Annotated in this window: 55 protein-coding genes and 2 pseudogenes; 35 read left to right on the plus strand and 22 right to left on the minus strand. The window is 63.0% G+C overall.

What is annotated here, in order from left to right; translation table 11 throughout:
• The first annotated feature begins 267 nt into the window (after positions 1-267).
• Positions 268-558: a hypothetical protein gene (locus ACFE70_RS08090; protein ID WP_375417225.1), complete on the plus strand. Its 291-nt coding sequence runs from the start codon at positions 268-270 to the stop codon at positions 556-558.
• A gap of 317 nt (positions 559-875) precedes the next feature.
• Here the strand turns inward: ACFE70_RS08090 and ACFE70_RS08095 are convergent, their stop codons facing one another.
• Complete coding sequence (locus ACFE70_RS08095; protein ID WP_375417226.1) at positions 876-1898, minus strand: GTP pyrophosphokinase family protein; 1023 nt, start codon at positions 1896-1898, stop codon at positions 876-878.
• A 500-nt stretch (positions 1899-2398) separates the two neighbouring features.
• On the opposite strand from ACFE70_RS08095, the gene ACFE70_RS08100 reads away from it, so the two are divergent.
• The 6 genes from ACFE70_RS08100 (at position 2399) to ACFE70_RS08125 (ending at position 5201) form a co-directional block, all read left to right on the plus strand.
• Positions 2399-2644 carry a DUF433 domain-containing protein gene (locus ACFE70_RS08100; protein WP_375417227.1) on the plus strand — a complete coding sequence of 82 codons (246 nt, stop codon included), beginning with the start codon at positions 2399-2401 and terminating at the stop codon, positions 2642-2644.
• Positions 2641-3015 carry a DUF5615 family PIN-like protein gene (locus tag ACFE70_RS08105; protein WP_375417228.1) on the plus strand — a complete coding sequence of 125 codons (375 nt, stop codon included), beginning with the start codon at positions 2641-2643 and terminating at the stop codon, positions 3013-3015. The genes ACFE70_RS08100 and ACFE70_RS08105 overlap by 4 nt, the downstream gene beginning before the upstream one ends.
• Before the next feature lie 336 nt (positions 3016-3351).
• Positions 3352-4053, plus strand: coding sequence for a hypothetical protein (locus ACFE70_RS08110; protein ID WP_375417229.1), 702 nt, complete (start codon positions 3352-3354; stop codon positions 4051-4053).
• Between the two features lie 104 nt (positions 4054-4157).
• Positions 4158-4514: a DUF433 domain-containing protein gene (locus ACFE70_RS08115; RefSeq protein WP_375417230.1), complete on the plus strand. Its 357-nt coding sequence runs from the start codon at positions 4158-4160 to the stop codon at positions 4512-4514.
• 54 nt (positions 4515-4568) lie between these two features.
• Positions 4569-4790 (plus strand): DUF4926 domain-containing protein, encoded by a 222-nt coding sequence (locus ACFE70_RS08120; protein ID WP_375417231.1) that lies wholly within the window; start codon positions 4569-4571, stop codon positions 4788-4790.
• Between the two features lie 105 nt (positions 4791-4895).
• Entirely contained in the window at positions 4896-5201 is a 306-nt protein-coding gene (locus tag ACFE70_RS08125) for a hypothetical protein (RefSeq protein WP_375417232.1), read from the plus strand.
• A gap of 58 nt (positions 5202-5259) precedes the next feature.
• On the opposite strand, the gene ACFE70_RS08130 is transcribed toward ACFE70_RS08125, so the two are convergent.
• Positions 5260-5613 carry a hypothetical protein gene (locus ACFE70_RS08130; protein WP_375417233.1) on the minus strand — a complete coding sequence of 118 codons (354 nt, stop codon included), beginning with the start codon at positions 5611-5613 and terminating at the stop codon, positions 5260-5262.
• A 265-nt stretch (positions 5614-5878) separates the two neighbouring features.
• Positions 5879-6103: a DUF433 domain-containing protein gene (locus ACFE70_RS08135; protein WP_375417234.1), complete on the minus strand. Its 225-nt coding sequence runs from the start codon at positions 6101-6103 to the stop codon at positions 5879-5881.
• A 79-nt stretch (positions 6104-6182) separates the two neighbouring features.
• Here ACFE70_RS08135 and ACFE70_RS08140 point away from each other — a divergent pair, with 79 nt between their 5' ends.
• The 5 genes from ACFE70_RS08140 to ACFE70_RS08160 all read left to right on the plus strand — a co-directional run bounded on the left by ACFE70_RS08140 (position 6183) and on the right by ACFE70_RS08160 (position 11059).
• Positions 6183-6533, plus strand: coding sequence for a YbbC/YhhH family protein (locus tag ACFE70_RS08140; RefSeq protein ID WP_375417235.1), 351 nt, complete (start codon positions 6183-6185; stop codon positions 6531-6533).
• Positions 6534-6686: 153 nt separating this feature from the next.
• On the plus strand, positions 6687-8138 hold the full coding sequence (locus ACFE70_RS08145; protein ID WP_375417236.1) for an amidohydrolase family protein: 1452 nt from the start codon (positions 6687-6689) through the stop codon (positions 8136-8138).
• A 41-nt stretch (positions 8139-8179) separates the two neighbouring features.
• Positions 8180-8743 carry a GNAT family N-acetyltransferase gene (locus ACFE70_RS08150; protein ID WP_375417237.1) on the plus strand — a complete coding sequence of 188 codons (564 nt, stop codon included), beginning with the start codon at positions 8180-8182 and terminating at the stop codon, positions 8741-8743.
• Between the two features lie 139 nt (positions 8744-8882).
• The gene (locus ACFE70_RS08155) at positions 8883-10310 is read left to right on the plus strand and encodes a TPM domain-containing protein (protein ID WP_375417238.1); all 1428 of its coding nucleotides are present in this window, start codon (positions 8883-8885) and stop codon (positions 10308-10310) included.
• A 188-nt stretch (positions 10311-10498) separates the two neighbouring features.
• Complete coding sequence (locus ACFE70_RS08160) at positions 10499-11059, plus strand: DUF4269 domain-containing protein (RefSeq protein WP_375417239.1); 561 nt, start codon at positions 10499-10501, stop codon at positions 11057-11059.
• 121 nt (positions 11060-11180) lie between these two features.
• On the opposite strand, the pseudogene ACFE70_RS08165 reads toward ACFE70_RS08160, so the two are convergent.
• The 5 genes and pseudogenes from ACFE70_RS08165 to ACFE70_RS08185 form a co-directional block, all read right to left on the minus strand.
• Positions 11181-12733 (minus strand): annotated as a pseudogene (locus ACFE70_RS08165) (MFS transporter).
• A 381-nt stretch (positions 12734-13114) separates the two neighbouring features.
• Entirely contained in the window at positions 13115-14206 is a 1092-nt protein-coding gene (locus ACFE70_RS08170) for an NADH:flavin oxidoreductase/NADH oxidase (RefSeq protein WP_375417240.1), read from the minus strand.
• A gap of 229 nt (positions 14207-14435) precedes the next feature.
• Positions 14436-15761, minus strand: a complete 1326-nt coding sequence (locus ACFE70_RS08175; protein ID WP_375417241.1) for a M56 family metallopeptidase — start codon at positions 15759-15761, stop codon at positions 14436-14438.
• The gene (locus ACFE70_RS08180) at positions 15758-16153 is read right to left on the minus strand and encodes a BlaI/MecI/CopY family transcriptional regulator (protein WP_375417242.1); all 396 of its coding nucleotides are present in this window, start codon (positions 16151-16153) and stop codon (positions 15758-15760) included. Before ACFE70_RS08180 ends, ACFE70_RS08175 begins: the two co-directional genes overlap by 4 nt.
• Positions 16154-16275: 122 nt before the next feature.
• Positions 16276-16536, minus strand: a complete 261-nt coding sequence (locus ACFE70_RS08185) for a hypothetical protein (protein WP_375417243.1) — start codon at positions 16534-16536, stop codon at positions 16276-16278.
• 371 nt (positions 16537-16907) lie between these two features.
• On the opposite strand from ACFE70_RS08185, the gene ACFE70_RS08190 reads away from it, so the two are divergent.
• From ACFE70_RS08190 to ACFE70_RS08210, 5 genes are all read left to right on the plus strand, one after another.
• Positions 16908-17747, plus strand: coding sequence for a prephenate dehydratase (locus ACFE70_RS08190; RefSeq protein WP_375417244.1), 840 nt, complete (start codon positions 16908-16910; stop codon positions 17745-17747).
• Between the two features lie 87 nt (positions 17748-17834).
• The gene (locus ACFE70_RS08195) at positions 17835-19043 is read left to right on the plus strand and encodes a pyridoxal phosphate-dependent aminotransferase (RefSeq protein ID WP_375417245.1); all 1209 of its coding nucleotides are present in this window, start codon (positions 17835-17837) and stop codon (positions 19041-19043) included.
• A gap of 90 nt (positions 19044-19133) precedes the next feature.
• Entirely contained in the window at positions 19134-19979 is an 846-nt protein-coding gene (locus ACFE70_RS08200; RefSeq protein ID WP_375417246.1) for a prephenate dehydrogenase, read from the plus strand.
• Between the two features lie 196 nt (positions 19980-20175).
• Positions 20176-21246 carry a chorismate mutase gene (locus tag ACFE70_RS08205; protein ID WP_375417247.1) on the plus strand — a complete coding sequence of 357 codons (1071 nt, stop codon included), beginning with the start codon at positions 20176-20178 and terminating at the stop codon, positions 21244-21246.
• Positions 21247-21395: 149 nt separating this feature from the next.
• The gene (locus tag ACFE70_RS08210) at positions 21396-22418 is read left to right on the plus strand and encodes an acetamidase/formamidase family protein (RefSeq protein WP_375417248.1); all 1023 of its coding nucleotides are present in this window, start codon (positions 21396-21398) and stop codon (positions 22416-22418) included.
• A gap of 193 nt (positions 22419-22611) precedes the next feature.
• On the opposite strand, the gene ACFE70_RS08215 is transcribed toward ACFE70_RS08210, so the two are convergent.
• Together ACFE70_RS08215 and lysA are read right to left on the minus strand one after the other, a co-directional pair.
• Positions 22612-23199 (minus strand): cupin domain-containing protein, encoded by a 588-nt coding sequence (locus ACFE70_RS08215; protein WP_375417249.1) that lies wholly within the window; start codon positions 23197-23199, stop codon positions 22612-22614.
• Between the two features lie 585 nt (positions 23200-23784).
• The gene (gene lysA, locus ACFE70_RS08220; protein ID WP_375417250.1) at positions 23785-25008 is read right to left on the minus strand and encodes a diaminopimelate decarboxylase; all 1224 of its coding nucleotides are present in this window, start codon (positions 25006-25008) and stop codon (positions 23785-23787) included.
• 97 nt (positions 25009-25105) lie between these two features.
• Between lysA and ACFE70_RS08225 the strand changes: the two genes are divergently transcribed.
• Positions 25106-26293 carry a Gfo/Idh/MocA family protein gene (locus ACFE70_RS08225; protein WP_375417251.1) on the plus strand — a complete coding sequence of 396 codons (1188 nt, stop codon included), beginning with the start codon at positions 25106-25108 and terminating at the stop codon, positions 26291-26293.
• 183 nt (positions 26294-26476) lie between these two features.
• On the opposite strand, the gene ACFE70_RS08230 is transcribed toward ACFE70_RS08225, so the two are convergent.
• Positions 26477-28918: a M4 family metallopeptidase gene (locus tag ACFE70_RS08230; protein ID WP_375417252.1), complete on the minus strand. Its 2442-nt coding sequence runs from the start codon at positions 28916-28918 to the stop codon at positions 26477-26479.
• Positions 28919-29171: 253 nt separating this feature from the next.
• On the minus strand, positions 29172-30266 hold the full coding sequence (locus tag ACFE70_RS08235) for a glycoside hydrolase family 43 protein (protein WP_375417253.1): 1095 nt from the start codon (positions 30264-30266) through the stop codon (positions 29172-29174).
• Between the two features lie 280 nt (positions 30267-30546).
• On the opposite strand from ACFE70_RS08235, the gene ACFE70_RS08240 reads away from it, so the two are divergent.
• Positions 30547-31713, plus strand: coding sequence for a family 43 glycosylhydrolase (locus tag ACFE70_RS08240; protein ID WP_375417254.1), 1167 nt, complete (start codon positions 30547-30549; stop codon positions 31711-31713).
• A 365-nt stretch (positions 31714-32078) separates the two neighbouring features.
• Here the strand turns inward: ACFE70_RS08240 and ACFE70_RS08245 are convergent, their stop codons facing one another.
• The 3 genes from ACFE70_RS08245 to galK form a co-directional block, all read right to left on the minus strand.
• Complete coding sequence (locus ACFE70_RS08245; RefSeq protein WP_375417255.1) at positions 32079-39674, minus strand: MBG domain-containing protein; 7596 nt, start codon at positions 39672-39674, stop codon at positions 32079-32081.
• Positions 39675-40702: 1028 nt separating this feature from the next.
• Entirely contained in the window at positions 40703-41743 is a 1041-nt protein-coding gene (locus ACFE70_RS08250) for a UDP-glucose--hexose-1-phosphate uridylyltransferase (protein ID WP_375417256.1), read from the minus strand.
• 217 nt (positions 41744-41960) lie between these two features.
• Positions 41961-43121: a galactokinase gene (galK, locus tag ACFE70_RS08255; RefSeq protein WP_375417257.1), complete on the minus strand. Its 1161-nt coding sequence runs from the start codon at positions 43119-43121 to the stop codon at positions 41961-41963.
• A 617-nt stretch (positions 43122-43738) separates the two neighbouring features.
• On the opposite strand from galK, the gene ACFE70_RS08260 reads away from it, so the two are divergent.
• The 11 genes from ACFE70_RS08260 (at position 43739) to ACFE70_RS08310 (ending at position 60509) form a co-directional block, all read left to right on the plus strand.
• A complete protein-coding gene (locus ACFE70_RS08260) occupies positions 43739-46858 on the plus strand; it encodes a SusC/RagA family TonB-linked outer membrane protein (RefSeq protein ID WP_375417258.1) in 3120 nt (1039 codons plus the stop codon).
• A 66-nt stretch (positions 46859-46924) separates the two neighbouring features.
• Positions 46925-48439 carry a RagB/SusD family nutrient uptake outer membrane protein gene (locus tag ACFE70_RS08265; protein ID WP_375417259.1) on the plus strand — a complete coding sequence of 505 codons (1515 nt, stop codon included), beginning with the start codon at positions 46925-46927 and terminating at the stop codon, positions 48437-48439.
• A 131-nt stretch (positions 48440-48570) separates the two neighbouring features.
• Positions 48571-49686 carry a glycoside hydrolase family 43 protein gene (locus tag ACFE70_RS08270; RefSeq protein ID WP_375417260.1) on the plus strand — a complete coding sequence of 372 codons (1116 nt, stop codon included), beginning with the start codon at positions 48571-48573 and terminating at the stop codon, positions 49684-49686.
• Positions 49687-49746: 60 nt separating this feature from the next.
• Positions 49747-50958, plus strand: a complete 1212-nt coding sequence (locus ACFE70_RS08275) for a right-handed parallel beta-helix repeat-containing protein (protein WP_375417261.1) — start codon at positions 49747-49749, stop codon at positions 50956-50958.
• Positions 50959-51249: 291 nt separating this feature from the next.
• Complete coding sequence (locus ACFE70_RS08280; protein WP_375417262.1) at positions 51250-52317, plus strand: family 43 glycosylhydrolase; 1068 nt, start codon at positions 51250-51252, stop codon at positions 52315-52317.
• Between the two features lie 110 nt (positions 52318-52427).
• Complete coding sequence (locus ACFE70_RS08285; RefSeq protein WP_375417263.1) at positions 52428-53612, plus strand: sialidase family protein; 1185 nt, start codon at positions 52428-52430, stop codon at positions 53610-53612.
• A gap of 173 nt (positions 53613-53785) precedes the next feature.
• Positions 53786-55864, plus strand: a complete 2079-nt coding sequence (locus ACFE70_RS08290) for a beta-L-arabinofuranosidase domain-containing protein (protein WP_375417264.1) — start codon at positions 53786-53788, stop codon at positions 55862-55864.
• Between the two features lie 207 nt (positions 55865-56071).
• Complete coding sequence (locus ACFE70_RS08295; protein ID WP_375417265.1) at positions 56072-57112, plus strand: family 43 glycosylhydrolase; 1041 nt, start codon at positions 56072-56074, stop codon at positions 57110-57112.
• An 86-nt stretch (positions 57113-57198) separates the two neighbouring features.
• On the plus strand, positions 57199-58299 hold the full coding sequence (locus tag ACFE70_RS08300; RefSeq protein WP_375417266.1) for a cellulase family glycosylhydrolase: 1101 nt from the start codon (positions 57199-57201) through the stop codon (positions 58297-58299).
• 137 nt (positions 58300-58436) lie between these two features.
• Positions 58437-60038 carry a family 43 glycosylhydrolase gene (locus tag ACFE70_RS08305; RefSeq protein WP_375417267.1) on the plus strand — a complete coding sequence of 534 codons (1602 nt, stop codon included), beginning with the start codon at positions 58437-58439 and terminating at the stop codon, positions 60036-60038.
• Between the two features lie 177 nt (positions 60039-60215).
• Positions 60216-60509, plus strand: a complete 294-nt coding sequence (locus tag ACFE70_RS08310) for an antitoxin VbhA family protein (protein WP_375417268.1) — start codon at positions 60216-60218, stop codon at positions 60507-60509.
• On the opposite strand, the gene ACFE70_RS08315 is transcribed toward ACFE70_RS08310, so the two are convergent.
• Together ACFE70_RS08315 and ACFE70_RS08320 are read right to left on the minus strand one after the other, a co-directional pair.
• Positions 60481-62991 carry a BamA/TamA family outer membrane protein gene (locus ACFE70_RS08315; RefSeq protein ID WP_375417269.1) on the minus strand — a complete coding sequence of 837 codons (2511 nt, stop codon included), beginning with the start codon at positions 62989-62991 and terminating at the stop codon, positions 60481-60483. The two genes, ACFE70_RS08310 and ACFE70_RS08315, sit on opposite strands and share 29 nt — an antisense overlap.
• Positions 62992-62993: 2 nt before the next feature.
• On the minus strand, positions 62994-68510 hold the full coding sequence (locus ACFE70_RS08320) for a translocation/assembly module TamB domain-containing protein (protein ID WP_375417270.1): 5517 nt from the start codon (positions 68508-68510) through the stop codon (positions 62994-62996).
• Positions 68511-68736: 226 nt separating this feature from the next.
• Between ACFE70_RS08320 and ACFE70_RS08325 the strand changes: the two genes are divergently transcribed.
• From ACFE70_RS08325 to ACFE70_RS08340, 4 genes are all read left to right on the plus strand, one after another.
• A complete protein-coding gene (locus ACFE70_RS08325; RefSeq protein WP_375417271.1) occupies positions 68737-71616 on the plus strand; it encodes a 4-alpha-glucanotransferase in 2880 nt (959 codons plus the stop codon).
• A gap of 485 nt (positions 71617-72101) precedes the next feature.
• On the plus strand, positions 72102-76919 hold the full coding sequence (locus tag ACFE70_RS08330) for a beta strand repeat-containing protein (RefSeq protein ID WP_375417272.1): 4818 nt from the start codon (positions 72102-72104) through the stop codon (positions 76917-76919).
• Positions 76920-77095: 176 nt separating this feature from the next.
• The gene (locus ACFE70_RS08335; RefSeq protein ID WP_375417273.1) at positions 77096-78136 is read left to right on the plus strand and encodes an NAD(P)/FAD-dependent oxidoreductase; all 1041 of its coding nucleotides are present in this window, start codon (positions 77096-77098) and stop codon (positions 78134-78136) included.
• 39 nt (positions 78137-78175) lie between these two features.
• Positions 78176-79174: a family 43 glycosylhydrolase gene (locus ACFE70_RS08340; RefSeq protein WP_375417274.1), complete on the plus strand. Its 999-nt coding sequence runs from the start codon at positions 78176-78178 to the stop codon at positions 79172-79174.
• Positions 79175-79608: 434 nt separating this feature from the next.
• Here ACFE70_RS08340 and ACFE70_RS08345 read toward each other — a convergent pair whose 3' ends face one another.
• The 3 genes from ACFE70_RS08345 to ACFE70_RS08355 form a co-directional block, all read right to left on the minus strand.
• On the minus strand, positions 79609-81705 hold the full coding sequence (locus tag ACFE70_RS08345) for a T9SS type A sorting domain-containing protein (protein ID WP_375417275.1): 2097 nt from the start codon (positions 81703-81705) through the stop codon (positions 79609-79611).
• 54 nt (positions 81706-81759) lie between these two features.
• On the minus strand, positions 81760-82524 hold the full coding sequence (locus ACFE70_RS08350) for a hypothetical protein (protein WP_375417276.1): 765 nt from the start codon (positions 82522-82524) through the stop codon (positions 81760-81762).
• A gap of 849 nt (positions 82525-83373) precedes the next feature.
• The gene (locus ACFE70_RS08355; protein ID WP_375417277.1) at positions 83374-85695 is read right to left on the minus strand and encodes a patatin-like phospholipase family protein; all 2322 of its coding nucleotides are present in this window, start codon (positions 85693-85695) and stop codon (positions 83374-83376) included.
• A 46-nt stretch (positions 85696-85741) separates the two neighbouring features.
• Between ACFE70_RS08355 and ACFE70_RS08360 the strand changes: the two genes are divergently transcribed.
• Positions 85742-86011, plus strand: a complete 270-nt coding sequence (locus ACFE70_RS08360; RefSeq protein WP_375417278.1) for a hypothetical protein — start codon at positions 85742-85744, stop codon at positions 86009-86011.
• A gap of 66 nt (positions 86012-86077) precedes the next feature.
• Here the strand turns inward: ACFE70_RS08360 and ACFE70_RS08365 are convergent, their stop codons facing one another.
• Positions 86078-86152 (minus strand): DMT family protein, encoded by a 75-nt coding sequence (locus ACFE70_RS08365; RefSeq protein WP_375417311.1) that lies wholly within the window; start codon positions 86150-86152, stop codon positions 86078-86080.
• Between the two features lie 35 nt (positions 86153-86187).
• Positions 86188-86369: pseudogene (locus ACFE70_RS08370) on the minus strand (S1/P1 Nuclease); the annotation flags it as partial.

Genomic DNA, 86369 nt, shown 5'->3' on the forward strand with positions numbered 1-86369 from the left:
ACCTGCGCACCAAAGCCGCCGCCGACGCCATCAAGTTCACGGTGCAGAAGCAAGCGGCCGAAACGCTGGAGCCGATGCTGGTCGCCGCCCAAAACCAGGCCGACCTGAGCTGCTCGCTGGACAACCCGGAGAATTGCGAGGCCTGCGGGTCGTAAGGGGGGTAGGGAATAGACACTAACTCGGACCGATTAGGCCGGTTACCACCTCGAAACCCCTAACTCAAAACGCCACCCGTACAAAGGGTGGCGTTTTGCTACCCCACCCCTTATGTTTGATTACCCGGTTGATTGTGGTAAAGTCAATTGGAACTGGTGCCACAGCATCAGCGTCCAGCTTGATGAGATTGAAGAGCTGTTTCACGCCCGCATCTACAAACTATTCAGTTCGTTGGAAGGTGGGCAAATGCAGGTAATGGGATTTACGAGCTACCGTAAATTCGTGGTGGTTACCTTTGAATTAATGCCTGACCGCATCGTTGTAGAGGACGTAAACCTACCTGCTGATTATGAAACCATCGAACAAGCCATCTTCGACGGGCTCGGCACCGAACCCGACTGATTTCTCCATGACCGGCAAACCCGTAGCCGAAGTAGGCAAAGGGCGCGTTGGAAAATGGATGACCGAAAAAGCCTTTTTTGAACACCTGCGCAAAGCGGGCAAACTACCGGAGCAAGCTTCCTGACCCGGTGCAGAAGCAAGCCGCCGAAACGCTGGAGCCGATGCTGGTCGCCGCCCAAAACCAGGCCGACCTGAGCTGCTCGCTGGACAACCCGGAGAATTGCGAGGCCTGCGGGTCGTAAGGGGGTAGGAAAGTGATAATTAAAAAGCGGTAATTTCTCAATTGAGAAATTACCGCTTTTTAATTATCACTAGAGCTATTCGGTTACAGACACTAGCCATTCATCGAAAGCATTTTTTTGATAGTTGAAAAGCATCTCAGCAAAAACATCTTTATCATGTAAGTAAAAAGCATGTCTTATTTGAGTTATTGGATTCAGCGAGTTGCCATTGTTTAATTTTTGAAATTCTTGGTAAAGGGTTACAGTTTTCAGTTCATTGTTGATGATGTTTATGAACTCAGCCGTGGTAAGCATTGAATTCATTTTGTTGATTTGAGATAAAAACTCATCTGTCTTATTAGGAGTACATTTGAAACCTATGAAACTAGACTCAACGATTTGTTGAAAGTTGAAAACATCAAGTAGACTGCTTTGAGTTGACTTCGTAAAGGTCAGGGCTGCATTAGATGCAGCCGTCTCTAAGAGGTCAGTTTCCCTTTTCACTCTCAAAAATTCATTATCTGCAATTTCAAAAAGTGCAGCTAATCTGTTGATACTTCTTTTCAACTCCGCTGGCAGATGGCTTTTCTTATACTTTATCTTATGGTCTAATACACTCCAAGCGTCTTGAATTATGGAACGTATTTGAACTTCAAATCGGAAGCCGTGAATGTCTTGGTATTCCGGCAAAAAACTTCTGACGGAATTTAATTTTAAATCAAGGTGAAGTCCGCGATAACCAAACTGGTTATCGGTGTTATCTAGTAATCCGCTCTTGTCAGTTTCATCAATTGCATCAAAATGACTTTTCAAAAGTTTGCCAATTGGTTCTATGTCCGAATTATAAAGGCAAACAACTCGTACTCCTATAATATCAGTGATATAATCTTTGATTTCAAAATCAACGCCTTCTGCTTCAACCTTCTTTAAGTACTTTTCTCTGAATTTATCGATGCATCCCCTTTCATCTTTGACTCGATAAGTGACAGCTTGTAGGTTGTACTGAGATGAAGCTAAAGACTTTATCAATGAATTGTAAGCTTCTCCTGCTCCATTTAAGAGCATGAAATTGGCGTGATAGAATTCTGAAAACGCCCTGTATTTTCCTTCAAAGTCCATGAGACAGAAAAAAAGTGTTAACAATCAAGCAATGATAAGAAAAAAATTTGAGGCTGTGCTTTATCCTTTGTTTGGGCGATTGTTGCTTATCATTGCTTCATCATCAATTTTTCAAAAGTAGGAACGATGGATAAGATTTGGGTATTGGCACTAATAACACTTATTTATTTTACCTTCCGCTTTGCAAGTAAAGGGGGTGAAGGTGCGTTTAAAAAAGTGATTGGGACATATATAATTTGGGCATTTGTCAACCTCGTACTTCTGGTGTCTTCCAGTAGGAGTGGAAGTGATTTCTGGCCTTTTGATGGCTTGGAGTGGGTGAATGAGTACGATTTTAGTGAGTTTCTTGTCTATGTCGGCGGGCCACTAGTATACATTTACGCTCGGCGGTTCTTCGCGAACAGCAAAGAATAACTGTCACCCCCGCCGCCTTCGCCCCGGTAGCGGCTGGTTTGGTTTCGGGGGGTAGGCGGGCGGGGTGCCGGGCGTATCTTCGCTACATGGAAACCCCGGCCTCGGCGGCGCACCCGCGCATCACCATTGACCCCAACATCTGCCACGGGCAGCCCACGGTGCGCGGCCTGCGCTACCCAGTGCAAAACGTGCTGGAGTACCTGGCTTCCGGCATGAGCGAGGCCGAGATTCTGGCCGACTATGAAGACCTGGAAGCCGAGGACCTGCGCGCCTGCCAGGCCTACGCGGCCGATATTTTGCAAGTGCGCTCCATCTACCGGCTGGCTTCGTGAGTCAGGCCGAGCCGCTGCGGGTGCTGGTCGATGCGCAGCTACCGAGGCAGTTGGCGCGCTTTCTGGCGTTTCACGCGGGCTACGACAGCCTGCACACGCTTGATTTGCCCGCCGCCAACCGCACGCAAGACGGCAGCATCAACCGTTTCTCGATGGCAGAGCGGCGAATAGTCATCACCAAAGACGCGGATTTTGTCAACAGCTTCCTGCTGCACGGACAGCCCTACAAGCTGCTCCTGATTTCGACTGGCAACATCAGCACCCCCGACCTGCTGGAGCTGTTTCGCAAGTTTCTGCCGCAACTCACGAGGCTGCTGACTCATCATTCTTACGTGGAATTGTCGCGGACTTTACTGGTCACACATCGGTGAGCAACGCCCCGCTGCCTTCGCCCCGGTAGCGGCTGGTTTGGTTTCGGGGGGTAGGGGCCGGGCGGGGCTTACAGAAGTCCAGGCTTCTATAAAGCCTAGGAGCCGGCCCACAATCGTGGGCCGCGACCTCGGCGTGCGGGCTTACTGCGCACGAATGGGGGCGGGCAGCTAGTTGGCATAGGTCGAGGCCCGGGAAAGGAAGCAAGGAGCGTCAGCTTATAGAAGCCCGTCCACACCTGCGGGGAGGCTGAAATAAAGGAAAGTAGCTCGGATACGGCTGAGTCTGGCGCGCGAGTTGCTCTAGTTGAGCAGCTACTCACTTATTCCTTTTACTCTATGAGTCCCATTAGTACCGTCGCTTCGCCGCTCGCCGCCGTTTCTGCTCCCAAACCGCCCAAAGCGGGCAAGGTCTCGCTGCCCAACGGCCAGCCGGAGCTGGCCGCGCTGGCCGAAGCCGCCGCCGTCGCCTGGGCGGCCTCGGCCCTGCCGGCGCTGCTCTGGTGCTCCAAGGCGCAGCTCACCCAGATGGCCGCCGCCTACCTGGCCAGCCTCGGCACCGCCGACCTGGCCGCCGACCCGCTCAGCAGCACCGCCCAGCGCCTGCGCGCCCTCGACCAGGAAGTGGGCGCCAGCCTCAAATTCGTGAAGAACTACCTGCTGGAAGAGTTCGGCAAGGCCGGCGCCAAGGCCCACTACGAGGAGTTTGGCATTCAGGCGGCGGGGGGCACGCTGCCCACGGCGCGCCCGGCCCGCGCCGCCAGCCTCAGCAAGCTGCTGGCCGCCCTCAAAACCTACAAGCTCGACCAGAACAAGTACGGCGCCGCCTACTGGCAGCCCCTGGCCGCCGAATACGCCCAACTGGCCCAGGAATCCAGCACCATCCGCCAGACGGCCGCCGGGGAGGTCGGCACCAAAAACCAGCAGGAAAAGCCCTTGCGCCAAGTGCTGCGGGCGCTGCGCCTCAGCATCCGCGCCAACTTCCCCGACACCTTCGCCGCCGAGCAGCGCCGGTTTGGCTTCCTGGCCGAGAGCTTTTAGGCCGGCTCGCCAGCTTCTTGAGCGCGCCAGCCGCTGCCGTTTCGGCGGCGGCTGGTTTGGTTTTGGGGGGTAGGCGGGCGGGGAGGTGTTCGTATCTTAGCCGCATGGCAACGCCAATTTCACTTGCTCACCCGCGTATCACCCGCGACTACGATATCTGCCACGGACAGGATGTAGTGCGCGGCTTGCGCTATCCGGTGTGGTCGGTACTGGAATACCTGTCCTCTGGCATGAGCGAAGCCGAAATCCTAGCCGACTACGAAGACCTGGAAGCGGAAGACTTGCGCGCCTGCCAAGCCTATGCGGCGGCGATTCTGAAAAAGATAAGCCATACTCTGGCCGGCGATGGGACCCGGCGGGCGGTGACGAAACAAGAAATGTTGGCACACCTGATAAAAACCGGAAAGGTGCCGCCGGGTACGGTTTTAGACGAAAAAGGCCAGCTGCCCAAGCCGCAATAAGTTTGCGCCGGGCACCTTCGTCTTGTTAATCACCGCTCACTTACTGGACCGCCCATGAACTCCTTCGCTGAATTAGATATCGTGCAGTTGCGAAATGCGCACCCCGAGTATAGTTTGCGTGCCGGCGCGCGGGGTACGGTCGTGCTGGTGCACCGGCAGGGCGAAGCCTACGAGGTAGAGTTTATGCAGCCCGATGGCTTTACGCAGGCGGTGCTGACGCTGCCGGCCGCCGAACTAGCAACGTCAGCGGCGCAAGTGGTCGGTCAAGCGGCATAATTGAATTGTAACCATTATATCGCCTATATCGCCCAGCCGCTGCCACCCCGGTAGCGGCTGGTTTGGGTTTGGGGGGTAGGGGCCGGGCTGTAACTTGCCGCCCCTATGAAATCCATTCCCTTCGCGCAATACGTGGCGTTGCTCAAGCTGCTGGGCCTGGAATACGTGCGCACAATCGGCAGTCATCAGCACTGGGACTTTCCGAAAGGCTCGGGCAAGGCGCTGCTGCGGACGCTGACCCTGCGCGACAAAGACAAGGACATTCCGGTGCTGCACATGCTTACCAATCTGGCAGCGCTGGAAGCGTCGGGCGTAACAACCAAAGCGGAGTTTGAGCAGTTGCTGGCGGCGCAGCAAAACCCGAAAGCCTCCAAAGCGCAACGCAGGCGGCGTCAGGATGAAGGGCAATAAAAAACGGCTGCCTCTGCGGAGGCAGCCGTTACGGGCAAAGAGTGGAGCGACTAATTAATCAGGCTGGCAGCAGCACTTGCTCGGTCAGGATGCGGCGGCTGTGGGCGGGGCGGTTCAGGACTTCGATGGGCAGGCGCGGGGGCTCGTACACGGGGGTAGGCTTCTTGACCAGCCGCCAGCCCAGCGCGAGCAGCAGCCGGTCGAGGGTGCCGCGCTCGGCGGTGTCCTGAATAAAAAATTGCAAGGCTTCTTCAAAGGCCGCTTCGGCTTCGGCTTCGGTGTCGCCGTAGGACGAGAGTTCCAAGGCCGGGCAGTAAGCCACGTATTGGCCAGTATCGTCATCAAGTACGAGTAGCACCTCTACTTCGGCTTGGGTGAATCGGCCTTGCGGGGCGGCGGTGAGCGTAGTCATAGAATGCCTGAAGAGTAGTAGGCAGCGAAGATACAGACGAGTGTCAGGCTTGCCAACGCTAACGAAAAAGGCTCCGTTCTCCCTACATGAATTTCCCAAGTGGCACTTGGGCGTTCGGGAGCTACAGAGCCTTTTTGCGATAATTGCCCCGGTTGGTACAACCGAGGACTTTGTCGTGGCCCACGGAGGGCTACAAGGCCCAGGCAAGTCACGGGGCAAATGTACGCGGCGGGCTGCTTTGAGGTTCCTGCCTTGCTTATGATGGTTATGCTGCTAGGCGGGGGTAGTCGAGCTGCCGGGCAGCGTACTGAAGCGCCGCTTGCAGGTCTTCCGCTTCGAGGTCGGGCATTTCGGCCAGAATCTGCTCGGCGCTGAGGCCGGCGGCGAAGAGCTGGAGCACGTCGGCCACGCGGATGCGCATCCCGCGGATGCAGGGCCGGCCGCCACACTGGCGCGGGTTCGTGGTGATGCGGGAGGCTAAGCTTTCCATGTGGTTGAGGTACGGGCGGGCTCAAAAGGTCGCTGCCGGGTTGGTAGCGGCTGGTTCGAGTTTGGGAGTAGCTTGCAGCATGAACCAGCAGGTATTTCTTTCTCTTTTGTTGGGTTTCCTGTTAGGGACAAGCAGCGCCACAGCTCAAACCGGAAACGCTAGCTTACAAGAGCTAACCGCAAAGCCGAGTTATACGCCGAAAGGCGGAATTGTGCCCGATGCTGCTACCGCTATCAGGATAGCCGAAGCGGTATGGCTGCCCATCTACGGCAAAAGAGTCTTGGACGAAAAGCCTTTTCAAGCTAGGCTAATCAATAAGGAAGTTTGGGTTGTGGAGGGCACCTTGGCCAAAGGCTTAGAAGGCGGAGTCGCTTATATCGAAATAAGCAGGCGGGATGGCCGCGTTTTGGAAGTTACCCACGGCAAGTAGTAGCCAGCCCATCACGTTCTGCCGCTGCCGCCCCGGTAGCGGCTGGTTTGATTTCGGGGGTAGAGGCAGGGCGCGAGGCAGGGCTCATTTAACTATCTTCCAGTAGCTTCCCGCCTGAGTACCGGTACGAGGCAGGTAACTCCCTAGTAGCTTATGAAATCAAATCCCTTTCGCGTTGTCAGTCTCGGCGCCCTTAGTGCCGTGGCGCTGCTAAGCGGCGGCGCCCAGCGGGCCCCTACCCCCTCGGCAACCTACGAAGTCGTGATTAACCACGTGAATGTGGTCGACGTGGTGAGCGGCCGGGTGCTGCCCGACCAAGTAGTGGCCCTGGCCGGGGGCCGGATTGCGCGGGTCGGACCGGCGGCGGGGGCGCGGCTGGTGGCCCGGCAAACCGTGGACGGGCGCGGGCGCTACCTGCTGCCGGGCCTCTGGGACATGCACGTGCACTTCCGGGGCGGCGACAGCCTGGCGGCGGCCAACCAGAAGCTGCTGCCGCTGTTTCTGGCCCACGGCATCACGACGGTGCGCGACGCGGGCGGCGACCTGACGCCGAGCATCCGGCAGTGGCAGGCGCAGTTGGAGGCGGGCCGGCTGGCCGGGCCGCGCATCTTCACGTCGGGGCCCAAGATTGACGGGCCGGAGGCTTACTGGCCCGGCTCGCTCGAAGTCGAGACGCCCGCCCAAATCAGCCGGGCGCTAGACTCGCTGCAACGGCTGAAGGTCGATTACGTGAAGATTTATGACAGCAAGATTTCGGGCGCGGCCTTCCTGGGCACCATTGCCGAGGCCGAGCGGCGGGGCCTGAAAACGACTGGCCACATGCCCTACTCCGTGACGCTGGGCGAGGCCGTGCGGCAAGGCCTCGACGCCACGGAGCACCTGTACTATGTCTTCAAGGCCTGCTCCGGCCAGGAAGACAGCCTCACGGCGCTGGTGCAGGCCAGCCTGAAAACGCCCAAGCCGCTAGGGCTGTTTGCCATGCTGCCGGCCGTGTACGATACCTACCGCCCGGCTGCGGCGGCGCGCATCTTTCGGCTCATGGCCGCGCGCGGCACGGCCGTCGTGCCCACACTTTTCATCGGCCAAACCCTGGCCCGGCTGCCGGATAATGACCACGCGAGGGATACGCTGCGGGCCTACATCGACCCGCGGATTCAGGCCACGTATGCCCGGCGGCTGGCCAGCGCCCGCCAGCAGTCGGCCGCGGCCCGCGCCTTCACCCGAAAGCTGGAAACCAAGTTTCTGAGCCTGGTGCCGCAGATGCAGGCGGCGGGCGTCACGGTGCTGGCCGGCTCCGACAGCGGGGCGTTTAACTCCTATGTGTATCCCGGCGCCTCGCTGCAAGAGGAACTCGTGCTGCTCGTGCAAGCCGGCCTGACGCCCGTCCAGGCCCTGCGCGCCGCGACCATCAACGGCGCCCGGTTTATGGGCGTGGATGCGCGCTCCGGCACCATCGCGGCGGGCAAGGACGCTGATTTGCTGCTCCTGACGGCTAACCCCTTGCAAGACATTGCCAACATCAGGAAAATATCAGCCGTGGTTTCGCGGGGCAAGGTGTACTCGGCGCCGCAGCTGGCGGCGATGCTGCGGGCCGTTAAGAATTAAATAAGAGTTAAAAATTGTAGTTCGTAGCCGCTTGGCCTGTCATGTCATTTATCCCTACCCCCCATCACGCGGTGCCGGTGCTCGACACGGCCCGCCTGTGCCTGCGCGGCTACCAGCCCGGCGACTTCGCCGCCTGGGCAGCCATGTGGCAGGACCCGGATTTTTACCGCTACACCACTGGCGTGCCGCTCCCGGCCGAAGATGCCTGGTTTCGGCTGCTGCGCACCATCGGCCACTGGACCCTGCTGGGCTACGGCTTCTGGGCCGTGGAGGAAAAGGCCAGCGGCCACTTCATCGGCTCGGTGGGCTTCGCTGATTTTCAGCGGGATATCCAGCCCCCGATTGGGGCGGCGCCGGAAATGGGTTGGGTGCTGGCCTCCGGCACCCACGGCCAGGGCTACGCCAGCGAGGCCGTGGCCGCCGCCCTGGCCTGGGGCGAGGCGCACTTCGGGCCGGGCCGCATCGTGTGCCTGATTCATCCCGAGAATGCCGCCTCGCTGCGCGTGGCCGCCAAATTCGGCTTCCGCCAATATGCCCAAACCACTTACCACGATGCGCCCGGTGTGCTGCTGGAGCGCACCGGCCAAGGCCCGGCGGCGGGCTAGGCGGGGGCCAGACGCGGTAGACTCAGCAGAAGAAATCAGCGCCCGGCATCCGATTCCCTACCCCCCGGCGGCGGGCAAATGCAGCCCCGCGCCGGCCAGCAGCGTAGAAGGCGGGAAATTCACCTTTCTCCCTTCGCTCATGCACTATCGCTCCGTGTTTCTCGCCGGCCTGCTCGTAGCCGCCGGTCCTGCTCAACTGGTTTGGGCGCAAGCGGCTCAGACCGCTGAGCCACCTGCTACGGCCGCGGCCAATGGGCTGCCCGCGCGCCCTACCCCCTTCAAATTTGTGAATGACCAGGGCAGCCTGCTGAGTTCGGCCAACGCGAAGCAGCTCGAAAGCGGCCTGCGCAAATACGCCGACGAAACCGGCACGCAGGTGGTCGTCGTGACCGTGCCCACGCTGGGCGGGCGCGAGGTAGCCGACTACGGCCGGGCCTTGGGCAACGCCTGGGGGGTAGGGCAGCGCGGCAAAAACAACGGCGTCGTGGTGCTCATCGCCGGCAAGGAGCGCAAAGTCACCATTCAGGCTGGCAGCGGGCTCGCCGACCGCGTGACGCCTGCTGTGGTGCAGCAGGTCATTGGCCAGCAGTTTGGGCCGAACTTCAAGCAGGGCAACTACTTCGCCGGTTTGCGCAAAGGCCTGAGCACTCTGATGCTGGCTGCCAACCCCAGCACCAACCCGCGTAGGGACGCTGCCGGCACGGCCGCGGGCGCCACTGGCGCAGTCGGGGCAGCGGGCGCGACGGGGCCGGAACTGAACGCCGAAGGCAACGGACCGGCCCTGTCGTCGGGGCAGGAGCCGGTGAGCAGCGGCGGGGGTGGGCTGGTCACGCCGCCCGCGCCGGCCGAGCCCTCCGGGCCGGGCTTTGGCACACTGGCGCTAGGCGCGCTAGGCATTGGCGGACTTATCTGGCTGCTGATGAAGCTATTCCGGCGCAACCAGACGCCTACGGCCGGCAACGCGGCCGGCGGCGTCCCTAATATGAACTCCAATCAACCCAATTTCAACCCCAACCAGCCCAACCGCCCCGGTGGCGGGGCCCCCAACTTCCTGCCTAACCAAGGACAGCAGCAGGGCGGCAACTATGGCCCTAACAATGGCCCCGGCTACAATAATGGTCCGGGCATGATGGGCGGGGGCGGTGGTGGCCTGATGGGCGGCGGCATGGGCGGAATGCTGGCCACGGGCGCGGCGGCGGCAGCCGGCGCCTACCTCGGCAATCGCATGGCGGGCGGCGGGCAGGAGCACGTGGGCGGCAATGAGCTGGGCGGTCAGCAGCAGGCCGGGCTCGGTGGGGGCCTTGGCGCCGGCGCGGCGGGGGTAGGCGGCGCGGGCCTGGGCGCGGGCGCCGCCGCTGGCGACGACTACTTTGCTAACCGCGACGGTGGGGCAACCGGTGGAGCCGGCGAAGCCGACTACTTCTCCGATGACAATAGCGCGGCCGACAGCGGCAATGACTACTTCTCCGACGACAGCGGCTCGTCGTCTTATGACGATATGTCGTCTGGCGACAGCGGCGGCGGGGGCTTCGATGGCGGCGGGGGCGACGACAGCGGCTCGTTCTAACGGCTCCGTTAGCCTGCTGTAGAGCTATCTATACTTGCCAGCCGTCCTCATGTAGGGCGGCTGGCTTGTTTATGAAGGGCCGGCCAAGCCAGCTAACTTGGTGTTCTGAAATGTCTGAGATAAGTTTTTTCGGCCCTCGTGGTATGCAGGATATGGCGCCGCTCAACTGGTATGAGCCTTCTTACTTGTTGGCAGGGACCCCACGGCAGCGGGCGGCCTACCACGCCCTGCGGCGGCTCGGTATCTGGCTGACTCTCGGCGCCTTTCAGCCCGTCTTGGTGGGCACTATTCCGCTCGGAATTGACATTGCAACCAGTGACCTGGACGTGATATGTGCGGTACATCCGGACCAGTTGCCCCAGTTTGAACGGCTACTGCGGCAGCACTACGGGCGGCTGCCGGGCTTTCAACTCGCGCGCGCTACCGGCCGCACCCAAGATTCACTAGTGAGCAATTTTCGGTTTGGCGGCTTTGAAATAGAGGTTTTTGGGCAGGATTTGCCAACCGACCAGCAGAATGCGTTTCGGCATCTGGTAGTAGAGCAAGCGCTGTTGCAAGCCGGTGGCGCCGCCTGGCGCCAAGCCGTGCGCGGCCTCAAGCAGCGGGGCCTGAAAACCGAGCCCGCGTTCGCCCAGTTACTCGGCCTCACTGGCAACCCCTACGAGGCCCTGCTGACGCTGGAAAACCACACGCCGGCCGAGCTTGCTGCCCGGCTGGCGGGCCTGCCACTGCCATCATCCTTATTTTAAGGCTGCTCCTGGTTTAGACTGGAAGAACACTTTCGGCAGGTAGTTCTGAGGGAGAAGCCTGTGCGGCGCAGCCGTTAGTAAGCAAGTGATTCTCTGGGGAATACTGGCAACCGCACTACGCTCACCGCTGATTCTCCAGCGTCTCGTAAGGCACGGGCTCTTCGACGTTCATGGTTTTCGGAAAGGAGAGAAAGTGCGTGACCTGCGGCGGCTCGGAGCCGGCGTGAAACTGCCGCACCTGGGCCTCGATGGCGGCATCTTCCTGGGTAAAGCGGTGGTGCTGGCGCTCGTGCTCGCCCCAGGTAGCGACGTAGAAAAACTCGGTGATGCGCGTGGGCTGGGCCACGTCGGCGTAGAGACCGGCGCGTAGGGCGCCATCGCGCAAGCGCAGGCGCGTGAGCTGGGCCGCTGCCTGGTGGAAGGCGGACTGGTCGGCCAAAGCCACCTCGTAGGTTATCATCACCACCACGGGGCCGTCGTCGGGGTCGATGTGGTCGGTCGGGTCGTCGCCGGCCACCTCCGGGTCCGACCAGCTGGCGGCGGGCGCCAGGTTGAGGCTTTCGGCCGGGCGCAGGGGGTAGGGAATGGCCAAAAGCAGGCTCAGGGCCATCCAGGCCGCCGCGCCCAGCAAAGCCAGCGGCAGGCTGCCGCGGTCGGCCACTTCGCCCCAGGCCACGCTGCCCAAGGAAAGGCCCGCCTGAAAGACCAGCATGTAGAGGCTGATGACCCGCGCCTGCACCCACTTGGGCACGTGCAGCTGCACGGTGGTGCTGAAGCTGGTCATCACCATGAGCCAGGCAATGCCCGAGACGAAGAGCACGGGGTAGAGCCACGGCACGCTCGTGACCAGGGCCAGACTCAGGTTGGTGCCCACGAACACCGCCGAGCCCAGCAGCACCCGCTGATTGACGTTGAGCCGCGAGCCGACCCGCCCCATCAGAAAGGCGCCCGCCACCGCGCCCGCCCCCAGCCACGAGAGCAGCACGCCGTAGTGCCCGGAGCTGAGGTGCAACTGCCGAGCCGCCACCACCGAGAGCAGCGCCCACATGGCGCTGGCTCCGAACGAAAACGCGAACGTGCGCCCCAGCACCGCCTGCACCGCCGGCGCGAACTGCACGTAGCGCAGCCCGGCCCGCAGCGCCCCAATGAAGTGCTCAGCCGGGCCGCTGGTTTCCAGCGGCTGCCGCTGCCAGGCATAGAGCACCGCCCAGGTGCCCAGAAACGAGAGCCCATTGAGCAAAAACACCCAGCCCGGCGAGTAGTAGGCAATCAGCAGCCCGCCCACGGCCGGCCCGATGGCGCGGGCAATGTTGTTGCTGACCCATTCAGCGTGATGGCCGAGGGCAGCACCGCCCGCGGCACCAGTTCCGTGACCACCGATTGCCAGATGGGCCCATTGAGCGCCGCGCCCATGCCTAGCAGAAACGTGAAGCCCAGCACGCCCAGCGCCGAGATTTCGCCCAGCAAGGTGAGCGCGCCCAGCCCCGCGGCCACTACGGCCATGAATGCCTGCGTCCAAAGCAGCAGCCGGCGCCTATCGAGCAAATCGGCCAGCGCGCCGGCCGGCATACTCAGCAAAAAGGCCGGCAGGCTGGTGGCGGCCTGCATCAGAGCCACGAGCAGGGCCGAGGTGGTGAGCGTCGTGACCAGCCACACGCCGGCCACGTTCTGCATCCAGGTGCCGATGTTCGACACCACTGACGCCAGCCAGATGGCCCGGAACAGGCCGTAGGTGAAGGGCGTGAGCAGCGTGAGGCGCGCGGCGGCAGGGGTAGGGGCAGCGGTAGTGGGCGACGACAAGGGGGTAGGAAATTAAGGAAAGTTAAGAGTTGAGAGGTAAGAGATAAGAGGGAAAGGCGGTCATGCAGAGCGCAGCGAAGCATCTCGCGCGGGAAAGTAATCCAGATGTCAGAACAACGATTGGATTACTACCCCACACGAGATGCTTCGCTGTGCTCAGCATGACGTTGCTTTTCATTGAGTACTTCCCCAAGCGAGATGCTTCGACTTCGCTTCGCTCGCGCTCTGCATGACCGCCTCTTTAACTTTTAACTCTCAACTTTTAACTTTCTCCCGCCGCGGCTTGGCCCGCTCATACTGCACGGGCCAGGGCAGAGCTTCGTCGGCCTCCAGCTGGTGGGCGGCGTGCAGCGGAAAGTACGGCTGGCGCAGCTCCTCGCGGGCCAGCAGCACAAGGTCGGCCTGGCCGCGGGCCACGATTTCCTCGCAGTGCGCGGCATCGGTAAGCAGGCCCACGGCGCCCACGGGCAGGCCGGTTTCGTGGCGGATGCGGGCGGCAAACTCGACCTGGTAGCCGGGGCTGAGCGGGATGTCGGCCTTGGCCACGTTGCCGCCCGTCGAGCAATCCAGCAGGTCCACGCCTTCGTTTTTGAGCAGCTTGGCTAGCTCAATTGATTCTTCGACGGTCCAGCCGCCGGGCGTCCAGTCGGTGGTGGAGAGGCGCACGAACAAGGGCAGGTGCTCGGGCCACACCGCCCGCACGGCGGCCACGGTTTCGCGCAACAGCCGGATGCGGTTCTCGAACGAGCCGCCGTAGGCATCGGTCCGCTGATTGCTGAGCGGCGACAAGAACTCGTGCAGCAGGTAGCCGTGCGCGGCGTGAATCTCCGCCACCTGAAAGCCCGCCGCCAGCGCCCGCCGCGCGGCGGCCTGGAAGTCAGCTTTCACTTTCTCAATGCCGGCCGCCTCCAGCGCCCGCGGCGGCGGATAGTTATCGGCAAACGCCACCGCGCTCGGACCGACCACCGGCCAGCCACCTTCGGTTTCGGGCACCAGCCCATTGCCTTTCCAGGGTGCCAGCGTACTGGCCTTGCGCCCAGCGTGGGCCAGCTGAATGCCCGGCGCGCAGCCCTGCGCGGCAATGAAATCATTTATTCTTTTCAGAAACTCGACGTGCTCATCCTGCCAGATGCCGAGGTCGTCGGGCGAGATGCGGCCTTCGGGCGAGATGGCGGCGGCTTCGCTAATAATGAGGCCGGCGCCGCCCACGGCGCGCGAGCCCAAATGCACCAGGTGCCAGTCGGTAGCGAAGCCGTCGACGCTGCTGTACTGGCACATGGGCGAGACGACGAGGCGGTTGCGCAAGGTCAGGCCGCGCAGATTATAGGGTTCAAAGAGCGTTGACATGGAAGGAGGGGGTAGGGAAAGCGGAGCGCCGGATAGCAATCCAGCTTAACCCGCTTCCGGCGGCGCGGGTTGCAAGGGCCGCAGCTGCCGGCACGAGCATCCATTCCCTACCCCCTCTGCTAATGCCAAGCGGCCTGCCGCCCCACCCGTTTCGGGAGAGCAGCAGGCCGCTTTATTAGCACTGAGTTGCTTGCGTTTATTATTGTTGCTGCCGGTACGGTGAGCGACGCTACTGCTCTTTTACAAATTGACCCTGCGCATCAAACAACACATGTTTGGGCCGCCGGCCGATGGCAATCTCGGCGTTATATTGAGGGCCCTGATCAGCCAGCGTCATCTGCGTAACGCCAATTAGGCGATGGCCAGGGTAATTCTTGGTGATATAAGCCAGCGCGGCCGGCGGCAGCGCGCTAATGGGGGTCGCATTGGCCGCCGACGCGGGGGTAGGGGCCGCCCCGAAACGGGCTATTCTGGCAGCTAACTCGCGCACGGCGGCTGAATTCTCATTTTGCACAGTTGTGATAACTGCCGTCTTGCCGCCCTCGTGGAAAAGCTGCCGGGCGGTGTCGCCCCTGAAGACTTCAATTCGGGCAATTGAGAGGGGATTAAGTTGCCCGACCGTGGCTTTATTGCTGAGCTGCCCATCGAGGTAGTACGCTTTGGCGTCGGTTTGGGCTTGCGCGCTAGGAGCCAGAACGGTGCTCATACCGAGCGTGAGGGCCAGCAGCGGCGCCAGCAGCAGGTAGCGGGCGGCTTGCCCGGTAGGGGTTGGGGGTTGGTTAAGCATGAGAATGCGGGTTTTGAGGGGTGAAAAAAGAAACGAAGTGGTCAGGGCGGGCACGGCGCCGGCCTGCGCCAGCCGCAGCAGGCTGAGCTGATAGGCGCGGCGGCTGAGCGCGCCGCCGCGCAGGGCGTGGCGGTCGGCCAGGTATTCGAGGTTGGTGAGCACGGCGCGGCGCAGCCCCCAGGCGGCGGGGTTAGGCCAGGCCAGGCAGCTCAGCAGCTGGCTCAGCAGCACATCCAGCGTGTGCCATTGCCGCACGTGGGCCTGCTCGTGGCGGAGCACGGCGGCTAGCTCGGTGGGCGTCAGGCCGTTGGGATTCAAGTAAATAGCTTGCCAGAACGAGCACGGCCCGGTGGCCAGGCTCACTTCGCGGTAGGCCAGGCCGTGGTGCGCGGCCGGGCGGCTGGCCCGGTGCAGGCGGCGTAGGGCCAGCCCTTGCAGCAGCAGACGCGCCAGCAGCGCGGTGGCGCCGGTGGCGTACAAGACCAGCAGGCCGGTTTGCCAATCGAAACCAGTGGCCGCCGCCGCGGCCGGCACGGCGGCGGGCGCCGCCAGCCACCGCCCGGCCAGCACTGGCGCCAGCGCCTGCGTTGGTGCCCACCACGCCGGGACGACCGGCAGCGCCGGCCCCAGCGCCGCCACGCCCAGCGCCAGCAACAGATACGCCCGGTTCAGCCCGAAAAACGTCAGTCTGCGCAGCAGCAGCCAGCCCGCCGCGAAGAGAAGCAGAATCAGATTCGCTTGCAGCAGGTAGAGCAAGGCGGCACTCATGACTGGGGCGCTTTGGCCTCGTGGTCCGCTGCCTGCTCGCCCTCGTCAATCAGCCGCAGGATGTCGCGCAGGTCGTCGGCGCTGATTTTTTCTTCCTTGGCGAAGAAGGAAACTAGCTCCTTGTAGGAGTTTTGGAAGTGCTGCCGCACCAAGGTACCCAGCGAGCGGCGCTGGTAGTCATCGGCCCCCACCAGGGCCGTGAAGCGGTAGGAGTTGCCGAGCTTTTCGCCTCGCACGTAGCCCTTGCGAGCCAGGTTGCGCAAGGTCGAGGCCAGCGTGGTGTAGGGGGGGCGCGGCGCCGGCAGGTGGGCCAGCAGCTCTTTGACAAAGCCGCCGCCGGCCTGCCAGACAGCGCGCAAAGCTGCTTCTTCGGGGGGAGTGAGGGGTTCCATAAGGCAAATCTACGATTATTTCGTAAATGTACGAATATTTCGTAGAATTGGTACGCTTCGCTGGAAAAACAAATTTCCTACCCCCTGCTTTTCAAACAAACCCTGGCGAGCTGCGGGCTGCCTCAAGCGCGTGAGGTGCCCTTTAAATCCCAGTGGCTGTGGATGACCTGCTGGCCGTCAGGCCCGCCGCGCTTGATGGTGCGCACGTAGCGCTGGCCGGCAATGTGGCCATCGGGCTGGCGCCGGCCGATGAACAGCGTCACGGGTTCGCCGGCCGCGTTGGTCACGAAGGTGATGTCGTGGCCCTTGAACCGGTCGGCTATGGTGGCGGAGGGCTCGTAGAGTTTGCTGAGCTTCTCGGCGAGTTGCGGGTGCAGCGGCATGGCGGCGAAGGAGGGGGGTAGGGAATATCGGCCGGCCCGTAGCGTCGTAGCTTTCGCTTTGCGTATTGCGGGACAGCCAACCGGTAGTTTGCGCCACGATACGCGAAGCAAGAGCTTGGCGCTATCTCAAGCCTCCTAAACGCACCCGCCGGCCCGGCCGATTAGGATTTAACCAAAACGGAATTATCTTGCCGCCGCATTCGCCGCTTATTATGTTCTCGACGCGCTACTTTTTCGGCTTTTATTACTTCGGCTTCCAGCCCTAGAACGAGCCGCCGTGTAGCTTCCGCCCAAGCAATCAGACCAGCGCCCTCGTTCATCGGGAGGCGCTTTTTTCATGTCCTTGCCAGCCCCATTTCCCTACCCCCCTCATGCCCGCCAACGTCGCCATCCAGGGTTTTCGCGGCAGCTTCCACGAAGTGGCGGCCCGCCAGTATTTCGGCGCGGCGCCGGCGCTGCTGCCCTGTGCCACCTTCGGGGCTGTGGTAGCCGGCGTGCTGAGCGGCGCGGCCGATGCCGGGCTGATGGCCATCGAGAACTCGCTGGTGGGCAGCATCATGCCCAACTTTGCGCTGTTGGAGCGGGCCGCGCTGCGCATCAGTGGTGAGGTGTACCTACCCATTCAGCAGCACCTGCTGGCTTTGCCCGGCACCACGCTCGCCGACGTGCAGGCCGTGCACTCGCACCCGATGGCTTTGCGCCAGTGCGGCGGCTTCCTGGGCCAGCACCCGCACTGGCAGCTAATCGAAACCGACGACACCGGCCACAGCGCCGAGCGGCTGGCCCAGGCCCAAACCCCCGCCGTGGCCGTGGTGGCCGGCCGCCAGGCGGCCGAGCTGTTTGGCCTGGCGGTGCTCGTGCCCGACATCCACGACGACCCGCTCAACTACACCCGCTTTCTGGTGCTGGAGCGCCAGCTGCCGGCGTCCGACCCGGCCTCCGGCGCCAACAAGGCCTCGCTTTATTTCTACACCCCGCACCAGCCCGGCAGCCTGGCGCGGGTGCTCACCGAGGTGGCCCGGCACGGCCTCAACCTGAGCAAGCTGGAGTCGGTGCCGCGCCTGGGCCAGCCCTGGCACTACGCTTTCCACGCCGACGTCGAGTTTGAGGAGCCGACGCAGTTTGCGGCCCTGCTCACGGCGCTGCCGCAGTACACGGAAGCGCTGCGCGTGCTCGGCACCTACTGGCGGGGAATTATGAATGAAGAATGAGCAAGAAGAACGAAGACTGAACCGAAAGGCGGTCATGCTTCGCAAGCTCAGCATGACGTTCTTCTTATCCCCAATCAACTCCCTGCCATGAACGTCCCCGTTGCCACCCGCCTGGCCCACACCGGCGAGTACTATTTCTCCCGCAAGCTGCGCGAGCTGGCCGCGCTCAACGCGGCGGGCGCCAACATCATCAGCCTCGGTATCGGCAGCCCCGACCTGCCGCCGCACCCCAGCGTGACGGCCGCCCTCGCGGCCACGGCGGCGCAGCCCGGCGCCCACGGCTACCAGGGCTACCAGGGCACGCCCGCGCTGCGCCAGGCGATGGCCGATTTCTACCAGTGCCACTACGGCGTGGCGCTGGACCCGGCCGGCGAGGTCCTACCCCTGCTGGGCTCGAAAGAGGGCCTCATGCACGTGGCGATGACGTTTCTCGACGCCGGCGACGCTGTGCTCATCCCCAATCCCGGCTACCCCACTTACCGCGCCGTGGCCGAAATCAGCGGCGCCGAAGTGCGCGAATATGACCTGACCGCCGTCACCGGCTGGCTGCCCGACCTCGACGCCTTAGCCCAAACCGACCTGGTGAAGGTGAAGCTGATGTTCGTGAATTATCCGCACATGCCGACCGGCACGGCAGCGAGCCCGGCGTTTCTGGCGCGGCTCGTGGCCTTTGCCAGGGCGCACGAGATTCTGCTGATTCACGACAATCCCTACGGCTTCATCCTGAACGAGACGCCACCGGTGAGCCTGCTGGCCGTGCCCGGCGCCCGCGACGTGGCCCTGGAGCTGAACTCGCTCAGCAAGTCGCACAACCTGGCCGGCTGGCGCGTCGGAATGCTGGTGGGCCGCGCCGATTTACTGGCCGCCGTGCTGCGCTTCAAGAGCAACATGGACTCGGGCATGTTCCTGGGCGTGCAGCAGGCGGCCGTGGTGGCGCTGGCGCTGGGCGCCGACTGGTTTGAAGAATTGAACGCCACCTACCGCGCCCGCCGCGCGCTGGTGCTGGCGCTGCTGCGCGCCCTGGGCTGCCAGCCCGAACCCGGCCAAACCGGCCTCTTCATCTGGGCCGCCGTGCCGCCCGAATATGCCGATGGCTATGCCCTGAACGATGCCGTGCTGGCTCAGGCGCGGGCGTTTATCACGCCGGGCGGCATCTTCGGCAGCAACGGCCTGGGCTACGTGCGCGCCAGCCTCTGCCAGCCGGAAGCGGTGCTGCGCGAGGCGCTGGAACGAGTGGAGGAAATGCAGAAAGAACGTCATGCTGAACGCAGTGAAGCATCTCGCTGGGATACCTAATCTAAATGATTGAACAACGATTGGATTACTACTGCCCGCGAGATGCTTCACTGCGTTCAGCATGACCACCTTTTTAACTCATAACTCACCATGACCATCACCATCATCGGCCTGGGCCTCATCGGCGGCTCGCTGGCGCTGAGCTTGCGCCAGCACGGCCTGGCCCGGCGTCTGCTCGGCGTCGAGCAAAGCCCGGCCCACGCGCGCCGCGCCCTGGAGCTGGGCCTAGTTGATGCGCTTGAAACTGACCTGCCCGCCGCTGTGCGCCAGGCTGATTTAATCGTCGTGGCCGTGCCGATGGATGCGCTGCTCACGGTGCTGCCGGCGGTGCTGGATACCCTCACGCCGCCGCAGGTCGTCATCGACGTGGGCTCGACCAAAGCGGCGCTGCTGGCCGCCGTGGCCGGCCACCCGCGCCGGGGCCGCTTCGTGGCTGTGCACCCGATGGCCGGCACTGAGCATTCTGGTCCCGACGCGGCCGTAGCCGGCCTTTTTGAGGGCAAGACGGCCGTTATCTGCGATACGGCGGCCTCCGACGCTGACGCCGTGCAGCTGGTCGAGCGCCTGCTGCGGAGCTTAGCCATGCGGCTTATCTACCTCGACGCCGCGGCTCACGACTTGCACACGGCCTACGTCTCGCATATTTCCCACATTAGCTCGTTCGCGCTGGCCCTCACTGTCTTAGAGAAGGAAAAGGAAGAGCAGCGCATCTTTGATTTAGCTTCCGGCGGCTTCGAGTCGACGGTGCGCCTGGCCAAGAGCGCGCCCGCCACCTGGGTGCCCATCTTCCGCCAAAACCGCCTCAACGTGCTTGACGTGCTCGACGAGCACCTACATCAGCTGCACAAACTGCGCGCGCTGCTGGCCGGGGAGGATTACGAGGGCCTGGCGGGCCAGATTCAGGCCGCCAATCATATCAGCAAGATTTTGCCGTGAATGGCATTGTCAATCCCTACCCCCTCCCGGTCATGCTCATCTGGCGTCCGCCTGCGAAGCATCCTATCACGCCTGAACAAACCCAGAACGGTTGACTACTGCGTCGTTCGGCGGGGACAAGATGCTTCGCGAGGCTCAGCATGACCGGCGATTTTAACTCCTGACTTTTAACTCATAATTCATAACTCCAAACCCCATGTTCCGCGACTTATTCAACCGCCAGCCCAACGACAAGCCCTTTCTCATCTCGGGCCCGTGCTCGGCCGAAACCGAGGACCAGGTGCTCGACACCTGCCAGCGCCTGGCCGCCACCGGCAAGGTGCAGGCCCTGCGCGCCGGCATTTGGAAGCCCCGCACCAAGCCCGGCGGCTTCGAGGGGGTAGGGGCCAAAGGCCTGCCCTGGCTCAAGAAAGCCTCTGAGCTGACCGGCCTGCCGGTGGCCGTGGAAGTTGCCACGGCCAAGCACGTCGAGGACTGCCTGCACTTCGGGGTCGACTTGCTCTGGGTGGGCGCCCGCACCACCGGCAACCCGTTTTCGGTGCAGGAAATCGCCAACTCGCTGCGCGGCGTCGAGATTCCAGTCCTGGTCAAAAACCCCACTCACGCCGAGCTGGAGCTGTGGATGGGCGCCGTCGAGCGTTTGCAAGGCGTGGGTTTGAAACAAGTCGGGCTGATTCACCGCGGCTTCGCCTCCTACGGCAACACCGACTTTCGCAACGCGCCGATGTGGCACCTGCCCATCGAGATGAAGCGCCGCCTACCCCACCTGCCCATCCTCAACGACCCCAGCCACATCTGCGGGCGCCGCGACACGCTCTTCGCCGTGGCCCAGCAGGCTCTGAACCTGGACTTTGACGGGACGATGATTGAGAGCCACCGCGACCCCGACAACGCCTGGAGCGACGCCAAGCAGCAAATCACGCCCGAAGTGCTCGGCCAGCTCATCCACGACCTGGTCTGGCGCCACGAGAGCACCGACAAAAAGGAATTTGTAACCGCCCTGGCCAGCCTGCGTGAGCAAATCAACCAACTCGACGCCGAGGTGATGCAGCTGCTGGGCCGCCGCATGGGCATCGCCGAGAAAATCGGCCAGTATAAAAAGGAAAATGACATCACCATCCTGCAAACCGCCCGCTGGAACGAAGTTTTGGAGCGCAGCCAGCGCCAGGGTGCCCAGGTTGGCCTGACGGCCGGGTTCGTGGAGCAGTACCTGGCCGCCGTACACCTGGAGTCGATTACGCGGCAGAACCGGGTGATGGAAGAGTAGTGCCGTAGGGTGCGGGGCTCGTCCCCGCCCAGCGTCCGCGCCATAGGAATGCCGCATAGTATAGGCAAAGCAGTTGGCGTGATGCGGCGCGCACGCCGGGCGGGGGCAAGCCCCGCACCCCACGCGGCATTAACCCTTGATAAAACAATATGGAAATCCCTACTCCCCTCGCCGTACTCACCGCCAGCCTGTTGCTCAGCCTCAACGTCCAGGCCCAGCCGGAACTGCCGGCCTCGCCCGCTACCGTGGCCTGGGGCTACTACGACGCGGCGGCCGTGCCCGTACTGCGCATCAAGTCGGGCCAGACGGTGCGGGTGCACACGCTCATCACCTCCAGCCCTACCCGGCTCGAAGGCGCGGGGGTGGCCCCAGCGCAGGTTGAGCAGTCCTTGCGCGACATCCACGCGCAGGTGACCAATAAGGGGCCGGGCGGCCACATTCTCACCGGCCCCATCTTCATCGAGGACGCCGCGCCCGGCGACGTGCTGGAAGTGCGCATTAAGAAAGTTGACCTGGCCATTCCCTACGCCTACAACGCGTTTGGGCCCACCAGCGGCTTTATTCCCGCTGATTTTCCCTACGCCAAAATGAAGATTATTCCGCTGGATAAGAAGCGGATGCAGGCGCACTTCGCGCCCGGAATTGACATTCCGCTACGGCCGTTTTTTGGCAGCATGGGCGTGGCGCCGCCCGTGGCGGCGGGCCGCGTCAACAGCGCACCACCCGGCATTCACGGCGGCAACCTGGATAACAAGGAGCTGGTGGCGGGCACGGTGCTGTATCTGCCGGTGCACGTGCCGGGGGCCTTATTTTTCGTCGGCGACGGCCACGCCGGGCAAGGCAACGGCGAAGTCGACATCACGGCCCTGGAAACCTCGCTCACCGGCCGCCTGGAATTCATCGTCCGCAAAGACCTGCACCTGACGGTGCCCCGTGCCGAAACCCCCACCGCCTACATCAGCATGGGCCTCAACGAAGACCTGACGCTGGCTGCCCAGCAGGCCGTGCGCGAGATGATAGACTTTCTGGTTCAAACCAAGGGCCTGAGCCGCGACGATGCCTACATGTTGTGCAGCGTGGCCGCCGACCTCACCGCCACGCAGGTGGTCGACGGCACTCGCGGAGCCCACATGGTGCTGCCCAAGACCATTTTCACCAAGGCGAAAAAATAGAATGGCGCCTCGGCCGGGGGGTGAGTTATGAGTTAAAAAGGAACGTCATGCAGAGCGTAAGCGAAGCATCTCGCGTGAGTAGTAATCCAATCGTTCAGCCATTTAGATTACTACCCCACGCGAGATGCTTCGCTTACGCTCTGCATGACGTTCCTTTTTAACTCATAACTTTTTCCTGGCCTACCAGGCTCGCCTACTGCCAGATAACCGGCAGGCCTGCGCCGGGGCCCAGCAGCGGGTCGGTGGCGGGCCGCGGCAGGGCCGCGATGTTCTGGTCGGTTTGGGGCCGCTCGCCGGGCAGGCCGCGGTTGAGGTCCCAGGAGCGCCCGTCAGGATAGGCGCCCACGATGCCCAGGCCCTGGCTGCCCAGATTCTTGTGCCCTACCCCCGCCGGAATGATGATAATATCGCCGGCCTGCACGGCGACTTTCTGCCCCGCTTCGCCGCCCAGGTGCAGTAGCGCCGCGCCCGCGTACACGCCCAGCACCTCATGCGACGTGCTGTGGTAGTGGTGAAACGAGTACACGCCGTTGCGCCACGAGTTCGTCCAGTTGTGCTGGGCAAACCGCTGCTCCAGCCAGGCGGCCCCGGCGTCGGCGCGGGCCGCGAAGGCCTGCCGGTACAGCAGCAGGGGGTAGGGACTGTTGGGAATCGTCCCGCCGTCTTTAAAAAAGAGCTTTTCCGGCTGCATAGGGCGCAGGTGGGGTAGGGCGGCGTAGGTCAGGCCGATGGAGCCCAAGCTGACGGGGGCCAGGCTAAGGAGGAAATTTCGCCGTTTCATACGCTGGGTTGGGAGGGAGAGCGAAGGGATACTACGAATTTCGCCCCGACTGAGTGGCGTCCCCGGCCGGCTGCCAAGACAAGCTTGTCTTACCAATGAGGAAGACGCTCCGTTCGGGGCGCCTTTTTGGTTTTCACCCAATTCTTACTCCCTACCCCCCTGCCGGCGCTTACCTTTGGCCCAAGCGCGTCGGTAAGTCCCTCAGTCGATGGTAGCCCTTGAAAAAGGGAAACCCCGGCTGCGGAAACAGTCGGGGTTTCAGAAGTGGGGGTTTCAGTGCAACCCTAACTTCATCTCCAATGAACAGGGACAGCGCGAAAAAACTACTGCGCAAGGTTGGCTCGCCACTCTTGCTGGAGTTTTTGAAGGGCGTGGTTAAAGCTGTGGGCTTTTTCCTTGCCACTCATTTGCTCCGGTAGTTGGATAAGGGGTCGGGCCGGGCGTCCGGCCCCTTATTTTGTTGGGGACACGGCAAATATACACGTTCCGGTTGCAAATGGTTGCCGGTGGTTTCGGCGCGGAAGGGGGGTAGGAAATTGCCAGACGCGAACCAGGCGCGGACTACAGAGTCCGCGCTACTGCGTCTTACGCTTCGACCTGACCCTCCAGCAAGTCCTCGAACGTCTGGCGGCGGCGGATGAGGCGCGTTTCGCCGTCCTCAATCATTACCTCGGCGGGGCGCAGGCGGGAGTTGAAGGAGCTGCTCATCTCGAAGCCGTAGGCGCCGGCGTTGTGGAAAGCTAGGATGTCGCCCTCGCGCACTTCGGGCAGCAGGCGGTCCCAGGCGAAGGTGTCGGTTTCGCAAATGTTGCCCACCACGGTGTAGAGGCGCTCCGGGCCCTGGGGGTTGCTCAGGTTGCTGATGCGGTGGTAGGCGTCGTAGAACATGGGCCGCAGCAGGTGGTTGAAGCCCGAATTGACCTGGGCGAACACCGTGGCCGTGGTTTGCTTAATAACCGACACCTGCACCAGCAGCACGCCGGCCTCGCTCACCAAATACTTGCCGGGCTCAAACCAGGCTTCCAGCGGGCGGCCGTAGTCTTGCTCAAACGCCCGAAAAGCTGCCGCGACCTGCGCGCCGAGTGCGGCCACGTCCGTCTCGATGTCACCGTCCTGATAAGGCACCTTGAAGCCGGAGCCCAAATCGAGAAACTCTAAATCGGGAAAGCGCGTGGCGGCGTCGAAGAGCACTTCCAGCACCCTAAGAAACACGCTCACGTCCTTGATGTCGGAGCCCGTGTGCATGTGCAGGCCGCGCACGTGCAGGCCGGTGCCCTTGATGACGCGCTCCAAATGGCGCAGCTGATGAATGCTGATGCCGAACTTGGAATCGATGTGGCCGGTGGAAATCTTGTAGTTGCCGCCGGCCTCGATGTGCGGGTTCAGTCGCACACACACGGGGTAGGCGCCGCCGAACCGGGCGCCGAAGCGCTCCAGCAGCGAGATATTATCGATGTTGAGATTCACCCCCAGCTCCTTGGCTTGGAGCAGCTCCGCGAAGGCCACGCCGTTGGGCGTGAAGATGATGTTTTCGGGCGCAAAGCCGGCGCGCAAGCCCAGGCGCACCTCGTTGATGCTCACGCAGTCGAGGCCGGCGCCGAGGGCGCGCAGGTGGCGCAGCACGGCCATATTCGTGAGGGCTTTACAGGCGTAGAAAAACCGGGTGGGGTGGCCGGCGAAGCCCTGGGTGAGCTTGTGGTACTGGGCGGCGATGGTGTCGGCGCGGTACACGTAGAGCGGGGTGCCGAAGTCCTGGGCGGCGGCGAGCAGCGTTTCGGTCAGGGGCAGCGTGGCAGTAGTCGGGAGCATAGCTTACAAAGATAATAGCCTGCTGCGCCGCAACATGTGCTTCGCCTTTCGCCGTAAGGCTTAGCTCACCTTCCTCTTCACCTTTTCTTTCCCGCTGATGGCTTCCGAAACCAACGCCCGCCCGTCCGGCAATAGTCCCGACGTTGCCCTACCCCCCCTGAGCGCGCCCACCGACCCGCAGTCCGGCGAGCTGCCCGCCCCGGCGCCGCCCGCCGAGCGCGTGGGCTTTGCCCTCGTCGGCCTGGGGCAGCTCACGCTGGCCGAGGTGCTGCCCGCCTTCGGCCGCTGCGAGCACGCTCGCCCCGTGGCGCTGGTGAGCGGCGACGCCGAAAAAATGAGCGCCGTGGCCCGGCAGTACGGTATCCGGCCCGAGAGCTGCTACTCGTATGAAGACTACGACCAAATCAAGGACAACCCCGAAGTCGAGGTGATTTACATCGTGCTGCCCAATGCCCAGCACGCCGAATACACGGTTCGCGGGGCGCGGGCGGGCAAGCATATCCTCTGCGAAAAGCCGATGGCCACCTCGGTGGCGGAGTGCGAGCAGATGATTGCCGCCTGCGCTGAGGCCGGCAAAAAGCTCATGATTGCCTACCGCATTCAGTACGAGCCGCTCAACCGGCAGGTGCAGCAGCTGGTGCGCCAGAAAGCCTACGGCCGGGTGAAATACCTGGAGCTGATGAACGGCCAGAACCAGGCCGACAACGGCCAGTGGCGCCTGGATAAAGACCTGGCCGGCGGCGGCTCGCTGCCCGACGTGGGCCTCTACTGCCTCAACACCAGCCGCTTCCTGCTCGGCGAAGAGCCCGTGGAGGTGTCGGCCACCATTCAGCTCAACGCCGACGACCCGCGCTTTGCGGAAGTGGAAGACCTGGTGAGCTTCCGCCTGCGCTTCCCCAGCGGCGCCATTGCCAGCTGCGCCAGCTCCTACGGCGTGTTCAACGCCAAAAGCTACACCGTGCACGCCGAAACCGGCACCGTCCGCATGGACCCCGGCTTCAGCTACCGCGGCCTGCGGCAGGAGCGCATTCACGCCCCCGGCGGCAGCCAGGTGCGGGAGCAGCCCGAAAACCCCGACAAAGACCAGTTTGCCCTCGAAATGGACCACATGGCCCAGTGCGTGCGGCAAAACCGCACGCCCTACACGCCCGGCGAGGAAGGCCTGCAAGACCAGCGCATTATGGACGCCATCTACCTCTCGGCCCGCGAAAACCGCCCGGTGGCGCTGCCGGCCGTGGCGGGGCTGGATGCGTTTCGGGGGCCGGCGCCGGAGGAGCAGGCGTAAGAGAAAAAGGAGTTAAAGGTTGAACGTTAAAGGTTAAAATCCCTACCCCCCTCTCTTGGCTTAAAGCCGGATAAGGGGGTAGGGGGTGAGGTTCACGCCCGCGTCCCCCGCCTACCCCCCATAAAAAAGCAGCCCGGCTACCAGGCCAGGCTGCTTTTTTATCGACTTACTTCTACCGCAAACCTACTGCTTCACGAAGCGCTGCTGGTAGGACTTGCTGCCGTCGCTGGCGCGGATGAGGTACATGCCGGCGGCCAGGCTGCTCACGTTCAGCTCGCCGCGGCCCTCGTAGCGGGCGCCGCTGACGCGGGCGCCGCGGGCATCCAGCACCGTCACTGAGGTCAGCTCGGCGTTGTTGCTCAGGCTCAGGCGCACGTGGTCGGTGGCCGGGTTCGGGAACAAGGCCAGCGTGGCCGTGATGGCGCTCGTGGCGGCGCCCAGCGTGGCCGGGCCGGCCAGGGCGCTCTCGTCGCCGTCAAGGGCCGCGCCACCGGTGATGCTGATGCTGTAGTCCTCGGTTTCGCCGTAGCTGTAGGCATTGCAGCTGGTGGTGGCGCTGGCGCTGCTTATCACCACGCGCAGGCGGGTGCTGCCGCTGCGGGCCGTGGCGGGCACCGTGAACGTGCCGCTCAGGGTAGCCGAGCTGCTGCTGCTGCCGCTCACAATCAGCTCGCCGGCATCGGTGAAGACGCCGTTCTTGTTGTAGTCGATGTACACGTCCCAGTACTCGGTGTAAGCCGAGCCGGTGGGGAAGCCCGCCGAGAAGCTCACCGTCTGCGAAGTGCCGGCCCCGATGCTGGGGGCGGCCAGGGCGGTGCCGTTGTAGTAGCCGGCATCAGCGCCCGAGGTGCGGGCCAGCGTGCCCAGCTTCACGTAGTCAATGAACTCATACGCCTGGCTCGTGCCCTTGCTGGCGCAGTAGGCGGTGCTGGTGGGCGGCGGGGTCGTCGTGGTGCCGCCGTAGGCCGCGCCCACGCCCACGGCGCTCCAGGCGTTGGTGACGGCGATTTCCTGGGCCGAGCCCGCGCCGTAAAGGTCTTTGGCCGACTGAATGGAATAAGTGCGGGCGGCGGCGTAGTTGCTGCTCGCCGTCAGGTATACGCTCTCGGTGCGGTAGGCGATTCGGGCGGCGGCATCAATGCCGATGCCGCTCACGCTGAAGCTCGTGCCCTTGTCGTTGGTGCCCGCGCCGCCCACGCTGAGGCGGTAAAACCAGTGGTTGAGCACGCCCGAGTTGGTGTGCACGCCGCCGTTGTCGGCGGTGCCGGTGGCCCAGTAGGTGCCCTGGTAGGTGTCGGGCTGGCTTTCGGCGTTGGGGTTGCTCATCGAGCGCAGCGAAGGCCGCACCTTGTCGATGTCTTCGCCAATAAGCCAGGTTTGCTTGGCGGGGTCCTTATAATACTCCACGGCCGCGCCCCAGATGTCGGAGAAGCCCTCATTGAGCGCACCCGACTCGCCCGAATACGTCAGGTTGGCGGTGCTGGAGCACACGGCGTGGCCGATTTCGTGAGCTGCCACGTCGAGCGAGGTCAGCGGGTCGAAGCGGGTGGCACCGTCGCCGTAGGTCATCACCTGGCCGTTCCAGTAGGCATTTTCGTAGCCTTTGCCGTCGCCGGGCGTATCGTCAAAGTGCACGTAGCTCTTGATTTTGGCGCCCGCGTTGTCGTAGGAGTTGCGGGCGTGCGCGGCCTTGAAGTAGTCGTAGGTGCTCTGGGCGCCGTAGTGCGCGTCGAGGGCGGCGTTGTCGAAGTTGGCGTTGGCGTACTCGGTCCAGGAGTTGTCGGCGTCGGTGAAGTCGACGGCGGCCGTGTAGGAGCTGCCCTTCTTGCAGTTATAAGTTTCGATGCCCAGGCCGCGGGTAGCCTCGCGCAGGCGGAAGCTGCCGTTGAAGCTGTCGGTGGCGCCGGACCTGGTGCCGCTGTACCGGGTGGCGAAGGTGCCCGTGGCGGCGGCGTGCTTGATGATGTCGTCCTTGGCTACTATCTCGCCGGTTTGCGCGTTCACGTAGAGGTAGGCGCGGCTCACGGGCCGGGCGGCATACACGTTAAATTTCCAGGCCAGCACCGGCGCACCAGCTTCTTCGCCCTTCTTCAGGCCGCGCTGCCGGCCCACAATCACCAGCTCGCCCTGCGGGCGCAGCGCGGCGTCGTTTTCGGCTTCCCACGCATACTGCCGGGCGCCCACGAAAGCCAGGGCCCGGCCCAGCGCCGCCTCCGCTGCCAGGGCCGGCGTGGTCCCTACCCCCCCTACGCGCGCCAGCGTGCCGCTCAGGCTCTCGATGGCGCCGCGGCGGGCGTGGGCCGTGTAGGTGGCGTGCTCCACCCTGATGCCCCGGTAGTACTGCTGAAACTTCTCGTGGGTGAAGCCCAGCTCATCGGTTTCGGCGGCCACGGCCCGCAGGCCGTCGTCGGCTTTCAGGCCGAGCTGCTCCATCAGGGCCTGCCGGGCCTCGCTGGCGGCGTAGGCTTTGGTGCCGGCGCCCAGCCGGATAAGGGTTGGCGTGCCGTCGGCAGCCAATTCCAGCTGGGGTAGCCGGGCGGCCTGGGGCGCCTGCTGGGCCAGCGCGGCGTGCTGCAAAGTGGCGCCACCCAGAACGAGCGCGGCAAGCGAGTACTTGTTTACCATAAAGAAAAAGGAAAAATGGTAGAAAAGGAGATGAATTATTGAAAATTGTGCTGGTAAGGTAGCCAAAACTTTCAAATTAATTCAACACAATCCGCGTTATATTATAAAACACAACGGGTTTCTAGCATTATTCTGCCATTGTTTTAAATAATGACTTGATATCCCCTGGGAAATGCCAAAATTTTGTTTGGCTGTTTTTTTATTGCATTGTTCTAATATAGTGGGGTAGGACAACGGGAGTTGGGGGACTAGATTACTTCGCCTTCGGCAGGGGCTGCGGCGTGTAGGTGGGCCCCAGGCAGCGCGGGCCCTGCGCCGTCCAGGCCAGCCGGTCGATGCAGAGCTGCCGCTCGGTCATGGCCTCGTTCCAGGCGTGATAAACCAGGTATTCGGTTTTGCCGTCGGGCCCCAGCACGTGCGAGTGGTGGCCGGGGCCGCGCACCTTGCCAGCCACGGCGTGCAGCACGCGGGCGCCGCCGGGCGCGGCGCGGTCACTGGCCGCGCGCTCTTCACGGTAGGGGCCCAGGATGGAATCGGCCACGCAATAATCCACGCCGTAGCGGGTGGTGAGGAAGTTGGCGCCGCTGTAGAAGCAGTAGTATTTGCCGTTGTGGCGACGGATAAAGGGCCCTTCCAGCGTGTGCCACTCCGGGAAGGTGCGGTTATCATAAAGCGGCATGAGGCGGTTTTTCTCGAACACCGTCCAGTCGTGGCGGGCACGCAGTACGGTGCGCGGCTGATTAGCCAGCTTGGTCATGCTCAGCAGCTTATCGACCACGAGGCCGGTGCCGGGCCGGTAGCCGTCGTCGGTATCAATAAAGTCCTTGGCATAAAACAGGTACCACTGCCCGTCGGTGTCCTGAAAGGCGTGGGCGTCGATGGTGAACTTGCTGCCCGGCACGGTCAGCGTGGCCACCTGCGAGTAGGGGCCCTGCGGCGTCGGGCTCGTCGCCACGTGCAACTGGTGGCCCACGTCGGCGCCGATGGCGCCGCCGCCCATCGAGTAGTACATATAGAACGTGCCTTGGTGCAAGACCACTTCCGGCGCCCAGAACTGCGCGCCCTCGGCGCCGGCCGGCGGGGTGAGGGTGCCGCCGGCGGGCGTCCAGCGCACCAAATCGGGCGAGGTGAGCAGGGTGAAGATGCGCCCGTCGGCGGTGCGGCCGTCGCCGGTGGTGCCGAAGGCGTAGTACTGGCCCGCGTGGCGCAAGACGAACGGGTCCGGGAACTGGTGCGGATATACCGGATTGGTGTAGGTGCGGGCGGCGGCGGCGGCCGGCAGGGGGGGTAGGGAAAGAGCGCTGAGGCCCAGGGTGGTCAGGCGCAGGAAATCGCGGCGGGAAGCCATAGAGAAAGAACTTGGAATGAAGAAAGGCAATGAGTAGCGGCGGGCAGCGGGGCCGGCGGAGCCGGCGCGGTGGCCTGAGCGGGGCGTAGCGGCCGGGCAACTTACGCAAACGTTTGCGTAAGTTGCCAGCGCCGGGCGGGCCATTCAACCGTAGTGAGCAGGCACCCTTCGACTGAGACGCCGATGGGGCACCCAGCCGCGGGGCGCCCGGGTCGGCCCGGCAGCCCCGGCGCGGTCGTCAGGCAAGTGGTTTTTAGCGGCCTCTTTTCCCTACCCCCCCATGATTGGCTCAACCCTTGGTCAAGTGTTTTCCGCTAAGTGGCGGGCGCCAAAAGGCGGACCTGCCGCGCTACGGCTGGTTCGCGGCGCGCTGGCTTTGGTGCTGCTGCTGGCCGGTGCCTGCGCCCGGCCCGCCGCGACGCTGCCGCCCGTGGCCACACCCGGTGCCGGCGGCGCCAGCAGCGTCAGCCCTACCCCCGCCACGTTCGCCAACCCGCTGCTGCCGGCCGGTGCCGACCCGTGGACCATCTACCACGACGGCTACTATTACTACACCCACACCACGGGCCACAACCTCACGCTCTGGAAAACGCGCAGCCTGGCCGAGCTGAAAACTGCCGAAAGCAAGGTGGTGTGGACACCGCCCGCCACGGGCCCCAACGCCAAGGATATCTGGGCGCCGGAGCTGCATTTTCTGGATGGCAAGTGGTACCTCTACTACGCCGCCGACGCGGGCACCAACCAGACGCACCGCCTCTGGGTGCTGGAAAACAGCTCGCCTGACCCGCTGCAAGGCAGCTGGACCGACCGCGGCAAGTTGGCCGACCCGGCGGCCGACAAGTGGGCCATCGACGGCTCGGTGTTCGAGCACCGCGGCCGGCGCTACCTCATCTGGTCGGGCTGGGAGGGCGACGTGAACGGGCGGCAGGATATCTACATCGCCCCGCTGAAAAACCCCTGGACCCTGGCCGGCCCTCGCGTCCGAATCTCGACCCCCACCTACGCCTGGGAGCGCAACGGCGACCTCAGCAGCCCCAGTGACCCGCCCCACGTCGATGTGAACGAGGGGCCCGAAGTGCTCAGCCACGGCGGCCGGCTGTTCCTGGTTTACTCGGCCAGCGGCTGCTGGACCGACACCTACGCCCTAGGAATGCTCGCAGCCCCGGCCGGTGCCAACCCCCTCGACCCGGCGTCCTGGACCAAAGCGCCGCAGCCCGTCTTTCAGCAAACGGCGGCCAACAAGGTCTTCGCTCCCGGCCATAATTCCTTCTTCAAATCGGCCGACGGCCGCCAGGACTGGCTGCTCTACCACGCCAACGACGAGCCCGGCCAGGGCTGCGGGCGCTTCCGCTCGCCCCGGATGCAGCCCTTCAGCTGGAACGCCGACGGCACGCCCAACTTTGGCCTGCCCGTGCCGGTAGGCCAGACGCTGGCCTTGCCCAAGTAGCGGGCACGCCGCGAGTCCGCGCGGGCGCCGTCCGCGTCTGATTCAGCTGTCGTTCACGCGCGGACTAGCAGCGGCCACGCTGCGCTTAGAAGCTGATTACAGCAGTTCTCAGGGCGGTGTATGGCTGTAGAGACGCAATATTTTGCGTCTCGTCGTTGAACGAACGGAACCGCACAGCCCTGCACCGTGATAACAACATCAGCAATGACGAGACGCAAAATATTGCGCCTTTACAGCCATACACCGCCCTGAGAACTGCTGTAATCAGCTTCTTAAACAAATTCCCTACCCCCCTCGCCCGGTTCAACGGCAGTGAGGGGGGTAGGGAATTCGTTTGTCGGCTATTCCGATGCTGGTCGCTCAGCTTACTTGACGACCATAATCCGCCGGTTCTCCACTTTGCCATTGGCAATCAGGCGGCAGAAGTACACGCCCGACTCCAGCTGCCGGACCAACAGCGGCAGGTAGTAGTCGCGGCCGGCCTGCACCTCAGCATCGTGGAGGGTGGCAACCAGGGCGCCCACCCCGTTGTAGAGGCTTACCTGCACCTTGCCGGCCAGCGGCGTGGCGAAGTGCACAGTGCCATCCTGCGTCAGCGGGCTGGGGTAGATTTCCAGCAGGTTGCTGGTCCGGGCCGCCTTGACAGCGGGCTCGTCGGTGAGCGGGGCGCTTTGGGTGCGCAGCGAGGCGGTCAGGGCAGCTGCGGCCGTGTTGCGCACGCTGATTTTGCCGCCCTTCAGGGCCTGCATCTCGGTCTTGCTGCCCGTCCAGTTGCTGGAGAACAGCAGCTCGCCCAGGCTGGAGCGCAGCGTGACCCCAATCTTGTGCGGGGCCCCGCTCACCGTCGACTCGAAAGCCTGCACCGACAAGTCCAGGTTGCCCCCAATGGAGACGGCTTCGCCCGCCTCCGTGGTGTAAGTCAGGTTGGCCTTCGTGTTGAAGTCGCCCTGGTTGCCGCTGGCCGATGAGCTGGTGCCCAGCGTGTTGATGCTCGTGCCCTTAATCTGATAGGTGCGCCAGGCGCCGCCCTCAAACTTGCGGAAAATGATGTTGGCCTGGCCCTGAATGTTCTTGCCGGTCTTGTTCCACTTCATCGTGAAGCCGAAGTTCATCTTCGACGCCGCCGGCGCCGCGTAGGTGCCGCCCGACTGGGTGATTACCAGGCTGCCGCCCCCGTTGACGTAATCCTGGCCGGGCACGGCCACCGTAATCAGGGTGCGCTCGGTGGTGGCGCCGCTGTAGTAGTCGCCCTGCGCGCTGGTAATCAGCTCGAAGGTTTTGCCCCCGGCGCTCACTTCACCCGCACTCAGGTTAACCTTCTTGATTCCCGTGCCGGTGCGGGCCGTGCCGACAGTGGCATCCGTCGGGCTGTTAGCCTTCACCGCGTACTTCACCGGGTCCAGCACGCCGCCTTCGGTGAACGCGGCCAGCGCGTTGGTAATGTTGCCCCGGCTGCCGTCGGCGTCGTCCGTGAACGTGGAAATGTACTCGACATTGGCCACCGATGGGGCAGAGTTGGTCGTGCTGAAATACTCCAGGCCTGAGTACACCACCTGCGTGGCCTCTTTCGTGATGGTAAGCGGCGCCGGCACGAAAGTCAGGGCGTAGTTGGTCGAGGTCAGTCCGCCCGGAACGATGCTGTAGGCGCCGCCAGGCCGGGCGTCGGCTCCTATCAGGGTGTTGCCGGGGGTAGCCACGGTGGCATACGTGAGCGTGCCGCTCAGCACGCCCGGCCCCTCGCCGCTACGGAAGCCCTCATACGCAACGGCGAACGCGGGGTTGGGGTCGCTGTACTGCCGCGTGGCCACCACCGCTCTGACGGTCAGGGTCTTGGAGCTGATGCTGAAGGCCGCCGTGTTGTAGGTGATGGTGTAGTTGGTCAGCGCCTCGGCCGGGCTCAGCGTGGCCGAGATGGTGTACGGACTGCCCGCCACGGTTTCGCCGGCCGTGCGGCCATACGCCGCCGTCACGTTGTCGGCCGCCACGAAACCGGCCAGGGTGCCGGTCAGGGCCGGGTCTGTCGACCCATACACCTTGCCGGCAAGAGCCGGGGTCACGGTAGCAGCTTTGGTCGTGATGGCCGCGGTGGCCGTGTTCACCTTCGTCAGCTGGTAGTTGCCCGCATCGCTGCCCGCGAGCAAGGCGCCCGCCAGCGTCACCGTTTTGCTGCTGCCCACGTTCTTGGTGTCGAAGGCAGCGGTGCCGGCCGACAGCTCCACCGCGTCGCCCGCGATGGTAGCCGCCACCGAGCGGCGGCTCACCGTGGCGGCCGTCGTGCCATCATATGTCTTGTCGGCGGCCACGAAGGCGGCCGTTGTGCTGAGCGCCGTGATGTCGGCGGCGGTGGTAGTGGCCGCGTTCACCGTGTAGTTGCCCGCGTCCTGACCCGTGATGGCAATGCCACTCACCGCCACCGGCTTGCCCGTGCCCACCGTCTTCTCGGCGAAGCTGGCGCCGGCACTGGCCGTGAGTACGTCGGCTGCCACGCGGTCATCGGCGAGCGTGACGCTGGCCGTGGTCGTGCGGTCGTATACCTTGCTGATGCCCGTGGCCGTCACGGTCAACTGCCGCTTCGTGATGGTCAGGTTAGCGCCCGCATACGTCAGGGTGTAGTTGTCGCTTAGGGCCAGTGTGCCCTGGCTGATGGGGTAGGGGCCAACGTTCTTGCCGGGTGCCCGCACCAGGCTGCCCGTGAAGGCGTCGCCGGCGACCAGCGCGCCGGGTGTGCCGGCGCCGGTGTTGGTCAGCTCAAACGTCAGGAACGGGTCAAGCTCGCCGTACACCTTGGTCTTGGCGACGGCTGTGGCCGTGAGCGCCTTTGGGCCGATGGTAAGCGTACCCTTGGCGAAGGTGATGGCGTAGTTAGCGGAAGTCAGCCCGCTGGGGATCACATCGTAGGCGCCCACGGCGCTGGTCGGCGTGGCGGTGGTCGCGAAGGCCAGCGTGCCGCCCAGCTTCGCAGCGTTGTCGCCATTCACGAAGCCGGCGTAGCTCGCGGTCAGGGCTGGATTAGCCTCGCCGTATGCTTTGCGCTGCTCATCGGCGGTCACCGTCAGCGCTGCTTTGGTCACGCGCAACTGGCCGGCCGTGGCGTAGTTGATGGCGTAGTTGGTCAGGCCAGTGCCGGTCGCGGCGCTGGGCGTCAGGTCGTAGTCGTCCACTGGGGCCGGGGCGGCGGCGCCGGCGCTGGCCAGCGTCACGCCACTCACCGCGTCGCCGTTGACCAGGCCGCTGGCCGTAAAGTCAGCGGCTGAGGTGGTCGCGCCCAGCGCCAGCGCCTGCCCGTAGACTTTGCTTTGGTTCGTGGCCGCGATGCTCAGGTCCTTGGCGGTGATGGCGAGGGTGCCGTCGGTCTTGCTTAGCGCGTAGTTGGCCAGCACCGCGGGGGTAGCGGCGAAGTCAGCTACAATCGGCACGCTGCCTACGCCCGTCGCAGCGGTGGCATCGGTGCGGTAGGTCGCCGTGATGGCGTCGCCATTAAGTACGCCGGTAAGCGTGCCGGTCAGCTCGGGGTTAGTGGCACCGTAGACTTTGGTTTTGTTTTCCGCCGTCACGGCCAGGGCGGCTTTGGTGACGGTCAGCTTGCCGTCGGGATTGCGCACGCTGTAGTTGCTGAGCTTGCCGTCGGGGTCGCTTAGCGTAGCCACGATGGTGTATTCCGCGCCCGGCGCGGTTACTCCGGCTGCGGCGGCGGCCCCGGCGGGGCTGGTGCGCGATGCCGTGATGTTATCGCTGCCCTGCACTCCCGCAAGGCTGCCCGTGAAGTCAGCAGCGGTCAGGGCAGCTCCGTACACCTTGCTGCGGTCGGCGCTGCTCACCGTGAGGGCCGCCGGAAGGATGCTGAAGCGGACGGCGTCGCTGGTGACGGCGTTATAGTTGGGGTTGCCGTCAAACCTAGCGGTGATGGTATAGGTGCCGGCGCTGGTGGGAGCGGCGGCCACGGGGCCGTAGCTGGTTCCGTTGGCGGCCGTGCCGGCGTAGCTCAGCTCAGCCGTCTCGCTGGCCAGGTCCGTGGCATTGACGCCCGTCAGGGTGTAGCTGCCGGCTTTAGGGCTGGCCGAGTACACCAGGCTGGCAGCCGCGGCGGCCGTGAGCGTGGGAGTGGCCGGCGTGATAGTGAAGGTGGCCGTGTTGTAGGCGATGGTGTAGTTGGTCAGCGCCTCGGCCGGGCTCAGCACCGCGCTGATGGAGTAGGTGCCGGCCGTCTCGCCCGCCTCGCGGCTGTAGCTGGCGCTGATGTCTTCGGCGGCCAGAAAGCCTGCCAGCGTACCCCTGAAGGCGGGGTCGCTGCCGCCGTAGATTTTCGTGGCCAGCTCTGGCGCGACTGACGCGGCTTTGGGCATGATGTCGGCTTGGGCCACGGCCACCGACGCGAGGGTGTAGTTATCGGCCTGCGCGCCGCTCAGCGAAGCGCCGCTCAACGTCACGTTCTTATTGGCACCTTTGTTCTTATCGCCGAACGTGGCGGTGCCTCCGGTCAGCGTCACTACGTCGCCCGCCAGCGGCGCTGCCGAGCGGGTCAGCACCGTGGCCGATGGGTTGCCATCGTACACTTTGCTGGCCGCCGTGAAGCTGCCCGTGAGGTCCTTGCGGGTGATGGCGGCCGTTGTTGTGCTTACCGAAGTCAGGGTGTAGTTATTCCGGGCGACGCCAGTCAGCGCGAAGCCGGTCAGCGTGACTGTCTTGTCATCGCCTGCGCTGGCGTCGGCGTAGGCGGCCGTACCCCCGCTCAGGCTCACCTGGTCGGCATCAGCCGGCAGCACCCCGCTCAGCGAGCGGCTGGTTACCTCGGCCGCCGCACTGCGGTCATAAACCTTGGTCGGCGCCACGGCGAAGCTGCCCGTGATGCTCCTGGCCGTGATGCTGGCCGTAGCCGTCCCAACCGATGTCAGCTCGTAGTTGCCGGCATCGGCACCCGTGAGGGCGGCGCCCGCCAGCGTGACCGTTTTGCCTGAGGCTGCGTTCTTATCATTGAAGCTGGCCGAGCGGTAGCCCAGCGCCACCTCATCGCTACCCAGGCGGGCGGCCACGGCCGTACCCGTCACCTCAGCCGAAGCGTCGCCGTCGTACCCTTTGTCGGCGGCCGTGAAAGAAGCCGTTGTAGCCAGCGGCGCGATGTCGGCCGTGGTGGTGGCCGTGGGGTTGAAGCTGTAGTTGCCGGCGGCGGCGCCGCTGATGGCAATGCCGCTCACGCTGACCTGCTTGCCGTTGGCCGCTGCCTTGTTGGCAAATTTGGCCCTGGCGTAGGAGATGGTCAGGTCGTCACCGCCGACGCGGTCATCGGAGAGAACCACGGTAGCCGTCGTGCCGCCGTCGTACACCCGGTCGACTCCGGTGGCCGTCACCGTCAGGGTCCGCTGGCCGATAGTCAGCTCCCCGCTGGTGAGGGTCACGTCGTAGTTGCCGGCCTTGCCGTCCGGGTCGCTTAGCGCCGGCACGAGGGGGTAGGCGCCGGCGGCGCTGGCAGCGGTAGCCGGGCTGGTGTAGGAGGCAGTAATGTTATCGGTGCTCTGCACCCCGGTCAGCACGCCCGAAAAAACGGGGTTGGCCTCGCCGTAGGTTTTGCGGGCATCATCGGCCCTGGCCGTCAGCGAAGCTTTGCTGATAACCAGCGAGCCCGTGACTGTCGGCGCCTCGTAGTTGGAGTTGTTCAGCGTCGCCGAGAGCGCATACGTGCCGGCATTGGTGGGCGCAGTCCCTACCCCCTCATACGTCAGCGAAGCCCCGCTGAGGCCGGCCGGGCTGCTCGTCACCGTCACGGGCTTGGCCGTGCCGTCGTAGTCGAAGGTGCGGGCGCCTAGGGTGAGCGTGGCGGGGGCTTTGTTAATCACCAGGGTGCCCGGAGCCGTGCCCGTATAATTATCGTTGACCAGCGTCGCCGTCACCTGGTAGGAGCCGGCGTCGATGGGCTGCGCAACCGGGGCGCCCGCCAGCGTGTAGGCATAGGTGAAGCTGCTCGTTCCCGTTGCGGTCGTCGTAGCCGAGGCGGCTTTGGCGCTGCCGCTGTAGGTCTGGCTCAGGTCGCCGAGCGTGACGTCGGCCGCGGCCTGGGCAATCGTGAAGGTGCTGCTTACGGGCTGGGCCGCGTAGTTGTCGTTGGTCAGCGTGGCCGTAACCGCGTAGCTGCCGGCGTTTCTGGGCCCGGCCACCGTCGCGGAATTCTGGGTATAGGTCAGGCTGACGCCAGCCAGATTGGCGACCGGCGCGGTGCTGACCGTGGCCGCAAGCACGGCGCCGGTGTAGGTCGGCGTGAGGTTGCTCAGGGCCAGCGTGCCGGAAGCCTTGGCGACCGCGAAAGTCTGCGGCACCGAAGCGGCGGCCAGGTAGTTGGCATCGCCGGCTTGCGAGGCTGTCACCGTGACGGGGCCGGCACCCGTGAGGTGCACCTTACCATCAACCAGGCTACCATTGCCCGAAACTGCGAAGCTGACCGGCAGGCCGGCGCTGGAGCTGGCGCTGGCGCTGACGGCGAAGTCGGCGTCAGTGAAGGTTTTATCGGGCAGGGCGGCGAAGGTGATGGTCTGCGGGGCTTTCGCTACGCTGAACGTTTGCGAAACCGGCGTGGCGGCGGCATAATTGGAGCTGCCGCCCTGCGTGGCCTCGACCACGACCGAGCCGGCGCCCGTAATCGTCAGGACGCTGCCGCTGATGCTGGCCGGCCCGCTGACGACCGCGAAGCTCACCGGCAGCGTCGACGTGGCCGAGGCGGACAAGTTCAGGGTTTGGTTCGGGGCGTAGGTCTGGTCGGCCGGCGCGGTGAAGCTGATAGTGTTGCTGGCCTTGGCAATCACCAGCGTGCCGGTTGCGCTCGGGGCGGTGTAGTTTGCGTTATTCAACGCTGCCACCACGGCGTAGGAACCGGGAGCCGTGGGCGGGGTCGTTGAGCCAGCGTAGGTAACGGTAGTAGCCAGCCCGGCTGGGTTAGTTGTAATGGTTGCGCTGCGGGAGGAGCCAGTGTAGGTAGCCGTTAAGTTGCTGAGCGTGATGGTAGCCAGCGCTCGGTTGATGGTCAGAGTGCCGTTTGCGGGCGAAAAGCTATAATTGGCCGCACTCAGGCCCGTTACTACTGGCGTGATGGTGTAGGGAGTAACCCGGTAGTTTACTGCCGCAACGCCTTCACCCGTGTACGTAGTGCCGCCGCTTACCACGCCGCTCGTTTCGCCGTTTACAAAACCCGTAATGGCCGCCGTAAAGGGCGAAAAGGCCTGCCCATCGTAGGTTTTGGTTTTGTTTTGGGCTGTGACAGTAAGCGGGGCTCGCGTAACTGTCTGTATTAGGATCGGACTGGAGCTATCATTATAACCTGAGTTTTTTGTGGGTTCGCTGCCTGTAAAAATGGCCTGCACACTATGGGGGCCTGCCGCAATAGTTGTAGTAGCGTAGGCTTTTATATTACTGCCTACTGTACCTGTAATCGATTGGGTAGTTACGGTGATTCCATCAACTTTCAAAGCCAGAGAGCCAACGATCGTGTTTTCATCTTTTGCCGCCCCCGAACTCCTTATTACAGTTATAGTAAATGTCACAAGCTCTCCATAAGTGGGTGAGGTATTGTCACTGCGTAAGCTGGTGGTGGTGTTCTGTGCATCCGTAAATACCGCCGTGGTCCTTGCCCCGCTCTGCTGCCCTACAGCCGTGACCGTGAACTTCACGCCCAGGTGCCGCTGCTCAATAGAGTAGTCAATCTGCCAGTTGCCCGCCGCATCCACATTCACATCATAGATGTGGAAGTCGGGGTAGTCGGGCTCCTCCTTGAACTCGACGTGCACCTGCTGGTCGGCGCCCCAGCCGGAGCCGCTGATGTGGGCGATTTCGCCGGGCGCGTAGTCGTCCTTGTCGGAGGTTACGGTTTGGGCCAGGGATGCCAGCGGCGAGCCCAGCAGGCTCAGCAGCAGCACCAATAGGAACCCGTAAGCTTTGCCCAGCAGCGCGCCGGTGGTTGGAAGTAGGGGTGTAGTCATTAAGAGAAAGTGAGGGGGTAGGGAAGCGCAGGAAAGGAAAGCGGGCGGCGAAAAGAAAGCCAGCCAGCCTACTTTAAATTAAATACAGAGCACTGGAGCGGGATTTTATTAAATATTCCAAATACCTGACAAAGGTAGCTTAAACTTATTGATATTAAATGTGAATTTTCAGTGATATTTTCAATTCCCGCAACCTCCTCAAGTAGTCAAGCGTAGCGACCCGGCTTGGCAGCGCCCCCGCCGTAGTGCCAAAGACCTTCCCGGTGTGGTTCAGCTAGTTGTTTCAGGGCTGCTGGCAAGTCAGGCCGGTAAAAACAGCCGTGTTGGGTGCATAGAGGCGCTTCCAAACGGTCTGCGCAAGCCTGGAGAGAGCAAGAAGATTCTCAGAAATTGCTAGCTTCTGCCAATGGAAATAATAGCCGCTTTCGCCCCTGCCTGGCAGCTAAGCGCAGCTATACTAGCGGCTAACTATTTGTAAGCCATCTCTCCCGTTAAAGTGCCACGGCTTCGCCGCGTTTTACTGTCCAAATTCCGCTTTCCACGCCCGCTGGCCGGCGCCCTACCCCCCTGCGCGAAGCCAGGCCGGGTGAGTAGCAAACCCATCCACGACCACACGCAGGCGAGCCGGGCCCACTCCCTATTCCGCCCGCTTCTCCGGGGCAGTCCCACCCAAAGCTCCCGGAGGTCCGCGCTCCGCATCCCTACCCCCGGCTTCCGCCCCAAACGCCGACGGCCTGACCACGGGAGCAGCCGGCAGCGGCAGCTCCCGTGGTCAGGCCTTAGAAGCGGTTTAAAACGAGGTAGAGACGCGACCCTTCGCGTCTGCTTGCGGGTGATGGGGCGCACCCCTACCGCTCCCTCGGCGAGGAGATACCGCTCTCATACTGATTGGATTACCCTACCCCCCGTACTGCGAGGAGACGCAAGATATTGCGTCTCTACCTCGTTCTACCTGACCTCAGCGAATGGGTACGCGCCGCCTGATGGAGCTGAGCTGGCGGCGGGCGGCTTCCCTACCCCCGCCCCCGTTAGCCAAGCTTGTAGTGCGTCTCGCTGAGCCCGCGCAGGCGCCCGGCGGCCCACTCCGGCGTGATGTCGCGCTGCGGGTTGCCCAGCATCTCGTAGCCCACCATGAACTTGCGCACCGTGGCCGAGCGCAGCAGCGGGGGGTAGAAGTGCATATGCAGGTGCCAGCCCTCGTGCGGCTGCCCATCGGTGGGGCGCTGGTGCAGGCCGGCGGAGTAGGGAAACGACAGCTCAAACAGGTTGTCGTAGCGCGTGGTGAGGCGGCGCAGCGCGTCGGCAAAGGCATCCTTTTCCGCGTCAGTGAGCTGCGCGATGTCCGTGACGTGGCGGCGCGGCAAGAGCAGCGTCTCGAAGGGCCACACCGCCCAGAACGGCACCAGCGCCACCCAGTGCTCATTTTCCAGCACGATGCGCTGCTGCTCGCGCAGCTCGGTGGCCAGATAATCCGCGAGCAGGCTGCGGCCGTGCTCCCGGAAGTAGGCGGCCTGCTGCGTGCTTTCCTTGGCCGGCTCCATCGGGAGGCTGCGCTGGGCCCAGATCTGGCCGTGCGGGTGCGGGTTCGAGCAGCCCATGATGGCGCCCTTGTTCTCGAAAATCTGCACGTAGTTGATGTCGGGCCGCGCGCCCAGCGCCTGGTACTCGTCCACCCACACATCAATAACGCCGCGGATGGCCGCCGGGCTCATCTCGGGCAGGGTCAGGTCGTGGCGGGGCGAAAAGCAGATGACGCGGCCCACGCCGGTTTCGGCTTCGGCCCGCAGCAGGCCATCCACGTTGAGGCCGCCGGCGGGCACGTCGGGCAGCAGGGCCGCGAAGTCGTTGTCGAACACGAACGTGCCCGCGTAGTCGGGGTTCTGCTGGCCGCCCGCGCGCACGTTGCCGGGGCAGAGGTAGCACGTGGGGTCGTGAGCGGGGCGCTGGGCGGGCTCGGTTTTCTCCTGCTGGCCCTGCCAGGGGCGCAGGGCCCGGTGCGGCGACACCAGCAGCCATTCGCCGGTGAGCAGGTTGAGGCGGCGGTGCGAGTGCTGGGCGGGGTCGAACATTGAATCAGTTATCAGTTAATAGTGAGCAGTGAGCAGTGAGCAGTTATCAATTGTTAGTGGGCAACAAGGCGGTCATGCTGAGCATGTGGCGCATTAAGCCAGGGACGAAGCATCTCGCTCGCGGTACTAATCAGCTTAACCAAACGATTAGATTACTGCCGCTTGCGAGATGCTTCGCTCCACTTCGTTGCACTCTGCATGACCGCCTCTCATTCTTCTATTCCCTACCCCCCATCGTCTCCACGCCGCCCACAATCGTGGTCTGGTACGTGTCGAGTTTCTGGCCCAGCTGCCGCTCATACGCAGCGCTCATCTGCTCCACGAAATGAGGAATCTCCTCGTGCGCCACCAGGTTGATGGTGCAGCCGCCGAAGCCGCCGCCCATCATGCGGGCGCCGTAGACGCCGGGCAGCGGGCGCGCCGCCTCCACCAGCAGGTCCAGCTCGCGGCAGCTCACGGCGTAGTCGTCGCGCAGGCCGGCGTGCGAGGCGTACATCTGCTGGCCAAAAGCGGCCAGGTCGCCGGCCAGCAGGTGCTCGCAGGCCACTTCCACGCGCCGGTTTTCCTCCACCACGTAGCGGCAGCGGCGGTACACGGTTTCGCCCATTTCGGCGCGGCACTCGGCCAGCTGCGCCAGCGTGGCGTCGCGCAGGCTCCTGACCAGGGGAAACAGCTTTTGCAGAATCCCTACCCCCCGTCCGCACTCCTGGCGGCGGGTATTATACTCGGAGCTGGCCAGCGAGTGCTTCACCCCGGAGTTGCAGAGCACGATGCCGCATACGGCCGTGTCGAAGGGAAAATAGTCATACGTCAGCGAGCGGCAGTCGAGGCGCACAACCTGGCCGGGCCGCCCGTGCAGGCTGGCAAACTGGTCCATGATGCCGCACTGCACGCCGGCGTAGGTCTGCTCGGCGGCCTGCGCCACGCGGGCCAGCTCCAGCCGGTCGAGGCCCGCGCCAAGCAAGTGGTTAAGCGCAAAGGCCAGCCCGCACTCCACGGCCGCCGACGAGGACAGACCCGCGCCCATCGGCACGTCGCCGCCGAACACGCAGTCGAAGCCCGGCACGGCCATACCCCGCGCCTGCAGCTGCGCGGCCACGCCCAGCAGGTAGTTGGCCCACAGCGTGCGGCCGGGCCGGATACCGGCCACCCCGATTTCGTGGCGCTCGTCCTTATCGTAGGAAATCAGCCGGATGGTGTCGGTGCCGTTGAGGCCGACGGCGAAGTAAATCTGCTTGTCGATGGCCGCCGGCAGCACGAAGCCTTCATTGTAGTCGGTGTGCTCGCCAATCAGGTTGACCCGGCCGGGGGCTCGCACGAGCAGGGGGGGGTAGGAAAAAGCCCGTTGGAAGGCAGTTGCAATGGAGGAAGCAAGCATGAGCTGGGGAAGGGTAAGGGCAGCCAAGATACGGGCCATCGACCGGTGGGAGGCAGAATTCGCCGAATCTGAGGTTAGCGCAAACGATTACAAAGTAAGCCTTACACCATTGATACTATTTTAACAAAATATGATTAAAATTTTGCATATAGACCGGAATTGCAAGCTACTCATTTCTGGTAGTGACCCTGATGTCGTTGCCGGAATGTAGGAGTGTGCAGCCTCCTGGTAGGGCAAGACAGAGCAGTAATTACTGAGGGAGACAAAAGGCTGTCTAGTGCTCTTAATAGTTGATTTTGTGACACATAGCTGCCTGTTTTGCTTTTCTGTAGCACATAATTATCAAAAGTAATACTGGTTTTTAGCGACTTATTAGAGGAATTTTGTCAGACCATTTCTTGGAATTGGGTGGGCTGTTCGACTATCGATTAAGCCCCCTTATAGATTGATGAGGAGAATTACAATGCTGGGCAGCAGTTTTTGCATCATCCAAATAACAAAGTGGGTTTTCCAAATTTATGTGTTGATTTGTGCAATCGTTTGCACAATGAAGAAGCAGTTGAGTAGTTGTGTCCGGCTTTCGCGGTTTTCTTCCTCACATTTTCTCCTCTTTTATGATGAAGCGTATACCTTGCTCCGGCTCGCTGGCGCTCCCGGCCTTGCTGTGCTGCCTGCCGCTGGTGGGCACCGCTGCTAAACGGGCCCCCTGGCCCACCGGCCCCACCCACGAACTTTCCGCCCGGCCCACGCAGGTGGTTTCCGGGCGCATCACCGACGACAAAGGCGAGGGGCTGCCCGGCGTTACGGTGCTCGTGAAAGGCACCACGACAGGCACCTCCACTGGCGCCGACGGCACCTTCAGCCTCGATGTGCCGGATGGCGCCACGCTTGTGATTTCCTCCATCGGCTATGTGAATCAGGAAATTGCCGTCGCCGGCCGCACTAGCGTTAATGTGTCGCTGGCTACGGATAATCAGCAGCTCGGTGACGTGGTGGTGCTGGGCTACGTCAGCCAGGACCGCCAGAACTTATCGAGTGCTGTTGCGCCGGTCGATGTAGTAGCGGCCAAAAGGGCGCCGGTAGCAACCATCACTGAAGCCATACAGGGCCGCACGACGGGGGTGCAGATTTATAATGGCGGCACTCCTGGCCAAGCCCCGATTGTTAACATCCGGGGCATTGGAACGCTCAACGGTGGCAGCGCGCCGCTATACGTCATCGACGGCCTTTGGACCAGCACTATTCGCGACTTAAACCCGTCGGATATCGAATCGCTGACCGTTCTGAAAGATGCTTCTTCTACGTCCATCTACGGCTCTAGCGGCGCCAATGGTGTAGTCATTATTACCACGAAAAAAGGCAAGGCTGGCAAGCCAGTGTTAGGCTTTAATGCCTATGCTGGGGTTCAAAACACCGTCGACCGCTGGGACTTGACCAATGCCAGTGAGTGGGCTGCCTTCAGCAGTGAAGCCTACCGGAACGCTGGTTTAACACCATTGGCTTCGGCCCAAAATCCAGCTAATTACGCTGACACTGATTGGCAGGCCAAAATCCTCCGCACGGGTACTGTGCAGGATTATAACCTTAATTTCTCGGGCGGCTCCAACGGTGATAAATACACCACTAACTTTCTGGTTTCCGGGGGCTTTTTTAATCAAAAAGGAGCCCTAATTGGGACTGACTTCAAACGCTACACGCTACGCCTGAACTCGGGATTAACGGTAGGCCGCCTTAAGCTTAGCGAAGCCGTGCAACTTACCCACGCTCGCACTAGCTTGCCCACCGGCGCGCCCTTTCAGGATGCCATCCGGCTGCTGCCTACGATTCCGGTGTACGACTCTACTGAAGCACCTGTGTTTACGGCCGGCTATGGCTACGGCAATGCCGCTGCCAACACGTTCGGGACCAATCCGGTGGCCGCCCAGCTTATTCGGGACGAAACTCAGTACAACAATCGCCTGCAAGGCAGTATCAACGCGGAGTATTCTTTCTTCGATTTTCTCTCGTACCGCTTGAACGTTGGAGTAGACAATCTGGCTTACACCGACCGCAACGCCCGCAAGTTTGGTCGCACCAACCAGAATCAGCCGCAAAACGAGTACCAGTCGTTTCTGCTCGAACAGCGGGGCGACAACTCCTTCCTAATTCTGGAGAATATTCTGAATTTCAACAAGCGAATTGGCGACCACGGCGTGAACGTAATCCTAGGCTACTCTGAGCAGCGAGGACGCAACGAGTACATCCGGGGCGTCAACCGGGGCTACGGCAACGGGCCTAACTACAACTTTCAGCTTAGCGCTGGCACCACGGGCACGGAGCTGTTCGGCGAGGAGTTTGAAAATGCCAAGCGCTCTTACTTTACGCAGGCAGTCTATGATTACAAAAACCGCTACCTGCTCACGGGCAGCTTCCGGCGGGATGGCTCTTCCCGCTTCAACCCTGACAACCGCTACGGTAATTTTGGGGCCGGCTCCATCGGCTGGCGCATCAGCGAGGAGAGCTTTATCAAAGAGTCCGCGCCCTTCATCAGCAACCTGAAAGCACGCTTCAGCTACGGCGTAAACGGCAACGACGGTATCGGGGAGTACCAGTTTCAGGGCGTAATCAACCAGAACGCCAATTACGTATTAGATGGCAACGCCCTCATCGGGGGTTCCATCCAGACCTACATTCCGAGTGATAACATCAAGTGGGAATCGCGCTACACGACCAACTACGGCATGGACTTGGGTCTTTTCGATAATCGCATCTCGCTGTCGGCCGATTACTACGTTTCCCGGACCGAGGATGCGCTCGTAAACCCCCTGTTGCCCATCTACCTAGGCAGCTTCGGACCGCCGCCCTTTGTCAATATTGGCGATATTGAAAACAAAGGGTTTGAATTGCAACTGGGCTATCAGGATAACCGCAGTGCGTTCACCTACGGCATATCCGGGAACCTGACGACCATTAAGAACGAAGTGTTGCGTCTTTCCGCCGAAGGACAGAACATTCCGAGCGGAGTTACCCGCACACAGGCCGGTCACCCGGTTGGCTCCTTCTTTCTGATTCCGTTCGATGGTGTATTCCAGACGCAGGAAGAGGTTACCCAGCACGTTAACGCAGATGGCAAAGTTATTCAGCCCTACGCTGCTCCTGGCGATGCCCGCTACCGCGACTCAAACGGCGACGGGGTAATCAACGATTCGGACCGGATTTTCTACGATACCTCGGTGCCCAAAATTCAGTACGGCGTCAGTGCCAACGCTGGCTACAAGGGCGTTGACGTCTCCCTCCTGTTTCAGGGGGTAGGCGGTAATCAGCTTTTCAACATTGCCCGCGCCACGATGGACCGCACCGATGACCCATCCAACTTCCGGGCGGACTTTACGCCTTGGCGGCCCGATGCGCCCTCTACCACCACGCCGCGGGCCCTGCAGGGCGGCGGCATCACGCCGCAATTGCAGGAGGCCGCGGCTTCTAATGCTCGCGGCAGTTCTCGCTTTCTGGAGAACGGATCCTACCTGCGACTGAAGAACATTCAGATTGGCTACACCTTCCCGCAGTCGCTGACCGGCAAAGTGAAAGGCTTCAATAGCCTGCGCGTGTATGTGACTGGCCAGAACGTGCTGACTTTTAGCAAGTACAGCGGCCCCGACCCGGAAGTGGTCAACGGAAACTTCTTCGAGCGCGGCGTGGACTTTAGCTCCTTCCCTAATCTGCGCACCTTTACCGGAGGAGTTCAGCTCGGCTTTTAGTTAGCTTAGGTAAAGCTGGCTCCGGTATTTGAAGAATGACCTCAAATTTTAATTATTTCCTACCCCATGAAACTAGTTAAGCTTACTACTGCCGCGCTGGCCAGCACGCTGTTGCTGGGCAGCTGCGATAAAGATTTGCTGGAGAAAGTAAATCCGAATCAGCCCGCGACCTCGACCTTCTGGCAAAACCAGAATGATGCCGTCAGGTCAGTGAACTCGGCCTACGGCGCCTTGCAGCTACCCGGCACGTACAGCCGCTGGATTTGGTTTGCACTGGATTTGCGCTCGGACGAAGGCTACAGCAAAAGCCCTTGGACGGACCTAGCCAACTTCACCCGGTTCATTCAGCTGGACTACAATTTCGAGCCCTCGGCCAGCATCTGGACCGACCACTACCGGGGCGTGTATCGCTGCAACCAAATCATCGCTAACGTGCCGGGCATTACGATGGATGAGAAGATGAAGACACGCCTGCTGGCGGAGGCTTACTTCCTGCGGGCCCTCTACTACTTCAACCTGACTGCGCTCTACGGCAATGTGCCAATGATTCTGGAAGTCCCCACAACTTCTACGCGGGCACCCCAGGGCACCATAGAATCGAACTACGCGCAAGTGCTGGCCGACCTGGTCATGGCAGAAGCCGGCCTGCCGCTGGTATCGGACTACGTAGGCAATGACCGGGGCCGCGCTTCCAAAGGGGCTGCGCAGGCCCTGATGGGCAAAGTGTACATGCAGCAGCGCAAGTGGGCCGAAGCTTCAGCGCAATTCAAAAAAGTCATTGACTCCGAAAAGTACCAGTTGGTCGCCAATTACCTTGACAATTTTACGGCGGCCAACGAGAACAATAGCGAGTCAGTGTTTGAGGTGCAGTTCTCGGACGCGCTGCAGGGCGATGCACAGGACGCGTTAAACGGCTCGGAAGGCAACAATCGAGCGCAGTTCTTTGGTCCCCGTGGCATTGGCTGGAGCGATGGACAGCCCCGGCGCTGGGTATATGAACAGTTTACGGAAAATACGGTCTCTGGTGACCCGGACCCTCGCCGTGACATCACGGTATTCAATTCGTCGATGCCCATTTATGGCGAAACCTACGCGAAGCGCTTTGCGGATAAGGACGGTAATTTTGATAGGGATGAATTGTTCTGGCGCAAGTATCAGAACGACCGAACTCGTAATTTCGAGAACTACCACTCTGGCATCAACATTCGGGTTATCCGCTACGCCGATGTACTGCTGATGCAGGCTGAAGCACTGAACGAGCAAGGCCAGCCGGCCGCCGCTGTGCCGTTCATCAACCGAGTGCGGACACGCGTGGGTTTGGCGCCGCTGACCGACTCATTCAGCCAGACGCAGATGAAGACTCAGCTTCAGCAGGAGCGCGCCAAGGAACTGGCTGGGGAAGGCACTCGCTTTTTTGATTTGACTCGTTCGGGTCTGCTCGATAATCAGGCGGGTGTGGACCAGGTGAAGGTTCGGGATTCGGACTTTTCCAACTTTGTTCCGGGCAAGTCAGCCTTGTTGCCGCTGCCTCGCACCGACTTGGACATTGACCAAAACTTGACGCAAAACCCCAACTGGTAAAGTGGGTGGTCATCTCACTCCATGAGTAGCAAAGCCGGCGGACGAAGAACCTGCGAAGTAAAAACTCAAGGTTCAAGGTCCGCCGGCTTTTTGCTACCGCGCAATGACAATTTAGTAATGCTTTCCTGCAAATGAAACACGCGCTTCTCCTGCTTGTCACTGGGCTGCTGGCAGGCTGCGCCCGCCCTACCCCCCCCGCCACCGGCCAAGCCGCCGCAACTACGGCGGCTGGCCCAACGGCTACCTATACTAACCCGGTCTGGAACGAGGACTTTGCTGACCCGACCATCATCCGCGCGGCCGATGGCTTTTACTACGCCTACGCCACCGAGACGCGGCGCGCGGGCCAGGTGATAAACATCCAGGTGGCCCGCTCGGCTGATTTGGTGCGCTGGGACTACGTGGGCGATGCGCTGCCGGTCAAACCGGCCTGGGCCAGCCAGACGGATTCGTTCTGGGCACCGCACGTGAGCGAGGTGGGCGGCACCTACTACCTGTATTTTTCGGCCAAACCCAACAGCGCCGTAGGGAAGAAAGATGCCGAAGCCGGCCTGTGCCTGGCCGTGGCTACGGCCACCTCGCCGGCTGGCCCGTTTACGCCCACGGCCGCGCCGCTGCAATGCGGGACGGGCTTTGTCAACATCGACCCGATGCAGTTTGACGACCCGGCGACGGGCAAGCGGCTGCTGTATTGGGGCTCGGGATTTGGGCCGCTCAAGGTGCGGGAGCTGGCCCCGGACCGCGTTTCATTTGCGCCGGGCAGCCAGGTGATGGACCTGATTTTTCCTATCAAGGATGACGACCCCGACAACTACCAGAAGCTGGTGGAAGGCAGCTGGGTAACCTACCACGACGGCTGGTACTACCTGCTGTTTTCGGGCGACAACTGCTGCGGCGACAAGGCCCACTACGCCGTGATGGCCGCCCGCTCGCGCAGCGCCACTGGCCCGTTTCAGACGCTGGCCCAGGCCACGGGCGGGCAGCGCCGCACGGTGCTGGCGCGCAGCGAGCGGTGGCTGGCGCCTGGCCACAACTCGGTAGTGACGGACGCGGCCGGGCAGCCGTGGCTGGCTTACCACGCCATCGATACGGGTCGCAAAACCTTTACCGCCGTCAATGCCGAGCAGGAAGGTTCGCGCCGGGTGATGCTGCTCGACCGTTTGGAATACGGCGCGGACGGCTGGCCCCGCCTGGCGGCCACGCCGTCTGGCACGGCGCAGCCCGCGCCAGCAACGTGGGCCCGCTAGGGCCGGCGGCTCTTCGACTTTCAGTTATTTCCCTACCCCCCTCTTCTCATCAACCTACTTATGAAATCCCTTTACTCACTGTTGGTGCTCATGCTACTGGCCTGCATGGCCCACACCAGCCATGCCGCCACCTACTATCTGAGTGCCCCCAGCAACAGCGCCGCGCTGCAGGCGCTGGTGGACCAGGCTGTGGCTGGCGACATTATCGTGCTGCGGACCGGCGACCATTATATCACGACGCCCATCCGGCTGCCGGTGGGCAAGAACGGCATCACTATCCGGGGTGAGGCGGCGGCCGTGCTGCGCAAGGCGCCCAATACTTACAACGCGGCGGCGTTTGAGGTTTCGGGCAACGACAACGTGTTCGATTTACTGGAAATCGACGGCGGTAACTTGCCCGAAGCCGGCATCCTCCTCTACGGACAGCACAACACGGTCTCGAACAGCAAAATCCATAATTGCGGCAGCGCCGCGGGGCTAGGCGCGGGCATCCTGCTGCACAATAGCGGCAACCCCGTGTGCGCCCGCAACATCGTTATCGGCTGCTCAGTGTACTACAACTACATGGTCGGCATCTCTCAGAACGGGCACTCCGACGGTATCATTCAGGATAACAGAATCTACGAAAACGGGGCCGAGGGGCTGACCATCGATATTCGCAGCCACAATAATGTGGTGACGAATAACTGGATTCACCTCAACAACACCGCCGACCGCGGGGTAGGGGGGGTAGGGATTGACTTCGCCAACGGCAACCGCCTCGACAATAACACCATCGACTTCACCCGCTTTCGCAGCGGCATCACATTTCAGAACAACATCGGCGGCTGCGACGGCACGGTGGTGAGCAACAACCACATCAATAACAACGAGGGCTACGGCATTCTAGAGCGCTGGACGCAGTTTCGCAACACTAACACCGGCTTCCAGAACAACGAGCTGCTCAACAACCGCCGCGGCCCGCAGATGATTATCTACTCCGATGCCGAGCTGCTGGCCACCAGCCCGGCCCGCTTGGCGGCCACGGCGCTGGCGCTGGCGCCCAACCCGGCGCGGGAGTTCGTGACCCTGACGCTGGACGCCGACCTGCGCGGCGCCACGAGCCTCACCATTCAGGATGTGCGGGGCCGCACCGTGTACCGGCAGGCGCTGGCCGGCGATGGGCAGCCGGTGAAGCTCAATCAGGCGCAGCTGCCCGGTGCGGGAATTTATCTCGTGACGGTCGCCACGCCAACGGCCGTGGCAACGCGCAAGCTGGTCGTGGCGCGCTAGGGATGGGGGTAAGCAGCCGGGTCGTAGGCCAAATCCTGCCTGCCGTGATAAGCTAAACAAAGCAACTCCCGCCCCGCAACGTGACTTGCTGATTATGCCTGATAGATTGAGCGGCACCCAACCGTTGCTTGCAAATAAATCTTCCACTTAGAGCGGTTCCCAAGTTGGTGTACAGTTGCCCTTCGCGTTTCGCCTCACCCCCCGGCCCCCTCTCCGAAAAAGGAGAGGGGGAGTCAGACGATTCAGCCCTGCACACTGACCTGAGAACCGCTCTAAATGCCCCTCCCACCCTTGACTAGTCTCCTGTTCCGGCGCCTGGCCGGCCCCTTGCTCGCGCTGAATCTGCTGGCCTGCTCCAATGGCTCGTCGGACCCTAAGCCTACCCCGCCCCCGACGCCGCCAGTCGTCAGTACCACGTTCGTTAATCCGCTGCTGGCCAGCGGCCCCGACCCGTGGGTGTACGAAAAGGACGGCTTTTACTACTACACGAACACGACTGGCGGCAACGTCACGCTGCGCAAAACGGCTAAGATGTCAGCGCTAGGCTCGGCGCCGAGCACGGTGGTGTGGCGCGCGCCGGCTACGGGCAACTACTCGCAGGATGTGTGGGCACCGGAGCTGCACTTTCTCGATGGCAAGTGGTACATCTACTTCACGGCCGGGCCGGGCAACGTGGGCCAGCAGCGCTCGTGGGTGCTGGAAAACGCCAACGCCGACCCCACCACCCGCACCTGGACTGAGAAGGGCCGCATCTTCAGCCTATCGGAAGATTTCTGGGCTATTGACATGAGCGTTTTCGAGCAGAACGACAGCCGCTACGCCCTCTGGTCAGGCCACGAAAACAACGGCACCAACGAGCAGCGGCTCTACATCTCGAAGATGGAAAATCCCTGGACCCTGACCGGCCCGCGCGTCGAGCTGAGCCGCCCGCAGTACGGCTGGGAGCGCAGCGGCCCCGTAGCGGTGAACGAGGGCCCCGAAATCATCAAGCACGGCGCCAAAACCAACCTCGTTTATTCAGCCAGCCACTGCGAAACCGACGACTACGCCCTGGGCCTGCTCACCTGCGCCACCACCGCCGACCCGATGCTGCCAGAGTCCTGGACCAAATCGGCGACGCCCATTTTCGTGACAACTCCGGCCAGCCGAGCATTCGGACCGGGCCACAACGGCTTTTTCCAATCCAAAGACGGCACCCAGGACTGGCTGATTTACCACGCTAATCTGCGGGCTGGTCAGCGTTGCGGCGACGCCCGCAACCCCCGGATGCAGCCCTTCACCTGGAACGCCGACGACACGCCCAACTTCGGCGCGCCCGTCGCCACCGGCCTGGCGTTGCCCAAGCCCAGCGGCGAGTAGGGGCGGGGTTCGCCCCCGCCCGGCGTTCGCGCCGAATTAATGAGTTGCACCAATCAACAATTATCGTTCACGCGCCGGGCGGGGGCGAGCCCCGCACCCTACTTTCCCCGATGGTAGCTAACCGCTCTTCCCCGCTGCGCCGCCTACCCCCCCTGGCGGCGCTGATGCTAACGCTGGCCGCCCCGGTTGCCGCCCAAACAGCCTTGCCGCTCAATCGGCCCACCTACTACCCCCGCGTCATTCGCCTGGCGCACGGCTCCGCCAAGGGCCGGCTGCTGGCCAGCTTCGACGTGGGCAAGGCCGGCGCCATCTACGAGAGCCCCGACAACGGCCGGACCTGGCAGCCCGTAGCCGAGGTGACTGAAACCACGCCGCCGCGCAGTTGCTGCTCCGGCCTCTGGGAAGTGCCGCAGCCGCTGGGCGCCACGGCGGCCGGCACGCTGTTCTGGGCCACGTCGGTGGGCACCGACCAGGGCGGGCGCGGCCCGTGTTCGATTCGCCTCTACCGCAGCCTGGATGGCGGGCGCAGCTGGGCGTATTTCTCGACGCCGGTCAGCGGCTTCATCGGGCTGTGGGAGCCGGAATTCAATGTGGATGCGCAGGGCCGGCTGGTGGTCTATTATTCGAGCGAGGAGCGCAAGGCCGCCGGCTATAACCAGATGCTGGCCCATAAAGTCTCGGCCGACGGCGGCCTGACCTGGGGCGAAGAAGTGCTGGACGTGGGCCTGAACGACGGCCGGCAGCGCCCCGGAATGCCCATCGTGCGGCGCCTGCCCGACGGCCGCTACCTGATGAGCTACGAAATCTGCGGCCTGGGCTGCGACGCCTACGTGCGCACCTCGCCCGACGGCGTGCGCTGGGGCAACCTCGTCGACCCCGGCACCCGCGTCGAGTCCACGGCCGGCCACCACTTCGCCCACGCCCCCACCGTGGCCTGGGCACCTCAGAAGGGCAACCCCAACGGCCAACTGCTGCTCATCGGCCAACTGCTGCTTAATAACGCCGACAACGCCGTGGCCGCCGACAACGGCCGCGTGTACATGGTGAACGCCCAGAACGGCGCTGGCCCCTGGACCGAAGTGCCGGCGCCCGTGCCCGTGCCCGACGCCAAAGACAACCCCTGTCCCAACTACAGCTCGCAGCTGCTGCCCGCCGCCGATGGCCTGACGGTGCTGGAAGTGGCCCTCAGGTTTGTGGGCGACAAGTGCCAGGCGTTCTACCAGACCGCCGCGCTGCCGGCCCCTACCCCCCCGGCGCGGGCCAAAGCCGGCCGGGCACCGCACCGCGCCAAGTGAGGTAGGTGCGGGGCTTGCCCCCGCCCGGCGCCAGCGCCTTTTGTTAGCGAGTCATACAATTAATTGTTCACGCGCCGGGTGGGGGCGAGCCCCGCACCCTACAGTTAGCCAGCCTATAGCTAAGGAGCCGGCACTTTGGGCCGAAAGTTTTTACGCAGCAACCCCGCCTCGCTATGACTACTTCCTCGATGAAAAGCCGTCTGCTGGCCGCCGGGCTGCTAGCCGCCGGGCTGGTGCCGGGGGCTCATGGCCAGAGCCAAGGCAGTCCCGCCGCGCCCGCCCGCGGCCCGCTGCTGGCGCCCAAATACGTCGAGCTGCCCCTGGGCGCCGTGAAGCCCCAGGGTTGGCTGCGCCAGCAGCTGCTGACCATGAGCGCGGGCGCCACCGGCCACCTCGATGAGTTTTACCCGAAGCTGCGCGACGACAACGGCTGGCTCGGCGGCCAGGGTGACGGCTGGGAGGAAACGCCCTACTGGCTCGATGGCGCCCTGCCGCTGGCTTACTTGGTCGATGACGCCCGGCTCAAAGCCAAGGTGCAGCGCTACGTCGACTGGACCCTGGACCACCAGCGGCCCGGCGGCTACTTCGGTCCCCTGACCAAAGCCGAGCAGCCGGCCGGCCAAACCACCGACATCAGCGGGGCGCAGGGCGAGGACTGGTGGCCGCGCATGATTATGCTCAAGGTGCTCAAGCAGCACTACCAGGCCACCCAAGACCCGCGGGTGCTGCCCTTTATGACCCGCTATTTTCAGTACCAGCTCCGCACCCTGCCCGCCTGCCCGCTGGTGAAGTGGAGCGAGTGGAGCCAGGCCCGCGGCGGCGACAACCTCGAAATCGTGTATTGGCTCTATAATCAGACCCGCGACCCGTTCCTGCTCGACCTCGGCGATTTGCTCGTGCAGCAAACCACGCCCTGGACGCAGCTGTTAGCCGGCCGCGACTGGGCCATGCAGGCCGCCGCCAATCAGACCGGCGAGCAGTGGATGCTGCGCCACGGCGTGAACGTGGGCCAGGGCCTGAAGCTGCCCGTCGTCCGCTACCAGGCCACCGGCAACCCCCAGGACGCCCAGGCCCTGCGCACGGGCTGGCAGGATTTGATGACCCTGCACGGGCTGCCGATGGGCATGTTTTCGGCCGATGAGGACCTGCACGGCAACCTGCCCACCCAGGGCACCGAGCTGTGCGCCATCGTCGAGACCATGTACTCGCTGGAGCAGGCCATTGCCATCACCGGCGAGCCGCTCTACATGGACGCTTTGGAGCGCATGACCTACAACGCCCTGCCGGCCCAAACGAGCGACGACTTCCAGAACCGCCAGTATTTCCAGGTGGCCAATCAGGTGCAGGTCGTGCGCGGCGTGTCGGATTTTTCGCTGCCCTTCGACCGGGGCATGAACAACGTGTTCGGCCCCTACGCGGGCTACACCTGCTGCACGGCCAACCAGCACCAGGGCTGGACCAAGTTCACCTCGCACCTCTGGTACGGCCTGCCCGCCGGTGGCCTGGCCGCCCTCGAATACGCGCCCAGCGTGCTGCGTACCACGGCCGGCGGCCAGCCCGTGACGGTGCGCGAAGACACCGGCTACCCGTTTGAGGACCAGGTGCGCTTCACCATCCAGACCAGGGGTAGGGCCCGCTTTCCGCTGGCCTTGCGCATTCCGGCGTGGTGCCCGCAGGCCAGCATCAGTCTGAATGGCAAGCTTTTGCAAAAAGAAAAAGGTGGCCAGGTCGTGACCCTGAATCGGGAGTGGAAAAACCAGGACGTGCTGACGCTGGCCCTGCCCATGCCCCTGACCGCCTCGCGCTGGGCCCGCAACTCGCGCGCCGTCGAGCGCGGCCCGCTCGTGTACGCCCTCAAAGTGCCCCATGCCCAAACCAAGGGCGCCATCAAGGAAGAAGGCGACTACTACGAGTACCGGCCCGCCGCGCCCTGGAACTACGGGCTGCCGCAAAACATCATTGCGAGCCCGGAGAAGACGCTGACTCTCACCCAAAAGCCTTTCCAGTCCAACCAGCCCGGCTCGGTCTGGAGCGCCGAGCGCACGCCCCTCGAAATCAAGGCCACCGGCCGCCGCATCCCGGCCTGGCGCCTCGCTGAGGACGTGGCTACGCAGCCCGTCACGGCCCGCGATGAGGTGTACAAGGGCGAAGTCAGCGCCGAAGCGGAGCCGATTACGCTGATTCCCTACGGCTGCACCACGCTGCGCGTCGTGGCCTTTCCCGTCGTGCCCAGCCCAGCGGGGGCGAAGTAATGACAGGTGAGCGGTTGTTTCATAGTTTGTCAACTAAATAAAGAAGAACGTCATGCAGAGCGCAGCGAAGCATCTCGCTCACGGCAGTAATCAGCTTGACCTCACGATTGAATTACTGCTATGAGCGAGATGCTTCGCTGCGCTCTGCATGACCGCCTTTTTATCCTGATTAGTCCTTTCCCAACCCGTTTTACTCTTGCTTTCTCTATGCCGCCTACCCCCTCATTCCTGCGCCAAGTGCTGCTTGGCGCGGCCCTCACGGTGGGGCTGACCCCGGCGGCGCAGGCCCAGCGCTCGGCCGCCGCCCGCACCTTCCAGAACCCGCTGCAGGCCGACGGCCCCGACCCGTGGGTGATTCGCCACGGCGGCTACTATTACTACACCAACACCACCGGCCGCAACCTCACGCTCTGGAAAACCAAGGCCCTGAGCGAGGTGGCCGCCGCCCCGCCGAAAGTGGTGTGGACGCCCCCCGCCACCGGGCCCAACTCCTACGAAATCTGGGCGCCGGAGCTGCACTTCCTCGACGGCAAGTGGTACCTCTACTACACGGCCACCGACAAGGCTAACTTCAGCGACCAGACGCGCTACGTGTTCGTGCTCGAAAATGCCAGCCCCGACCCCACCACCGGCACCTGGACTGACCGGGGCCGAATCAACACGAAATACTCTGGCCTCGACGGCTCCGTGTTCGAGCACGGCGGCCGGCGCTACTTCGTGTATTCGGCCTACGTGGGGCCGCAGAGCGTGCTGGCCATCGCGCCCATGCGCAACCCCTGGACGCTGGAGGGGGGTAGGGAAGCGGTCATCGCCACGCCCACGCTGGCCTGGGAAAAAGGCGGCGGCCGGCAGATTCTGGAAGGCCCGGAATTTCTGGCGGGCAAAAAAGGGCAACTGCTCATTGTTTATTCGGCCAGCGCCTGCTGGGACGATAACTACTGCCTCGGAATGCTCACGGCGGCCAAGGGCAGCGACCCGCTCCGGCCCGAATCCTGGACCAAGGCCCCGCGGCCGGTCTTCCAGCCCTCGGCGGCCAACGGCGTGTGGGGCACGGGCCACAACAGCTTCACCACCTCGCCCGACGGCCGCGAAAACTGGCTGGTGTACCACGCCAAAGCCGCCGCCGACGGCAAGTGCGCCGGCCGCAGCGCCCGGATGCAAAAGTTCAGCTGGCACGCCGACGGCACGCCTGATTTCGGGGCGCCCCTACCCCTGACCCAGGCCCAGCCCCGGCCTTCGGGTGAGTAAGGTCCCGGCCACTCAATAAGTAGCTCATTTTCAGCAAATAGCTCATTTACCGTTTACTGTTTCTCTTTCCTAATTCTCTCTTTCGCATGAAGAAGCTGTTGCTCTTTCTCCTGCTGCTGACCTCGTTCGGTGGTGTCGCTCAGAAAACCAAAGTCAAAACCAAAGGCGCGGCGGCCACCTCCGCCAGCGCGCTGGCCAGCCGGCGCTGGCCGGTGGAAAAAGCCCAGGCCTGGTCCAAGTCCCACGCCTGGATGTCGGGCGCCAACTTCACGCCCAGCACGGCCATCAACCAGCTGGAAATGTGGCAGGCCAGCACCTTCGACCCCGCCACCATCGACAAAGAGCTGGGCTATGCCCAGGGCATCGGCTTCAACACCATGCGCGTGTTTTTGCACAGCCTGGCCTACCAGCAAGACCCGGAAGGCTTCAAGAAGCGCGTCGACCAGTACTTAGGCATCGCCGACAAGCACGGCATCGGCACCATCCTCGTCTTTTTCGATGACTGCTGGAACAAGGACCCCAAAATCGGGGTGCAGCCCGCGCCCAAGCCCGGCATCCACAACTCGGGCTGGATGCAGGACCCCGGCGACCCGGCCTCGCGCGACTCGCTTACCTTCAGCAAGCTGCGGCCCTACGTGACGGACGTGATGACCCGCTTTAAGAATGACAAGCGCATCGTAATCTGGGACCTGTACAACGAGCCGGGCAACAACGGCAAGAATAACACGTCGCTGCCTTTGGTGCGCAACGTCTTCGCCTGGGCCCGCGCCGTCAACCCCGACCAGCCCCTGAGCGTTGGCCTCTGGAACTGGGAGTTTGAGGCTCTGAACAAGTACCAGGCCCTGAACTCGGACGTGGTGACCTACCACAACTACGACGACGCGGCGGCCCACCAGCGCGTCATCGAGCTGCTCGAAACCCACGGCCGGCCGCTGGTGTGCACCGAGTACATGGCCCGGCCGCGCAACTCGCGCTTTGTCAACATTTTGCCCTTGCTCAAAAAGCGCAACGTAGGGGCCATCAACTGGGGCCTGGTAGCGGGCAAAACCAACACCAAGTACCAGTGGGAGGTGCCCATCGCCGACGGCTCGGAGCCGGCCGAGTGGTTTCACGAAGTGTTCCGCCCCGACGGCACGCCCTACCGGCAGGACGAGACGGATTTAATTAAAAAAACCAACGGCAAATAATGCTCGGGCACGGGGCGGCGGCTAGTGCCCGCTGCGGCCCGGTCCCGCGGAAAAGTGCCGGGGCCGGGCCGTTTGTTTTCTTGCCCGGCCGCTGCCGCCCGCCCGCTTTTTTCACTTCCAATCAGCCCCTTTTCCTATTGAAATTCCTTCCCACCATCCGCGCCCTGGTCTGGCTCGGCTGCTCCGTAGTTGCAGCGCCGGCGCTGGCGCAGCCGGCCAGGCCCGCTGCGGCCAAAGCATTCCCTACCCCCACCGTTATTCCCAACCCCGTGCTGCCCGGCGACTACCCCGACCCATCGGTGGTGAAGGTGGGCGACACCTACTGGGCCACGGCCACCACCTCGAACTGGGGCCCGGTGTTTCCGCTCCTGAAATCCAGGAACCTGACCGACTGGCAGCTGGTCGGGCACGTGTTTCCGCGGGCGCGGCCCGCGTGGGCCGACTACTACTTCTGGGCGCCCGAAATCAGCCAGGACAATGGCAAAATCTACGTGTTCTACACCGCCCACCAGCGCGGCGGCAACCTGGCCGTGGGCGTGGCCAGCGCCGATAAGCCCGAGGGCCCCTACCGCGACCACGGCCCCCTGGTGGGCCAGCCGGCCGGCTCGATTGACGGCTTTCCGGTGCGCGACGAAAACGGCAAACCCTACCTGATTTGGAAAGAGGACGGCAACAGCATCCAGCAGCCCACGCCCATCTGGGCGCAGGAAATGAACGCCGGGCGCACGGCCCTCATCGGCGAGAAAAAGGAGCTGCTGCGCAACGATGTGCCCTGGGAAGGCAACCTCATCGAGGGCCCCAGCCTGGTGCGGCGCGCAGGTTACTTCTATATGTTCTACGCCGGCAACGGCTGCTGCGGCAGCGGCTGCACCTACGCCACGGGCGTGGCCCGCGCCCGCAACCTGCTCGGCCCCTGGGAGAAATACGCGCAGAACCCCATCCTCGTCAAAAACGAAACCTGGACCTGCCCCGGCCACGGCACGGCCGTCGAGAAAGACGGCCGCTGGTTTATGCTGCACCACGCCTACCAGACCGGGGGCTCGTTCGAGAACGTGGGCCGGCAGGGCGTGCTGAGTGAGTTTACCTGGACGGCGGCCGGCTGGCCGGAGTTTTTGAATCAGCACAGCACGCCCGCGCCGGCTGTGCCGGCCGCCCGCCTGGCGGCCCTGGCCGTGCGCGACGAGTTTGAGGGCCAGTCCCTACCCCCCTCCTGGCAGTGGCCGGTCGAAAACCAGCCCACCTTTGCGCTCAGCGGCGGGCAGCTCAGGCTGCAAGCCCAGCCCACTGCGGGCGGCGCGGCGCTGGGCCGGTCCACGGTGGCCGCGGCCTACACGGCCAGCACCACGCTGCTGCGCCCGGCCGCGCTGCCGGCCGGCGCCAGCGCCGGCCTGGCTGCCCTCGGCGACCCGGCCAACACGCTGGCCCTGACGGTGGAAGGCGGCAAAATTGGCCTCGTGCAAACCAAAGCCGGCAAGCGCGAAACCCTGGCCCAGATGCCGCTCACCGGCGCCGGCCAGGCAGTGCAGCTGCGCTATCAGGTGCGGGACGGCGACCAGTACCGCTTTGCCTGGAGCGCCGATGGCCAGGCCTGGCACCCGCTGCCCGCCGATGGCCAGGCCGTGAGCGGTGATTTCCTACCCCCCTGGGACCGGGGCGTGCGCGCCGGCGTAATGGCCCGCGGGCCGGTCACGGCCACGGCCGTATTTGAGCGGTTCGCCGTCAGCAACGGCGCGAAGTAGGCGCCGCGGCCGGCCGGACCGCCCGCGGCGAATGAGGGCTCATTCGGCCAAGAACCTATGATTATTTAAAATAAAACTTTAACAAGTCGCTCAAGGCGGTACAATAAAATCAATTTATTGTATATTTGGGGCGCCAATCCGGCTACCTTTCAGCCGGTTTTTAGGGCTGCTTCCGTCATGGACGACCAATTTCTTGCCAGCTGGAATCCGCAGAGCCACGCCTCATCCACCGACCCCGGCCGCGCCCAGCGGGTGCGGGAAGTGGAGAATCTTCTGCTCAGCTTACGCTTCGATGGCCACCGGCTGCCCGCCCGCGCCCACTGGCAGCTGGAGCGCTACCTGCGCGGCGAGCTAAGCCGGCAGGAAGCCTTCACTGATTTCTACGGCGTCGGCTCGCTGAGCCAGGAAGCGGAGCTATGGGCCCGGCGGCTGCCCACCGACGCTAAAACGGATAGCCAATGGCCAGGTTGAGCCGGCCGGCGGTGTCGGGCTTGCCGTTCTGGTCCAGGGGCTTGCCGTAGGGCGCCCGTAGCGGGAAGGCGTAGTCGAAGCGGATGACGAAAAACTGCACGTCGATGCGCAGCCCTACCCCCGCCCCCACGGCCAGCTCCTTGAAGAAGGTGCTGGGCTTGAACTGCCCGTTGCGGCCGTCAGGCTGGCCGTTTTCGTCGGTAGTCGGGCGGCTGGGGTCGGGGTTGACGAGCCAGATGTTGCCCGCGTCCACGAACACGGCGCCCTTCACGTAGGGAAATAAATCTTGGCGGTACTCCACGTTGCCTTCCAGGCGCAGGTCGCCGACCTGGTCATAGTAGTTGTTGACGATAGTGCTGCCCTCGGGGCGGTAGGTGCCGGGGCCAAGCTGCCGGGCGGCAAACGCCCGGATGGAGTTGGGCCCGCCGATGCCGTACTGGCGCAGGTAGGGCAAGACCCGCGAGTTGCCGTAGGGCAGGCCGATGCCGGCCTGCAGCCGCGCCACGAGGCGGTTGCCCACCGCCGGATTGGCCGAGAGGCGGTAGTATTCGCGCAGCTCCAAATCAAGCTTGGTGTACTGCGAAAACTGCTGGCCGAACAGCGTGTAGGAGCCAAAGCCGGCCTCGTTCGTGATTTTTTGGGCGCCCGAGAGGTTGCTCAGCGCTGCCGCCAGGTTGCCGCTGCCCTCAAGCTGGCCCTGAAAGAAAATCTGCTGGCGGCGCTGCTCCAGCACCTGCTGGTTGTAGGTGTAGCGGTAGCTGGTGCCCAGAATGAACTGCTGCTGAAACGAGTTTGCCAGAAAAGGCCTCTTGGCCAGCACCGTGTCGAAGGCCGGCGTGCTCGCGAACGTGCCGTAGGTTATGTCAATCGGGCGCAGCTCCTGCTCGTTGGTGATGCGCGTTTTCCAGCTGTAGCCGTAGTTGAGATTGATGTTAGAGGTGCTGAAGTAGCCCGTCCGGGTAACGTAGCGGATACCCGCGCCAAAAGTGGTGCGGGGCTGAAAGTCGGAGCTGGGCAGCCGCACGTCGAGCAGCGGCAGCTTGGGCGTAATGAGCCGCGGCACAATCAGCTGGGCGTTGATGCCGAGCTGCGTCGAGATGGCGCCGGAGTTGTTGCGCGACTCGTTGCCGCTCGGCGGGCGGGTCTGAATCTCGTAGGCCGCCGTGCCATTGATGAGCAGCTGCTCGGCCCCGCGTAAGGCCGAGCGGTTGCGGAAGCTTATCACCAGGCCCGGCCCGGTGAATTCACTCGTCTTCGTAACGTACTGCAATTCAGCCCGCAGGCTCTTCTTCTTGAGCTGCGTCATGCGCACCACAGCGTCGAGGCGGGCGCGGCCGGCCGAGTCGCCGGCCGCCGCCGGGTTGAAGCGGATATCGACGAAGCGGAACGTGCCCAGGCTCATCAGGCGCGAGAGCGTCTGGTCGCGCCGCCGCTGCCGAAACAGGCTGTCGGGGAAGAGAAAAACCGCCCCCGTGATGGCCCGCGCCCGGAACATGGTTTCATCGGGCAGGTAGCGGTAGCCGCGGAAGCGAATGGGGGGGCGCGTGGTCGTGTCCGTGAGCACGTAGTTCGTGTTCAAGGTCACCTCATCGAGGAAGTAGGGCCGCAGCGCCCGCGCCGGTGAGGCGCCCTTCACCCGCACGTCCATCGTCACCTGGTCGCGCAGCGTGCTGTCGACTTCAAACAAGAGCAAATCGGGCGTGAAGTAGTGAAAGCCCTGATTTTTTAATACTGCGTCGATGCGCACCCGCTCCTGGGTCAGCACGTTCAAGTCGTAAGGGTCGCCGACTTTCAAAAGGCTACCCCCCTGCGTGCCGCGAATGGCCGCCAGCACGGCCGAGTCGCCGGCCGGGAAGTTAACTTCCTTGATTTTATAGACCTGGGCCGTGTTGGCCGTGTAGTTCACCTGGGCGGTCTTGTCCTGGGTTTTTACCTCGTGCGTCACCGCCGCCCGGAAGTAGCCCCGGTTCTGAAGCCGGTTGACCATCAAATCTTTGGTCGGCTGAATCTGCACCTGGCTCAGCAGCACCGGCGGCTCGCCCAGCTTGTCGGCCAGAAACTTGCCGATGCCTTTCTCTTTCCCTACCCCCAGGTGCCAGAAGTAGAGCTTGGGCCGCAGCCCCAGAAAGGAGAAGTTGGGGGCGGGCCGCACCACGCTTTCCAGCTCGGTTTGCAGCACGTCCGCGTTCTTGGGCTTCTGCTTGGCGGGGTAGTTGATTTTGACCGCGGTGCCGGTGTAGAGCTTCTCATTCTCAGGGATGTAGCGCAGCCCGGAGCAGGAGGAGAGCGCCAGAAAAGATAACGTGGCAATACCGCTAATTGCCTGGCGCCGCCAGGCGGTCCGGCTCAATCGGCAGTCGGGTGCGCCGCTGTCAGGCCGGTCATTCCGATAAATTAGACGACCGCCGGTCGGACCGGGCCACTTGGCGGCTTGGTCAGCAAGGGGGGGGGTAGGGAATTTGTAAGCGGTAATCCAGTTCATTATCAGTTCTTTTTACCCGCCGCTGGTGCCGGCCTGGCCGTCCGGCTCAGCGTGTCGCGGCGCAGGGGCAGCATCACCGTCGAAGCCGAGTCCTGGGCCTGCTGGTCTTGCTGGTCCTGCTGTTTCTGGTCCTGCTTTTCCTCCTTGCGGGCCTCACGGCGGCGCTCCTTCACGTTTTCGCTCACCTTCTCGAAGAGCTGCGCCAGGTTGTTATACTCGCGCTGATACACCAGCGAGGCGCCGGTGCGCACGATGGGGCCGTCGATGTCCTCGTAGGCGTTCTGGCGGAAGGCGCGCAGGCGCAGGCGGCCATCGCGCAGCAGCGTGTATTCCAGGCTCACGTCGCCGGCGAAGTTGCTGGCCGCGTTGGCGCCCTGCGTGGCCTGGGTGCCGCTGCCGCCACTGCCGCCCGCAAGCGGCACGTCGGTGCCCAGGCGCACGGTGAGGCGGTTATTCAGCAGCTGCCGGCGCACGGCCACGTTCAGGTCGGTGCGCGAGCCAGTGCCGCCGTCGGCGCCGTACACGGCCTGGTTGGTCACGCCCAGGTCAATGCCCAGGCCGGCCAGGTACTTGCCGGTCAGGTTGTTGAGCTGGTCGGTGAGCACCGAGCTGACCGAGCCGCGCAGCTGCGAGGCCACGAAGCTCTCGCCCGCACTAGTCTGGAACGGGTTCTGCTGCACGAAGCGGCCCAATACCAGAAGCGAGAATACCTGCTTGCTCTGCTCCGAAGTTTGGTTGGGCTGGCGCAGCTGCCCCAGCTTGGCATCAATTTCACCGTACAAAGGGGTGCGCTGGTCTTCGGGCAGCGTGATATCGAAGCCGATGGTCGGCTTGGCGAGCTGGCCGGTCACGTTAATCAGCACGTTGAAGGGCAAGGTGTTGCGGGCGAGACTTTGGGTTTCCGTATTGTCGGAGCCCTGACCGGCGAGCAGCTCGGCCGGCGCGGCCTTGACCTTGTAGATGGCGGTCAGATTCAGGTCGGCATTGTAGGGGTCGCCGGTCCAGGTCAGGGACGAGCCGCGGCGGATGGTAAACTCGCGCGAGGTCAGCCCATAGAGTGAGAGGCGGTAGGAGCCGCGCGCCACCGCCAGCGTTCCGTCGAGGGTGATGGCGCCGCTCGGGTCGATGGTTGTCGTCAGCTGCCCATTAGCCCGCACCCGCAAGTTGTCGCCCGAAGCCGGGTCAATAATGAGCGTGAAGGGTGTTTGCTGGGTGATTTTGACGCGGGCCGTGATGTCGTAGCCAGTCGTGCCGGTGCGCACCGTGTCCAAGGCCAGCTGCCGGGCCAGGGCCGTGTCGAGCGGGGCGCTCTTGTCAATAAACTTGACGATGCCCTCGCGCTCCACGGCCGACGGGTCGCCGGTCGGCGACTCCACCGTCAGATCCGAGCCGCGCGCCACGGTCACATCGGTATCTACTTTGATAAGCGTGAGTGGCCCGGTCAGGCGCGTGTCCGAGTCCAGCACCAGCCGGCCGTAGTAGAGTGGGTTGTTTTTGCGGGTGCTGCGCACGGCCAGAAAGTTGTTGGTCGTGGCGCGCAAGTCGAAGTTGTAGTCGATGAAGTTGCGCGTCAGCAGGTAGCCATTGGCCACGGCCCGGTTGCCGGCCGAGTCCAGCACCGTAAAATCCCGGAAAGCCAGCCCGCGCTCGTCAAACGTCAGGCGCTGGTTCGGCAGCCGAAACGGCGCCCCGAGCTGCGGCACAATGAAGGCCGCGTCGCTCGAAGTCGTGAGCGTGCCGCGAATCTGGGGCGCGGCGGCGGTGCCGGCCACGGCCAGCGTTCCGCTCAGAAAGCCGGCCGTCTGGCTGAGCTGCCCGGCCGAAAACGGCTCAGCGGTTTTTAGGTTCAGCCGCCCGACTTCGACCCGAAACTGGAGGGGGTTGTTGCCGGCCGCGGTGTAGGAGCCCGTGGCGCGTACGTCGTTGCCGGGGGGGGTAGGGCCGCCGGCCGTGCTCACCCCGCCACCCGTCAGGCGGGCTTCGATGTCGTAGCGGTTGGCGACCGGGTTGCGGGCTTGCAGGGCGAGGTCGCCAATCAGGGCTTTTTGGAAGATAAGCTGGCTGATGGTCAAATTAGCCGTAAGCGCCTGCTGCTTCGTGCCCAGCCCGCGCAGTTCGGCCTGCCCATTGAGGGTGCCGGCAATGAGCGAGTCCTGCTGCTCCACGGCCCGCGCCAGCTCGGCCAAATCAAACTGCTCGAAGCGCACGAGCAAGGGTGAGTTGTTGGCTTGCGGGTCTTGGCTTTGCACGGCCAGGGTGCTGCGGCCGTTGGTCAGGCGCAGGTTGTTGGCCACGATGCTGCCATCGGGGTTGTAGCGCACGAAGTTGTTCGTGCCCGCCGACCAGTTTTCATAGTTGATAATCTGCTCGGCCGCCGCCACGAACTCGTAGGCGCTAGCCTGGCGCTGATTCACCACCGACAACGTGCCGGCCAGTGCCAGCCGCTCGCGGTCGAGTGAATCGCCGAGAATAGCGGCCCGCGCAAAAATCTTATTATCAGCCACGTTGCCAATCACGCTGGGCTGCCGCAGTCGCAGCGTGGTGTCCTGCGCGGCCTGGGCCAGCCGCAGCGCATAATCCAGCTTGCGCGGGTCGGAGTTTACGTCGAGCCGCAGCGAGTCGAGCCGGTAGTTCTGGTAGCGAATGATGCGAATGTCCGTTTTCGCCGTGAGGCGGGCCGCCTGCCGGTCGTAGTCGCCGGCCAGCGTGAAGGGCGAGATGCGCGTGAGGCCCGGCACGAGCTTGGTGGCCAGGCGCGTATCCTTCAGCTTTAAGGAATACGTGAAACGTCGATTAGCCGAGCTGGCCACGTAGCGCACTCCCGGCAAGTCAAAGTAGCGGTCGATGTGCTGTTGCAGCTCCGGCGCCAAATCGCCCAAATGCACGTTGCCATCGAGGTTGGCGGCGAGCAAGGTCGAGTTGAAAGCAACCGTCGCCCGGTCGGCCGTCTGCGTGATGCGCCCACTCAGGGAGTCGAAGGCAAACGGCTGATTGTCGCGCACTATCACTACCCGGCTGCCGCTGAACGTGCCGTTGAGCGAGTTCAAATCGGCGCCGGCGAAGTTGGCATTCAAATCGCCCTGCACCCGCAAATCGCCGCCGGTGTAGAAGCCCAGCGCCGTCAGGTTGGCGCCGCGCACGTTGAGCGAGGTCAGCTCGTAGCTCGGGTTTTTGGCGTCGCGCAGGTTCACGACGGCCGCCAAATCCAGGTTCAGGTTGGGGTCGCCGGCGCTGCTGGCCTTGATGTCGTAGCGCTGCCGGTCGATGCCCACAGTGGCTTGCACGTTGCGGTAGGTGTAGCCGTTGTACTGCGCGCTCTGCACCGTGGCAGCCAGCTGCCCGCGCATACTTTCCGGCGTCAGCCCGCGGGCGTTGAGCTGTCCGGTCGCCGTCACCCGCCCGATGGTCGGGTCGCCGATGAGCTTGCCCACGTTGAAGTTCTGCACCGCGAAGGTGCCCGTCACCGGCTCCTGCCCCTTGGGGCCGGGCGCCATGCGCACGTTGGCCGCCGCGTTGCCAAAGCTCGACGCCAGCCGCAGGTTGGTGTTGAAGCGCAGGGCGGTGGGCTGCCCGCTGAAGGTGCCGTTCACGCTGAGCACGGCCGGCAGCTGGTAGCCGGCCGGCAGCGTACCGGGGGGTAGGACGCCGCGCAAATCCGCCGCCGTGGTGCTGAACCGAGCGATGTTCAAATCGGCAAACAGCCGCTCATCAACATTTGGCAAGCCGCGAATGCGCCCGCTGGCGGCCAGCTGCGTGTTGCCCAGGCCGCGAAAATTCAGGTTCTGCACCCGGAAATCACCCAGGCTGCCCTGCACCCGCCCGCTGAGCGCCACGCTGCCGATGCGCGTGGCCTTGGGGATGGTACCGGGGGGTAGGACGCTGCGCAAATCCGCTTCCGTGGTGTTAAAGCGGCAGATGTTGAGGTCGGCCACGAGGCGGTTGTCGGTATTGGGCAGGCCGCGGATGCGCCCGCTGGCCAGCAGCTGCGTGTTGCGCAAGCCCACGAACTCCAGGTTGCGCACCTGGAAGTCGCCCAGCCGCCCGGCAATCTGCCCGCTCAGCAGAATGGACTGGTTGGCACCCGTCGTGAACGGCGGCGTGCTGATGAGGTCCGGCGCCAGGTAGAGGATGTCGCGGAAGCCCAGGCGCACGTTGCGCAGGTCGCCTTCCAGCTTCAGGTTGGGCAGGTTGCGGTCTTCGGCCAGCGTGGCCAGGTCCTGAAAGCCAATGGCCAGGGTACGCCGGATGCGGGTGTGCGGCGTAATCAAGTCCAGGCTGTCGAGCCGGATTTGCACCGAGTCATACACTACATTGGCCTGCCACTTGTCAATCCGAAACCCGCTCTGCTCCCGGCCGGCCAGGTTATCGACCTGCGCCGTGGTGCGGTTTCCCGAAAAGCTGAAGTTGTGAGTATTTAGAATTAAATCTGTGAACTTCAGATGGTTGTAATCCAGGGCCGGCAGCCTCGTTTTTTGCCGCGGCTCATCGAAGTTGTCGAAGGCCACGTCCACGCCGCTGATGTCGGACTGCGCTAAGGTTACGCGCCAGCGCAGGGGCTCAGCGCTGGTCGCGGCCTTGGCTTTCCTGGCTGACTCGTTCAGGGTGCGCACAGCCTCGGCCGGATTGACCACGCGCTGGGCTACGGGCACGTTCTCGTTTTGCGAATACGCGAACGAGGTGTTTTTCAAAGTCAGCTTGGTTAAATCAACCCGCGCGTTGGGCAGGTCGATGTTGCGCGCCGTCACTTCCGCCTGCCCGATGCGGGTGTTGATAAACTGCGCCGCCGGCGTGTTTTTATACGTGAAGGCCACCGTTTCCAGCGTGGCGCGGTTCAGGCCAAACTGGAGCGTGAGCGGCTCGGTGGGCTTGTTGTCATCCAGCTCCGGGGCGGTTTTGGTTTGCACCATCGCAATGCTGGCCCGGCGCAGCGTGGCGTTATCCACCTTATAGATGGACTTGTCCACGTCCACTTCGTCCATCGTCACGGCCAGCTCGCCCAGGCGCGCCCGCAGGTCAGAGCCGGCAATTTGGTCGTCCTGCGTGAAGTAGATGTTGGTCAGCCGCGCTTTACCAATGTTGTATCTCAGGCTCGAGGTCGTGGTGTCCACGGGCGCCGTGGGGTCAGAAAAGGCATTGATAATGAAGTCGTAGTTATTCACGCTGTCGGGCGCGGTGCGGGTCAGGCGCACGCGGCCGTCGTTCAGCTCCACGTCCGAGATGTTAATCTGGCTTTGGGCGAGCTTCCAGATATCAATGCTCACGCCCAGGTGGCCCACGGCGAGCAGCGTGTCGCGCTGCTGGTCAGCCAGATAAACATTGTCCAGGTTGATGGCGTGGCGGAAATCGGTCCGGAAGCGGCCGATGCGCACTTCGGTTTTAAGCTTGTCGCGGAGGTAGCTTTCGCCCTTGCGGGCAATAAAATCCTGCGTGGCCGGAAATTGCAGGGCCACGACCGCTACCACCACGAGCAGCAGCACCAGGGCCAGCAAGCCGAGCACTCCGTAGAGCAGGCGGCGCAAAAAGGGGGGTAGGGAGCTAATGGCGCGGAAAGGCTAGGGGATGAGGGCGTAACGCAAACCAGCGGGTGAGGTTAAGCCGCGGCGGCCGGCCGGTCGTCGCTGGGGGCGTGTAAACGCTGTTTTTTCTGGTTTCAGTGCCATTAAGGTAAGACTTAATGCGCTCTTTTTCCGGCTCGTCGCTGGGCGCACTATCTTTCGGCCCCATCTCCGGCCCCGCCATCCACCCATGACCATTCGTTTTTCCCTGCCCTACCGCACCACCCCTGGCCAGCGCCTGGCCGTGTGCGGCTCCGCCGCCGCGCTCGGCGCCTGGCAGCTGGCCCAATCCCTGCCCCTGAGCTACGACGAAGCCACAACCCGCTGGAGCGCCGAAATCAAGCTGCCCGCCGCTGATTCGGCCGCCGAGCTGACGTATAAGTACGTGCTGCTCGAAAACCACGACCAAAGCCAGCAGTGGGAGTGGGGCCCCAACCGCACGCTTGCCCTACCCCCCCGCCCCGCCCGCATCGAGCTGAACGACTACTGGCGCCCACCCGTGCAGGAAGAGCATGAGCTGTTCACGAACGCGTTTACGCAGGTGCTGTTTCGGCGGGCGGCCCCGCTAACCCCATCCCCTAGCTCCTTTGCCGCAACCCCATCCCCTAGCCCCTTCCCCGATGGGGAAGGGGGACTAGCTGCTAGCTCTGGCTCCGAATTTAAACTAGAAACTAGAGCTAGAACTAGTCCCCCTTCCCCATCGGGGAAGGGGCTAGGGGATGGGGTTGCCGGGGAAGCCACCATCCGCTTCGCCCTGGCCGCCCCGCGGGTGCTGCCCCACCAGGTCATCTGCGTGCTGGGCTCCGACCCGGCGCTGGGCAGTTGGGATAATGGCAGCCCGCTGCTTCTATCCGACAGAAACTACCCGACCTGGGAAGCCGAAATCAGCCTGCAAGCGCCCACCGAAACCTTGCGCTACAAGTACGCGCTCTGGAACACCGTCGAAAAGGAGGTTGAGTTTCTCGAACGGGGTGAGGACCGCACGCTGGCGCCGATTCCCTACCCCCCCTCGGCGGCGCCAAGCCTGCGCATCCTGCACGACGAGCGCTTTCAGTACGATACGGCCTGGCGCGGGGCGGGCGTGGCCTTGCCGGTGTTTGCGCTGCGCTCGGAAAAAGGCCTGGGCGTGGGCGAGTTTCCCGACCTCAAGCTGCTCATTGACTGGGCCGTGCTCACGGGTATGAAGCTGGTGCAGGTCTTGCCCATCAACGACACCACGGCCACCCACACCTGGGTCGATTCTTATCCCTACGCCGCCATCTCCGTCTTTGCCCTGCACCCGCAATACCTGAATCTGGAGGGGGTAGGGAATTTGCAAAGCGCCGCCGACCAGCTGGCGCTGGACCACTTGCGCGAGGAGCTGAACGCCAAGGATTTCGTGGATTACGAGCCGGTGATGGTGGCCAAGTGGCGCTTCCTTAAAAAGCTGTATCAGCAGGAGAAAAAGCTGCTGCTGGCCGACCCAGCGTTTCAGCAGTTCCGCCGGGAGCAGGCCGGCTGGCTGGTGCCCTACGCGGCTTTTTCCGCCTTGCGCGACCGGTTCGGCACCGCCGACTTCTCGCTTTGGCCGGCCGAGTTTCAGACGCCGCAAAACCTGGCTGAGCTGACCGCCGAAACCGCCCCCGACTTCGACGAGTTCGGCCTGCATTTCTTCACCCAGTTTCACCTCGATAAGCAGCTGCGCGAAGCGGTGGATTACGGCCGCGCGAAGGGCGTGGTGCTGAAAGGTGACTTGCCCATCGGCATCTACCGCCACTCCGTCGATGCCTGGACCCAGCCGGAGCTGTACCATATGGACGCCCAGGCCGGCGCCCCGCCCGATGACTTCAGCACGACGGGCCAGAACTGGCGCTTTCCGACCTACAACTGGGAGCGCATGGCCCAGGACGGCTACCAGTGGTGGAAGCAGCGCCTGGGCCACCTGGCCCGCTACTTCGACGCGCTGCGCATCGACCACATCCTGGGCTTTTTTCGCATCTGGGAGATTCCGGGCCACTCGGTCGAGGGCCTGCTGGGGCACTTCGCCCCGGCCCTACCCCTGCACCGCGACGAAATCCGGCGCCGCCTGGGCTGGTTCGACTACGGCCGCCTCTGCGAACCCTACATCCGCTGGCACATGCTCCAGGACTTGCTGGGCCACGACGCGCAGTCGGTGTTTGAGGAGTATATGGAAGATGCCGGCCACGGCGCCATCCGCCTGCGCGAGCACGTGCGCACCCAGCGGCAGCTTGAAACCTACATTCAGGGCAAAGCAGCGGCCGAGCCCGAGCACGCCAGCTACTTCGCCTGGCTGCAAACCAACCTCTTCAAGCTCGTTAACGAGGTGCTGTTCGTGCCCGCCGGCCATGATTTCTACCACCCGCGCATCACGCTCAACAAAACCTACTCGTTCCGGGAGCTGGACGGCGACGAAGCCCGCCGCCGCCTCTACGACGACATCTACGTCGACTTCTTCTTTCGCCGTCACGAGGAGTTCTGGCGCGAGCAGGGCCTGGTGAAGCTGCCGCCCGTGCGCTACGCTACCAACATGCTCATCGCTGGCGAAGACCTGGGCATGGTGCCGGCCTCGGTGCCCGGCGTGATGCGCCAGCTCGGAATGCTCAGCCTGCACATTCAGCGGATGCCCTCGGACCCGGCCACCGAGTTCGGCCACCCGGCCAGGGCGCCCTACCTGTCGGTGGTCACGACCGGCTCGCACGACATGAGCACCATCCGCGGCTGGTGGGAGGAAGACCGGGTGCGCACCCAGCGCTTCTACGAAACCATGCTGGGGCACCCGCGCCAGGTAGCGCCGTTCTACTGCGAGCCCTGGGTGGCGCGCGAAATCATCAGCCAGCATCTGAACTCACCGGCGATGTGGGTTATTTTGCCGCTCCAGGATTTGCTGGCGATGGACTACGGCCTGCGCCGCGCCAACCCGCACGACGAGCACATCAACGTGCCCGGCAACCCGACCCACTTCTGGAAGTACCGCCTGCACCTGCCGCTGGAGGAGCTGGTTGAGGCCGTTGGCTTTAATGAGCCGCTACGGGCGCTGCTCGAAGAAGCGGGCCGGGGGCAGCCTGGCTAAAGTAAGCTCAGCTAGTATAAATTCAAAAAGCCCCACCAGCGTGGGGCTTTTTCTTTGAGCACTCAGGCTACTAAGGCGCTTCAAATATTTCGGACTCGGTGAGGTCAAAAAAATTGGAGGATGTTATTGTATTTTAATTATAAAAATTAGCAACTTGTGCATAATGGATATTCGGCCGGGTAGCCACGATGAACACTTAAATTGATGCGTTATTCCCTTTAGAGCAGTTTGAGAGCACTTTTATGAAGGCGCGTTGGTCGATAAATCACGTATATTCGCCGAAATTATAACGAAGCCACTAAGAATTAAATAGTACTTTTGGGGGCTTAGTAAAAGTTTATGTTATTGATGGCTCTTCGTCGCCGCGGCTTGCTGATGAGTCTTTTTAATTTGTCAGGGTGGCGGTTTGTATCAAGCTTCCTCTTATTTAAAATAAACTAATTATCAATAAAATTACACCACGGCTTACTCTTTCCTCATTTTTTATGATAAACACCTTACACGCTCTGCACGCTATCAAACACGGCTTGGTGCCTTGGGCGCGGCGGACCAGCCGTCAGGCCGCCCCGCTGGCAGCGGCCGTCTGGGGCGTGGGCCTGCTGCTTGGCGGCAGCCCGGCGGCGCTGGCCCAAACCTGCAACCAGACGGTAAACTTCAACTACAGCAGTGTGGCCGACGGCACCCGTCAGACGGTGGGTTCGTCGGATAAGCTCAGCGCTGGCACGCCCGGCACCAGCGTGGCTTATACCAACTATACGGCCACCACGCCGGCTACTACCAACACGTTTGCCGTGGGCGCCAACGCGGCCCTGGCCAATACGGGCAAGTTTCTGGTGTGGCAGCGCAATGTGATTGGCGGCGGCCCGACCTCGGACGTGGCTTCGGTCGTGTTTGAGTTCAGCCGCCCAGTGAGCAACCTGACGCTGACGCTGACCGACATCGACCGGGATATTACCGCCGGCACCAACGACTTTATTGACCGCCTGACCTTCGACGCCTACGCAACGGCGGTGGGCGGCACGGCCATCGACTTGCAGCCGGCTAACATTTCCGGGCCCGGCCTCAACATCAAAAACAAGTTTGTGGGCACTGGCAGCGGGGCCACCGCCACCAGCGACCCGGCGTTGAAGTTGAATGCTATCACGGGCATCGCCGCCAACGTCAGCACTACTACCGGCGACGTGACGGTGAGCTTTCCGAGCCCGGTGCAGCGGGTGGTTATCACCTACGAAAACATTGCGCCCTTCATTGCTACTACTACCGACCGCAATCACACGATGGGCTTTGCGAACATCACGTTCTGCGCCCAGGCGGACGTGTACGCCAATTTCACGGCCGGCCCCGCGACGGCCTTACCCGGTGCTTCGGCCAGCTATACGGCGCAGTTTGGCAACAACGGCCCGGATAACTCGGAGGCTACGCCGCGCTCGGTAATCATCCCGAGCGGCGCCACGCTGACCAACTCCGGCGGCGGCACGCTGACGGGCAACGTCCTGAGCTTCGGCACAGTGGCGTCGGCTGCCGGCAGCAGCGCCTCGTTCACGTATGCCTACACGCTGCCCACCACGCCGGGCGTGTACTTCGCGGCCACCACGGCCACGACCAGCACCAGCGCGAGCGAGAACGGCCTGACGGCCAACAACACCGCCACCCAGGCTACGGCCGTGACGCCGGTCACGGACCTGCTGACGACCATCGCCGGCCCCGCCGCCGTGACGCAGGGCGACTTGCTGACGCTGAACGTGACGACGACCAACAACGGCCCGGCTTCTTCGGCCAACGTAGGGCAGACCGTGCAACTGCCTACGGGCCTGACCAGCGTGTTTGTTTCCAACAATGGGACCTACAGCTCGACTTCGGGCCTGGTAACCTTCCCGGCGCTGAGCACACTCGGCGCGGGCCAGACGGTGGCCAACACCATCAGCTTCGCGGCGCCGACCACGGCATTTGCGCCCGCGGCCACGGTGACGCCCAACACGACCGGCACCGGCGACTCGAACCCGGCCAACAACACGGCCTACCTCAACGGGGCCACCGCGGCTACGAATGTCGCTATCAACCCCGTCAGCTCCTCGGCGAAGGTGGCTAACCTATTCACTACCATCTCGGCTTCGGCCCCGACGGTGAGCCCCGGCGCCAGCATCACGCTGAGCGTAGTGGCGGCCAACGCCGGCCCGGCACCGGTCAATAACGTGGTGGAAACGGTGCAGCTGCTGCCGGGCTTCACCACTAGCACCCTGCAGGTGGGCGGCCAGACGGGCACGCTCAACGGCAGCGTCATCACGTTTGCCAGCGGCGCCACCTACAACACGCAGACCGGCCTGCTGCGCCTGGCCGCCATCAGCTCGCTGGCCAGCGGCGCCTCGCAGAGCTATAGCATCCAGCTCACGGCTCCCGCCAACGGGAGTGGCCAGCTGCTAGCCACCGCGGCGGTGGGCGCGACTTCGACGGATGCCACCCTGGTGACCACCGACCCCGTGCCGGCCGACAACGTGGCCGCTACCAGCGTAACCCTGCTGCCCGTGGCCGACCTGGTGGCGGCCATCAGTGGCCCCAGCTCGGTGACGCTGGGCCAGGCGGTGGCCTACACCGTCACGTTCACCAATAATGGCCCCGCGGCTGCCGCCGGCCTGCTGCCCACCGTGCAGCTGCCCGCCGGCTTGGGCGCCAGCAGCGTGACGCTCAGTGAAGGCACTTACAACAATGCTACCGGGGTAGTCACGTTCCCGGCCGTGGCCAGCAGCCTGGTCGGCACTTCGCAGCTCTACACCGTCAGCTTCACGCCCCCGGCGGTGGGCAGCTACCCGGCTACTGCCGCTATCAGCAGCAGTACGCCGGATGGCGTTTCGGCCAACAACTCGGCCAGCACCACCACGAGCGTAACGCCTGCTGCCGACCTGACCGTGCAGATTGCCGGGCCGGCCAATGCAGCAGCAGGCGGCGTAGTAACTTATGTGGCTCAAACCACTAACAATGGCCCTTCCGTTGCCGCCTCAGCCACGACCACCATTCAGCTGCCTAGATTAACCACTACGGTCACAACTAACGGCAGCTACGATGCCGGCACCGGCCTAGTGACGTTCACTAACACGAACCTGGCTAGCGGAGCCGTTGCTAGTAATTACGCTACGTTCATTAACCCTAACAATGCCGGTGTTGCGCTGGTCGGCACCGCAGCCGTGACTGGTACGATGCCTGACCCGAACACGGCCAATAACACCAGCACGGTCAATACCAACACAATTGCCAGCAATGGAGCCGCTGACATTTCCACTGCTTTCGGCGCAACAACTCCCTCTGTAGCTCCTGGCGGCGTTATTTCCTTGGTAGTTAACTACGTAGGTAGTGCAAATGCAGTTGCTGATGTAGTTGAGCGATTGTACTTGCCTCCCGGCACCGTTGTAACGAGCGCTATTCCTGCCGGCGCCACTTACGTTCAGGCGACCGGTGTGTACACGCTGCCCGGTACCGGCTTCGCGAGAACTAACGGCAGAAACATAGATAACCGGTCTTATACCATTACCCTGACCGCCCCTGCTTCGGGCCCCTTCCGCGCGGTATCCGCGGTTTCCTCGTCAAATGCAGAAACGGGAACGTCTGTTAATAACGTCGCCGTCGCTAACGTAACTATTACTACGCCTACGCCCTCTACTGTCTACGACATCGTGACCTCCATCAGCGGGCCGGCGGCGGCGCTGCCCGGCGCGCTCATTACTTACACGGTGCAGGCGCTCAACAACGGTCCGGGCACCGCGACTTCTTTGGTCTTACAGACCGTGCGGCTGCCGGCGGGCGTGACGGCCACCAACATTTCGGGCGGGGGCGTGCAGAACGGCGACCTCATCACGTTCCAGACCATTGCCAATCAGGCACCGGGCGCGGCCGGTGAGTTGCGCAACACTTTTGACGTCGTGATGCCCGCAGCGGGCAGTCTGGTCATCACGGCCAGCGTCGCGTCGAACAACGAGAGCAACCCTGCCAACAACACGGCCTCGGTGACAACCAGCCAGGCCAACCAGGCGCCGGTAGTGGCCAGCGTCGTGAACGCGGTGCAGGCCTACGCTGGCAACACGGCCGGCCAGCTCTTTATTTCCTCGCTGCTCGCCCAGGATGCCGACGGCAGCGTAGCCAGCTTCCAGCTGACTTCCCTGCCCAATCCCACTACCCAGGGGGTGCTTTACTACGACAACGGCGGCATCTACACGGCTATTACCAGCGCCTCGCAGGGCCTGACGCCGCGGCAGGCGCAAACCCTGCGCTTCGACCCGGCTGCGGACTTTGTCGGCAACGTGTTCTTCACCTACACGGCCACGGATAACGCCGGTGCCGTCAGCCGGCCGGCCCTGTACAGCATCGCCGTGGGCCAGGACTCCAACTCGCGCTATGTTGTCTTCGTGAAGGGCGGCGCCAATCCTTACCAGGACGGCGACGTGGTGGCCTCAGTGTTTGACGTGAATGGCGGCAAGTTCACTAGCGCCGGCTTTGTCGACCCCGCGCCCGATGGCAACGGCGTGGCCACGGCCTCGCTGCCTGCCACCGGCCCGGCGGCCAACCCCAGCAACGCCCTGCCCGCGGGCATTGCCTTCGACCCGGCTTCCGGCCAGTTCACGGTGGCCGACCGCACCCTGCTCAGGGGCGGCACGGTGAGCCTGCGCATCACGACCCTCGACCTGTTCGGCGGCATGAACACCCAGGACATTATGCTCACCACTGGGGCCAGCCCGCTGCCGGTGGAGCTGACCGCTTTCGTGGCCCAGGCCATTAGGCAGGATGCGGTGCTGCGCTGGACCACGGCCTCGGAGAAGAATAACGACCACTTTGTTATCGAGCGCAGCCTCGACGGCACGGCCTACACCCAGGTGGGGCGGGTGGCGGGCCAGGGCAGCAAATCCGGCCCGACCAGCTACGCGCTTACCGATGCCGGCATCGGCGCCAAAGCCAGCGGCAGTGTCTACTACCGCCTGCGGCAGATGGACCAGGATGGCCGAAGCACCTACTCGCCCGTGCGCGTGGTGAGCTTTGGCCAGGCTGCCGCCCTGCTGGCCATCCGTCTCTACCCCGTGCCCGTGCCCAGTGGCGCCCCGGCCACGCTCGACCTGACGGGCCTGCCGGCCAGCCGGCCCTACACGGTGCTGCTGACCGACCTGAGCGGGCGCCGGGCCGGACAGTACGTGCTTCAGGGCGGGCAGCTGCAGCCGCTGGCCGTCGGCCAGCTGGCTGCGGGCTCCTACGTGCTCACGCTGACCGGAACCGATGCCCAGGGCCAGGCCCTGCGCCTCGTCAAGCGTTTCACCAAAGAGTAGGGGGTAGGGAATTGCCCCAGGGCGCCCCTGCTTCTCAGCTCTCAAAAAAGCCTCTTTCCGGCCGGAAAGAGGCTTTTTGGCTTATTACGCAGCGATGAACGCCGGCTTTTGCGTATGCGTTTGCCGGGTCGGAAGCAGCCCGCTCCCGCCCCGCCGGTCAAGCCTGTTTATTTTGTATGAGCACCCACTCCGACTCTGCCGCCATTCAGGAATCCGTGGCCCTGGAAACCGGCTCCCGCCTGCCCGAAGCCCATGCTGGCCGCGCCCCGCGTCCGCGCCGCGCGTCCACCTACGCGGGCTTTGACTTCGATGTAATGGTGGTCGGGGCCGGCAGCGCCGGTCTGGCCGCCGCCCTCACGCTGGGCCGCTGCCGCCGCCGGGTGCTGGTCTGCGACGGCGGGCCGCCGCGCAACGAGACCTCGCCCGCCGTCCACGGCTTTCTTTCCCGCGACGGCATCCGCCCCGCCGAACTGCTGCGCCTGGGCCGCGAGCAGCTCGCGCCCTACGACACGGTGCAGCTGCGGGAAATTAAAATCAAGGACATAACCCGCCAGGGTCAGGGGTTTGCCCTGGTTGGCGACACGGGGGGGGGTAGGGAATTCGCGGCCACGGCCCGCAAGGTGCTGCTGGCTACGGGCGTGGCCGACCTGCTGCCGCCGCTGCCCGGGATGCGCGAGCTGTGGGGCCGCGGCGTGCTGCATTGCCCCTACTGCCACGGCTGGGAAGTGCGCGACCAGCCTTTAGCAGTGTATGGGCGGGGCCGCACCGTCACGGGCCTGGCCCTGCTGGTGAGCCGCTGGAGCCGCGACGTGCTCGTGGTGACCGACGGGCCCGGCCACCTCACCCAGCACGCCCGCCTGCGCCTGCGCCGCGAGGGCATTCAGGTGAACGAGGGCAAGCTGAGCCGCCTCATCGGCTCGGCCAGCGGCGATTTGAAGTGCCTTGAATTTGAGGACGGCACCCAGCTGTCGCGGGCGGCCTTGTTTCTGCACGCGCCCCAGCAGCAGCGCAGCGAACTGGCTCAGGTGCTCGGCGCGCAGCTCACCAGCAAGGGCGCCGTGCGCGTCGACAGCAAGTGCGAAACCACGGTGCCCGGCCTCTACGCCGCCGGCGATACCACGCCCGGCACCCAGCAGGCGCTGCTGGCCGCCGCCGAGGGCAACAAAGCCGCTATCTGCCTCAATGAAGTGCTGACCCGCGAGGAGTGTCCGCGGTAGCAGAGGGGGGTAGGAATCATCAGCTCCGAATCAACTGGTATGAGCTATCAGAATCCCATTCTCGATGAGGATTTCCCCGACCCCAGCATCCTGCGGGCGCCGGACGGCTACTTCTACGCCTACGCTACCCAGACCAAGCGGCAGGGCGTGGTTTTGAACTTTCAGGTGGCCCGTTCCGCCAATCTGATAGCGTGGGAGCACCTGGGCGAGGCCCTACCCGCCAAGCCGGCCTGGGCCCGCGCCGGGCAGCGGTTCTGGGCGCCGCACGTGGTGCTACGCGAGGATACTTATTTCATGTATTACTCGGCCCAGCCCGACGCGCCCGGCGCGGGCCTGAGCCTAGCCGCGGCGACCAGCAGCAGCCCCGCCGGTCCCTTCGTGGATGTGGGCCGGCCGCTACTGCCGGGCACGGGTTTTTTCAACATCGACCCCATGCAGTTTGACGACCCGGCCACTGGCCGGCGCTGGCTGTTTTATGGCTCCGGCTTCGGCCCAATACGGGTGCGCGAGCTGGCGCCTGACCGGGTTTCCTTCCGGCCCGAAAGCCAGGAAACCGAGCTGGTGCAGCCCCTACCCCCCGCCGACCCGTCCGCCTACGGCCACCTCATCGAAGCCAGCTGGGTGCGCCACCGGCCGGAGGTCGACGGCGGCTGGTACTACCTGTTCTACTCCGGCGACAACTGCTGCGGGCCCGATGCCCGCTACGGCCTGCTCGTGGCCCGCGCCCGCCACGCCCTCGGCCCCTACCAGACGCTGGCCCAGGCCCGCGGCGGCTGTGGCCTCATTTTAGAGGAGAATGAGCGCTGGCTCGCCCCCGGTCACCACGCCCTGTTCACGGATGACGCCGGCCAGGACTGGCTCTTCTACCACGCCATCGACCGCCGCCAGCCCACCTTCGACGCCATCAATGATGAGCAGGGCTACTCGCGCCGCGTGATGCTGCTCGATAAAATGGAGTACGGCGCCGACGGCTGGCCGCGCGTGGCCGGAGGTACGCCCTCGGTCGGAGCGAAGGAGGGGCCGGTTCTGGCTGGATAATGGCTGCCAACACGTTCTTTCCAGTGAACCAGACTTCCCGTAAAGTCCCTACCCCCCTTGTGTAGCTGAAGCCCCGGCCTGGCAGCGTGCTGCTAGCTGATGAGGCGGGGCCCATGCCCCACACATTCAGGATGACGATGCTGGGGTCGTGGCGCCGGCGCCGCTGGCCCCTGCTGAAGGTGACAAGGCTGCCATCTGCCTTAATAAAGTGCTGACCCGCGAGGAGTATCCGTAGTAGCAGGGGGTAGGGATTTATAGAAGCTGTTTAGGAAATCGATTTTCGCTCAGGCTGCGCTTGCCGAAGCATCGCTACTACTTCGTTTGAGCCGTTCAACGAAGCAGCAGCGATGCTTCGGCAAGCGCAGCCTGACGGTCTAAATTGTTTTTCGGGACTTTCTGAACAGCTTCATAGTGAAGGGATAGAAATGCTCTTATCAGTCCGTCACCACGATTTTCTCCACCACATGCTGGCTGGCTGTGTGCAGGGTGCAGAAGTAAACGCCGGCCCGAAGTCCGGTGAGCGCGGCCGTGGCCTCGAAGGTGCCGGCCGCTGCCTGAGGCTGGTCCACTATGGTGCGCACTTTCCGGCCCAGCGCGTCGCTCAGCGTGAGCCGCACATGGCCGGGCTGGGTCACCTGGTAGCTCAGCCGCACCAACCCAGCAGCGGGGTTCGGGTAAGCTTGCAGGAGTTTGTCAGACTGCCTGGTGCCGGCCGTGGGGGTAGGCCGGCCGGGACGGGCCAGTGCAATGGCTTGCCGGTACTTGGTGCCGTCGCAAACGGCCCGAATGGCACTGGCGCTGGCCTGCGGCAATACCCCGCACTGTGCCGCCGGTAAGGCCGGGAAGCTGGATACAGTGGTGAGCGTTATTGGATAGCGGGCTACGAACAAGACGTTCTGCTGCGTTGGAGTGCCGTTAATCACTTTCAGATTAAGCATCACCTTCAAGAAGGCTTGTTGAAATCTGAAATAAGGGTTGCTGTCCTTGACAAACTCATTCGACTCAAACACGCTGTTCTTAATGCAAGCCGCGTCGGCGTAATTGCTTCGGTAAGCGTAACGTCCTAGCCCGCCGCCCACTACCGGACCTTCTTGCGTTTCAAAATCGCCGCTTGCTGGTATTCCCGGCGATAACTCCACTATCGGTGCAATGTCATTCTGACCAGTGAGCACTATCGCTACCTTAAAGTCCTGCACCTCCAGCCCGGAGGCCGGGTTAATCACGTACTGCAAATCGTTGGCGAGCCGAAAAGAGCGCGTAATGGTGCTTGACCTATCGGAATACCTATTAGTTGTTACGGTTCTGTATTCAATCACTGGCTTGTTCAACAGGCTGAATACGCCCATTGCCTCATTGTAGAAAGGTATTTTTTCCGGTACAGAGTTAGGCTGGCGATTGCCAGGATTTTGAAAAGTTGAGCTGGTGTACCAGTTGTTGGTAGTAATAGTGCCCGTGGTGGTGGTGCTCATCTCGATGGTCATCGGCTCCATCACCACGCTTTGCGGCCCGGCATCCTGTCCCCCACCCATGAAGAAGTCAAGCATACTCAGGGCGGTCCCCAGGTAAGGCAGGGAGTTAAGGCCGGTTTTTAGAAAGCTGCCCGCCTTACTGGCATCACTGAGCGATTTCAGCGAAGCGGCCTTGCCGGGAAACAGGTCCGACATCTTTGTCGTGAATTTATCAATGTTGTCGTAGGATTTTCCCCCGGCATCCAACGCAGAGTTGACTTTGCGGATAAATGGAAGGCCTTTATCCATGTCAGAGCCCGTAGAGCCAACGGCGGTACTCGCGCCGCCATCCTTCATAGAAATTAAGGTGCCAGTGGTTTTACCAGTCAGCCTGACATCTGCTTGCGTAATTAAATTAACTTCGATGGCAAGCTTAGAGTCGAATTGACAAATGCACGGGTCGTAGTCCATCGGGAAGTCGGCGACAAACCACCTGGAGCGGCTATTAAGATAACGGGTCGCCGCTACAAATTCTGGATTGGTACGTGGCTCGGTATCCTCCAGCGCTACGCCTAGCGCGCTCATTCGGTTGAGCGTAGCTGCTTTATAGATTGCCGCACCAAACTTTAGCTTAATTTCCGCAAATTGAAAGTTGTTCTGCGGGTCGCCAACGGCCGTGAACACGCGCAATACACTGGTACGGCGGTTATAAATAATTAGCAGCGGGTTGGTGGTTTTAGCAGGAGCACCCGAATCGAAGTAGCCGAGGTCGCGCCGAATTAGCTCCCAGCCATCACCAGGAGTGTCAATATGTCCTTGAAAGCGGTCCATAACCGCATTACTTGGCTGAAGCCAAGGTAAGTCAATATACTCCTGCCCTACCCCAGGGTAGGGACTGTTGAGCGTATATAATCTACCGTTGTACACGGAAGGCTGGTAGTTGCCGTAGTACCAGTTGAAGGTGTTGATTTTTCCACTTGGGTCGGCGGGATTAGCCGGGTCGGTACGAATGCCCGCGGGCGGGCATGGGGTTTGCGCGAGCGCCTGCGCCGGGCCGGTTAGGGATGCAGCGAGCAGCCCCACCCCGAAAAGGGTAGAAAAACGCATAAAACAAGAAAATAGGGTGGAAAGAAGCGGCTAGCGAACCCGCTTGCCGAGGAAAACTCTGTCGATGATGGTCGGAAATACTTGCGCCCGATATTCGAGCCGGATGCTGTCGCGGGTGGTCAGATAGCCCTTGTTGACATTAAAGCTGGTGCAGCCCCCACTGGTAGCTGTGATGCCCCGCCACGTCAAGCTTATATCCCGATAAGGCTCTCGGCATCCTTTCGGAATCCCAACCAGGTAGCTAAGCGGAACAGGACTATTAGGATACTGCCAATCTGGACCAGAATAAATCCGTACGCTGAACGTGTCAGCGGGAGCATCCTGATTAGCCCCCTGAAACTTACCATAGATTGGGGCGCGTGCATCGCCGTAGGGCATCAGCGTTAGTCGCTTGGTGAGCGTGTCCACCCCGTCGTCTTTCGGGAAGCAGGCCGTGTTGAGGGGACGTTTGGCAATGAGGCGCACATTAATATTGCCCAGAGTACTCTGGTCGAACGCCACGCTGATACTGCGGCCAGTGCGCGCGTCGATGGGGCCCAGCAGCCACTCGTAGCTCGTGTAGGGCTTGCCCGGCGCCTGAAAAGCCATCGGCTGATTGTTGTAGGCCGTGTCGGGGGTAGGCGTATTAAGCCCCTCGATGAATCGGATGCTGAGCGGGTTGGCCACCTGCCCCTGGCAGGGGTCAGGGTCCTTGTCATTGTCACCGCAACCAGTCAAGCCTAGGCTGACCAGCGCTATAGCTAGTGGTAGGATGCCGGTCCGCAGTGCGTGGGGGAGTACTCTCTGGATTTGCATGAGTAGCGGCAAAAGAGTGAAAATGAGTTAAATCTGTGAAGCGCCCCTACGCACGTAAATTATTTTCACAACCTATTTTCTGAATCAGCCGCTGGATTAATAAGCTCCAGAAATAACTTATAAATTCATGGGCTAACCTATGTCAGGTAGTTATATTAGCCCTGCTACCAATCAATGATGGTGCTGGCGAAACCCGGATTTTAGTGAATTTGGTAGAGCAGCTACCAATAACTTCCCAAGACTCGAAATTTGAAATTGAGGTTAGCGGTTTTATAGTTGAGGCTAGGGGAAAGTAGCAAGACTGGTCTTGCTCGTAGAGCAGTAATTCAAACTTATTTATTAAATCCTAATTATTCAAGCACAAATACACCAACCGGCCGTTTCGAAGGACCAACGCCCTGATTCGAGGTACTAGACTTTTAATGGTGTCCGGTAGGCATAGGTCGGGCTAATGCCAGCAACCCACTTACTGGCATATCACCATACCAAGCGTCTCTAGGCTGGCCTGGCAGGAGGAGCCGGGCCTGCACGACTTTGTCAATGCCTGGTCGCAAAAGTGCTTGCCTGTCTTTCTCTATGACTAAGCCCACCTCACCTTGAGGCTGTTTAGGAAGTTGAAAGAACGTCATGCTGCGCTTGCCGAAGCATCTCGCCCGCTTCGTTGAACAGCCCTGACGAAGCGGGCGAGATGTTTCGGCAAGCGCAGCATGACGTTCAGTATTGATTTTTCAAATTTTCTAAACAGCTTCCTTGAGGCTTTGCGCCTGGTTTTTTACAAACCAGCTGGTGCAGGTGATTTAGCGCCCGCCAGAGGGGCTCTCTGCTTGGGTTCCTGATTCCCTACCCCCCTTATTCCAGCGCCCGCCCCCGGAACAGCAGATACCCCAGGTGCCCGTACACGCCGAAGCGCGCGGCCGGGTCATCATAGTAGCGGGCGTGCAGGGCCAGCGGCCCAACGGGCGTCTGGAAGAGCAGGCCGGTGCTGGCCGTCAGGCGGGGGCGCGCCAGGCCAGCCTGGCGCTCGGCCTGCTGGCGCTCGTTCTGGCGCAGGGGCTGGGCAGTGACGTGCACGAACACCTCCGAGCGCCACTCGAAGCGGTTGAGCACGGGCCGCGTGTAGCGCAGGCCGGCCGCGGCGTAGCGCGCCGAGCGGTAGTGGTCCAGAAACAGGGTGCGCGCGTCGGGCAGCGGCGCGAACACCGGCGCCGTGGTCAGGCTGGAGCGGTACGTCGAGAAGGTGCCCTGGCCGCTGGCGGTCAGCTCCAGAAAGTAGCCCCAGGCATGGCGCTCATCCTGCTTGATGGGAAAATATTTCTCGGCCGTGGCCCGGAATTGCAGCCACTGCTTGTGGCCGGAATTGGCCTCTACCATTGATTCCGTGCCGGGCGTGTAGCGGGCCGCGCCCGTCACGCCGCGCAGCGAGGCCACCACGCGCAGGCCACCGGTGGCGTACTGCTTGCGATTCAGCGTGTTGCGGGCAAACTGCACGGCCGCCGTGCCGCCCCGGAATGTGGTTTTGTCGAGCGTCGCCGCGCTCGTAATTTCGCCGGAGTTGGTGTAGTCGTCGCGGGTCGAAAAGGCGCTCACATCGAGTAGCACCCGGCTGCGGTAGTTGGGGCTCACGCCCACTTGCAGGCCCAGCTTGGTGTCCTGCTGCCGCACCTGGGTGCTGAGCACGTTGCGGCTCAGAAAGCCGCCCGTTTTCTGGTAGTTCCACTGATTGTAGATGATTTCGGGCGCCACGTAGAAGGGCAGCCGGCCCGGCACGTTCACCCGAAACGAGCCCTGCGCGCCGTTATAGAAGCGCCCCAGGCTCACGTTGCCGCCGAAGGAGTAGAGCAGCCGGCGCAGGTAGCGGTATTCGAGGCCGAAATACAGGTTGTCAATCGGCTGGTTCGAGAGCACGAAGCCTACCTCGGCAGCCACGTTGTTGTTGCGCTGGGCATCGACCGAGAACACGTAGCCCTGCTGCTCTTCGCTGTAGCGGATGCGCGGATAGATGTTGCCGAAGTAGTCGTCGGCGGCCAGCCGGTAGTAGCCTTCTTCTATTTCATCAATGGTGTAGGTGCGGCCCTGGCGCCGGAAAAACTTGCTGGCGTACTCGTTCTGGTCTTCGCGCAGGCCCTGCACCCGCACCTGCGTAAAGCGGGGGGTAGGGGCGCCTTCCTGAAACAAGCGCCGCCGCTGCTGCAAGTCCACGGAGTCCACGCGGCGCGCAATGCGCTGCTTGATGAGGTCCATTTTCAGCATCGCCGCCGTATCGCCGAGGGCGATGAGCGGCTTCACCTGGTCGAAATCGGCGCCGCCGAAGCCGTCGAGGTTGGGCTGAATAAAAATGCCATTGCGGCCCACGCTGAGCGTGTCGGCCACGTTGGCGCCCAAAAACAGGATGGTGCTCGTGAGCAGGTCGTCGTCCTTCTTAAACGGATATTTCTTGTAAGCCACGTCGCCCACATTCACCCCGATAATCACATCGGGCTGAAACTCCTGGCGCATCACGTCGGTAGGAAAGTTATTGTACACGCCGCCGTCGAAGAGGTAGCGGCCATCGAGGTTGCGGATGGGCCGGAAGGCCAGTGGCACGGCCATCGAGTTGCGCACGGCGTCGGAAATCAGCCCCGATTTCTGAATGACCTGTTTGCGGGTGAAGACCTCGGCCGCCAGACACCGAAAGGGTACGAAGAGCTTGTCGAAGTCGTAGCCTGCGCGGGCACCGGCCGGGGCCAGCAGCCGGGCCAGGGCGAAGTTCAGGTTCAGGTCGTTGACCAGCTGGGTGCTGGCGTGCACGTTCAGGGCCGTGTCGATGGCCACGCCCAGGCGCAGGGCCGAGGGCGAAGGCTCGGCGGTGAGGTAGTTAAACGTCTTGCTTTCCAGCTGCTTGCCCGACGTCCAGTTCTGAAATTCCGGCGTGAGCACAATCTCCTCAATCTCGCGGGGCGAGTAGCCGGCCGCGTACATCGAGCCGATGACGGCGCCCATGCTCGTGCCGATGATGTAGTCAATCGGGATGCGGTTTTTCTCTAATTGCTTGAGCACCCCGATGTGGGCCAGGCCCTTGGCGCCGCCGCCGCTGAGCACGAGGCCGACCTTCTGGGCACGGAGGGGGGGTAGGAAAGTGAGAAGTGCGAGGCTGAGGCAAAAGGCCGTTTTGTAAACTGATAATTTGTTCATGTATAAAATTATATAAATTAGTATTTCACGCGGGATTTCGCAGGGCATGACTACAGCGCCCTGCGAAATCTTGCGGGAAATGAACCACGCGCCGGGCTCACCACTCGCGGAAAATCATATGAACAGCGGCCACGAGCTAGCCAAGGCCAGCGAGGTAGTTCCAGCCCAGCTTACCGGTTTTGAAGATGAACACCGCGCAGAACGTGAACACGGTGAGCGTGATGACTTCCGGAATGAGTTTGGGCGGAAACAGGCCGAACGGGCCGCCATTCTCTGCAAATTCTCTTCAAACCCGATGCGGTTGACCGGCACCTGAAACAGGTACTCGAAAATTGCAAGCCCAGCTCACCAAAATCACGCCAACCAAGCCCAATTTGCTGAATCAGGTCAGCCTCCGAAACTGCAAATGCCCGTACCAGGCGAAGGTCATAAACAGGTTGGAGATGGTGAGCAGCAGCGTGACTGGGGCTGTGCCACTGCATCAGCCGTAAATCACTCCTCGTGGCCTGGCCCTACCCCCCTCGCTGGTGCCAAAGCCGCTTGCTTGGCCTCTTCGGCCAGGCGCAGCTTCTCGGCCGCCGAGGGCTGCTTGGGCAGATTGCTTAAATCCGGCTGCCCGGCATCGACCCAGGCCGAGTACCAGCACGCGCCAATCAGCCGCGCCGCCAGCCGCA

Source organism: uncultured Hymenobacter sp., from assembly GCF_964243305.1.
Classification (GTDB): Bacteria; Bacteroidota; Bacteroidia; order Cytophagales; family Hymenobacteraceae; genus Hymenobacter.

Bases quoted from the DNA above. Each gene is read 5' to 3' on its own strand.
- ACFE70_RS08245 (WP_375417255.1), bottom strand. From the start codon at position 39,674: ATGACTACACCCCTACTTCCAACCACCGGCGCGCTGCTGGGCAAAGCT.
- ACFE70_RS08110 (WP_375417229.1), top strand. From the start codon at position 3,352: ATGAGTCCCATTAGTACCGTCGCTTCGCCGCTCGCCGCCGTTTCTGCT.
- ACFE70_RS08095 (WP_375417226.1), bottom strand. From the start codon at position 1,898: ATGGACTTTGAAGGAAAATACAGGGCGTTTTCAGAATTCTATCACGCC.
- ACFE70_RS08140 (WP_375417235.1), top strand. From the start codon at position 6,183: ATGAACCAGCAGGTATTTCTTTCTCTTTTGTTGGGTTTCCTGTTAGGG.
- ACFE70_RS08215 (WP_375417249.1), bottom strand. From the start codon at position 23,199: ATGAAACGGCGAAATTTCCTCCTTAGCCTGGCCCCCGTCAGCTTGGGC.
- ACFE70_RS08190 (WP_375417244.1), top strand. From the start codon at position 16,908: ATGCCCGCCAACGTCGCCATCCAGGGTTTTCGCGGCAGCTTCCACGAA.
- ACFE70_RS08360 (WP_375417278.1), top strand. From the start codon at position 85,742: ATGACTACAGCGCCCTGCGAAATCTTGCGGGAAATGAACCACGCGCCG.
- ACFE70_RS08115 (WP_375417230.1), top strand. From the start codon at position 4,158: ATGGCAACGCCAATTTCACTTGCTCACCCGCGTATCACCCGCGACTAC.
- ACFE70_RS08330 (WP_375417272.1), top strand. From the start codon at position 72,102: ATGATAAACACCTTACACGCTCTGCACGCTATCAAACACGGCTTGGTG.
- ACFE70_RS08260 (WP_375417258.1), top strand. From the start codon at position 43,739: ATGAAGCGTATACCTTGCTCCGGCTCGCTGGCGCTCCCGGCCTTGCTG.
- ACFE70_RS08300 (WP_375417266.1), top strand. From the start codon at position 57,199: ATGAAGAAGCTGTTGCTCTTTCTCCTGCTGCTGACCTCGTTCGGTGGT.
- ACFE70_RS08100 (WP_375417227.1), top strand. From the start codon at position 2,399: ATGGAAACCCCGGCCTCGGCGGCGCACCCGCGCATCACCATTGACCCC.
- ACFE70_RS08185 (WP_375417243.1), bottom strand. From the start codon at position 16,536: ATGCCGCTGCACCCGCAACTCGCCGAGAAGCTCAGCAAACTCTACGAG.
- ACFE70_RS08125 (WP_375417232.1), top strand. From the start codon at position 4,896: ATGAAATCCATTCCCTTCGCGCAATACGTGGCGTTGCTCAAGCTGCTG.
- ACFE70_RS08295 (WP_375417265.1), top strand. From the start codon at position 56,072: ATGCCGCCTACCCCCTCATTCCTGCGCCAAGTGCTGCTTGGCGCGGCC.
- ACFE70_RS08310 (WP_375417268.1), top strand. From the start codon at position 60,216: ATGGACGACCAATTTCTTGCCAGCTGGAATCCGCAGAGCCACGCCTCA.
- lysA (WP_375417250.1), bottom strand. From the start codon at position 25,008: ATGCTCCCGACTACTGCCACGCTGCCCCTGACCGAAACGCTGCTCGCC.
- ACFE70_RS08275 (WP_375417261.1), top strand. From the start codon at position 49,747: ATGAAATCCCTTTACTCACTGTTGGTGCTCATGCTACTGGCCTGCATG.
- ACFE70_RS08235 (WP_375417253.1), bottom strand. From the start codon at position 30,266: ATGGCTTCCCGCCGCGATTTCCTGCGCCTGACCACCCTGGGCCTCAGC.
- ACFE70_RS08355 (WP_375417277.1), bottom strand. From the start codon at position 85,695: ATGAACAAATTATCAGTTTACAAAACGGCCTTTTGCCTCAGCCTCGCA.
- ACFE70_RS08315 (WP_375417269.1), bottom strand. From the start codon at position 62,991: ATGAACTGGATTACCGCTTACAAATTCCCTACCCCCCCCCTTGCTGAC.
- ACFE70_RS08205 (WP_375417247.1), top strand. From the start codon at position 20,176: ATGTTCCGCGACTTATTCAACCGCCAGCCCAACGACAAGCCCTTTCTC.
- ACFE70_RS08130 (WP_375417233.1), bottom strand. From the start codon at position 5,613: ATGACTACGCTCACCGCCGCCCCGCAAGGCCGATTCACCCAAGCCGAA.
- ACFE70_RS08250 (WP_375417256.1), bottom strand. From the start codon at position 41,743: ATGTTCGACCCCGCCCAGCACTCGCACCGCCGCCTCAACCTGCTCACC.
- ACFE70_RS08265 (WP_375417259.1), top strand. From the start codon at position 46,925: ATGAAACTAGTTAAGCTTACTACTGCCGCGCTGGCCAGCACGCTGTTG.
- ACFE70_RS08195 (WP_375417245.1), top strand. From the start codon at position 17,835: ATGAACGTCCCCGTTGCCACCCGCCTGGCCCACACCGGCGAGTACTAT.
- ACFE70_RS08340 (WP_375417274.1), top strand. From the start codon at position 78,176: ATGAGCTATCAGAATCCCATTCTCGATGAGGATTTCCCCGACCCCAGC.
- ACFE70_RS08145 (WP_375417236.1), top strand. From the start codon at position 6,687: ATGAAATCAAATCCCTTTCGCGTTGTCAGTCTCGGCGCCCTTAGTGCC.
- ACFE70_RS08325 (WP_375417271.1), top strand. From the start codon at position 68,737: ATGACCATTCGTTTTTCCCTGCCCTACCGCACCACCCCTGGCCAGCGC.
- ACFE70_RS08135 (WP_375417234.1), bottom strand. From the start codon at position 6,103: ATGGAAAGCTTAGCCTCCCGCATCACCACGAACCCGCGCCAGTGTGGC.
- ACFE70_RS08335 (WP_375417273.1), top strand. From the start codon at position 77,096: ATGAGCACCCACTCCGACTCTGCCGCCATTCAGGAATCCGTGGCCCTG.
- ACFE70_RS08170 (WP_375417240.1), bottom strand. From the start codon at position 14,206: ATGTCAACGCTCTTTGAACCCTATAATCTGCGCGGCCTGACCTTGCGC.
- ACFE70_RS08150 (WP_375417237.1), top strand. From the start codon at position 8,180: ATGTCATTTATCCCTACCCCCCATCACGCGGTGCCGGTGCTCGACACG.
- galK (WP_375417257.1), bottom strand. From the start codon at position 43,121: ATGCTTGCTTCCTCCATTGCAACTGCCTTCCAACGGGCTTTTTCCTAC.
- ACFE70_RS08155 (WP_375417238.1), top strand. From the start codon at position 8,883: ATGCACTATCGCTCCGTGTTTCTCGCCGGCCTGCTCGTAGCCGCCGGT.
- ACFE70_RS08200 (WP_375417246.1), top strand. From the start codon at position 19,134: ATGACCATCACCATCATCGGCCTGGGCCTCATCGGCGGCTCGCTGGCG.
- ACFE70_RS08225 (WP_375417251.1), top strand. From the start codon at position 25,106: ATGGCTTCCGAAACCAACGCCCGCCCGTCCGGCAATAGTCCCGACGTT.
- ACFE70_RS08240 (WP_375417254.1), top strand. From the start codon at position 30,547: ATGATTGGCTCAACCCTTGGTCAAGTGTTTTCCGCTAAGTGGCGGGCG.
- ACFE70_RS08350 (WP_375417276.1), bottom strand. From the start codon at position 82,524: ATGCAAATCCAGAGAGTACTCCCCCACGCACTGCGGACCGGCATCCTA.
- ACFE70_RS08175 (WP_375417241.1), bottom strand. From the start codon at position 15,761: ATGAGTGCCGCCTTGCTCTACCTGCTGCAAGCGAATCTGATTCTGCTT.
- ACFE70_RS08120 (WP_375417231.1), top strand. From the start codon at position 4,569: ATGAACTCCTTCGCTGAATTAGATATCGTGCAGTTGCGAAATGCGCAC.
- ACFE70_RS08285 (WP_375417263.1), top strand. From the start codon at position 52,428: ATGGTAGCTAACCGCTCTTCCCCGCTGCGCCGCCTACCCCCCCTGGCG.
- ACFE70_RS08290 (WP_375417264.1), top strand. From the start codon at position 53,786: ATGACTACTTCCTCGATGAAAAGCCGTCTGCTGGCCGCCGGGCTGCTA.
- ACFE70_RS08230 (WP_375417252.1), bottom strand. From the start codon at position 28,918: ATGGTAAACAAGTACTCGCTTGCCGCGCTCGTTCTGGGTGGCGCCACT.
- ACFE70_RS08270 (WP_375417260.1), top strand. From the start codon at position 48,571: ATGAAACACGCGCTTCTCCTGCTTGTCACTGGGCTGCTGGCAGGCTGC.
- ACFE70_RS08210 (WP_375417248.1), top strand. From the start codon at position 21,396: ATGGAAATCCCTACTCCCCTCGCCGTACTCACCGCCAGCCTGTTGCTC.
- ACFE70_RS08090 (WP_375417225.1), top strand. From the start codon at position 268: ATGTTTGATTACCCGGTTGATTGTGGTAAAGTCAATTGGAACTGGTGC.
- ACFE70_RS08180 (WP_375417242.1), bottom strand. From the start codon at position 16,153: ATGGAACCCCTCACTCCCCCCGAAGAAGCAGCTTTGCGCGCTGTCTGG.